117 protein-coding genes and 1 pseudogene (2 of these 118 only partly in view) are annotated in these 112257 nt (G+C 65.8%); 54 read left to right on the top strand and 64 right to left on the bottom strand.

From position 1 onward, the window contains the following. Positions 1 to 304, top strand: the 3' portion of a protein-coding gene (locus L1965_RS06770) for an ion channel (protein ID WP_235755673.1). The gene continues 134 nt to the left of window position 1, outside the view; the window shows 304 of its 438 coding nt (coding positions 135–438); the start codon falls outside the window, past its left edge; it ends in the stop codon at positions 302 to 304. Between the two features lie 4 nt (positions 305 to 308). After that, positions 309 to 1292, top strand: a complete 984-nt coding sequence (locus L1965_RS06775) for a P1 family peptidase (RefSeq protein WP_235755674.1) — start codon at positions 309 to 311, stop codon at positions 1290 to 1292. A 64-nt stretch (positions 1293 to 1356) separates the two neighbouring features. Here the strand turns inward: L1965_RS06775 and L1965_RS06780 are convergent, their stop codons facing one another. Beyond that, positions 1357 to 1860, bottom strand: a complete 504-nt coding sequence (locus L1965_RS06780; RefSeq protein WP_235755675.1) for a DUF1236 domain-containing protein — start codon at positions 1858 to 1860, stop codon at positions 1357 to 1359. Positions 1861 to 2047: 187 nt separating this feature from the next. Here L1965_RS06780 and L1965_RS06785 point away from each other — a divergent pair, with 187 nt between their 5' ends. After that, positions 2048 to 3520, top strand: coding sequence for an NAD-dependent succinate-semialdehyde dehydrogenase (locus L1965_RS06785; RefSeq protein WP_235755676.1), 1473 nt, complete (start codon positions 2048 to 2050; stop codon positions 3518 to 3520). A gap of 116 nt (positions 3521 to 3636) precedes the next feature. Next, positions 3637 to 3891 (top strand): GlsB/YeaQ/YmgE family stress response membrane protein, encoded by a 255-nt coding sequence (locus L1965_RS06790; RefSeq protein WP_235755677.1) that lies wholly within the window; start codon positions 3637 to 3639, stop codon positions 3889 to 3891. Between the two features lie 76 nt (positions 3892 to 3967). On the opposite strand, the gene L1965_RS06795 is transcribed toward L1965_RS06790, so the two are convergent. Beyond that, the gene (locus tag L1965_RS06795; RefSeq protein ID WP_235755678.1) at positions 3968 to 4720 is read right to left on the bottom strand and encodes a DUF1013 domain-containing protein; all 753 of its coding nucleotides are present in this window, start codon (positions 4718 to 4720) and stop codon (positions 3968 to 3970) included. 189 nt (positions 4721 to 4909) lie between these two features. Between L1965_RS06795 and L1965_RS06800 the strand changes: the two genes are divergently transcribed. Further along, positions 4910 to 5557, top strand: coding sequence for a ribonuclease T2 family protein (locus tag L1965_RS06800; protein ID WP_439332062.1), 648 nt, complete (start codon positions 4910 to 4912; stop codon positions 5555 to 5557). A 179-nt stretch (positions 5558 to 5736) separates the two neighbouring features. On the opposite strand, the gene L1965_RS06805 is transcribed toward L1965_RS06800, so the two are convergent. Beyond that, complete coding sequence (locus L1965_RS06805) at positions 5737 to 6726, bottom strand: NAD(P)H-quinone oxidoreductase (protein WP_235755679.1); 990 nt, start codon at positions 6724 to 6726, stop codon at positions 5737 to 5739. A gap of 9 nt (positions 6727 to 6735) precedes the next feature. Next, the gene (locus tag L1965_RS06810) at positions 6736 to 7395 is read right to left on the bottom strand and encodes a COQ9 family protein (protein WP_235755680.1); all 660 of its coding nucleotides are present in this window, start codon (positions 7393 to 7395) and stop codon (positions 6736 to 6738) included. A 93-nt stretch (positions 7396 to 7488) separates the two neighbouring features. Here L1965_RS06810 and rpsU point away from each other — a divergent pair, with 93 nt between their 5' ends. Beyond that, entirely contained in the window at positions 7489 to 7695 is a 207-nt protein-coding gene (gene rpsU / locus L1965_RS06815) for a 30S ribosomal protein S21 (protein ID WP_022705914.1), read from the top strand. A 124-nt stretch (positions 7696 to 7819) separates the two neighbouring features. Here rpsU and L1965_RS06820 read toward each other — a convergent pair whose 3' ends face one another. Beyond that, positions 7820 to 8281, bottom strand: a complete 462-nt coding sequence (locus tag L1965_RS06820; protein ID WP_235755681.1) for an Lrp/AsnC family transcriptional regulator — start codon at positions 8279 to 8281, stop codon at positions 7820 to 7822. Positions 8282 to 8429: 148 nt separating this feature from the next. Between L1965_RS06820 and ald the strand changes: the two genes are divergently transcribed. Beyond that, positions 8430 to 9548: an alanine dehydrogenase gene (gene ald, locus L1965_RS06825; RefSeq protein ID WP_235755682.1), complete on the top strand. Its 1119-nt coding sequence runs from the start codon at positions 8430 to 8432 to the stop codon at positions 9546 to 9548. Between the two features lie 86 nt (positions 9549 to 9634). Here ald and mscL read toward each other — a convergent pair whose 3' ends face one another. From mscL to L1965_RS06840, 3 genes are all read right to left on the bottom strand, one after another. Further along, positions 9635 to 10069, bottom strand: a complete 435-nt coding sequence (gene mscL, locus L1965_RS06830; protein WP_235755683.1) for a large conductance mechanosensitive channel protein MscL — start codon at positions 10067 to 10069, stop codon at positions 9635 to 9637. A gap of 214 nt (positions 10070 to 10283) precedes the next feature. Then, a complete protein-coding gene (locus L1965_RS06835) occupies positions 10284 to 10925 on the bottom strand; it encodes a DsbA family protein (protein WP_235755684.1) in 642 nt (213 codons plus the stop codon). Beyond that, the gene (locus L1965_RS06840) at positions 10925 to 11473 is read right to left on the bottom strand and encodes a DUF721 domain-containing protein (RefSeq protein WP_235756122.1); all 549 of its coding nucleotides are present in this window, start codon (positions 11471 to 11473) and stop codon (positions 10925 to 10927) included. The genes L1965_RS06835 and L1965_RS06840 overlap by 1 nt, the downstream gene beginning before the upstream one ends. An 84-nt stretch (positions 11474 to 11557) precedes the next feature. Here L1965_RS06840 and L1965_RS06845 point away from each other — a divergent pair, with 84 nt between their 5' ends. Both L1965_RS06845 and L1965_RS06850 read left to right on the top strand, forming a co-directional pair. Then, on the top strand, positions 11558 to 12583 hold the full coding sequence (locus L1965_RS06845; RefSeq protein WP_235755685.1) for an A/G-specific adenine glycosylase: 1026 nt from the start codon (positions 11558 to 11560) through the stop codon (positions 12581 to 12583). 10 nt (positions 12584 to 12593) lie between these two features. After that, the gene (locus L1965_RS06850; RefSeq protein ID WP_235755686.1) at positions 12594 to 13733 is read left to right on the top strand and encodes an alkane 1-monooxygenase; all 1140 of its coding nucleotides are present in this window, start codon (positions 12594 to 12596) and stop codon (positions 13731 to 13733) included. Here L1965_RS06850 and L1965_RS06855 read toward each other — a convergent pair whose 3' ends face one another. The 6 genes from L1965_RS06855 to L1965_RS06880 form a co-directional block, all read right to left on the bottom strand. Next, complete coding sequence (locus L1965_RS06855; protein ID WP_235755687.1) at positions 13734 to 14525, bottom strand: hypothetical protein; 792 nt, start codon at positions 14523 to 14525, stop codon at positions 13734 to 13736. It lies immediately after the preceding gene. After that, positions 14522 to 15559, bottom strand: a complete 1038-nt coding sequence (locus tag L1965_RS06860) for a GSCFA domain-containing protein (RefSeq protein WP_235755688.1) — start codon at positions 15557 to 15559, stop codon at positions 14522 to 14524. Before L1965_RS06860 ends, L1965_RS06855 begins: the two co-directional genes overlap by 4 nt. A gap of 120 nt (positions 15560 to 15679) precedes the next feature. Continuing rightward, positions 15680 to 16810, bottom strand: a complete 1131-nt coding sequence (locus L1965_RS06865) for a site-specific DNA-methyltransferase (RefSeq protein ID WP_235755689.1) — start codon at positions 16808 to 16810, stop codon at positions 15680 to 15682. 103 nt (positions 16811 to 16913) lie between these two features. Continuing rightward, positions 16914 to 17531 (bottom strand): ribonuclease HII, encoded by a 618-nt coding sequence (gene rnhB / locus L1965_RS06870; protein WP_235755690.1) that lies wholly within the window; start codon positions 17529 to 17531, stop codon positions 16914 to 16916. After that, positions 17528 to 18007 (bottom strand): ureidoglycolate lyase, encoded by a 480-nt coding sequence (locus L1965_RS06875; RefSeq protein ID WP_235755691.1) that lies wholly within the window; start codon positions 18005 to 18007, stop codon positions 17528 to 17530. Before L1965_RS06875 ends, rnhB begins: the two co-directional genes overlap by 4 nt. Before the next feature lie 101 nt (positions 18008 to 18108). Further along, the gene (locus tag L1965_RS06880) at positions 18109 to 19326 is read right to left on the bottom strand and encodes an MFS transporter (protein WP_235755692.1); all 1218 of its coding nucleotides are present in this window, start codon (positions 19324 to 19326) and stop codon (positions 18109 to 18111) included. 288 nt (positions 19327 to 19614) lie between these two features. Between L1965_RS06880 and hutC the strand changes: the two genes are divergently transcribed. Then, positions 19615 to 20301 (top strand): histidine utilization transcriptional repressor HutC, encoded by a 687-nt coding sequence (gene hutC / locus L1965_RS06885; protein WP_235755693.1) that lies wholly within the window; start codon positions 19615 to 19617, stop codon positions 20299 to 20301. Between the two features lie 4 nt (positions 20302 to 20305). Here hutC and L1965_RS06890 read toward each other — a convergent pair whose 3' ends face one another. The 12 genes and pseudogenes from L1965_RS06890 to L1965_RS06945 all read right to left on the bottom strand — a co-directional run bounded on the left by L1965_RS06890 (position 20306) and on the right by L1965_RS06945 (position 31243). After that, on the bottom strand, positions 20306 to 20668 hold the full coding sequence (locus L1965_RS06890; RefSeq protein ID WP_235755694.1) for a hypothetical protein: 363 nt from the start codon (positions 20666 to 20668) through the stop codon (positions 20306 to 20308). A 30-nt stretch (positions 20669 to 20698) separates the two neighbouring features. Further along, positions 20699 to 21040, bottom strand: coding sequence for an AMP-binding protein (locus tag L1965_RS06895; RefSeq protein ID WP_235755695.1), 342 nt, complete (start codon positions 21038 to 21040; stop codon positions 20699 to 20701). A gap of 97 nt (positions 21041 to 21137) precedes the next feature. Further along, entirely contained in the window at positions 21138 to 21302 is a 165-nt protein-coding gene (locus L1965_RS06900) for a hypothetical protein (protein ID WP_235755696.1), read from the bottom strand. Between the two features lie 75 nt (positions 21303 to 21377). Further along, positions 21378 to 22391, bottom strand: a complete 1014-nt coding sequence (locus tag L1965_RS06905) for an acyl-CoA dehydrogenase family protein (RefSeq protein WP_235755697.1) — start codon at positions 22389 to 22391, stop codon at positions 21378 to 21380. Positions 22392 to 22395: 4 nt separating this feature from the next. After that, positions 22396 to 23550, bottom strand: a complete 1155-nt coding sequence (locus L1965_RS06910) for an acyl-CoA dehydrogenase family protein (RefSeq protein ID WP_235755698.1) — start codon at positions 23548 to 23550, stop codon at positions 22396 to 22398. Then, a pseudogene (locus tag L1965_RS06915) lies at positions 23537 to 24361 on the bottom strand (acyl-CoA dehydrogenase family protein); the annotation flags it as partial. The pseudogene L1965_RS06915 and the gene L1965_RS06910, both read right to left, overlap by 14 nt. Next, positions 24361 to 25536 (bottom strand): acetyl-CoA C-acyltransferase, encoded by a 1176-nt coding sequence (locus L1965_RS06920; RefSeq protein ID WP_235755699.1) that lies wholly within the window; start codon positions 25534 to 25536, stop codon positions 24361 to 24363. The gene L1965_RS06920 and the pseudogene L1965_RS06915, both read right to left, overlap by 1 nt. Next, the gene (locus L1965_RS06925) at positions 25533 to 27623 is read right to left on the bottom strand and encodes an FAD-dependent oxidoreductase (protein ID WP_235755700.1); all 2091 of its coding nucleotides are present in this window, start codon (positions 27621 to 27623) and stop codon (positions 25533 to 25535) included. Before L1965_RS06925 ends, L1965_RS06920 begins: the two co-directional genes overlap by 4 nt. Positions 27624 to 27636: 13 nt before the next feature. Beyond that, a complete protein-coding gene (locus L1965_RS06930; RefSeq protein WP_235755701.1) occupies positions 27637 to 28464 on the bottom strand; it encodes an IclR family transcriptional regulator in 828 nt (275 codons plus the stop codon). Positions 28465 to 28466: 2 nt separating this feature from the next. Continuing rightward, positions 28467 to 29795, bottom strand: a complete 1329-nt coding sequence (locus L1965_RS06935; protein ID WP_235755702.1) for a TRAP transporter large permease — start codon at positions 29793 to 29795, stop codon at positions 28467 to 28469. A gap of 1 nt (position 29796) precedes the next feature. After that, positions 29797 to 30303, bottom strand: a complete 507-nt coding sequence (locus L1965_RS06940; RefSeq protein ID WP_235755703.1) for a TRAP transporter small permease — start codon at positions 30301 to 30303, stop codon at positions 29797 to 29799. A gap of 4 nt (positions 30304 to 30307) precedes the next feature. After that, the gene (locus L1965_RS06945; RefSeq protein WP_235755704.1) at positions 30308 to 31243 is read right to left on the bottom strand and encodes a type 2 periplasmic-binding domain-containing protein; all 936 of its coding nucleotides are present in this window, start codon (positions 31241 to 31243) and stop codon (positions 30308 to 30310) included. A 144-nt stretch (positions 31244 to 31387) separates the two neighbouring features. Here L1965_RS06945 and L1965_RS06950 point away from each other — a divergent pair, with 144 nt between their 5' ends. Continuing rightward, a complete protein-coding gene (locus L1965_RS06950) occupies positions 31388 to 32683 on the top strand; it encodes a L,D-transpeptidase family protein (RefSeq protein WP_235755705.1) in 1296 nt (431 codons plus the stop codon). A 338-nt stretch (positions 32684 to 33021) separates the two neighbouring features. Next, positions 33022 to 33603 carry an extensin-like domain-containing protein gene (locus L1965_RS06955; protein WP_235755706.1) on the top strand — a complete coding sequence of 194 codons (582 nt, stop codon included), beginning with the start codon at positions 33022 to 33024 and terminating at the stop codon, positions 33601 to 33603. A 3-nt stretch (positions 33604 to 33606) separates the two neighbouring features. Here L1965_RS06955 and L1965_RS06960 read toward each other — a convergent pair whose 3' ends face one another. Both L1965_RS06960 and L1965_RS06965 read right to left on the bottom strand, forming a co-directional pair. Next, positions 33607 to 34338 carry a Crp/Fnr family transcriptional regulator gene (locus tag L1965_RS06960; protein WP_235755707.1) on the bottom strand — a complete coding sequence of 244 codons (732 nt, stop codon included), beginning with the start codon at positions 34336 to 34338 and terminating at the stop codon, positions 33607 to 33609. A 107-nt stretch (positions 34339 to 34445) separates the two neighbouring features. Further along, complete coding sequence (locus L1965_RS06965; protein ID WP_235755708.1) at positions 34446 to 35786, bottom strand: FliI/YscN family ATPase; 1341 nt, start codon at positions 35784 to 35786, stop codon at positions 34446 to 34448. A gap of 97 nt (positions 35787 to 35883) precedes the next feature. Here L1965_RS06965 and L1965_RS06970 point away from each other — a divergent pair, with 97 nt between their 5' ends. From L1965_RS06970 to L1965_RS07015, 10 genes are all read left to right on the top strand, one after another. After that, positions 35884 to 36276 carry a FlgB family protein gene (locus L1965_RS06970; RefSeq protein ID WP_235755709.1) on the top strand — a complete coding sequence of 131 codons (393 nt, stop codon included), beginning with the start codon at positions 35884 to 35886 and terminating at the stop codon, positions 36274 to 36276. Positions 36277 to 36287: 11 nt separating this feature from the next. Next, on the top strand, positions 36288 to 36680 hold the full coding sequence (flgC, locus tag L1965_RS06975) for a flagellar basal body rod protein FlgC (protein ID WP_235755710.1): 393 nt from the start codon (positions 36288 to 36290) through the stop codon (positions 36678 to 36680). 11 nt (positions 36681 to 36691) lie between these two features. Beyond that, on the top strand, positions 36692 to 36982 hold the full coding sequence (gene fliE, locus L1965_RS06980) for a flagellar hook-basal body complex protein FliE (protein ID WP_235755711.1): 291 nt from the start codon (positions 36692 to 36694) through the stop codon (positions 36980 to 36982). Between the two features lie 3 nt (positions 36983 to 36985). After that, positions 36986 to 37252 carry a flagellar biosynthetic protein FliQ gene (locus L1965_RS06985; protein ID WP_235755712.1) on the top strand — a complete coding sequence of 89 codons (267 nt, stop codon included), beginning with the start codon at positions 36986 to 36988 and terminating at the stop codon, positions 37250 to 37252. A 3-nt stretch (positions 37253 to 37255) separates the two neighbouring features. Next, complete coding sequence (locus L1965_RS06990; RefSeq protein ID WP_235755713.1) at positions 37256 to 37972, top strand: flagellar hook-basal body complex protein; 717 nt, start codon at positions 37256 to 37258, stop codon at positions 37970 to 37972. A gap of 11 nt (positions 37973 to 37983) precedes the next feature. Beyond that, a complete protein-coding gene (gene flgG, locus L1965_RS06995) occupies positions 37984 to 38769 on the top strand; it encodes a flagellar basal-body rod protein FlgG (RefSeq protein WP_235755714.1) in 786 nt (261 codons plus the stop codon). Then, a complete protein-coding gene (gene flgA, locus L1965_RS07000) occupies positions 38769 to 39182 on the top strand; it encodes a flagellar basal body P-ring formation chaperone FlgA (RefSeq protein WP_235755715.1) in 414 nt (137 codons plus the stop codon). Before flgG ends, flgA begins: the two co-directional genes overlap by 1 nt. Positions 39183 to 39205: 23 nt before the next feature. After that, positions 39206 to 39931: a flagellar basal body L-ring protein FlgH gene (gene flgH / locus L1965_RS07005; RefSeq protein WP_235755716.1), complete on the top strand. Its 726-nt coding sequence runs from the start codon at positions 39206 to 39208 to the stop codon at positions 39929 to 39931. Positions 39932 to 39942: 11 nt separating this feature from the next. Beyond that, on the top strand, positions 39943 to 40497 hold the full coding sequence (locus tag L1965_RS07010) for a hypothetical protein (protein ID WP_235755717.1): 555 nt from the start codon (positions 39943 to 39945) through the stop codon (positions 40495 to 40497). 90 nt (positions 40498 to 40587) lie between these two features. Next, a complete protein-coding gene (locus L1965_RS07015; protein WP_235755718.1) occupies positions 40588 to 41619 on the top strand; it encodes a glycosyltransferase family 2 protein in 1032 nt (343 codons plus the stop codon). On the opposite strand, the gene rfbA is transcribed toward L1965_RS07015, so the two are convergent. The 4 genes from rfbA to rfbC are packed head-to-tail and all read right to left on the bottom strand — an operon-like array spanning position 41586 to position 44915. Further along, a complete protein-coding gene (rfbA, locus tag L1965_RS07020; protein WP_235755719.1) occupies positions 41586 to 42467 on the bottom strand; it encodes a glucose-1-phosphate thymidylyltransferase RfbA in 882 nt (293 codons plus the stop codon). The genes L1965_RS07015 and rfbA overlap by 34 nt on opposite strands. Next, positions 42464 to 43321: a dTDP-4-dehydrorhamnose reductase gene (gene rfbD / locus L1965_RS07025; RefSeq protein ID WP_235756123.1), complete on the bottom strand. Its 858-nt coding sequence runs from the start codon at positions 43319 to 43321 to the stop codon at positions 42464 to 42466. Before rfbD ends, rfbA begins: the two co-directional genes overlap by 4 nt. Beyond that, complete coding sequence (gene rfbB / locus L1965_RS07030) at positions 43321 to 44358, bottom strand: dTDP-glucose 4,6-dehydratase (RefSeq protein WP_235755720.1); 1038 nt, start codon at positions 44356 to 44358, stop codon at positions 43321 to 43323. Before rfbB ends, rfbD begins: the two co-directional genes overlap by 1 nt. After that, complete coding sequence (rfbC, locus tag L1965_RS07035; protein ID WP_235755721.1) at positions 44355 to 44915, bottom strand: dTDP-4-dehydrorhamnose 3,5-epimerase; 561 nt, start codon at positions 44913 to 44915, stop codon at positions 44355 to 44357. The genes rfbB and rfbC overlap by 4 nt, the downstream gene beginning before the upstream one ends. Positions 44916 to 45136: 221 nt before the next feature. Between rfbC and L1965_RS07040 the strand changes: the two genes are divergently transcribed. The 3 genes from L1965_RS07040 to L1965_RS07050 all read left to right on the top strand — a co-directional run bounded on the left by L1965_RS07040 (position 45137) and on the right by L1965_RS07050 (position 48069). Beyond that, entirely contained in the window at positions 45137 to 46690 is a 1554-nt protein-coding gene (locus tag L1965_RS07040; protein ID WP_235755722.1) for a M10 family metallopeptidase, read from the top strand. A 75-nt stretch (positions 46691 to 46765) separates the two neighbouring features. Next, positions 46766 to 47572 carry a thymidylate synthase gene (locus L1965_RS07045; RefSeq protein WP_235755723.1) on the top strand — a complete coding sequence of 269 codons (807 nt, stop codon included), beginning with the start codon at positions 46766 to 46768 and terminating at the stop codon, positions 47570 to 47572. Further along, positions 47572 to 48069, top strand: a complete 498-nt coding sequence (locus tag L1965_RS07050) for a dihydrofolate reductase (protein WP_235755724.1) — start codon at positions 47572 to 47574, stop codon at positions 48067 to 48069. Before L1965_RS07045 ends, L1965_RS07050 begins: the two co-directional genes overlap by 1 nt. Before the next feature lie 31 nt (positions 48070 to 48100). Here L1965_RS07050 and L1965_RS07055 read toward each other — a convergent pair whose 3' ends face one another. The 5 genes from L1965_RS07055 to L1965_RS07075 all read right to left on the bottom strand — a co-directional run bounded on the left by L1965_RS07055 (position 48101) and on the right by L1965_RS07075 (position 52465). Further along, positions 48101 to 48613, bottom strand: a complete 513-nt coding sequence (locus L1965_RS07055; protein WP_235755725.1) for a gluconokinase — start codon at positions 48611 to 48613, stop codon at positions 48101 to 48103. 41 nt (positions 48614 to 48654) lie between these two features. Further along, a complete protein-coding gene (locus L1965_RS07060; protein WP_235755726.1) occupies positions 48655 to 49974 on the bottom strand; it encodes a TRAP transporter large permease in 1320 nt (439 codons plus the stop codon). A 6-nt stretch (positions 49975 to 49980) separates the two neighbouring features. Beyond that, a complete protein-coding gene (locus tag L1965_RS07065) occupies positions 49981 to 50553 on the bottom strand; it encodes a TRAP transporter small permease subunit (RefSeq protein ID WP_439332063.1) in 573 nt (190 codons plus the stop codon). 64 nt (positions 50554 to 50617) lie between these two features. Next, positions 50618 to 51625, bottom strand: a complete 1008-nt coding sequence (locus tag L1965_RS07070; protein ID WP_235755727.1) for a TRAP transporter substrate-binding protein — start codon at positions 51623 to 51625, stop codon at positions 50618 to 50620. A gap of 84 nt (positions 51626 to 51709) precedes the next feature. Continuing rightward, the gene (locus L1965_RS07075) at positions 51710 to 52465 is read right to left on the bottom strand and encodes a GntR family transcriptional regulator (protein ID WP_235755728.1); all 756 of its coding nucleotides are present in this window, start codon (positions 52463 to 52465) and stop codon (positions 51710 to 51712) included. 134 nt (positions 52466 to 52599) lie between these two features. Between L1965_RS07075 and L1965_RS07080 the strand changes: the two genes are divergently transcribed. After that, positions 52600 to 53805 carry a mandelate racemase/muconate lactonizing enzyme family protein gene (locus L1965_RS07080; RefSeq protein WP_235755729.1) on the top strand — a complete coding sequence of 402 codons (1206 nt, stop codon included), beginning with the start codon at positions 52600 to 52602 and terminating at the stop codon, positions 53803 to 53805. Beyond that, the gene (locus tag L1965_RS07085; RefSeq protein WP_235755730.1) at positions 53802 to 54572 is read left to right on the top strand and encodes an SDR family oxidoreductase; all 771 of its coding nucleotides are present in this window, start codon (positions 53802 to 53804) and stop codon (positions 54570 to 54572) included. Before L1965_RS07080 ends, L1965_RS07085 begins: the two co-directional genes overlap by 4 nt. 80 nt (positions 54573 to 54652) lie before the next feature. Here L1965_RS07085 and L1965_RS07090 read toward each other — a convergent pair whose 3' ends face one another. Further along, positions 54653 to 55693: an L-idonate 5-dehydrogenase gene (locus L1965_RS07090; protein ID WP_235755731.1), complete on the bottom strand. Its 1041-nt coding sequence runs from the start codon at positions 55691 to 55693 to the stop codon at positions 54653 to 54655. Between the two features lie 313 nt (positions 55694 to 56006). Here L1965_RS07090 and L1965_RS07095 point away from each other — a divergent pair, with 313 nt between their 5' ends. Next, positions 56007 to 57917, top strand: coding sequence for a DEAD/DEAH box helicase (locus tag L1965_RS07095; RefSeq protein WP_235755732.1), 1911 nt, complete (start codon positions 56007 to 56009; stop codon positions 57915 to 57917). 73 nt (positions 57918 to 57990) lie between these two features. Here L1965_RS07095 and hpbA read toward each other — a convergent pair whose 3' ends face one another. Then, positions 57991 to 60027, bottom strand: a complete 2037-nt coding sequence (gene hpbA, locus L1965_RS07100) for an N-methyl-L-proline N-demethylase HpbA (protein WP_235755733.1) — start codon at positions 60025 to 60027, stop codon at positions 57991 to 57993. A 144-nt stretch (positions 60028 to 60171) separates the two neighbouring features. Between hpbA and L1965_RS07105 the strand changes: the two genes are divergently transcribed. The 3 genes from L1965_RS07105 (at position 60172) to L1965_RS07115 (ending at position 62042) form a co-directional block, all read left to right on the top strand. After that, positions 60172 to 60810, top strand: a complete 639-nt coding sequence (locus L1965_RS07105; RefSeq protein ID WP_235755734.1) for a TetR/AcrR family transcriptional regulator — start codon at positions 60172 to 60174, stop codon at positions 60808 to 60810. An 83-nt stretch (positions 60811 to 60893) separates the two neighbouring features. Beyond that, on the top strand, positions 60894 to 61670 hold the full coding sequence (locus L1965_RS07110; RefSeq protein ID WP_235755735.1) for a pyrroline-5-carboxylate reductase family protein: 777 nt from the start codon (positions 60894 to 60896) through the stop codon (positions 61668 to 61670). A 102-nt stretch (positions 61671 to 61772) separates the two neighbouring features. After that, entirely contained in the window at positions 61773 to 62042 is a 270-nt protein-coding gene (locus L1965_RS07115; protein WP_235755736.1) for an I78 family peptidase inhibitor, read from the top strand. Between the two features lie 49 nt (positions 62043 to 62091). Here the strand turns inward: L1965_RS07115 and uvrB are convergent, their stop codons facing one another. From uvrB to coaBC, 10 genes are all read right to left on the bottom strand, one after another. Next, positions 62092 to 64278 carry an excinuclease ABC subunit UvrB gene (gene uvrB, locus L1965_RS07120; RefSeq protein WP_235755737.1) on the bottom strand — a complete coding sequence of 729 codons (2187 nt, stop codon included), beginning with the start codon at positions 64276 to 64278 and terminating at the stop codon, positions 62092 to 62094. A gap of 88 nt (positions 64279 to 64366) precedes the next feature. After that, positions 64367 to 65581 carry an NAD(P)/FAD-dependent oxidoreductase gene (locus L1965_RS07125; RefSeq protein WP_235755738.1) on the bottom strand — a complete coding sequence of 405 codons (1215 nt, stop codon included), beginning with the start codon at positions 65579 to 65581 and terminating at the stop codon, positions 64367 to 64369. A gap of 101 nt (positions 65582 to 65682) precedes the next feature. After that, positions 65683 to 66894: a cysteine desulfurase gene (locus L1965_RS07130; RefSeq protein ID WP_235755739.1), complete on the bottom strand. Its 1212-nt coding sequence runs from the start codon at positions 66892 to 66894 to the stop codon at positions 65683 to 65685. Then, on the bottom strand, positions 66891 to 67484 hold the full coding sequence (locus L1965_RS07135; RefSeq protein WP_235755740.1) for a YIP1 family protein: 594 nt from the start codon (positions 67482 to 67484) through the stop codon (positions 66891 to 66893). The genes L1965_RS07130 and L1965_RS07135 overlap by 4 nt, the downstream gene beginning before the upstream one ends. Beyond that, positions 67481 to 67993: a hypothetical protein gene (locus L1965_RS07140; RefSeq protein WP_235755741.1), complete on the bottom strand. Its 513-nt coding sequence runs from the start codon at positions 67991 to 67993 to the stop codon at positions 67481 to 67483. Before L1965_RS07140 ends, L1965_RS07135 begins: the two co-directional genes overlap by 4 nt. Continuing rightward, a complete protein-coding gene (locus L1965_RS07145; protein ID WP_235755742.1) occupies positions 67966 to 69306 on the bottom strand; it encodes a SufB/SufD family protein in 1341 nt (446 codons plus the stop codon). Before L1965_RS07145 ends, L1965_RS07140 begins: the two co-directional genes overlap by 28 nt. Further along, the gene (gene sufC, locus L1965_RS07150; protein WP_235755743.1) at positions 69306 to 70061 is read right to left on the bottom strand and encodes a Fe-S cluster assembly ATPase SufC; all 756 of its coding nucleotides are present in this window, start codon (positions 70059 to 70061) and stop codon (positions 69306 to 69308) included. The genes L1965_RS07145 and sufC overlap by 1 nt, the downstream gene beginning before the upstream one ends. 81 nt (positions 70062 to 70142) lie before the next feature. Continuing rightward, positions 70143 to 71663, bottom strand: a complete 1521-nt coding sequence (sufB, locus tag L1965_RS07155; RefSeq protein WP_235755744.1) for a Fe-S cluster assembly protein SufB — start codon at positions 71661 to 71663, stop codon at positions 70143 to 70145. A 31-nt stretch (positions 71664 to 71694) separates the two neighbouring features. Further along, positions 71695 to 72738: a cysteine desulfurase family protein gene (locus tag L1965_RS07160; protein WP_235755745.1), complete on the bottom strand. Its 1044-nt coding sequence runs from the start codon at positions 72736 to 72738 to the stop codon at positions 71695 to 71697. Then, entirely contained in the window at positions 72735 to 73970 is a 1236-nt protein-coding gene (gene coaBC, locus L1965_RS07165; RefSeq protein ID WP_235755746.1) for a bifunctional phosphopantothenoylcysteine decarboxylase/phosphopantothenate--cysteine ligase CoaBC, read from the bottom strand. The genes L1965_RS07160 and coaBC overlap by 4 nt, the downstream gene beginning before the upstream one ends. Positions 73971 to 74114: 144 nt before the next feature. Between coaBC and L1965_RS07170 the strand changes: the two genes are divergently transcribed. Further along, on the top strand, positions 74115 to 75629 hold the full coding sequence (locus L1965_RS07170) for a YifB family Mg chelatase-like AAA ATPase (RefSeq protein ID WP_235755747.1): 1515 nt from the start codon (positions 74115 to 74117) through the stop codon (positions 75627 to 75629). Positions 75630 to 75661: 32 nt separating this feature from the next. Here L1965_RS07170 and gshB read toward each other — a convergent pair whose 3' ends face one another. The 3 genes from gshB to rsmI all read right to left on the bottom strand — a co-directional run bounded on the left by gshB (position 75662) and on the right by rsmI (position 78059). Then, positions 75662 to 76609 (bottom strand): glutathione synthase, encoded by a 948-nt coding sequence (gshB, locus tag L1965_RS07175; RefSeq protein ID WP_235755748.1) that lies wholly within the window; start codon positions 76607 to 76609, stop codon positions 75662 to 75664. A gap of 65 nt (positions 76610 to 76674) precedes the next feature. Then, positions 76675 to 76998, bottom strand: coding sequence for a YraN family protein (locus tag L1965_RS07180; protein WP_235756125.1), 324 nt, complete (start codon positions 76996 to 76998; stop codon positions 76675 to 76677). 143 nt (positions 76999 to 77141) lie between these two features. Continuing rightward, a complete protein-coding gene (rsmI, locus tag L1965_RS07185) occupies positions 77142 to 78059 on the bottom strand; it encodes a 16S rRNA (cytidine(1402)-2'-O)-methyltransferase (protein WP_235755749.1) in 918 nt (305 codons plus the stop codon). A gap of 109 nt (positions 78060 to 78168) precedes the next feature. On the opposite strand from rsmI, the gene L1965_RS07190 reads away from it, so the two are divergent. Genes L1965_RS07190 through murJ form a run of 3 tightly spaced genes read left to right on the top strand, consistent with a single transcriptional unit; the run spans position 78169 to position 83699 of the window. After that, the gene (locus L1965_RS07190; RefSeq protein WP_235755750.1) at positions 78169 to 79377 is read left to right on the top strand and encodes a penicillin-binding protein activator; all 1209 of its coding nucleotides are present in this window, start codon (positions 78169 to 78171) and stop codon (positions 79375 to 79377) included. Between the two features lie 2 nt (positions 79378 to 79379). Next, positions 79380 to 82163 (top strand): [protein-PII] uridylyltransferase, encoded by a 2784-nt coding sequence (locus L1965_RS07195; protein WP_235755751.1) that lies wholly within the window; start codon positions 79380 to 79382, stop codon positions 82161 to 82163. 3 nt (positions 82164 to 82166) lie between these two features. Further along, on the top strand, positions 82167 to 83699 hold the full coding sequence (gene murJ, locus L1965_RS07200) for a murein biosynthesis integral membrane protein MurJ (protein ID WP_235755752.1): 1533 nt from the start codon (positions 82167 to 82169) through the stop codon (positions 83697 to 83699). A 37-nt stretch (positions 83700 to 83736) separates the two neighbouring features. On the opposite strand, the gene L1965_RS07205 is transcribed toward murJ, so the two are convergent. Next, positions 83737 to 84438, bottom strand: coding sequence for a rhomboid family intramembrane serine protease (locus tag L1965_RS07205; RefSeq protein ID WP_235755753.1), 702 nt, complete (start codon positions 84436 to 84438; stop codon positions 83737 to 83739). Between the two features lie 75 nt (positions 84439 to 84513). On the opposite strand from L1965_RS07205, the gene trpS reads away from it, so the two are divergent. Continuing rightward, positions 84514 to 85566, top strand: a complete 1053-nt coding sequence (gene trpS / locus L1965_RS07210; RefSeq protein WP_235755754.1) for a tryptophan--tRNA ligase — start codon at positions 84514 to 84516, stop codon at positions 85564 to 85566. Positions 85567 to 85785: 219 nt separating this feature from the next. Here the strand turns inward: trpS and L1965_RS07215 are convergent, their stop codons facing one another. Further along, the gene (locus L1965_RS07215) at positions 85786 to 86538 is read right to left on the bottom strand and encodes an SDR family oxidoreductase (RefSeq protein ID WP_235755755.1); all 753 of its coding nucleotides are present in this window, start codon (positions 86536 to 86538) and stop codon (positions 85786 to 85788) included. An 85-nt stretch (positions 86539 to 86623) separates the two neighbouring features. Continuing rightward, positions 86624 to 86833 (bottom strand): hypothetical protein, encoded by a 210-nt coding sequence (locus tag L1965_RS07220; RefSeq protein WP_235755756.1) that lies wholly within the window; start codon positions 86831 to 86833, stop codon positions 86624 to 86626. A gap of 253 nt (positions 86834 to 87086) precedes the next feature. On the opposite strand from L1965_RS07220, the gene pyrC reads away from it, so the two are divergent. The 10 genes from pyrC (at position 87087) to L1965_RS07270 (ending at position 97094) form a co-directional block, all read left to right on the top strand. After that, positions 87087 to 88130 carry a dihydroorotase gene (pyrC, locus tag L1965_RS07225; protein ID WP_235755757.1) on the top strand — a complete coding sequence of 348 codons (1044 nt, stop codon included), beginning with the start codon at positions 87087 to 87089 and terminating at the stop codon, positions 88128 to 88130. Continuing rightward, positions 88127 to 88798 (top strand): orotate phosphoribosyltransferase, encoded by a 672-nt coding sequence (locus L1965_RS07230; RefSeq protein WP_235755758.1) that lies wholly within the window; start codon positions 88127 to 88129, stop codon positions 88796 to 88798. Before pyrC ends, L1965_RS07230 begins: the two co-directional genes overlap by 4 nt. Before the next feature lie 121 nt (positions 88799 to 88919). Next, positions 88920 to 90407, top strand: a complete 1488-nt coding sequence (locus L1965_RS07235; protein WP_235755759.1) for a replicative DNA helicase — start codon at positions 88920 to 88922, stop codon at positions 90405 to 90407. Continuing rightward, positions 90398 to 90571: a hypothetical protein gene (locus L1965_RS07240; RefSeq protein ID WP_235755760.1), complete on the top strand. Its 174-nt coding sequence runs from the start codon at positions 90398 to 90400 to the stop codon at positions 90569 to 90571. The genes L1965_RS07235 and L1965_RS07240 overlap by 10 nt, the downstream gene beginning before the upstream one ends. Beyond that, positions 90558 to 91754, top strand: coding sequence for a multidrug effflux MFS transporter (locus L1965_RS07245; protein WP_338421473.1), 1197 nt, complete (start codon positions 90558 to 90560; stop codon positions 91752 to 91754). The genes L1965_RS07240 and L1965_RS07245 overlap by 14 nt, the downstream gene beginning before the upstream one ends. 186 nt (positions 91755 to 91940) lie before the next feature. After that, the gene (locus L1965_RS07250) at positions 91941 to 93338 is read left to right on the top strand and encodes a helix-turn-helix domain-containing protein (protein ID WP_235755762.1); all 1398 of its coding nucleotides are present in this window, start codon (positions 91941 to 91943) and stop codon (positions 93336 to 93338) included. Positions 93339 to 93519: 181 nt separating this feature from the next. Next, positions 93520 to 94827, top strand: coding sequence for a DUF5930 domain-containing protein (locus tag L1965_RS07255; protein ID WP_338421475.1), 1308 nt, complete (start codon positions 93520 to 93522; stop codon positions 94825 to 94827). Then, positions 94817 to 95308 carry a bactofilin family protein gene (locus L1965_RS07260; RefSeq protein ID WP_235755764.1) on the top strand — a complete coding sequence of 164 codons (492 nt, stop codon included), beginning with the start codon at positions 94817 to 94819 and terminating at the stop codon, positions 95306 to 95308. Before L1965_RS07255 ends, L1965_RS07260 begins: the two co-directional genes overlap by 11 nt. A gap of 200 nt (positions 95309 to 95508) precedes the next feature. Beyond that, on the top strand, positions 95509 to 96360 hold the full coding sequence (locus L1965_RS07265) for a fumarylacetoacetate hydrolase family protein (protein WP_235755765.1): 852 nt from the start codon (positions 95509 to 95511) through the stop codon (positions 96358 to 96360). A gap of 11 nt (positions 96361 to 96371) precedes the next feature. Beyond that, the gene (locus L1965_RS07270) at positions 96372 to 97094 is read left to right on the top strand and encodes an SDR family oxidoreductase (RefSeq protein WP_235755766.1); all 723 of its coding nucleotides are present in this window, start codon (positions 96372 to 96374) and stop codon (positions 97092 to 97094) included. A 6-nt stretch (positions 97095 to 97100) separates the two neighbouring features. Here L1965_RS07270 and L1965_RS07275 read toward each other — a convergent pair whose 3' ends face one another. From L1965_RS07275 to L1965_RS07290, 4 genes are all read right to left on the bottom strand, one after another. Further along, positions 97101 to 97940: a DUF2189 domain-containing protein gene (locus L1965_RS07275; RefSeq protein ID WP_235755767.1), complete on the bottom strand. Its 840-nt coding sequence runs from the start codon at positions 97938 to 97940 to the stop codon at positions 97101 to 97103. A gap of 77 nt (positions 97941 to 98017) precedes the next feature. Next, positions 98018 to 98509, bottom strand: a complete 492-nt coding sequence (coaD, locus tag L1965_RS07280; protein ID WP_235755768.1) for a pantetheine-phosphate adenylyltransferase — start codon at positions 98507 to 98509, stop codon at positions 98018 to 98020. 85 nt (positions 98510 to 98594) lie between these two features. Then, positions 98595 to 99056 carry a CBS domain-containing protein gene (locus L1965_RS07285; RefSeq protein ID WP_235756126.1) on the bottom strand — a complete coding sequence of 154 codons (462 nt, stop codon included), beginning with the start codon at positions 99054 to 99056 and terminating at the stop codon, positions 98595 to 98597. Positions 99057 to 99114: 58 nt separating this feature from the next. Then, complete coding sequence (locus tag L1965_RS07290) at positions 99115 to 100026, bottom strand: LysR family transcriptional regulator (RefSeq protein ID WP_235755769.1); 912 nt, start codon at positions 100024 to 100026, stop codon at positions 99115 to 99117. Between the two features lie 101 nt (positions 100027 to 100127). On the opposite strand from L1965_RS07290, the gene L1965_RS07295 reads away from it, so the two are divergent. From L1965_RS07295 to L1965_RS07330, 8 genes are all read left to right on the top strand, one after another. Further along, the gene (locus L1965_RS07295) at positions 100128 to 101630 is read left to right on the top strand and encodes a CoA-acylating methylmalonate-semialdehyde dehydrogenase (RefSeq protein WP_235755770.1); all 1503 of its coding nucleotides are present in this window, start codon (positions 100128 to 100130) and stop codon (positions 101628 to 101630) included. A 118-nt stretch (positions 101631 to 101748) separates the two neighbouring features. Next, positions 101749 to 102879 (top strand): carboxylate-amine ligase, encoded by a 1131-nt coding sequence (locus tag L1965_RS07300; RefSeq protein ID WP_235755771.1) that lies wholly within the window; start codon positions 101749 to 101751, stop codon positions 102877 to 102879. An 87-nt stretch (positions 102880 to 102966) separates the two neighbouring features. Further along, positions 102967 to 104112 carry an acyl-CoA dehydrogenase family protein gene (locus L1965_RS07305; protein ID WP_235755772.1) on the top strand — a complete coding sequence of 382 codons (1146 nt, stop codon included), beginning with the start codon at positions 102967 to 102969 and terminating at the stop codon, positions 104110 to 104112. An 18-nt stretch (positions 104113 to 104130) separates the two neighbouring features. After that, positions 104131 to 105138: an enoyl-CoA hydratase/isomerase family protein gene (locus tag L1965_RS07310; protein WP_235755773.1), complete on the top strand. Its 1008-nt coding sequence runs from the start codon at positions 104131 to 104133 to the stop codon at positions 105136 to 105138. After that, positions 105135 to 106028 (top strand): 3-hydroxyisobutyrate dehydrogenase, encoded by an 894-nt coding sequence (gene mmsB, locus L1965_RS07315; RefSeq protein WP_235755774.1) that lies wholly within the window; start codon positions 105135 to 105137, stop codon positions 106026 to 106028. Before L1965_RS07310 ends, mmsB begins: the two co-directional genes overlap by 4 nt. 103 nt (positions 106029 to 106131) lie before the next feature. Further along, positions 106132 to 106410: a hypothetical protein gene (locus L1965_RS07320; RefSeq protein ID WP_235755775.1), complete on the top strand. Its 279-nt coding sequence runs from the start codon at positions 106132 to 106134 to the stop codon at positions 106408 to 106410. 121 nt (positions 106411 to 106531) lie between these two features. Continuing rightward, a complete protein-coding gene (gene tig, locus L1965_RS07325) occupies positions 106532 to 107866 on the top strand; it encodes a trigger factor (protein ID WP_235756127.1) in 1335 nt (444 codons plus the stop codon). A 147-nt stretch (positions 107867 to 108013) separates the two neighbouring features. After that, positions 108014 to 108436, top strand: coding sequence for a DUF1489 family protein (locus L1965_RS07330; protein ID WP_235755776.1), 423 nt, complete (start codon positions 108014 to 108016; stop codon positions 108434 to 108436). A 7-nt stretch (positions 108437 to 108443) separates the two neighbouring features. Here L1965_RS07330 and fba read toward each other — a convergent pair whose 3' ends face one another. The 5 genes in view from fba to L1965_RS07355 are tightly spaced (at most 18 nt apart) and all read right to left on the bottom strand, a layout consistent with a single transcriptional unit that may run on beyond the window. Next, entirely contained in the window at positions 108444 to 109478 is a 1035-nt protein-coding gene (fba, locus tag L1965_RS07335; RefSeq protein WP_235755777.1) for a class II fructose-bisphosphate aldolase, read from the bottom strand. A gap of 5 nt (positions 109479 to 109483) precedes the next feature. Continuing rightward, entirely contained in the window at positions 109484 to 110461 is a 978-nt protein-coding gene (locus tag L1965_RS07340) for a class 1 fructose-bisphosphatase (RefSeq protein WP_235755778.1), read from the bottom strand. An 18-nt stretch (positions 110462 to 110479) separates the two neighbouring features. Beyond that, complete coding sequence (gene derI, locus L1965_RS07345) at positions 110480 to 110941, bottom strand: D-erythrulose-4-phosphate isomerase (protein ID WP_235755779.1); 462 nt, start codon at positions 110939 to 110941, stop codon at positions 110480 to 110482. A 12-nt stretch (positions 110942 to 110953) separates the two neighbouring features. After that, on the bottom strand, positions 110954 to 111712 hold the full coding sequence (locus tag L1965_RS07350; protein ID WP_235755780.1) for a triose-phosphate isomerase: 759 nt from the start codon (positions 111710 to 111712) through the stop codon (positions 110954 to 110956). A gap of 4 nt (positions 111713 to 111716) precedes the next feature. Further along, positions 111717 to 112257, bottom strand: the 3' portion of a protein-coding gene (locus L1965_RS07355; protein ID WP_235755781.1) for a DeoR/GlpR family DNA-binding transcription regulator. Its footprint extends 239 nt past the window's final position; the window shows 541 of its 780 coding nt (coding positions 240–780); its start codon lies off the right edge, out of view; the stop codon is at positions 111717 to 111719.

Below are 112257 nucleotides of genomic sequence, written 5' to 3' on the forward strand. Positions count from 1 at the left end.
GCTGATCCTGGTGGTGATGATCGCCAGCCTCTGGGTGCTGTCGATGATCACCATCGATGTCTGGCTGTGGGCGATTGCGTTTCGCGTCCTCGGGGTGTTCCCGGACATGGAGCATGCGGTCTATTTCGCGTTGGTCAGCTTTACCACGCTTGGCTTCGGAGACGTGCTTCTGCCGGTCGAATGGCGGATCTTCGGCAGCATGGCGGCCGCCAACGGACTGCTGAACATGGGCTTGATGACCGCCTTCATGATCGAGACGCTGCGCCATTTCCGGGTCCGGCAGATCGAAGTCGGACGGGGGTGAACCGATGCGGCAAGGCGCGCGGAACCTGATTACCGACGTGGCCGGCCTGCGGGTCGGCAATGCCGACGATGCGCGGCTGAAATCGGGCGTCACGGTGCTGGTGGCGGACCGGCCCATGGCGGCCTCGGTCCATGTCATGGGCGGCGCGCCCGGCACCCGCGATACCGAACTTCTGGCCCCCGACAAGCTGGTCGCGCAGATCGACGCGCTGGTTCTGGCGGGCGGTTCGGCCTTCGGGCTGGCGGCCTGCGATGGCGTGATGGCGGGCCTTGCCGCGGCCGGGCGTGGCTTTGCGGTTGGCGCGGCGCGGGTGCCGATCGTGCCCGGGGCGATCCTGTTCGACCTGCTGAACGGCGGCGACAAGGCCTGGGACGCCAATCCTTATGCCCTTCTGGGCGCCGATGCGTACCGGGCCGCCCGCGCCGATTTCGACATCGGCAGTTCAGGCGCGGGAACCGGCGCGACGACCGGCCGGCTGAAGGGCGGGCTGGGGTCGGCCTCGGCGGTGCTGGACAACGGGGTGACGGTGGGGGCGCTGGTCGTGGTGAACGCGCTGGGGTCCGCAACGGTCGGCACGACCCGGCAGTTCTGGGCCGCTCCGTGGGAACTTGACGCAGAGTTCGGCGGGCTGGGCCTGCCCGGCGCGTTCCCGGCGGGCGATGAGCCTGCCCCGGCGAAACGGCTGGGCGAGGCCACGACCCTTGCGATCGTCGCCACCGACGCCGCGCTCGAGAAATCCGCGCTTCAACGGCTGGCTACCGCGGCCCATGACGGGATGGCGCGGGCGCTGGTGCCCAGCCACACGCCCTTCGACGGCGATCTGGTCTTCACCGTCTCGTCGGGCGAAAAGCCGCTGGCCGACCCCGTCGCGGATCCGTTTGTCCTGGGACACGCAGCAGCCTGCGTGCTGGCCCGCGCCGTGGCACGCGGCGTCCATGCCGCACGGCCCGCACACGCCGACCGGCAGAAATCCTGGTGCCAACCCTGATCCTTGACGGAAAAAGGGCGGTGCGACTGACGCACCGCCCCCAGAGATCGCCAAGAGGGACAGCTTAGCGATAGATGTAAACGATCCGGCGGTCGTTTGGGTTCACCAGAACATTCTGGCCGTTGATCGTCGCGTAGCGGTAGGACGGGGTATCGGGGATGTCGTGCAGCGTGACGGTTTCCGGCACGCCCGCGCCGGTGACGCTGCCGACCGCGGCGTTCTGCCCGGCGCCGGGGCTGGCGTCCTCGGGCGCCTCGATCACGGTCACGCCGATCTGCTGGCGGTTGGGATAGAGCGGCTGGATGTCCTCACCCAGACGCGCCGTCAGATAATCGCCAGAGGCCCAGCCCGACATCCCGCCATACGAGACCTCGCACCAGTTCGCGGCCTCGATGCAGCCGGTCACGGACACGTCGTCGCCGCCCTTGATGACGTCTGTCACCGGATGCTGGACTCCCGACCCCGAGCGGATGTTCAGGTCGATGCCCGCCGTCGCTACGGTCTGTGACATCGCCGCGCCCGACATCGTCATGGCGACAAGAGCGGTGGTTGCAAGAATGCTGCGCATGGATTCGCTTCCTTCCGATACGTTCGGTCCCGCTGCGGGACCATCAGCGCCACAAACTTCAGCCGGGACCCGCGTTCCGTGTCCGCAGGTCACGTTAACTTACTGCCATGCGCGGGAACCGGCCGGGCTTTGACAACCACTAAGCGACGTGTTCAAGATATTAACCGAATCGAAGCATGAGGCTGCCGTGACCAAACATTCCACCGATCTGAAAACCCTTCTCCGCGATCCCTCGCTGCTGGAAACCCGCGCGTTCGTGGCCGGCGAGTGGGTCGATGCCAGGGATGGCGCAACCTTTGACGTCCTCAATCCCGCGCGCGGCGACGTGATTGCCAAGGTTGCCGATCTCAGCCGTGCCGAGGTGACGCACGCGATCGAGGCCGCCGCCGAGGCGATGAAGGGCTGGGCTGCCCGCACCGCCAAGGACCGCGCCCAGGTGATGCGGAAATGGTTCGACCTGATGATGGAGAATCAGGATGATCTGGCCCGCATCCTGACTGCCGAGATGGGCAAGCCCTTCGCAGAGGCCAAGGGCGAGGTCGCCTATGGCGCCAGCTTCATCGAGTGGTTCGGCGAAGAGGCCAAGCGCGTCTATGGCGAGACCATCCCCGGTCACCAGCCCGACAAGCGCCTGACGGTGATCCGCCAGCCGATCGGCGTCGTCGGCAGCATCACGCCGTGGAACTTTCCCAACGCGATGATCGCGCGCAAGGCCGGACCGGCGCTGGCCGTGGGCTGCGGCTTCGTGGCCCGCCCCGCCGCCGAGACCCCGCTATCGGCGCTGGCCATGGCGGTGCTGGGCGAGCGCGCGGGGTTGCCCAAGGGCATCCTGTCGGTCGTCACCTCGTCGCGGTCCTCGGAGGTCGGCAAGGAGTTCTGCGAAAACCATCTGGTCCGCAAGCTGACCTTCACCGGCTCGACCGAGGTCGGGCGCATCCTGCTGCGCCAGGCCGCCGACCAGGTGATGAAATGTTCCATGGAGCTGGGCGGCAACGCGCCCTTCATCGTCTTCGACGACGCCGATCTGGATGCCGCGGTCGAGGGCGCGATGGCCTCCAAGTTCCGCAACAACGGCCAGACCTGCGTCTGCGCGAACCGCATCTATGTCCAGGCCGGCGTCTATGACGAATTCGCGCGTCGCCTGGCTGCGGCGGTGGACAAGCTGAATGTCGGAGACGGGCTCGAAGAGGGAGTCACCACCGGCCCGCTGATCAATGAAAGCGCCGTCGAGAAGGTCCAGGAGCATATCCAGGATGTGCTGGACGGCGGCGGCGAGATCGTCACCGGCGGCGACCGGCTGGGCGGGTTGTTCTTCAGGCCGACGGTGGTGACCGGGGTTACCGACAGCATGAAGGTGGCCAGCGAGGAGACTTTCGGTCCGCTGGCCCCGCTGTTCCGCTTCGAGACCGAGGATGAGGTGGTCGAAAAGGCCAATGCCACCATTTTCGGGTTGGCATCCTATTTCTATGCCCGCGACGTGGGCCGCATCACCCGCGTGCAGGAAAGCCTGGAATACGGCATCGTCGGCGTGAACACCGGCATCATCTCGACCGAGGTCGCACCGTTTGGCGGCGTCAAGCAATCGGGGCTGGGGCGCGAGGGCAGCCGCCACGGGATCGAGGATTTCCTGGAAATGAAATATATCTGCCTTTCGATCTAGGCCGCTTTGACCACCAAAATCCATGCGCGGCGGGAACGAACTGTTCCCGCCGCGCATTTGTCTGCCGAGCAGCCGGGGACGCGGCGGCATGAAACGGACTGGAAGGGAAAAGACACATGGAAGGTTTCGGCTGGATTCTGACGATCATTCTGGGCGGTATCGCCGGTTGGATCGCGGAACAGATCATGAAAAGCGAACATGGGCTGCTGATGAACATCATCCTGGGCATCGTGGGCGCGCTGGTGGGTAACGGGCTGTTCCGGCTTATCCTCGGCGGCACGGCTGGCGGCATGATCGGCCAGCTGGTGGTCGCGGTCATCGGTGCCTGCATCCTGATCTGGCTGGGGCGCCTGATCCGCAGCAAGAGCTGAACCGGGGCGACCTGACAGCAAAAGGCCGGCGCAACCGCTGTCGCGCCGGCCTTGTCATGTCGGGACTGCCGGGTGATCAGCGGTCGTCTTCGTCCTCGTCCTCGTCATTCGTGTCGGGCAGGTTGAAGAGGCTGGCGGCATCCACATCGCGCTGCGGCTTCTCGTCATCCTCGCCCCGCGACAACGAGAAATTCTCGAGCCCGGCGATCGCGGTAGGCAGGCGCGGCTCGTCGCTCATCGACAGCGAGGTTTCGGTGCTGACCAGCTTGCGCCGTTCGTCGTCGGACATGACCTCGCCCTCGGCACCACGCTTCTTGGCGGCCTTCTGGACCGCGGCGTCCAGTTCGGTCTGCCGGCAAAGACCCAGCGCGACCGGGTCGATCGGCTGGATGTTTCCGATATTCCAGTGCGTGCGCTCGCGAATCGAGGTGATGGTCGGCTTGGTGGTGCCGACAAGCTTGGCGATCTGCGAATCCACAAGTTCCGGATGGAACTTGACCAGCCACAGGATCGCGGCCGGCCTGTCCTGTCGCTTGGACAGCGGCGTATAGCGCGGACCGCGCCGCTTTTCCTCGCCCTCGGAGGCGGGATTGTGCTTCAGGCGCAGCCGGTAGGCCGGGCTGGCCTCGCCCTTCCTGATCTCCTCGGGGTCGAGCTGGTTCGAGGCGATCGGGTCATAGCCCTTGACACCCGAGGCCACATCGCCGTCCGCAATGCCTTGGACCTCAAGTTCGTGCAGTCCGCAGAAATCCCCGATCTGCTTGAAGCTGAGCGTGGTGTTGTCGACCAGCCAGACGGCGGTGGCCTTGGCCATCAGCGGCTTGTTCATGTCAGTCTCCTTCGCATCTCTACCCCTTCAGCATGGCCTTTCAGGGCCGGGAAAACGGCTTTCGGCGGGTGCCATTCCTCGTTTTCGGGGGGAATTGGCGGGGGATATAGCGTTTTCGGCCGGCGGAGAAAAGCGGAATCGCGCAAACAGACCATGGACGCCGCAGCACGAACGGCTAGGCTGATCGTCATGATGACACGATTGCCGCCACTGATCCTGATTGCCCTGATGGCCCTGATGGCGCCGGGCGCGCACGCCGCGGATGTGGCGGGGCGCTTTGACTACTATGTCCTGTCGCTGAGCTGGTCACCGTCATGGTGCCGCGCCGAAGGTGATGATCGTGATGCGGCCCAATGCGACCGCGGCCGGAACACCGGCTTCGTCGTGCATGGGCTGTGGCCGCAATACGAGCGCGGCTGGCCGCAGGACTGCGCCACCGCCGAGCGCGATCCGTCGCGCCGCGAAACCGCGCAGATGGCCGACCTCATGGGCTCGGGCGGGATTGCGTGGTATCAATGGCAAAAGCATGGCCGGTGCTCGGGCCTGTCAGCCGCAGGTTATTTCGCCGCCACCCGAGAGGCCGCCGCGGCGATCGCCATTCCCGCCGTCTTCGAGGCGCTGGACCGGGACATTCGCCTGCCGCCCGGCGTCGTCGAAGAGGCCTTTGTCGAGGCGAATCCCGGACTGGAGCGCGACGGCATCACCATCAGCTGCCGGAACGAGGCGCTGCACGAGGTGCGGATCTGCCTCAGTCGGGACCTGATGCCCCGGCTATGCGCCGACGATATCCGGCGCGACTGCGCACGCCCGGCCATCCTGATGGAGCGGGTCCGCTAGGCAAGCAGCCCGGCTTGCGTCCCGCGACGGCCGGGGGCCAGCCCCCGGACCCCCGGGATACTTCCGGACCAGGGCAAAGGCCAACCCGAGCTTTGCCCTGCGTGGCGGACGGAAAGCCGCCCGGCGGGCGTCTTGGGGGCTGCCCAACGAGGCATCGCGGAGGCAACGCGCGGGCGGGATCAGCTTTCGGGAATCTTCAGCACGATCTTTCCGACATGTTCGCTGCTTTCCATCCGGCGATGCGCCTCGGCGGCGTCCTTGAGGGCGAATTCGCTGTCGATCGTGACCTTGACCGCGCCGCTGGCGATCAGCGGCCAAAGGCGTTTTCGCAGGGCCTCGGCGATTTCGGCCTTGGCGGCGTCGGATTGCGGTCGCAGGGTCGAGCCGGTCACGGTCAGACGCCGGACCATGATCTGGGCGAAGTTCAGCTCGGCCCTGGGTCCTTCGAGAAACGCGATCATCACCAGTCTGCCGTCATCGGCCAGCGACTTGATGTTGCGGCCGATATAGCTGCCGCCAACCATGTCGAGGATCAGGTCGGCGCCGCCTTCGGCCGCCATCCGCTTGGTGAAGTCCTCGGTCCGGTAGTTGATGGCGGTGGCACCCAGTGCGGTGATGGCGGCGCATTTCCGGTCGCTGCCGGCGGTGGCGAAAACCCGCGCACCAAGCGTCCGCGCGATCTGGATCGCCATCATGCCGATCCCCGAGGTGCCTCCGTGCACGAGGAACCGTTCGCCCGCCTGCAATCCGCCGCGCGTGACCACGTTCGACCAGACCGTAAACGCCGTTTCCGGCACGCAGGCGCCCTCGCGCAGCGACAGGCCGCGCGGAATGCGCAGCGCGTGATCCGCGTGGCAGGCGACATATTCGGCATACCCTCCGCCGGGAAGCAGCGCGCAGACCGTTTGGCCCTTCCTCCAGCGGGTCACGCCCGCGCCCATCGCCACGATCTCGCCCGACGCCTCGAGGCCGGGCAGGTCAGAGGCGCCGTGCGGCGGCGCATAGCTGCCCTGGCGCTGCAGGACATCGGGGCGGTTCACCCCGGCATAGGCCACCTTGATCAGGATTTCGTCGTGGCGCGGCACGGGCACCGGGCGGCGGGTCAACTGCAGCGCGTCGGCATCGCCGGGAGCGGCGATCTGGACGGCGTTCATCGCGTCGGGAAACATGGTCTCTCCTTACCGGGGCGTGGTGTCGCCGGGCAGGTCACGCGACCTGGGCGCGCGAATCCAGCCGAAGGCGGCCGTGGCCAGGGTTTCGGCCCCCGGCACCTTGCGCAGTTTCGCCTTGACGCGTTCGAAGCGCATGACCCCGTCGATCCGGCGGTCGAGGAAGGCGCGCGTCTGGGCCCGGCCTTCCGAACTGTCGCCAAGCCAGAACAGCACGGTCGCGCTGATGACGGCCGACAGGGTCGCGCGCTTGGAATACCAGTTGACGTCGCGTGATTCGTCGCCGAGGCCGGTCCAGATCGCATCGGCGGTTTCCCACACCAGCCGGGCGGCCAGGGTCGCGTTCTGCGGCAGCGCCAGCGTGGCTGCGCCGGCGCGAACCAGTTCCGGATCGACAAGCGACAGCCGGTGCCAGACCGCGGCGGTCACGCGGTCGCGGAACCTGCCCTCGGGCGGGGTGGACGCAAGCCAGTCGCGCAGCGCGGCATCCGCGCGCCGGTGATAGGCAGCCGCAAGCCCGGCGCCGCCTTGCGGAAAATGCACCCGGGCGATGGCTTCGGGCATGCCCAGATCGCGAGCCCCAGCCATCAGCGCGCGGTCGTTCATTCCGTCGAAAGGCACGTGCGTCAGCGCGGCCTCCAGCAATGTGTCGCGGTCGGTATCGGTCATCTCGGCCCCTTCTGGACAAACGCGCCCTGCTTTGTTAATGGGACGCTTCCTGCAAGCTACGCAACTCTAACCTAGGAAGGTGGTGACAACCACATGCAGGTCAATGTTCGCGACAACAACGTCGAACAGGCGCTTCGTGCCCTGAAGAAAAAACTTCAGCGCGAAGGTGTCTTCCGCGAAATGAAGCTTCGGCAGCATTTCGAGAAGCCGTCGGTCAAGAAAGCCCGTGAAAAGGCCGAGGCCGTCCGCCGCGCCCGCAAGCTGGCCCGTAAAAAGGCACAGCGCGAAGGCGCCCTCTGAGGGTCCTCGCGACGGCGCACTGCAAGACGGCGCGATCACGCGTTATCAGCAAACCCCCGCAGGCCAGCCTGCGGGGGTTTTCCATGCGCGGCACCGGCGCGCGGGCATGAATGCCGCGCCGCGTCTAGACCGGCACCGCCGTCGTCCGGAACACGGTGCGCAAAGCAAAGCTGGAATGCATCTGCGCGACGCCCGGCAGGCGGGACAGATGCTGTCGATGGATGCGCGCGAAATCATCGGTGTCCGAGACCACGATCTTCAGCAGATAATCCGCCGTGCCGGCCATCAGATGACATTCCAGGACGTCGGGAATCATCCGAACCGCGCGTTCGAACGCGTCCAGCAGCTCATCGGCCTGCCCCGACAGCGTGATCTCGACGAAAACGGTGGTGTGGCGCTGCACGGCGCGCGCGTCCAGCAGCGCCACATAGCCGGAAATCACGCCCGCCTCCTCGAGGCGCTGGACGCGGCGATGACAGGCCGAGGGCGACAGGTGCACCCTCTGGGCCAGGTCGGCGTTGCTGATTCGGCCCTCTTTCTGAAGAAGGCCCAGAATCCGGCGGTCTATTGCGTCAAGCACGTGCATGCCCGGATATTCTTCGACAACGGGTCCAATCGCCAGATATTTCTTCGTCGCGGTGCCTTTGGGGGTGCCCAGCTTCGCAGCACCTTGCGGCACCTATGTGACACACTGTGCTGACAAAGCATTGCAAGACATCTGGGAGGAGAAGGCGATGAAGATCGGATGCCCCAAGGAGATCAAGCCGCAGGAATTTCGCGTCGGGCTGACCCCCGCCGCAGCGGCCGAGGCGATCCTGCGCGGCCACAGCGTGCTGGTCGAAACCGGCGCGGGGCTGGGCTCGGGCTTTACGGATGAAGACTATGCCGCGATCGGGGCCGAGATCGCGCCGGACGCGAAGACCGTGTTCGACGCCGCCGAACTGATCATCAAGGTCAAGGAGCCCCAGGAGCCCGAGCGCAAGATGCTGCGCGAGGGGCAGTTGCTCTTCACCTATCTGCACCTGGCCCCGGACGCAGCCCAGACCGACGATTTGCTGAAATCGGGCGTCACCTCGATCGCCTACGAGACCGTGACCGACGCCAGGGGCGGCTTGCCGCTGCTGGCGCCGATGTCCGAGGTCGCGGGACGGCTGGCGCCCCAGGTCGGATCGTGGGCGCTGCAGAAGGCCAATGGCGGTCGCGGCATGCTGATGGGCGGCGTCCCGGGCGTGCGTCCCGCGAATGTGCTGGTGATCGGTGGCGGCGTGGTCGGCGCCGCGGCAGCCCGCGTTGCCGTCGGCATGGGCGCGAATGTCACCGTCATGGACCGGTCGGTATCGCGGCTCAGCTATCTGGACGACGTGTTCATGGGCAAGCTGACCACCCAGTATGCCAACGCCGCCGCCACCTCGGATCTGATCCAGACCGCCGACATGGTGATCGGCGCGGTGCTGATCCCCGGCGCGGCTGCGCCGAAGCTCATCACGCGCGATCAGTTGTCGTGCATGCCGCAAGGCGCGGTTCTGGTCGATGTGGCCATCGACCAGGGCGGTTGCTTCGAGACATCGAAAGCGACCACCCATCAGGACCCGATCTACGAGGTTGACGGGATCGTGCATTACTGCGTGGCCAACATGCCGGGCGCGGTCGCGCGGACCTCGACACAGGCGCTGGGGAACGCGACCTTGCCGTTCCTGCTGGCACTGGCCGACAAGGGCTGGCGGCAAGCGATCACCGACGACCCGCATCTGCGGGCCGGCCTGTCCACGCATGAGGGCAAGCTGACTTCGCTGCCGGTGGGCGAGGCACTGGGGCGGGACGCGATCACGCCGGATCAGCTGCTGGCCGACTGAGGGCTGCGGCGCGGGGACGCGCCCATCAAGAGGTGACGGCGCGTCCGGAGGGGCGCGCCGCCATGTCATCGGGTGGTCAGTGACGCTCAGGCCGCGCGGGCAGCGAGCAGATCGCGGATCTGGGCCAGCAGCTCTTCCTGGCTTGGGCCTGCCGGGGCCGCTTCGACCTCTTGCTTGCGGACGGTCATCTCGCGTGCGCGGTTCACCGCCTTGACCAGCAGGAACACGACCCAGGCGACGATCAGGAAATTGAGCACCGCCATCAGGAACGCGCCATAGGCGAAGATCGCCGCGCCGGAACTGCGCGCCGCATCCAGGCTGGCTCCGTCGGGAACATTGCCCGACAGGACGACATACTGGTCCGAAAAGTCGATCCCGCCGGTGAGCAGGCCGAGGATCGGGTTGATGAGATCGTTTACCATCGAACTGACAATGGCCGTGAATGCGGCCCCGATAATGATGCCGACCGCCATGTCCATGACATTGCCGCGGGCGATGAACTCCCTGAATTCCTTGAGCATGCAACTGCGTCCCTTGTGAATGCGCGACCTTTCGCGACGGCCGCAATTCTAGAGCGCTTTCATGCCTGCGCCAATCGCCGGATCAAGCGCGCATGTCCGAATTGAACGGTCCAGCCAACGCGATTGCGTTGATGCACCATCATATCGGGCTTATGGGCGGCGCCGAAGCGGGGGGCACGACCTGTCGCCTTGCCGCCCACCATTCACCGTCAGCTCATTCGCTTGCGGCTTCCAGCTTGTCGTCGATGATCGCCTTCATGTCTTCCCAGGGCTGATTCGACACGGTCTCGCCATCGATGACGAAGGTCGGAGTCGCCTTGATCTCGTCCGCTGTGGCGTTTTTCTGGAACGTCGCGATCAGCTGTTCGGCCTTGGCGCTGTCGGCCCAGCACGCGGTCATCTGCTCTTCCGACATGCCAGCCTTGAGGCCGATCTTGCGCAGGTTGGCGGCGATTTCCTCGCCGGTTCCGCCCGACAGCCATTTCTCCTGCTCGTCGAACAGCATGTCCGAGACGGCGTAGTATTTGTCATCGCCACCGCAGCGCGCCAGAATCCCGGCCCACAATCCGACCTGGTCGAAATAGACATCGCGCTGAATGAAGCGGACCTTGCCGGTATCGACATATTCGGCCTTGAGCCTGGGCCAGTTCTCGTCGTGGAAATTCGCGCAATGCCCGCAGGTGAAGCTGGCATATTCGATGACCGTCACCGGCGCGTCCTCGGCACCCAGAGGGATATCGGGCAGGGCCTGGACCTCGGCGGCCTCGGTCGCGGCATCAGCCGCCGGGGCATCCTGGGCCAGCGCGGGAACGGCCAGCACAAGGCCCAGGGCGGTCACGACAGAGCGGATCAGCATTAATTATCCTTTCGATTCCTTCGGGAAGCCAGGTTGAACGTCAGCCGGGCCATCGCCTCGGCCAGCGTCGGGTCGTCGAATTGGGCGGCCACCTCGCGCGCCTTCGCCTCGGCACCGGGATCGGTCCCGGCGTCGGGCGCGGCCGGGCGGCGCGCGGCCGGCACGAACAGCGCCTGACCTTCGGCAAAGCCGCTGGCGGCGGTCTGGGTCAGCACGATCTTCTGGATGGCGTTGTAGCCGTAGCAGGCGTTCACCCGTTCGCGCAACTCGGGCAATTGCATCTCGACCATCGGTGCCACAGGTCCGGCGGTCAGCAAGGTCAGCGTCGCGCCAAAGCCGCCGCGACTGTGGCTGATGCGGACCGGGCGGGTCATGGCAGCCAGCCGTTCGCCGGCGATCTCGGGCCAATGGGTCAGAAGGCGGCTGACGGCGAAGCCGCGTCCCTCGGCCGCTTTCTGCACCCGGTCGGCCAGCAGCGAGGCTGCCGCCTCGAAGCCGCGCCGGCGCCGCTGCGGTGGGGTATTGGGCTGTCTGGGCCTCTGTGCCATTGTCGCCTGATCGGTTATCACGCCTTATCCTTAGTCAGCGAGGCGGGCGGATGAAAGCGCGCTGCAGGGGCGGAGTTCTGAAAATTGCGTGACGACAAGGTGATCGCCTCTGCCCTTCTGGCCTGGTATGACCGCCATGCCCGCGTGCTGCCATGGCGGATTCCGCCGCCTTCGGGCCGCGCCGACCCCTACCGGGTCTGGCTGTCCGAGGTGATGCTGCAGCAGACCACCGTGGCGGCGGTGAAGGACTATTTCATCCGCTTCACGACGCTTTGGCCCACCGTCGACGATCTGGCCGCCGCCGAGGATGCGCGGGTGATGGCCGAATGGGCCGGGCTGGGCTATTACGCCCGCGCCCGCAACCTGCTGGCCTGCGCGCGCGCGGTCGCGGCGGCGGGCGGGTTTCCGGACTCGCGCGACGGGCTGCGCGCCCTGCCGGGCATCGGGGCCTATACCTCGGCGGCGATTGCCGCGATCGCCTATGATGCGCCCGAGACCGTCGTCGATGGCAATGTCGAACGGGTGGTGGCGCGGCTTTTCGCGGTCCAGACCCCGTTGCCGGCCGCGAAACGCGACTTGACGGCAGCGGCTGGCAGACTGACGCCGACCGAACGACCCGGCGATTTCGCGCAGGCGATGATGGATCTGGGCGCCACGATCTGCACCCCGCGCAGCCCGGCCTGCGGCATCTGCCCGCTGATCGGGGCCTGCGATGCGCGTGCGGCGGGGATCGCCGCCACATTGCCGCGCAAGAGCCCCAAAGCCGCCAGGCCCACTCGCACCGGCACCGCCTGGGTCGCGCGGCAGGGCGATGCGCTGCTGCTGGAGCAACGGCCTGCCAAGGGGCTGCTGGGTGGCACGCTGGCCTTTCCGTCGGCCAGTTGGGACGGTCGCGACCTGCCCCCGCCCGGGCCGGCGCGCTGGCGCGAGATCGGCGAGGTGCGCCACGTCTTCACGCATTTCAGCCTGTCGATGACGGTGCTGGTGGGCGAGCTGAGCGGAAACCCCGAGCGCGGATATCTGGTGCCGCTGCGTCAAATCGACCGGGACGCTCTTCCCGGGTTGATGCGCAAGGTCTGGGATATGGCGCGGACCGAAATCGCGGCATAGACTGCGCCGCATGACTGCATCGACCCATTCCCAACTGCCCGCGGCCGCGCCGTTCTGGATGTCGCTGGTCATGCTGCCTCTGGTCATGGTCGCGGCCACGCAGGGCGGGCTGTGGTGGCTCCTGCTGCCTGGCTATGCCTGGTATCTGACCACCGCGCTGGACGGCGTCCTGGGGCTGAACGAGAGCAATGCCGATCCACAGACCGCGACAGACAGCCTGTTCTGGCACCGGGCGGTCACGATCATCTGGTTTCCGCTGCAATTCGCGGCGATCTTCGGTTCGATCTGGCATGCCGCGCAGACCGACCATCTGTCGGGACTGGAAAGCCTGGGCCTGTTCTTCGGCATCGGCGTTCTGTCCGGCACGATCGGAATCGTCTATGCGCATGAACTGCTGCACCAGAAGACCGCGCTGGAACGCTGGCTGGGCGACCTGCTGCTGGCCACGGTTCTCTATTCGCATTTCAGGACCGAACATCTGCTGGTGCATCATGCATGGGTGGCGACGCCCCGTGACGCGGTTTCGGCGCGCTATGGCGAGGGGTTCTATCGCTTCTTCTGGCGCGTCCTGCGGGAAAGCCCGGCCAGCGCCTGGCGGGCCGAGACGCGGATGCTGGCCCGCGCGGGGCGCGGCCGATGGGACCGCCGCAATCCGTTCTGGCGCTACGGCCTGCTGCAACTGGCGATGCTGTCGCTGGCCGTGGCGCTTGGCGGCGTGCAAGGGCTGCTGCTGTTCGTCTTTCAGGCCTTCGTCGCCGTGTGGCAGTTGGAACTGACAAACTATGTCGAGCATTACGGGCTGAGCCGACGCCATCAGGGCGACGGGCGATACGAACATATCCTGCCACGTCACAGCTGGAACGCCAGCCATACCGCCTCGAACTGGCTGCTGATCAACCTGCAACGCCATTCGGATCACCACTACAAGCCCGACCGCCGCTTTCCGCTGCTGCAAACCTATGCCGAGGACGAGGCGCCGCAGCTGCCCTTTGGCTATCCCGCGATGACCTTCGTGGCGATGGTTCCGCCGTGGTGGCGGCGGCGGATGAACCCGCGCGTGCGGGCATGGCGGCGGCGCTTCTATCCCGACATTGCCGACTGGTCCGACTATGATCGCGGCGATCTGCCGCTGCCCCGCAAGGCGCTGTGATCAGCCGGCGGGCAAGGCCCGCATGATCTGCTCCATCACCAGCGCGCCATAGGCTGCGTTGGCGTGTTCGTAATCGTCATCGGGATGGGCATCGCCTTCAACCGGGCCAAGCCGTTTCGAGCCGCGCATCAGCGCCGACGCGGTATAGACCCCGTCCACCAGCGCCGACCGAGGCCAGTCCAGCAGAGTCGCATCGGCCCCCAGCACCCGTTCGCGCGCTTCGCGATACATCGACAGCCAGTGCCCGGCATCGCCGCGACCGACAAGATCGACATAGGCTGCATAGCGCTTGCGATCGTCCGCCCCGTCTTCGGACAGCATCGGCTCGGGCACGACCAGCACCGGCTTGCCGAGCGATCTGATCCGCGACAGCAGCCGCCCCGTGGACGAGGCCTGAAGCCGCCAGCGCAGCGCAGCCTGAAGGAAGGGCCTGCCGACAAGCTGCGGGTTCGTGGCACCGGCGACAATCGACGGGAAATCCAGGCTGCGATGATCGGCGCAGATGCCGGCCGTGCGGACCCAACTGGTGCCGCCGACGATCACGAAGGCGTCGAATCCGGTGACATCCAGGTTCCTGACGTGATTGTAATATCTGAGCTGCCAGGCGGCGGCGTCGGTGACCGGCACCAGCCTGCCGCCGCGCAGGTCCAGCTCTCCCAGCCGGTTGGCCAGAACGCCCAGGAAATAGACGTCCCAACGCGGCCAGCGATCCGGCTCGGCGGCATAGGCAAGCCGCAGCGCGCCACTGTGGGAGTTGCCGATGAACAGCACGCGCGGAAGATCACCGCTCATGGCGAGAATGCCTCCAGCATCGCCTCTTCGCACAGCAGGTCGATCTTTTCCGCCAAGGCCGGCGGATCGGAAGCGTCGTCTTCACGCAGCCCATGCGCCGCAAGGAACGCCCGCATGACGGCCGCGACGCCGTCCGGCGTGACCTGGCGCAGCCCCTCGCCGAAAAAGCCGCCGCGCGCAGCGGGATTGGTCACGATCTCGTACGAGGGGAAATAATCCACATCGTCATGGGCATCCGCAAAATCGCCTGCCGCTGCGCGCAGCGTCGCCTTGGAATACTGCGTCGCCGGCAGCACATGGCCGCCGGAGGCGGTGGCGGTCAACGGCACCGGCGAGACCGTCAGCAGCATCTTCATCCCGGGGCGAAACCCGTGCAGAAGATCGCGCAGCCGGGTCAGATCCGCGGCGATGTCGGGATAGCGGAAATTCACGAACTCGTGGCGTTCGGGGTCGAAATTTCCCGCGATGACGCCTGGACAGGTCGGATAGACCCGGCCTGTCCTGCGGCAGCGCCACGCCTCGGTCAGACCCAGGGTGAAGACGAACAGATCCGCGCCGCGCAGCATCGGGACCAGGCGTTGCAGATGGCGGCGGCGGATCTGCAGCACCTCGTCGGCGCTGTCGAGGCCGTCGGGATCAAGGCCCGGACGCATCGCGTCGTGAAAGCGTTCGCCCCGCTGCCAGACCAGATCGGGATCAGGCGCGCCCTCCCGCACCTCTTCCAGCAGCTGGACCAGCTGACGCACGGTGTAGATATTGCCGTAGCGCCCGGAATACAGCCCATAGCCATATTCCTGAAGCAGGCCTGGGCCGATGGCCGCCGGTCCGGGTTCGGCATCCAGCACCGTCAGGCCGGCCCCGCGCAGCGCCCGCCCCAGATGCTGTGCAAAACAGCTGCCCGCCGTCGCGATCCGGTCCGCAGGGGAAAGCCGGAATTTCGGCACCGCGATGCAGACGGGCGCATCGGCCGGGGTATCGGACACGGCGCGACGCCAGAAGGCATGAGGGGGCAGGTCGGAATAGGGATGTGCCATGGCGACAGACATATGCACGCGCGGCGTGCATTGAAAAGGCCCCGCCATGCGGACATGGCGGGGCAAGGCGGTTCCGCCCGCACGTCAGGCGGCGGAACTGCGGCGAAATCGTGAGCGGCGTCAGTTGGGGCGGGAAACCTCGCCCGCCATCTCGGCGCGGATCTGCTGGCGCAGGATGTCGATCGGGATCATCTTCCCCTCTCGGCGAAAATGCCAGTAGGTCCAGCCATTGCAGGACGGTGCACCCTCCAGCGCCGCACCGACCTGATGGATGCTGCCCTTGACGTCGTTGCCGATCAGGCTGCCATCGGCGCGGACCTTGGCCTTGTGGCGATTGCCGATGGAATAGAGTTCCTCGCCGGGGCGCAACATGCCACGTTCGACCACCTGGCCAAAGGGCACGCGCGGCTCGGCCCGCTTGGCCTTGATGGTGGCGATCGAGTCGGCGTCAAAGCGGCGGATGCGGGCCAACCGCTTTTCGGCCACCTCGCGATAGGCGGCCTCGCGTTCGATGCCGATGAAGTCGCGGCCCAGCATCTTCGCGACCGCGCCGGTCGTGCCGGTGCCGAAGAACGGGTCCAGAACGACATCGCCGGGATTGGTCGTGCCGACCAGCACGCGATGCAGCAGCGCCTCGGGCTTCTGGGTCGGGTGGGCCTTGTCGCCCTTGCCATCCTTCAGCCGCTCGCCGCCATTGCAGATCGGGATCACCCAGTCGCTGCGCATCTGGATACCCTCGTTCAGGGATTTCAGCGCCTCGTAGTTGAAGACATATCTCGACGCCTCGGACTTGCTGGCCCAGATCATCGTCTCATGGGCGTTGGTCAGCCGCTTGCCGCGGAAATTGGGCATCGGGTTGGACTTGCGCCAGATCACGTCGTTCATGATCCAGAAGCCCTGATTCTGAAGCTCGGCGCCGACGCGGAAGATGTTGTGATAGCTGCCGATCACCCAGATCGCGCCGTTCGGCTTCAGCAGCCGGCGCGCGGCCGCGAGCCAGTCGCGGGTAAAGCCGTCATAGGCCGCAAAGCCGGCGAACTGATCCCATTCGTCGTCGCAGGCGTCGACCTTGGAGTTGTCCGGCCGGTGCAGATCGCCCCGCAATTGCAGGTTGTATGGGGGATCGGCGAAGATCAGGTCGACGCTGCCTTCGGGCAGCGCGTTCATGACCTGGATACAGTCACCCGCCAGAATCTGGTTCAGCGGAAGCGGCCGCGCGGCATCCGCGCGATTTTCCTTGATCTTCGTCATCTCTGCCTCTTGGGGATGCCGGCTTGGGCCGATCTGCTATGTCCCAAGAATGATTCAGAGCTGATTCGCCGTCAATTTCTTTTTTGAATCAAGGGGTTGAATATCAGTCTTTACACAAGATATTGTGTACGGGCGCGAACGAACGTCTATGATGAGGGGTGATTCCCAGATCTAGAAGCGCGCGCTTGTGCGCCGGGGTCGGGTAGCCGGCATTCGCCGCCCAGCCATAGCCTGGATGCTGTTGCGCCAAATCCACCATGATGCGATCGCGCAACACCTTGGCGAGGATCGAGGCCGCCGCGATCGTCAGACAGCGGGCATCCCCCCTGACTACGGCTTCGGCGGACAGGCCCATGTCGCGAGGAACGCGATTTCCGTCCACCAGCACATGGCAGGGCGGCAGCCGCAATCCCGCGACCGCGCGGCACATCGCCAGATGGGCCGCGTGGTAGATGTTCAGCCGGTCGATATCCGCAACGCCGACATGCGCCACCGACCAGTCGCAATGAACCATGATCCAGTCGGCAAGGCGCTCGCGCCGCGCCGCTGTCAGCTTCTTTGAATCGTTCAGCCCGTCGGGGATGTTGGCGGGGTCCAGCACCACGGCCGCCGCCGACACCGGACCTGCCAGCGGCCCGCGGCCGACCTCGTCCACCCCGGCCACGAACCGGGCGCCGCGTGCAAGCGCCAGCGTCTCGAAACTGTAATCCGGCAATGTCATGCGGTGATCGTTACAGGCGGAATGCGCCGTTCTTCAAGATTGGCCCCGTCGCCTTCGCGATCCACCACCAGAAAATCAGCCGCGCGGTCCAGTGGCGTCAGCACCCCGTGCCAGACTCCCGCGCGCAGGTTCACGCCCGTCCCCGAGGGCACCAGGAAGGCGCGCGGCGTGCCAGGCTTGCCGCCCTCGTCCGGCGCGACCACCGACAGCCAGGCATCCGGGCCCAGGGGCATGAAAGCCTGCGACCCCAGCGGATGGCGTTCCAGCAAGCCGCAATCATAGGGAAGGCTCACCGGTTCGGACCGGAAAATCGAGATGATCGCCTCGCCCCCGCCGCGCTGGACGGTGGCCAGCGCGTGATGACGTTCGCAGCGGCCCTGATTGATGATCCTGTCGGGTACGGCCCTGGGTGACAGCACCTCACCGAAAGGGGCAAAGCCCGTGGCCGTGATCGGTTCGATGCGGATCGTGGTCATCGGTGGCGTCTCCTGTCCAGGCCTTCCGGTATAGCCTAGCGCGGCCCGGGTCGTCACAGAACCCGCGCAGCGCGCGACACAGTTTCCCCGATTTTCGACACTCAGTGCCCCATGCGCGGCAGGAAGATGGCCAGGAGGCCCAGCACGGGCAGACCCGAACACAACAGGAAGACCGCCTCGATCCCCTTGGCGTCGGCCAGCACACCCAACGCCGCCGCCGCGATCCCGCCCATTCCGAAGGAGAAGCCGAAGAACAGCCCGGCGATTGTGCCGGTGCGTCCCGGAACCAGCTCCTGCGCGAAGACGACGATGGCCGGAAAGGCCGAGGCGAGGACCAGACCGATCATCACCGACAAGACGCCGGTCGGGATCAGGCCGACATGCGGCAGGGCCAAAGTGAAGGGCAACACGCCCAGGATCGAGAACCAGATCACCCGCAGCGGTCCGATCCGGTCGCCGACCAGCCCGCCCAGCATGACGCCCCCCGCCATCCCGGCCAGAAACAGGAACAGCATGATCTGCGCCCCCTGCGGTCCCAACCCGAATTTCTCGATCGTGAAGAAGGTGAAATAACTGGTCATCGCGGCAGCGTAGATGTTCTTGGTAAAGGTCAGAAGCGCCAGCACCGCGATGGCCCACAACACAGCCCCGCGCGGCAAGGGCCATGCGGTGTCGGGGCGCGCGGCGTGGGCGCGACGCCGGCCCTCGGCCCAGCCTCCGACGCGCCACAACAACCCGGCCCCAAGCGCGGCCGCGACTGCGAACCACGCCACCGCCGGCCGTCCCAGCGGCACCACGATGAAAGCCGCCAGAAGCGGCCCCAGCGACTGCCCGAAATTGCCGCCAAGCTGAAACAGCGATTGCGCGGTTCCGAATCGCCCCCCGGATGCCAGTCGTGCGACCCGTGAGCTTTCGGGGTGAAACACGGCCGACCCGATCCCGATCAGCATAGCACCGGTCAGCAGCATCGCGTAATTCGGGGCGAACGCCAGCAGCAGCACCCCGCAAAAGGTCGAGCTCATCCCCAAAGGCAGCGATCGAGGCTGCGGATGCCGGTCGGTGGCGGCCCCGATCATCGGTTGCAGCAGCGAGGCCGTGACCTGGAAGGCGAATGTCATCACCCCGATCTGCGCATAGCTGAGGGTGAATTCCGTTCGCAGCAGCGGATAGATCGCCGCCAGCATCGACTGCATCACGTCATTGATCATGTGGCACAGGCTGATCGACAGCAGGACCGGCCAGGCCGTGGCTGTCGCCGCACCGGTCCGGGGGGCAGCGGCGAGTTCATTGTCGGTGCCGATTCCTGTCTGCTGACTCATGCCCGCCGGGCTCCTGACCGAAGCGAATTGCAGAATGCGCAACTAACAGGAAATCATCAAATTGAAAATATCCGTCAAGCACAACCATTAGGTTAGTAAATTGTCTTTAAGAACAGGTTCTTGGTCTCTTTCTGGTCTTTTGTCCATTTCGACAGGTTTCAATGAGGTCCGCAGATATGACTAATAAAAAAAGTTCAGAATATCGAGTTTGCAATCGTCATGACCAAGTTGCCCGTCACCGTCGCCCGATCGTTAAGACCCACCGGCCTTGAAAGAGGTTCGAAACGCTTGAACACGTGGCAGTCCGTGCGCGCCGAAGTGCTGGCGCGTATCCGCTCGCGCGAATGGCCGCCGGGCGAACTGATCCCGACCGAGCAGCAGCTTGCGGTGCAGATGGGCTGTGCCCGCGCTACGGTCAACCGCGCGTTGCGGGAACTGGCCGACAGCGGAATCATCGAACGGCGCCGCAAGGTCGGCACGCGGGTTACGGCCACGCCATCGCGCCGCACGACGCTGGAAATGCCGGTGATCCGCCACGAGGTCGAGGCCCTGGGCCTTGCCTATGACTATCAGATGACCAGCTACTCGCGGTCGCGCCCGACCGAGGCGGCAATGCATGCGCTGCAGGTCGGCCCGGACGAGGAGTTGATCCTGATCAAGGCGAAATACCTGGCTGACGGCCGTCCGCATTGCTGCGAGGCGATCTGGCTGAACCCGCACGCCCTGCCCGTAATCCCAGCCGAAGACGCCAGGACGCAGCCGGCGCATGAATGGTTGGCGCGCAATGTGCCGCTGACCCACGGGCGGTTCTCGATCCTTGCCGAGGGTGCTTCGGGCGATTGTGCGCACAATCTGAACGTGCAGGCCGGAACCCCGGTCCTGACAATCGAACGCACCAATTGGAGCGACGCCACTCCGATTTCGTTCTCGCGCCAATTCTATCCGCCACAACACCGCCTCGTGTCCGAGGACTAGTCGCTCAGTCCTTGCATGGCGCCAGCAATGTCGCGAGATGCGCCGGCAGTTGGTGTTTCAGGATCGCGTCGCAGAAGGCCGCGGCCAGCGGCTCGGTCTGGTCGGTGCGCGACGGGCGCTTCCAGGCCGAAAGCCTTGCGGCGGCATGCGCGGCCGGTTCCGCCTCGTTCACGCGTGCCGTCGGCCCGGCCTCGCAGAACGCCAGGACCTCTTCGTCTCCGCCCGCGACCGGCCTGCCGATCACAGCGGTCCGCAACTGGGCCGGGCGGCCATTCAGCGCCGCTTCGACCTCGGGCGGGAAGATAGTGAATCCGCCGCGGATGATCGGTTCCTTGTCGCGGCCGACCATCGGCAGCCTGCCCTGCACGTCCCTCCGGCCCGGATCGCCGGTTTGCGGCTAGCCTGCCGGATCCAGGACCCGTGCGGTCGCCTTGAGCTTGCGAAAAGAGCCAATCATGAGATGCGGGCCCCGGGTCAGGACCTCGCCCATGCCGGGCTGGTTCCTGACGCTTTCCTCCGGACGCAGTTCGACCCTCGGCAAGGGACACCCCGAAAAGGCGTCCGGGCTGCCGACCCGATTTTCGGTGATGCTCGCGCCGGCGGTGATCCGGGTCATGCCATAGCCGTTCTGCAGGGCGATGCCGCAAGGGGCTGCGGCCCGGCGGTTCCATACCGGATCAAGGATGGGCCGCGCCACGGCTGACAAGGCGCAGGCGTCCATGCCGATGAGCGATGCCACGACGCTGCGCCTCTGCCATGATCCCCGCGTGCATCCGGGTCACCGGTTGCGCCCTGCCCAAGCGCATCCAGGGCCGCCGCCGCCGAAAGTCGCGCCGTCAGCCTTGCGCCGGTGTGACGGGCGATCCTGTCCAGTTCGGTGCCGGACATGCGGGCATGGACAGGCTGCCGGTCGCACCCATCGCGTTGTCCAGCTGAACTGCGGCAAGGCTCACGTGCAGGATGCCCTGCCGGTTCATGCGCCGTTCATCGGCGTCCCTCATGCGAGGTCCCGGGCCATCGCCCTGCCCGACATCGAGCACAGAGCGGCCGGCGCTGCGCGCCAGTCTCGTTCTCGATCAGTCCCATGCGGGTTCGCCACGGGAAAAGCGTTCGAGGTGGTAATCCGCGTCACCCATGGCCGCGTCGGCGGCCAACCGCCTGCGAACCATGCCGGCAAGAGCGTATGCCTGGGTCATGCCGATGCCGCCATGCAGCTGCACCGATTCCTCGGCCAGCAACCGGGCCGTGCCGCCGACCATTGCCTTGCACGCCTGAACATGGCGATCGCGCAGCGGCGGTTCGGCATCGACATGGGCCGCCAGATTGACAACGGCGGAGCGCGCCTGCTCGACCTCGACCGCCATGCGGTGGGCAAGCGCCTGAAATTCGAACAGCGCGCGGCCGAACTGCTTGCGGGTCTTCAGGTAGTCCAGGGTCAATTCCTGCGCCGCCTCGATCCCGCCAAGCGCCTTCGCGCTGTGGGCCAGCACGCCCCGCGCGAGGACGAACCCGAAATCGGCCAGCGTTCCCAGACGGGTCCCGGGCGTCGCGTCGAAGTCCAGATCCGCGCCGCGATTGCCGTCCAGCATCCCGTAGCCATGGCGGGTCACGCCCGAGGCCCCGGCGTCCACCAGCCACAGCCCGTCGGCGGTGCTGACAAGGATCGCGTCCGCGTCTTCGCCGCAGGTGACCATGGTCTTGCGACCCGTCAGCCGGTCCTCCGAAACGGTGATGGACACTCCGCGGTCGCAGCGGCTTCCCGGTTCCGCGTCTGCGAATGCCATCCGCGCCCTGCCCGCTGCCACGGCCTCGACCAGATCGTCATGCCCGCCAGCCTGCGCCAGGACGCCCCCGCCGATCAGCACGGAATCGATCAGTGGCAGCGATGCGCCGGCCCGCCCCAACTCATCGAAGGTCAGCGCGATTGCCGCGCCGCTGCCATCGAAGCCACCGGCGTCCTGTTCCAGCAGGGCGCCCATCGCACCGGCCTCGGCCAGCGCGTCCCAAAGCGCGGCGCCCTCATGCCGGCCCAACAACCTGCGCAGACTGTCCCGCAGCATGCGGTGTTCGTCGCTCGGCGAAAAATCCAAGGCCTCATTCCTTCGCCAGCGCGGCTGCGATGATGCCGCGCTGGATTTCGGTCGATCCGCCATAGATCGACAGTTTTCGGTTGTTCAGCCAGGCGCGGTTCGCACCCAGCATCCCGGCCGCGTCGCGGGGCTGACCCTCGGTCGGCCCGATATCGGACGCCAAAGCCTGCGCCCATGCGCCATAGGCCCGGCGTGTCAACGCATCCACGCGCTGGCGGATCTGGGTGCCCTTGATCTTCAGCATGCTGCTTTCGGCGCCAGGGACACGGCCGTGCGCCGCCATCGACAGCATCCGCAGATTGGTCGTCGCGAGCGCCATCAACTCGATCTCCAGCGCGGCGATTTCGGCTGCGAAAAGCGGGTCCTCGGACAGCGACAGGTTGATGATCGTCCCGCCCGCAGCAGGGCCGCCGGCGGGGAACCGGATCGATCCGCGACGTGTTTGGAAAAGCGGCGCTGCCCCTGACGGCAGCGCATTGATTTCAGCGACCGCCGATGCTGAGTTGATCTCGGGAGCGGAACCCATGGCAGGCTTGGCCCCGACCTGCTCCTGATCGGAGACTTCCGCCGTGGCGTCTCTCCAGGCTATCGGGGCCACTTCAAACCCTTCCAGTGCATAAAGCTTTTCTGAGCCGCTGCCGTCATTGTTCAGAACCATGCGAACGATAACGTTCTGCCCGTCGATTTCGGCCAATGCCACGGCATAGGCGCGCTGTGGCATGTCGGAGTTGTAGACCACAGACGATTGAAGCAGATCAGGAATCGCACCGGCGAGACGCAGGCGGCCCGCAGGGAAAGATCCCGAGAAGACCTTGCGGGCCGTCCGGCTGATCGTGACCGCCTCCCCGCTTTCGGTTCGGTATTCGCCCTTGGCATCCGAGATCTTTGCCAGTGCACCCTGCCGATTCTCGACGGCGGCCGAGGCAGAGACAGGAACTTGGCGCAGGATCATGTCGCCATTCAGGGAGGCTGGCGCGGCACGACCACCCTTGTCAAATGCAGATTGCCCAATTTCTACGCCGTCCGCGTCAGATTCCAGCGCAGCCGCGATCTCGTCATTCGTCATCGACGCCGGGTCCAGCCCGCGCGCCTGCAGCGTCTTATTCAGGGCCGCGCGCGCCGGGTCCGGCCCCTGCCCCTCAGGATAGCGGCCGGCCACGGTGGACCTGGCCTCGCGCCACGCGCCGGAGATTGTCCAGCGCGGCGGTCGCGAAGCCGACACCGGCAATGTTCGTCCGCTCATGCGTCAGCAGATACTTGGCGCAGGTCCAGCCGTCATTCTCCTGGCCGACGAGATTGCCGATGGGCACCTTCACAGCGTCGAAGAACACCTCGTTCACCTCGGCCGTGCCGTCCAGCAGCACGATGGGCCGGACCGAGACTCCGGGGCTTTTCATGTCGATCAGCAGGAACGAGATGCCCTTCTGCTTCTTGCCCTCGGTCGAGCTCCGCACCAGGCAGAAGATCATGTTGGCGTAGTGGCCAAGTGTGGTCCAGGTCTTCTGGCCATTGACGACATAATGGTCGCCCTCGCGCCGGGCGCGCGTCCGCAGGCTGGCCAGATCCGAACCTGATCCCGGCTCGGAATAGCCCTGGCACCACCAGTCCTGACCGCTCAGGATGCGCGGCAGCCAGTGGTCCTGCTGCGCCTTGCTGCCAAAGTCCTGCAACACCGGACCCAGCATCGCGATCCCGAACGGCACGATGCGCGGGGCGTGGGCCAGCGCGGATTCCTCTTCGAAGATGTGGCGCTGGATGGGGGTCCACCCGCCACCACCGAATCTTTCGGGCCAGTTTCCGGACAGCCAGCCGCGCGCGTTCAGCCTGGCGTGCCAGCCCTCCATCTCGGCCTTGGTCAGGCCCTGGTGCAGGCGCACCTTGTCGGCCAGAGCAGGATCAAGTTCGGCCTTGAGAAAGTCCCTGACCTCATCGCGGAACGCCTGTTCCCCGGCCGTAAAGCGCCGATCCATCAAAGGATCTCGAGCAGTCCGGCGGCGCCCTGCCCGCCGCCGACGCACATCGCCACGACGGCCCATTTCTTGCCGCGCCGCTGGCCTTCGCGCAGGATATGGCCGGCGAGGCGCGCGCCGGTCATCCCGAACGGATGGCCGATCGAGATCGCGCCGCCATTCACGTTGTATCTTGCGGGGTCGATTCCCAGCGTATCGCGGCAATACAGGCACTGGCTGGCGAACGCCTCGTTCAGTTCCCACAGGTCGATATCCTCGACCTTCAGCCCCGCCCGCTGCAACAGGCGCGGCACCGCGAGCACCGGGCCGACACCCATCTCGTCGGGCGCGCATCCGGCGACGGCAAAGCCGCGAAAGGCGCCAAGCGGCTTCAGCCCCTCGGCGGCGGCAAGGTCGGCCTCCATCACCAGCAGGGCGGCGGCACCGTCCGAAAGCTGCGAGGCGTTGCCGGCCGTCACGAAATTGCTGCCACCGCGAACCGGCTCAAGCCCGGCCAGCGCCTCAAGCGTCGTGCCGGGACGGTTGCCCTCGTCCGAGGACAACGTGACCTGTTCCTTGCGCGTCTCGCCACTGGTCTTGTCGGTGACGGATCTGGTGACGGTGATCGGCACGATCTCGTCGTCGAACAGCCCGGCATCCTGTGCGGCGGCGGTGCGCGACTGGGACTGGAGCGCATAGTCGTCCTGCGCGCCACGCGTGATGCCATAGCGTCCGGCGACGTTGTCGGCCGTCTCGATCATGGTCATGTAAAGATCAGGGCGGTTCTGTTCGATCCAGTCCTCGCGCGAATGACGCACGGGCGGCTGCACCAGCGAAATGCTTTCCACCCCGCCCACCAGCACGGCCCGGGCGCCCTCGTGCGCGACCATCTGCGCGCCCATCGCCAGCGCCTGAAGCCCCGAGGCACAGAAGCGATTGACGGTGGAGCCGGCGACGCTGTCCGGCAGGCCGGCCCGGATCACGGCCTGACGGGCGATATTGCCGCCGGTGACATATTCGGGATAGCCACAGCCCCAGATGCTGTCCTCGATCAGCGCCGGGTCCAGGCCCGCGCGGTCCACCACGGCGCGCGTGACATGGCCGGCCAGCACCGCGCCATGCGTCATGTTGAAGGCACCGCGCTTGGCCTTGCCGATTGCGGTGCGTGCGGTCGAGACGATAACCGGCTGTTTCACGAGGGCTTCCCTTGGTTCAGATCGGCAAATCGACGGTTTTTCGAGGCCAGTTCGCGCAGCAGCGGCGCAACGTGCCAGAAATGGTCATCCTGAGCGGCGAAGCGTTCGATATCGGCGACGACCGCCGCCAGCCCTCGGGCGTCGGCCCAATGCATCGGGCCGCCGCGCCAGCGCGGGAATCCATAACCGTTCAGCAGCACCACATCGACATCCAGCGGCCGCGCGGCGATGCCGTCACCGACGACCCTCGCGCCCTCGTTGACCATCGCCGCCATGTAGCGGGCCACGATCTCGTCGTCGTCGAACAGGCGCGGGCTGATCCCCAGCTCGGCGCGGACCTGCTGCAGCAACCCGGCCAGATCCGGGTCGGGGCGGCCCTTCGGGCTGTCCTCGTCATAGAGATAATAGCCGCGCCCGGTCTTGCGCCCCAGCCGGCCCAACTCATACAGCCGGTCGGCAAAAACCGGAACGCGGTCGCGTGGATCGCGCGTCGCGGCCTTTCGCTGGCGCGTCAGGTAGCCGATATCCAGGCCCGCCAGGTCCGACACCGCATAGGGTCCCATCGCGAAGCCGAAATCGGTCAACGCGCGGTCGATCTGACAGGGCGAGGCGCCATCCAGCACCATCGCGTCGGCCGCAGCCCGGTAATGCGACAGGATCCGATTGCCGATGAACCCGTCGCAGACGCCTGCCCGCACGGCAATCTTGCGCAGCCTTTTCGCCAGCGCGAAGCCGGTCGCCACCACGTCGGGCGCGGTCTGGTCGGCCGGGACCACCTCCAGCAGACGCATGACATGGGCCGGCGAGAAGAAATGCAGACCGATCACGTCCTGCGGACGGCGGGTCGCCCCGGCAATCCGGTTCACGTCCAGGTACGAGGTGTTGGTGGCAAGCACCGCGCCCCGTTTCGCGACCCGGTCGAGCCGGGCGAAGACCTCGTCCTTGACCTCGATCCGTTCGAACACGGCCTCGATGATCAGGTCGGCCTGCGCCAGCGCGTCATCGTCGCAGACCGCACGGAAGGCATCGCCCAGCATCGCGCCGCGCCGGTCGGCGGACAGCTTGCCACGCGTGACCGAGCTGTCCAGAATTTTCGCGACGCCGGAAGCGGCTTTCCCGGCAGCCTCGGCGTCGCGCTCGACCAGCGTGACGTCAAGCCCCGCAAGCAGCGCCGACGCCGCGATGCCCGCCCCCATCGTCCCACCGCCGATCACCCCGATGCGCTCGACAGGGCGCGGCGCAACATCGTCAAATTCGGGAAGATGCGCGACCGCACGCTCGGCGAAGAACGCATGGATCAACGCGGCGCGTTGCGGGCTGGCCATCAGTTCGATGAATTTCTCGCGCTCCTGGGCGATGCCCTGATCGAAGGGCACGGACAGCCCTTCGACGACCGCGTCGATGGCGCGGGCCTGCGCGATCTCGCCCGGAGCCGTCTTCGCGAATTCTGCCCGCATCCTGTCGGTCAGCGCGGGGTCCGGCCGCGGCGGCGGCCGATCCGCGGTCCGTCGCGGCGCGCGTCCGGCGATTTCCCGCGCAAATTCCATCGCCGCGGCGGTCGGATCGCCTTCGGCCACGTGGTCCACAAGACCCAACTCAAGCGCCTCGTCCGCGCCGATCCGCCGGGCCGATGTGATGATGTCCAGCGCCGCAGACAGCCCGATCAACCGCGGCAGACGCTGCGTGCCGCCCGCGCCCGGCAGAAGGCCAAGCGTCACCTCGGGGAGACCGAACCGCGTGCCCGGCGCCGCGATCCGGGCGTGGGCGCCAAGGGCAACCTCCAGCCCGCCACCCAGCGCGGTGCCGTGGAGGGCGGCGACCACGGGCTTTGCGCATGCCTCGATCGCCGCGATCACATCGGGAAGATGCGGCCGCGCCGGCGGTTTGCCGAACTCCGAGATATCCGCCCCCGCAATCCAGGTCCGCCCCGTGCACAATATCACCCCGGCGGTCGCGTCGGGGTCGCCCGACAGCGCCCCGACCGCATCCATCAGGCCGGCGCGCACCGCCTGCGATGTCGCGTTGACCGGGGGATTGTCGATGGTGATGACGCCCACGACGCCTTCGCGATGATAGCTGACGGTCATCGGCTTGCCTTTCTCATTCGTCCAGCGCGCCGGCCCATGCCGTCGCACCCTCTTGTCCGATCATGCGCTGCAGTTGCTGCACGGTCTGGCGAAGCCTTGGTCCGACATCGGCGTGAATCCGGTCGATCGGCAGCGCATCGTCCAGCGCACCGCACGAGAACGACACCGGCCCGGCCAGCCGCGAGGACCGGAACGGCACCGACACCGCCGAAATGTTGCGTGAGTGGCGCAGGCCCGGCGGGATAACGGCATAGCCCTGTTCGATCAGCTGGTCGCGACCCTCGCGACGCAGATCGGACAGCGCCCCGCCATCCAGCGGCCCAGGCGGATGGTCCTGCATCAGCCGGGCGAATTCGTCGCCTGTGCTCGCCGCCAGGATGGCGAGCCCTGAGGAGGAGCCCGCGATCGGTATTCGGTGCCCGACATCCAGCCAGATCGAGGCGGCGTGCCGGGGCCGCCATGTGCGCATCAGCGCCACCTTGTCGCGATCGCGCACGGCGAGCAGCACCATCGTTCCGGTTTCGTCGGCCAGCGCCTGCATCATGTCCTGCGCGGCATCCAGAAACGACAGCGAGGCCGCCGCCACATGCCCCATCGCCAGCAGCGTCGGGCCCGGTCGATAACGGTCGTTGCGCTGCGGCTGGGTCAGGTAGCCCATGCAACCCAGCGTGAAGGTCAACCGCGAGACGGTGGATTTCGGAAGACCCGTGCGTTCCGCGATCTGCGCATTGGTCAGCCCGTCATCGCCCGCCCGGAACGCGCGCAGCACGGAAAGCCCCCGCGCCAAGGTCGTGGCGAAGTTGCGGTCTTGTTCGTAGTCCGGCCTGGGTGCGTCTGGCATGGTCACATGGTCCCCGGGATCAGTGTCGAGATGATCGGGAAAAGGATCAGGATCACCAGCACCAGCACATCGATCATCAGGAAACGCGCGACGCCCGCAAAGATCCGGTCGATGCTGACCTCGCGGGTCACATTGCCGATGACGAACACGTTCAGGCCGACGGGTGGCGTGATCAGCCCGATCTCCAGCAGCTTGACGACGATCACACCGAACCAGATCAGGTCCATGCCGTATCCCTCGACCAGCGGCACCATGAAGGGCAGGGTCAGGACCAGGATGCCGATCGGGTCCAGGACCATGCCCAGGGCCAGATAGATCACGACCACGACCGCGATCATGGTGAAATGGGACAGGCCGGCATTCTCGACCCAGCCGAGGACGGCGCCGGCGCTGCCGGTCAGGGCCATGAAGCTGACAAAGATCTTGGCGGCTGCGGCGATCAGGAAAATGGCTGCGGTCTGGACCAGGCTTTCACGGATCGCCCGCCACAGCACATCCAGGGTCAGCCTGCGCTGCGCGAATCCGATCCCGACCGTCAGAACGACACAGACCGCCGCGGCCTCGGTTGCGGTCAGGAGGCCGCCAGAGATGCCGCCGACGATCACGACGAACGGCAGCATGGCCGGCCAGGCGGCGAGGGCGGCCTCGGACCGGCTGGCCTCGGCCGCTTCGGCGCGCGGCGCGGCATCGGGGTGCCGGCCCACCCACCACGCGATGACCAGCAACATCGCGGCCAGCGACAGCAGTCCCGGCAGGATGCCCGCCAGAAACAGCTTGGCAATCGAGGTCTCGGTGAAGATCCCGTACAGGATGAAAAGTACCGAGGGAGGGATCAGCGACCCCAGCGTGCCGCCGACCGCGACAGAGGCCGTGGCCAGCTTGGGATCATACCCCAAGCGCAGCATCTCGGGCACGCAGATCCGGCCCATGGTCGAGGCGCAGGCGATGGACGATCCGGAGATCGCGGAAAATCCCCCGCACCCCACGACCGAAGCCATCGCCGCCCCGCCCGGCAGCGGTCGCAGCCAGACCGCCGCGGCGTCATAGATGCGGGTCGTGATCCCGGCATAGAACGCGATGTTCCCCAGCGCGATGAACAGCGGAACCATCGAAAGGTCATAGGAATGGATCAGTTCGAAGACGTTCGAGAACACCACCGAACTGGTGGGATTGATCGCCCGTTCGGCCGACCAGTCGCCGGTCCGCGTCGCGTAAACCAGGAAAATCCCCAGCGTGGAGACCCCTGCCAGAGCAAAGGCGATCGGCACGCGCAGCGCCAGCAGAACCAGCACCAGGCTCAAGGCGGGAATGCCGATGGACGCGGGATCCATCTCAGACCGCCTCCTGTCCCTGTTCGTCGCTGATCGTGCCGGTGGCCCGGTACTCGCTTGCGTCCGCGACCAGCATCATCGCGATCCGCATCCACATGATCACCATTCCGGCCAGGAACAGCGTGATCCCGGGCCAGCGCGGCAGGTTCAGATCACCATGGTAGAACGCGCCCGATTCCCAGACCTGCATCAACACGCGCAAGGACGCATGGATCAGCGGCAGCAATGCCAGCAATGCGATTCCATGGCCCATGAGGATCAGGCGCGCGCGCACCGAAACCGGCATGCGATCGCTGAGGAAGGTGACGGCGACATGGGCGCGCGCGGCGGTGGCCGCAGCCAGCGGCAACACGATGGCTGCCACCATCAGCTCGCGCACAAGGATGATGGCGTCGGGAATGCCGCTGCCCGACAGGCCGCGCAGCACGACATTGCCAAAGATCACCGCGCATAGCAGGATCAGCGCCAGCATGCCCAGATCCAGCAAGGTCCGCTCGATCACCCGCATCGGATCAGCCGCGTTTCCAGGGGCAGCCCTGTTCGGCAAGCTCGTCGTCATGGTGCCGGGTCAGGCCGCGATAGTCGTCAAGGATCGCCTGTCCGTCCAGACCGGACGCGTTCGCCCTTTCCACCCGGTCATCGGCGTGTCTCTGAGCGGCCCGAACCAGCTTGGCGCGCGTTTCCCCGGGCAGCGTCACGATCTCTTTTCCCTGATCGTCCCGAATCCGGATCGAGGCGCTGCTCGCGGCACCGATCACCCGGCCGAACGCGTCTGCAAGCCCTGCGCCAGCGGCCAAGATCGCCTGCTGCTGATCCGGGGGCAGCCCGTCGAAAACGGACCTGTTCATCAGGATGCCCATCCCACCGAGCTGGCCCCCGTCGATGAAGGTGTAGCTGTCGAACGCCTCGTCGGATTTCAGCGCCTTGACCAGGCCGGAACCGGTCTGAGCAAGGTCGACGAGCCCGCGTTCAGGCCCCTTGAAGCCAGGCTGCATCGCCGCCGTCGCGTGGGTGGCGACACAGACAGGATTCTGGGCCGCAAGGTTCGCCCTGGCCTGATCGTTGTTTCGTATCAGCGCATCGGTCGCCTTCATGCCAGCCCAGGCGTCGGGATTTTCCGGCGGCAGGTCCGCAATGCCGTCGCTGATCGTCTCTTGCGGTAGCCAGACAGCGATCACGCTGCCCGGATCGGCCGCGCCGAGATGCGGGGACCACACCGCAGCCTGCTCCGACACCAGCGCGCCGCCGCAGTTGATGTCCGGCGTCAGATCGCGCCCGGTCAGTTCCGGGACGCCGTCAGCGAACCATTGCGTGACCTCGGCCCTTGCCCCACGATTGGGTCCTGGCTCGCCATGAATCGGCGTTGCTTGCCCCAGCGCGGGAAGCATTGTCGTCACACTCAGCCCTGCCGCGATGCAGCTGGTCCGGAAGCTCCGGTTGCTGGACATGTCGGACACCTCGCGATTTTACCATGCAGGTTACGGTTCCGCAGTGCGGAATACAACTGCGAATTGACCTGAACGTGACCCGCAGCTATCTGGCAGTTTCACCTCAGACAACCGATGCTGCCCCCATCACAGACGGAGACCTTCATGCCGCCACGCACCCGCTGCCTTTCGCTTGTCATGGTGCTCGCCGTCGCCGGCGCTGCTCCGGCCGCTGCACAAGACGACCGTCCCTTCACCGCCGCCGATATCGAGGCTGCGGACTATGACGGCGGAGCCCTGCCGGCCGGCAGGTCGGCGCTGACCGCCAGGGTCCAGGTGCTGCTGGACCGATCGGGCACCTCGCCGGGGGTCATCGACGGCTTCAAGGGCGGGATGAGCCAAAGCGCGATCATGGCGTTCGAGAGGCGTTCGGGGCTTCCGGTTGATGGGGTCATGGATCCGCATGTCTGGAACCTGCTGCAAAGCTTCTCGTACGAGCCGATCACGATGGATTATACCATAACCGCCGAGGACGCCGAGGGTTTGGTGGATGAAATCCCCGAGGATTATGCGGACAAGGCAAGGATGTCCTCGATGGGCTTCACGAGCATCGCCGAAAAGCTGGGCGAGCGGTTTCACATGGACGAGAAGTTTCTGGCTTTCCTCAATCCCGGTGCAAGGCTCGAGCCCGGCACGACGATCAGGGTCACCGACCCGGGCTCGTCCATCCGGGGCGAGGTGACGCGGATCATCGTGGACAAGGCCACCCGCCGCGTCGCGGCCTACAACGCGAATGGCAGGATGCTGGTGGACTATCCGGCCACGATCGGATCGGACGCAACCCCCTCGCCATCCGGGGATCACCACGTCGTCACGGTGGCGCTTGACCCCAACTATACCTACAACCCGGCGCGCAATTTCAAGCAGGGCGACAATGACAAGGCACTGATCGTGCCGCCGGGTCCGAACGGCCCGGTCGGGTCGGTCTGGATCGACCTGTCGAAGCCAAGTTACGGCATCCACGGAACACCGACGCCCTCGCGCCTGTTTCACAACCAGTCGTTTGGCTGTGTGCGGCTGACGAACTGGGATGCGCGGGAGCTGGCGGGAATGGTGAAGGGTGGCGTTACATCGGTCGAATTCCTGCAGCCCGGCGTCACGATCGCCCAGGCGACCGGGGTCAAGACTGCGCCCCCCGTCCAGACCAGCGAACCACTGACACCAGTCGCGACCGCGCCGTCCGACGCGACCCATGCGGTCGCACCGGCCGTTCCGCTTGGCCTCTCGGATGCAGACATGCAGCCCCGGCAAGCCGGCACGCCAGATCGCGTCTACGAGAACACGTCGGAAGAATCCGCCGAGGCGTTGGCACCTGACAGCGCCAGTGATCTGCTCAGCGACGCCCTCTCGGGCGCGTTGCCCGAGGGATTCGTGGTTCCGCCGCTGGATGGCCGGCCGTGACGATCCGCCCGGTCGTGTCGCTGCTGCTGTGCCTCTCTGCGGGGCTCGCATCGGCGCAGGACCGGCCCTCAGCGCCGCGACCCGATGGCCTTGGACCGGCGGCCGCTTCGCAAGCGCCGGCACCCCGACCCGGATCGTCGCGGCCACCTCGGAAGCCCGTCGAGCCAGGGCAGGCAGCAGCCCAGACCGAGAACACGGCCCCGACAGCGCAAGGAGCCCCCGGAACCCGGGACGACGCGCCGTCAGATCCCGCGTCAGATCCCGCGTCAGATCCCGCGTCAGATCCCGCGTCCGAGCACCGCGAGGTCTTCGGGCCGCCGCCTCCTCCGCGATGGTGGATGCTGCGCGAATCCGATCAGGACTATGCGGCGTGTCGGCTGTCGCTGGCCTTGCTGGGCACGGCCTACCAGGAGCTGCCTCCGATTACCGACCAGGACAACCGCGATTGCGGGATCGCCAGGCCAATCCGCGTGAGCCAGATCCTGCCCGACCTGGCGCTGGACGGCGATGCCGTGATGCGCTGCGATACGGCGCGGGGCCTTGGCTTCTGGGCTCGCGATTTCCTGCGCCCTGCCGCTGCCACCCTGTCCGGCGCGCCCCGCGTGACCGGAATGCAGCTTGGCACGACCTATGATTGCCGGGGACGCATCGGGTCGGGCGCAGCCGAACCTGTCCTGTCGCAGCACGCCCATGGCACCGCGATCGACATCGCGGCCTTCCGGTTCCAGAACGGAGAGGTGCTGCCGGTTGCACCGCGCCGCGACGACGGCGACCGGCCCGAGGCATTCCAGCGCGCGGTCCGCAGCGCGGCCTGCCTGTTCTTCACGACGGTTCTCGGACCCGGTGCGAATGCCGCGCACGATGACCACCTGCATCTGGATCTTGCCGCCCGGAGCCGCGGCTGGCGGCTGTGCCAATAGACCTCAGCGACTCATCTGCTCCATGTCCAGATAGGTCGCGTCAAAGCGCGCCAGGCCTGACAGCCCCGTCCAGTCGAGAATTTTCACGTCCGCCCCCGACCAGGTGATCATCCCGCGATCACGCAGGTCACGCACCGCGCGGTTCACATGAATAGGCGAATATCCCAGAATATCGGCCAGTTCTCGCTGCAGCAATGGCAGCGAGAACCGATGGTCCCCGGCCGCCCCGACCGCGTTGAGGCGCGTGTAGATCTCGCACAGCAGATGGGCCAGATGCGCGCTGGACCGCAACGAGGCGGCCGCGACCAGCCACTGCCGATGAACCGCGGCGTCGATCAACGTCGCCATCCACAGAAGCCGGGTCAGGTGCGGAAAGTTCTCGGTTATGTCGATCAGTTGATCATGGCTGACGAATTCGACCTCGACCGGGCCGACTGCAACCACGGAATGTTCCAGTCCGGCCAGCACGAAGCCGTGCAGATCGACGAAATCACCGGGCACATGCAGCGCGGTGATGACCCGTTCCTCGGGCCGGCCGACCAACTGGTGGGATCGCGCCGACAGCCCCCGCAGCATCATGCAGCTGCGTTGCGCAATGCGATCCACGGGCACGATCACCTCGCCCGGCGCAAAGGTTTCGTTCTCGGTCCGCAGCGCGCGCAGGCGCGACAGATCCTCGGCCGAAAGCGTGTCACGCCGTTGAAGGTACCGGATAAAGTAATCGGTGATTGCCATTCCGCCCCTTCCTTGCAGGCGCCGGACATTTGCAAATCGTGCCATCGCGCACAAGGACCCGGGAAGAAAGACTAACATTCATTAATCGCAGGCCTAGCCTGATTGCGCTATCCCGCGCCGCGAACCGCTGCACGGGGCCGGGCAGGCGTCCGAAGCGCTTCTGCCAGCGCGGCGAAACTTTGCGCGATCCCGTCGCTTTTCAGGGTCACGAACTCATCAAGCTGGGGATAAAGCTTCACGGCCTCGTCAAGCTTCGGGTCAGAGCCCGGAGCATAGAGCCCGGCCCGGATCATCAACTCTGATTCGGTATAGGCGCCAAGCGCAGCCCGCGCCTTTCCGATCATCCCGTTCTCGTCGGGCGACGCGGCGTCGGGCAGCGACCGGGAAACCGAGCGCACGACATCGATCGCCGGAAAGCGCCCGCGCTCGGCGATGCTGCGCTCAAGCACGATATGACCATCAAGCGTCCCGCGCAGGATATCCGCGATCGGTTCTTCCATGTCGGACGCCGCGACCAGGACGCTGAAGATGCCGGTGATGTCGCCCTCTCCCGCAAGCCCCGGACCGGCGCGTTCAGCCAATGCCATGATCAGGTTCGAGACCGAAGGCGGAAAGCCGCGATAGCTGGGTGGTTCGCCGGCGGCGAGGGCGATTTCGCGATGCGCCTCGGCAAAACGCGTGATCGAATCGGCAAGCAGAAGCACGTGCTTGCCCTGATCACGGAAATGCTCGGCCACCGCCATGGCCGCCCAGGCGCAGCGCCGCCGGATCAGCGGCGAGCGGTCCGAGGTCGCGGTCACGATCACCGCACGCGCCATGCCCTCGGGACCAAGCGTCTTGTCCACGAATTCCCGCAATTCTCGCCCGCGCTCTCCGATCATGGCGATCACCACCACGTCCGCCTCCACGCCGCGCGCCAGATTCGACAGAAGCGTGGATTTGCCCACACCTGAACCGGCGAACAGCCCGATCCGCTGGCCGGCAACCAGCGGCAACAATGTGTCGAATACGGCCAGCCCGGTCGGAAGCCGCGCGCCGAGCCGCTTGCGCCGCACCGCCGGCAGCGCTTCGCACCGGAACGGGCGCGGTTCGATCCCGCGGGGCAACGGTCGCCCGTCCAGCGGCTGCCCCAGGGGATCGATGATTCGCCCGATCCATCCATCACATGGCGACATCGTCGGAGCGAACAGCAGCTCGGCCTCGGCGCCGACCGACAGCCCTTCGGTATTCCCTTCGGGCAGCACTTCGGCATAGCGCGGCGCAAGCCCCACGATCTCGCCGGAAACCTCTCCATTCTGCAACGAAATCAAGACCCGGTCACCAACCGAGGCATGTCCGTTCAGGCCCTCGACGCTGATCAGCCCTGCCCGGATGGATTGCACGCGGCCAAAGTGGCGCGCAACGCGCAGTGTCCGGATTCGATGGGCGATCGATTCAAGTTTATCCATTTCGCGTCTCTCCCGTCCGGCGCCAATTCGGCCCCACGAAACGGTTTCTAAACCAATTGGGGTTAAGACCCGGTTATCGCCAATGAGGAGAAGCCTCATGTTTGAGAAAATTGAGATGATGCGAATGGCCCGCGCCATGGGCCACCACGTCGCGACGCGCCAGACCATCGTCGCGCGCAATATCGCGAACGCCGACACCCCTGGCTATAAGGCCCAGGACGCGCAGGCGTTCGAAGACAGCTATCGTCGGCGCGACGATATCCCGACCCTGCGGACATCGGATGCGCGGCACCTGCCGACACCCGAATGGTCGCCCGCCGCAAGCCGTCCCCTGGTTCAGCCCGCTGCCGTCTCGCCGAACGGCAACTCGGTCTCGATCGAGGATGAGATGCTGAAGGCCGCACAGCTGAAGCGCGAACACGACCTGTCGCTTGGCATCTATCGCTCGGCGCTGGATCTGATGCGAGTCAGCATCGGCCGCCGGGCCTGAGGGAAAAATTCATGACCGAACCCGTATCCTCCCTGCAGTTGTCGGCGTCCGGGATGCGCGCGCAAAGCGAACGCCTGCGCCGCACCGCCGAGAATATCGCCAACACCGACACGCCCGGCTACCGGCGCAAGCTGGTCACCTTTGATGAAGCGGTCCGTTTCGGCCGGCGCACCGGCGAGGTCGAGGCATCGCGCACGATCCTGGACCGGACGGAGTTGCCGCGCATCTACGACCCCTCGCATCCGATGGCCGACGAGCAGGGCTATTATCTTGGCTCAAACGTCAACCTGGTGGTCGAGATCGCCGATTCCCGCGAGGCTGGCCGAAGCTACGAAGCCAATCTCAAGATGTTCGAACAGACCCGGCAGATGGGCTCGTCCCTTCTGGAACTTCTGCGTCGCTGAAAGGATTTTCCATGATTACCAGCATGAATGCCGCAAACGCCTATACCGCAGCCCGCAACGCGGTTCAGCCTGGCACCCCGACCGGCCCGTCGCCGGTGGAAAGGCTGGGCGAGGCCGCCGAGGATTTCGCCGCCCAGATGGCGCAGGTCGACGCGGTGTCAACCGGCGCGATGACGGGCAAGACCGAAACCCATCAGCTTGTCCAGACGATCGCCGAGGCGGAGCTGGCGATGGAGACGGTCGTGGCGATCCGCGACAAGGTCGTCGAGGCCTATCAGGAAATCCTGCGGATGCCGGTCTGAACCATGAGCGAGACCCTGCTCTTCGACATGCTTCGCCAGGCGCTGATGATCGCGGTACGCATCTCGGCGCCGATGCTGGGCGTGGCCCTGGTGGCTGGCGTGGTGATCGGACTTTTCCAGGCACTGACCTCGGTGCAGGAAATGACGCTGACCTTCGTTCCCAAGGTCGGCCTGATGCTGGTCGTCTTCTGGGTGACCATGAGCTTCATGACCACCGCTCTGTCCGATTTCTATCTCGGTCAGATCATTCCCCTCATCGCCGGAAGCTGAGCCATGGACAACGCGATCTACGCAACACTGAGCCGGCAAACCGGCCTGATGAACGAAATGCGCGTTGTCGCAAACAACATCGCCAATGCCAACACCACCGGGTTTCGGCGCGAAGGCGTGATTTTCGCAGAGCATCTGGCCGCGCTGGACCACCGCGGTGACACGCTGTCGATGGCCCATGCCCGCGGCCGGCTGGTCGATCTGGGCCAAGGGGTGCTGACGCAGACCAACGGCACGTTCGACCTCGCGATCGAGGGCGAAGGTTTCTTCATGCTGGACACACCCGCCGGCCCGCGTCTGACCCGTGCCGGCGCCTTCATGCCGTCCGCCGAGGGCGAGCTGATGTCGGCGGACGGCCACAGATTGCTGGACGAAGGCCAGGCGCCGATCATCATCCCCGCCGGCGCCAGCAAGGTTGCGGTGGGGGCCGATGGCACGATGTCGGCCAATGGCGTCACTTTCGGCCGCATCGGTGTCTTTGCGCCTCCCGAGGATGCGCAGATCACCCATGACGGCGGAACCAGCTTTGCCGTGGACGCCGATCCGGAACCCATCGAGGACGCGCGCGTCAGACAGGGCTTCCTCGAGGAATCCAACGTCGATTCGGTCTTCGAGATCACCCGCATGATCGAGGTCCAGCGCGCATACGAACTGGGCCAGTCCTTCCTTGATCGCGAGGATCAGCGGATCCGCAACGCGATCACCTCCATGACCCGCTGAGAGGAACCGCTATGAGAGCATTGCAAATCGCCGCCACCGGAATGAGTGCACAGCAGACCCGCGTCGAGGTCATCTCGAACAACCTCGCCAACATGTCGACCACCGGATACAACGCCCGCCGCGCCGAGTTCGCCGACCTGCACTACCAGCAGGCGACGCGCCCCGGCACCGTCACCGCAGCAGATGGCACCATCATCCCGGCCGGTGTGCAGCTTGGCCTTGGCGTCCGACCCAGCGCGGTCAGCATTAACCTGCAACAGGGATCGCTCAGCCAGACCGGCGGCGATCTGGACATAGCGATCGACGGCGACGGCTATCTGGAGGTAACCCTGCCTTCGGGACTGTCAGGCTACACGCGCGACGGCGGGCTGAAACGATCCGCCGACGGCCAGATCGTGACCTCGGACGGCTATCCGGTTGTGCCAGGCATCACCATCCCCGACGACGCGCGGTCGATTTCGATCAGCGCCGGTGGCGAAGTCTATGCCTATTTCAACGACCGCGTCGAACCCGAACAGCTTGGTCAGTTCACCCTTGCCGGCTTTGCCAATGAAAAGGGGCTCGAAGCGATCGGCTCGAACCTGTTTCTGGAAACCGCCGCCTCGGGCGCCGCGCAGATCGCAGGTCCGGGCCAGGAGGGGCTGGGGACCATGCGGCAGGGCTATCTTGAGGAAAGCTCGGTCGATGCGGTGCGCGAGATCACCGAACTGATCAAGGCACAACGGGGATACGAGCTGAACGCCAAGGTCATCACCGCCGCCGACCAGATGCTTGGCGCAACCACGCAGGTGCGCTGATGATCCGCGCGCTCGTGCTTCTTCTGCTGCTGCCCTTCCCGACCCAGGCGGGTGTGCTGGCTGCTGCCCGCACCCTTCCCGCCGGTACGGTCATTGGCCCGGCCGATCTGCGCGCCGTGGACAGCGACCGCCCGGGCCTCAGCGATCCCTCGCTGGCCATCGGGCTGCAGACCCGGATCACCATCTACGAGGGGCGGCCGATCCATGCCAATCTCTTGCAGGCACCAAGGCTGGTCTCGCGCAATCAGATCGTGCGTCTGACCTTCCGTCGCGGCGCGCTGCGGATCGAGACGGAAGGACGCATCATGTCCGATGGCGCCGAAGGCGATCTGGTCCGGGTGATGAACCTCACCTCGCGCAGCACGATCACCGCGCGCGTGTTGGCCGACGGCAGCGTCGTGGCCGGAAACTGACGGAAAAGAACAGGCTCAAACCCATGAAACATGTACATCTTGTCTGCATCCTCCTGGCGTTGGGGGCGTGTTCGCGGGCGGCGAATATCGGGCAGCCGCCGACCTTGACCTCGCCGCGCGACAGCGAGGAATTCATCGCCATGACAAACCCGCCACTCGAGATCCCGGTCGATTCGGGCCGTCCAGAGGCCGCGGCGTCGCTGTGGGCGGGAACCACGTCATCGCTGATCAGCGACCGACGCGCCGCGACCCGGGGCGACATCCTGACTGTCACGATCCAGATCGACGATCGCGCGGAGATCAGCAACAGCTCGGGCCGGTCGCGTGCCGCGGACGATAATGTCAGTCTCTCGCAGATGGCCGGCATCCCCCAACGACTGGGCGACAAGCTGCCCGAGGGGGCAAGCTTCGACAATCTCGCGGAGGCGTCATCTTCCTCAAGCTACAAGGGCAGCGGCAATATCAGCCGCCGTGACAAGCTGACCTTGCGGGTGGCGGCGACGGTGATCGACCGGCTTCCCAACGGCACGCTGCAGATCGAGGGCACGCAAGAAGTGCGGGTCAATTACGAGCTTCGCGAACTGACCGTTTCAGGCTTCGTACGCCCGGCCGACATCGATCGAAACAATGAGATCCAGTACGACCGGATCGCAGGCGCCCGCATTTCATACGGAGGGCGCGGCCAGATCACCGATGTCCAGCAACCACGCTATGGACAGCAGATCGCCGACATCCTGCTTCCCTATTGAGGCTGCGCCACATGAAGAAGATCCTTTCCCTGATCCTGCCCATCGCGGCGCTGACTGCCGGCATCGCGGGTGGAGAGATGCTGCGCCCGGCGACGACGGCCGATGCCGCCACCAGTTCAGCCGAGCACGGCGAGGCGCAACCCGCTGAAGGGGACGCGACCGAAACACATGCCGCGTCCGAGAAAGGCGGCGGTGGCGGCTCTGCCGCCGCGGCTGACGGTCATGGCAAAGAGGCACCGGCGGGCGATGCCTGGTTCACGTTTCCATCGCAGTTCTTCGTGCCGATGATGCGCAACGGCGATATGGGCGCCATCATGATCCTGACCCTCAGCTTGGAAACCTCCAGCGACAAGCTGGAGCCGATGAAAGTGCAGGAACATCGGTTGCGTGATGCGCTGCTGCGCCAGTTGATGATCCATGCGAACACGGGCGGCTTCGACCGGAATTTCACATCCGAGGCAAGCATGCGCACGCTGCGAGAAAGGCTTCTGGCTGCGGCGCAAGCCGCGACAAGCTTGCCGGTCAACGCGGTGCTGATCGAGGATATCGCACGACAGGGCACGTGAGAATGCCCGGACCGGTGCTTATGCGTCGGTCCATTGCGCTTTGGCGCGTCGCGCTGCAGAAGGTGGCGTCGTTGCCTAGGGACCGCAAACGTGTCGGACGCTTCCATTCATCACTCGCCGCAGATACTGGTTCCGCTCACCGGCCCGAACCTGAAGCGACGCCTCGCCCGAAACGAAGTCACGATCCTGCTGGCAAGCTATCAGGGCGCCGCATACATTGAGGCGCAGCTTGACAGCATCGCCAGTCAGAGTTTTCGGGACTGGCGGCTGCTGGTTTCGGATGATGGGTCAAGCGACGGCACACAGGCGATCGTCACCCGTTTCGCGAAACGCCATCCGCGCGGTCGCGTTCGGCTTGTCACTGGCCCGGGGCTGGGCGCGACGCGGAATTTCCTGCATCTTGTCGAGAACGCGCCGGACGGCGAGATGCTGGCCTTCTGCGATCAGGACGATGTCTGGTTCTCGGACAAGCTGGCGCGTGCTGTCCGCGCCCTTGCCGAGGTCGAGGGCCCCGGACACTACGCCGCACGGACGATCATCACCCGGAGCGATCTTCGGCCGGCAGGCGGATCGCGGCGCTTCGCCCGCCCCTTCGGCTTTCGCAATGCGCTGGTCCAGGCGTGCATGGCCGGCAACACCTCGGTGTTCAACGCACAGGCTGCCGAGTTGCTGAAGGCTGGTGTCCCCGCCGCACGGCTTGCCGATGTCGAATCTCATGACTGGTGGGCCTACCAGTTGACCTCGGGCGCCGGCGCCCGGCTGATCCATGACCCCCAGCCCGCACTCTTCTACCGCCAGCACGGGCGCAGCGTGATGGGTCGCAACGATACCGCGGCGGCGATGGCGACACGCTTTGGCAAGCTGTTCGCGGGCGAGTACGGCAACTGGGTCGGGGCCAACCTGGCGGCATTGATGCCCATGCGAGACCGGCTCACCCCCGAGAACAGGGCCATCCTGGAAGCTTTCCATGACGCGCTGAGGTTGCCCGGGCCGCTGGCGGCGCAGCGGCTGCGCGGACTGGGCCTGTATCGACACACAACCGTGGGCACGGCCGCGCTGCTCGCCGCCGCGACGATGGGCCGGCTGCGTCAGCCTCGCTCGCCAAGAAGCCCGAGAAGATAGGTCCCGTAATCGTTCTTGGCGAATTTCGCTGCGCGCGCACGCAGATCCTCGGCGCTGATCCAGCCCGCTTCGAAGGCGATTTCTTCGGGACAGCCCGTCTGAAGACCCTGCCGGTTTTCCAGAGTCCGCACGAAATTTCCCGCGTCCAGCAGGCTGGCATGCGTCCCGGTGTCAAGCCAGGCGAAACCGCGACCCATCTTTTCGACCGTGAGGGCGTCGTCTGCCAGATAGCTTTCCAGCAGCGTTGTGATTTCCAGTTCGCCGCGTTCGGACGGCTTCACGTTCGCCGCGCGCCGCGGTGCAGTTCCGTCAAGGAAGTAAAGCCCGGTCACCGCATAATTCGACGGCGGTCGAGCGGGTTTTTCGATGATCGCGCGCACCCGGCCATCGGCGTCGAAATCGACGACGCCATAGCGTTCAGGATCGCCTACCCGGTAGCCGAAGACGGTGCCGCCCTCGGGCCGCTGATCGGCAGCCTTCATCAGCAGCGGCAAGCCGTGGCCGAAGAAGATGTTGTCGCCCAGGACCATGGCGGACGGGCTGCCGGCCAGAAAATCCTCGGCCAGAAGATAGGCCTGGGCCAGCCCATCCGGCGAGGGCTGCACGATCCATTCGAAGCGCAGCCCCCACTGGCCACCGTCGCCGAGAAGCCGCTGGAACTGTGTCTGATCCTCGGGCGTGGTGATGATCGCGATTTCGCGGATGCCTGCCAGCATGAGCACGGTGATCGGATAATAGATCATCGGCTTGTCGTAGAGCGGCAGCAGCTGCTTCGACACGCCCATGGTGATGGGATACAGCCGTGTCCCCGAACCGCCGGCCAGGATGATGCCCTTGCGCTGTATCATGTCGTCTGCTCCAGCCTTGCCAGCACATCGGCCAGCCCCTTGCGCCAATCCGGGCGCCTGATGCCGAAATCGCGCGCAATCGCATCGCAATTCAGCCGCGAATTGGCCGGCCGTCTTGCCGGCGTCGGATAGTCCGATGTCGCGATCGGGCGGACATGGCATGTCAGGCCCGCCTCGGCGAAGATCCGTGATGCGAAATCGGCCCAACTGGTGTCCGGCGCGGCGGTGAAATGATAGATGCCGCCACGGGTTCGATCGGACAGCATCGTCTGCCCCATCGACAACAGCGCCGCCGCGATATCCGCGGCCGGCGTCGGCCCACCGATCTGGTCGGCCACGACGGCAAGCTCGTTACGCTCGGCGCCAAGACGCAGCATGGTTTTCACGAAGTTCGAGCCATGCGCGGAAAAGACCCACGAGGTTCGCATGATGGCGTATTGGCAGCCCGCTGCTGCGACGGCCTGCTCGCCGGCCAGCTTGGTTGCGCCGTAGACGCCGAGAGGGCCGGTCGGGGCATCCTCGGCGCGTGGCGCATCGCCGCTGCCATCGAACACGTAATCGGTCGAGATATGCAGGAATGGCACGCCCAGCCCGGCCGCCGCCCGGGCCATCGCGGCAGGCGCTTCGGCATTGGCGATGCGCGCGAGATCGGCGTCGGATTCCGCGCGGTCCACCGCCGTGTAGGCGGCGGCATTGATGATGATGCCGGGTCGTGCGGCGCGTATCGCCGCAGCGCAACCCTCGGGGTCCGACAGGTCGGCCCGATCGCGGCCCAGAAAGCACGCGGAAGGAGCAAGCAGCGCAAGCTCTTGCGCCACCTGCCCAGTCCGGCCAAAGACCAGCAGCCCGTCCATCATGCTGTCCCCAGCCGCTTGCCCACACCATCGCGCGTCAGCAGTGGCTGCCACCAGTCGCGGTTGGCCAGATACCATTCGACCGTGCGCCGCAGCCCCTCTTCGACCGTGACCGATGGACGCCAGCCCAGTTCGTCGCGGATCCGCGTCGGGTCGATCGCATAGCGGCGATCATGGCCCGGCCGATCCGTCACGAAGCTGATCAGCCGGTCATGCGGCGCGCCCGAGGCGTTCAGATCGTCCATATGCGCGCAGATCGTACGCACGAGATCGATGTTGCGCGCCTCGTTCTCGCCGCCGATATTGTAGCTGCGCCCGATGCGGCCCTTTTCCAGCACCAGCAGCAGGGCATCCGCATGATCCTCGACATACAGCCAGTCGCGGATATTGCCGCCATCGCCATAGACGGGGATCGGTTCGCCGGCCAGCGCCTTGAGGATGACGACCGGCACCAGCTTTTCCGGGAAGTGATAGGGCCCGTAATTGTTCGAGCAGTTCGTCATCACCACCGGCAGGCCATAGGTTTCGTGCCAGGCCCGCACAAGGTGGTCGGACCCGGCCTTGCTGGCCGAATAGGGACTGCGCGGATCATAGGGCGTGTCCTCGGTGAACTGGCCGGTCTCGCCCAGTGAACCGAACACCTCGTCGGTCGAGATATGGTGAAAACGGAACCCGGCGGGCCGTCCCTCCCGCTGCCACCAGGCGCGCGCGGCCTCGAGCATGTTGAACGTGCCGATGACATTCGTCTCGATGAAGGCGGCCGGGCCGTCGATCGACCGATCGACGTGGCTTTCCGCCGCCAGGTGCATGACCGCGTCGGGTCGGTGCTGCGAGAACACGCGGTCCAGTTTCTGCCGGTCGCGGATATCGACATGCTCGAAGCGATAGAGATCGCTGTCCGACACCGGCGCGACATTGGCCAGATTGGCGGCATAGGTCAGCGCGTCCAGATTGACGATCTGGTGGCCGCGCGCGACCGCCAGCCTGACCACCGCAGATCCGATGAAGCCCGCACCGCCTGTTACAAGGATCTTCATGCCGTGCCCTCGAATCTGAAAGGCGTTGTCCAGTCCGCGAAAGCGGGGGCGTCGCGGTCCTTGCCCGACAGGACCGGCTCTGCCACGTTCCAGTCAATGCCAAGGCTGTCCCATCGAACGGCGCCATCGCTGGCCCGGTCGTAATGCGCGGTGCATTTGTAGACCACCTCGGTATCGGGTTCGCGCGTGACAAATCCATGCAGGAAGCCTGGCGGAATCCACAGCTGACGGCCATTCTGGAACGACAGCTCGACCCCGACCCAGTTCCCATAGGTCGGGCTGCCAAGACGCGCATCGACGGCAACATCGAAAAGTCGCCCGCGGCCGCAGCGCACCAGCTTGCCCTGTGCATGCGGGGGCGCCTGATAATGAAGGCCACGCAGCGTGCCCGCCTGATGCGAGAGGGAATGATTGTCCTGGACGAATTCTGGCATCTGAACCCCGGCCTCGGCAAGGCTGCGGCGGTTCCAGCTTTCCGAAAAGAAGCCACGTTCATCGCCGTGACGATCCGGGGTGATGACCAGCACACCGGCTAGGTCGGTCTGTTCAATCTGCATCTGTGAAACCGTTTACGACGAACTTCCCGACCATATAGGCAAGCCTGCCGCCCGAGTCACGCAAGCTGTGCCATATCCGGAGAGATAGCCACACGCGGGAGGCCGAAGAAAGGGGCGCGAGGCATTTTAATGACTTGCATTGTCTCGGCCCGGACACCGCAGATTGAGTCGCATGGCCCATCGCTGTAGAAACATGGCACCCAGTTCCCGGATCCGCGCCAATGTCATTCATCGAAGCATCCCGAATCGCCAATTACCTGACGACGGGCTATTTCGCCGATGCCGGCTATGGCCCCAGCGCGTTCGCGAAGCGCAGCGGAGACGTGTTCAAGGTCTTTCCGGACTTCTCTCGCGGCGCGGACCGCGGCATCGTCGACATCGCGCTGGACGCCTGGACCAGCGTGACGGGGCTGCGGTTTGCCCTGTCCGGCACGGCCCAGGATCACGACATTCGACTGACCGACAGCGACACCGGCGCCTATTCCTTCGGCTACGCCTCGGGCGACGGTGTGCGATTGTCGTCGGTGGTCAATGTCGGTCGCGACTGGATGAACGCCTACGGCACCCAGACCGTCAGCTATTACACCCAGACCTGGATCCACGAGATCGGCCACGCGCTTGGGCTGGGACATGCGGGCGACTACAACGGTTCGGCCAGCTGGGGCGATCGGAATTTCGCGCTGGACAGCTGGCAGATGTCGATCATGTCCTACTTCTCGCCCAGCGAGAATCCGAACGTCTCGGCTGACGATGCCTATGTGCTGACACCGATGCCCGCCGACATCCTGGCGATGCATCGTCTGTACGGGGAACCCGCGACGGAAAGACGCGCCGATATCTATGGGTTCGACGGCAATGCCGAGGGGATCTACGGGGAGTTCGGCGCCCTGCTGGACAGCGGCGCAACCGGGCGACCGGTGATGCTGACCCTCTTCGACGCCGGCGGTCGGGACATGCTGAACCTGTCGCGCACCGATCAGGACCAGCGCATCGACCTGCGGCCCGGCGCATTCTCGGATGTGCTGGGCTGGGTCGGAACTCTTGGCATCGCCTACGGCACCGTGATCGAGAACGCCCGCAGCGGCGCAGGCAACGACCGGATGCTGGGCAATGAGGCCGACAACCGACTGCATGGCGGCGGCGGTGCGGACCGGTTGCAGGGATTGAAGGGAAACGACATTCTGCATGGCGGCGGAGGCAACGACCGGCTGTTCGGCCAGCTTGGCGCAGACACGCTGCGCGGAGGCCACGGCGCGGACTGGCTTGATGGCGGGCCGAACAGCGATCTGTTGTTGGGCGGACGAGGCAACGACACTCTGGCGGGTCAGGCTGGCAACGACCGTCTGCTGGGAAATTCGGGCGCGGACCGCCTGTGGGGCCATGCCGGCTCGGACACGATCTGGGGCGGCTACGGCGACGACATCCTGCATGGGGGCGACGGCAACGACATCCTGCGGGGCGGCCGTGGAAACGATCTGATGACCGGTGGGGCGGGCGAAGACATCTTCGTCTTCCGTCGCGGTGACCAAACATCGGGCCGCGACCTTGACCGGATCACCGACTTCACCCCGGGCAGCGACCTACTGGACCTGCGCAGGTTGGGGCTGGACCAGCTGGTCACCGGGCGGGGCGACCTGGACGAGGGCATGGTTCGGGCTGTCGATCGCAACGACCGGACGCATCTGTTCACGGATCTGGACGGTGACGGCCGGTCCGACCTTCATCTCGTCCTGCTGAACAATGCCGGGATCGGTGTCGACGACTTGCTGATGTAAGCCGCAGCGGCTTGGCAGCAGGCGCCGGGCCATATAGCAATTTGCCATCGTGCCAAGGCAAATGCGGAGTGGATCGTGAGACAATATCTGGATGCCCTGCGCAGCGTGCTGGATCATGGCCTGACCTCGACGGACCGGACCGGGACGGGAACGGTCTCGCGTTTCGGCATGCAGATGCGTTTCGACCTGTCGCAGGGCTTTCCCCTGGTCACGACCAAGAAACTGCATCTGCGCTCGATCATCCACGAATTGCTGTGGTTCCTGTCCGGTGACACCAATATCCGCTATCTCAACGAAAACGGCGTCTCGATCTGGGACGAATGGGCCGATGAAAACGGCGAGCTGGGGCCGGTCTATGGCCATCAGTGGCGACGCTTCGGGGCCGAGCCGGGCTGCGAGGCGCCGGTCGAGGCGGACCAGATCCACAATCTGATGCAGTCGATCCGCGCCACGCCCGACAGCCGCAGGCTGATCGTCTCGGGCTGGAACCCGCTGCAGATGAGCCGGATGGCGCTGCCGCCCTGCCATACGCTGTGGCAGGTGCGCATTCTGGGTGGCAAGCTGCATCTTCAGCTGTATCAGCGGTCGGGCGACATGTTTCTGGGGGTGCCGTTCAACATTGCAAGCTATGCGTTGCTGACCCACATGATCGCGCATGTGGCCGGCTATCAACCGGGCGATTTCATCCACACGATCGGAGACGCCCATATCTACACCAACCACATGGACCAGGTCCGCGAACAGCTGACGCGGCAGCCGCGCGACCTGCCCCGGCTTCGGATCGACCGGCCGGTGTCGGAACTGACGGATTTCCGCTTCGAGGATTTCGTGATCGCGGGCTATGACCCGCATCCCGCCATCAGGGCACCGGTGGCGGTCTGATGGCCAGGCTGACCTTGATCGCGGCGCAGGACCTGAACCGGGCCATCGGGCGCGAGAACACCATCCCCTGGCACGTCCCCGAGGATTTCGCGTTCTTCAAGCAGGAAACGACCGGCGGCGCCGTCCTGATGGGCCGCAAGACCTGGGACAGCCTGCCGCGCAAACCCCTGCCCGGACGCCTGAACGTCGTGATGACCCGGCAGCCCCGGACACCGCAGCCCGGCACGGTCTTCTGTTCCCTGGATGACGCGGTCGGCGTCGCGCGCGAGGCGGGGTATCAGCGGATCTACTGCATCGGGGGCAGCCAGATCTATGGCCAGATGCTGCCGATGGCCGATCGCATCCTGCTTTCCACCGTCGAGACACGGGTCGAGAACCCCGACGCGTTCTTTCCCCTGCTCGACCCCGATGCCTGGGACATCGTCGATGAGCGCCTGCTTCGCGCATCGCACCCGATCTGCCGACTGACCGAGTTCCGGCGCTCTGGCGTGGCCTGAGTCGCGCATTCCCTGCGCCACGACGCGCCCGTCAGCGTCCCAGGGCCCGGACCGCCTTGCGGACCGTTTCCTTCGGCTCGGATGTCACGTCGATCGTGATCGCGGCCTCATCGGGGGTCGGGACCTCAAGCGTCGCGATCTGCGAATCCAGCATTCCAGGCGGCATGAAATGCTGTCGCGCCTGCATGCGCTGGCGGATCAGGTCAGGGGGCGCCGTCAGGTGGATGATCCGCACGGGGCCGATGCGCCGGCGCAGCCGGTCGCGATAGCTGCGCCGCAGCGCCGAACAGCTGAAAACCGTATCGCGCGACCGGACCGATCGCGCCACCGCCGCCGCCAGGGCGTCAAGCCACGGCGCACGCATCTGGTCGGTCAGAGGCCTGCCGGCCGCCATCGCGGCGCGGTTCTCGGGCGGATGGTAATCGTCGCCCTCGATGAAGGCGGCGCCCAGACATTCTGCCAGCGCCGCCGCGACGGTGGATTTTCCAACACCGCTTGGTCCCATGACAAGAACGCAGATCGGGGCGGGATGGTCAGGTTCCAAGGTCCAGGACTCCGGCTTGGGCGGGGCGCCGACATCGGCCGTCAGCGGCCGGTGATGCCCGGAAACACGATCAGCAGCGCCACACCAAGGACTTGCAGCGCGATGAACGGCAACAGCGCCCGGAAAATCTCTCCCAGTGATATCTCGGGCGGGGCCACCGATTTCAGGTAGAAGGCTGCCGGACCGAAGGGTGGCGACAGAAAGCTGATCTGCATGTTCATGCAGAACAGGACGCCGAACCAGACCGGGTCCATTCCCAGATCGCGGATGATGGGCACGAAAATCGGCATGGTCAGCAACGCGATGCCGACCCAGTCCAGAAAGGCGCCCAGGAAGAACAGGATCAGCATCATGAACAGCACGATCACCGTCGGGTTGTCGGAAATGCCGGTGATCATCTCGGACACGAAATCGACGCCGCCCATCAGGTTGTAGACGCCCACGATCGCGGTCGCGCCGATGCCGATCCAGACGATCATGCCGACTGTCGCCAGCGTCTGCATGGCCGCGCCGCGCAGCAGGGCATAGCTGAATTCGCCGCGCAGGACCGTCGCAAGCAGCACGCCGCCGACGCCGATGGCCGAGGCTTCGGTCACCGAGGCGATGCCGCCATAGATCGAGCCAAGCACCGCCACCACCACCAGGATCGGCAGCGCCAGCCCCTTCATCAGCCGCAGTTTTTCGGCGCGCGGGACCGATACCGGGTCGATATCGGGCACCGCACCAGGCGTCAGATAGGCACGCGCCAGGATATAGGCGCAATAGAAACCCGCCAGCATGAGGCCGGGCAGAAAGGATGCGGTGAACAGCTCCCCGATCGAGACATTGGCGGTCAGCCCGTAGATGATCAGGACGATCGAGGGCGGGATCATCGTCCCAAGCGCGCCCCCCGCGCACACGACGCCGATGGCAAGCTTGCGGTCATAGCCCAGGCGCAGCATCTGCGGCAGCGCCAGCAGGCCCAGCAGCACGATCTCGCCGCCGATGATGCCGGACATTGCGGCCAGGATGACCGCGACGAAGACGGTCTGGATCGCGACACTGCCACGGACGCGGCCAGCGAACAGCTTCATCGCGTCGAACAGATCGCGTGCGATGCCGGATCGGTCGAGGATCGCCGCCATCAGGACGAACATCGGCACCGACACGAACACGAAGTTCGTCACGAAGGAATAGACCCGGCTGGTGATCAGCGGGATCGACATCGGGCCAAACCACCCCAGTGCAAAGACCAGCGCGACCAGCAGCGTCACGAAGGCAAGCGGCATCCCGGTCAGCAAAAGCGCGATCAGCATACCGAACATGACCGCCGTGCCCCACTCGATGCCCAGCGCCTGCAGGTTGAAGCCGATATCGAGCATCGGGCGCTATCCTTTCACCCGGCGGGCGTAGTTCAGGGCAAGGACCAGGAACTGCACGACCAGCAGGACCATGATGAGGAAGATGAAGATCTTGATCAGCGCCGGGGTCGGAGGACTCCAGGCGCTGCCGGTGGTTTCCAGCCGGATCACGCCCGAGGGGGTCCAGACTGCGCGCGTCACCATGTGCCAGGCCGCATAGGCGAAAAAGCCGGAAGCGATGGCGCAGCTTATCGAAATCACGATGTCGAAGACGCGGCGCAATCCCGCCGGCAGGTAGTCGTAGACAATCACGACCCTGATATGGCTGTTGCGGCAGGTGCAGTAGAGACCGCCAAAGGTGAACGCCAGACCGCACAGGAACACGGTCATCTCGTGCGCCCAGATCGTCGGGCGATTCAGCACATAGCGCAGGAACACCTCGACCAGCAGGATGGCGGCGGCGGCGACGATCCCGGCAGCAAAGACAAAGGCCACGCGATCCACGGCCCGCCCCATCAGCCCGGCCTCTGCGGGGATGCGGCCGACACCCTCGCTGGTGGCGGCCAGGTCGATCTCGACATCGCGGTGATCGGCGGTCATGCGATGATCCTCCCGGAACATGAAGGACCGCCCCCGACGAACGGGGACGGCTCGCGTTCGGCGCTTACAGCATGCCCTTGTCGCGCAGATAGCTGGTCAGGGTGTCAAAGACCTTCTGTGCCATCGGCGACTGGCTGGCGAGTTTTTCCCACTCGGCGACGCCAAGCGCACGGAACTTGGCGCGCTCTTCATCCGACCAGTCATGGACGGTGATCTCGGGATCGGCCTCGGCTTCGGCGAGGGCAGCCTCGTCGGCCTCACGCAGGCCGCTCAGCTGGTTCAGCTGGAACTCCTTCACGGTCTCTTCCATCATCGCCTTCAGATCGTCGGGCAGCGCATCCCATCTGGCACTGTTCATCGATACCTCGACCAGCGGCAGCGAATGAAAGCCCGGATAGACCGGGTGCGGCGCGACGTCGTTAAGCCCCTGCTGCTGGTTGACCGAGAACACCGAGTAGTCGGCTGCATCGACGACACCCTTGTCGATCGAGGTGAACACCTCGGAGGATGGCAGGTTCACCGGCGCGGCGCCGGCCGCGGCGAAGACATTGGCAATCGGACCTTCCGGCGTGCGGACCTTGACGCCTTTCAGATCTTCCACGCCGTCCAGCGGCACGCGCGACACAAAGGCCTCAAGCCCCGGCGTCGTGACACCGATGAAATGCAGGCCATAGCTGCCCAGCAGTTCCTGCATCAGTTCCTTGCCGCCGCCGTTCTCGACGAAGTCGATCATCTGCTCGGGCGAAGACCACGCGCCGACCGGGTTCGAGATCAGACCGAAGGCCGGGTCCTTGCCTGCCCAGTAGGAGCTGTCGCAGATCTGGCCGTCCAGGATGCCCGCCGCGACCGCGTCCAGCGTCTCGTTGTATTCCACCACCGAGCCGACCGGCAGCAACTCGATCTCGATCCTGCCACCCGATTTCTCGGCGACGGACTCGGTCCAGGCTTTCTGGAACTCGAAATTCGGGTTCCCCGCCGGGTCCGAGGACTGGAACTTGAAGCTGTAGTCCTGCGCCGTGCCGGCCGTGGCCGTCAGGATAAGGGCCATCGTGGCCGCGTGAATCAATCTCATTGGGGTCCTCCCTTTGACCGTCAGATTCGTGACTTTTAGTGGGCATGCCCCCGCCATGCGTGGCGTTGTCATGCCGGTTGCGGGCTATCTGGCCCGTCCTTCCTGGCCTCGATCGAGGCCGAAGCTGACATCCAGCAGCGCCGGATCGATATTGCGTTCCAGCCGGTCCAGCATCAGCAAGCCGAACGCGACCAGCTGATCCGACATCGCGCGCGCGCGCGCCGCATCACCATCCAGCACCGCCTGCATGATCGCAAGATGGTGATCTACGGTTTCGTCCAGTCCCTGCTGGCCGCTGACCTTGCTGATATCCAGGTAGCCCGCGCGCCGTCCCAGCGCCTTGAGCGGCCGCAGGCAGCGGTCCAGGAACCGTTCGCCCGAGGCCTGGATCATCAAGATGTCGAAAGCCTTGTCCAGCACGTTGAACTGATCCAGCGTGATCGTCGGGCGTTCATTCTCAAGACGGCGCATGATGTGGAAAAGCCGGGCCCGTTCGTTGCCCGCCATGTTCGCGATGACCGCGCCGATCACGAAGCGATCCATGTCGCGGCGCAAATCCGCGAGACGCCTTTCGCGCGCGAGGTCGATCGGGGAAACACGAAGCCCGTTGCGCGGCTGCACATCCAGCAGCGTTTCTGCGGCCAGCCGTCGCACGGCCTGATGCACCGGCGTCCGGCCCAGCCCGGTCAGCGCCTGCAAATCCTGCGTGCGCAAGGTCGAGCCGGGGTGCAGTCGCATCGAGATGAACAGTTCTTCGATGCGCTCATAGGCGGCGCTGGTCAGGTCACCGGTCACGGGCATCAGCGGCGGCTCGACGGGATCGCCGGACAGGTCATCCACCTGCTGCCCTGCCGTCTGCGATGATCTGCCGGCTTGCGCCACAACGCCCCTCGTCTATTGATGTTCTCTGATATTTCACATCATATCTGTCAAGTCAACGCGATTCCCGCCGGGTCGCCAAGGGGAGGGACGATGTGAAGATCACCGCGATAGAGACGCTGCGGACCGGGGAATTCTCGAATGTGCTGTGGGTCAGGCTGCACACCGACCAGGGCAGCATCGGTCTGGGCGAGACCTTCTATGGCGCCGAGGCCGTCGAGGCGCATATCCACAATACGCTGGCCGTCCGCCTGCTGGGCAAGGACCCGACCCGAATCGAGGCGCTGAACCGGGCGATGGTCGATCTTCCGATGGCGCAAAGCTCGACCGGGGTGGAATACCGGGCAGCCTCGGCCATCGACATCGCGCTGTGGGATCTGTTCGGCAAGATCACCGGCCAGCCGGTTCACAACCTGCTGGGCGGGCTGAATTGCGACAGGCTGCGGATCTACAATACCTGCGCGGGCTATGGTTATGTCCGCAGCGGCAATATCCGCCCCGTCGACAGCTGGAATATCGGCAGCGCCGAGGGCCCTTACGAAGATCTGAGCGCCTTCATGACCGATGCTGGTGCGCTGGCCGAAAACCTGCTGGAAACCGGGATCACGGCGATGAAGATCTGGCCCTTCGATCCGCCGGCGCAGGAAAACCGCGGGATGTTCATCACTGCCGACCAGATGCGCACCGCGCTGGAGCCGTTCGAAAGGATCCGCAAGCGGGTCGGCGACAGGATGGACATCATGGTGGAATTCCATTCGCTGTGGAATCTGCCCGCGGCCAAACAGATCGCCCGCGCGCTCGAGCCCTATGCCCCCTTCTGGTATGAGGACCCGATCCGCATGAACAGCCCGCAGGCGCTGCAGGAATACGCCGCTTCGACCGATGTCTGGGTCTGCGCCAGCGAAACACTGGGATCGCGCTTTCCCTACAAGGATATGCTGGACCGCGGCGCGCTGCATGTCGCGATGGTCGACCTGTGCTGGACCGGCGGACTGACCGAGGGACGCAAGATCGCCGCCCTTGCCGACACCTATCACCGGCCCTTCGCGCCGCATGACTGCACCGGCCCGGTGGGTTTCGTGGCAGCGATCCACGCCTCGTTCAGCCAGCCGAACACGCTGATCCAGGAGGCGGTTCGCGCCTTCTATGACGGCTGGTATCGCGAACTGGTCACCGAAATGCCGGTGATCCGTGACGGCCATGCCCTGCCGATGGAGGGACCGGGCCTGGGCACCGACCTGCTGCCCTCGGTCTACGAGCGCAGCGACCTGACCGTCCGCAAATCGGAGTTGGCGCCATGACGACCAAGAACCTGTTCGACCTGACCGGCCGCACCGCCCTGATCACCGGATCGACGCGCGGGCTGGGCCGCGCCATCGCCCTGGGGCTCGGCGCCGCAGGGGCCGCGCTGGTCATCAATGGCCGCGACCCCGAAAAGACCCGGGCCGCCGCGCAGGACATGCGCGACGCCGGGCTGACGGTCCGGGCCGCCGCCTTCGATGTGACCGACGAGGCCGCCGTCGAGGCGCTGTTCCGCGATCTCGACGCCGAAGGCATTGAAATCGACATCCTCGTGAACAATGCAGGCATCCAGCATCGCCAGCCGATGGTGGAACTGTCGCTGGCCGATTGGCAGCGCGTCATCGACACCAATCTGACCAGCGCCTTCCTGATGGGGCGAGAAGCGGCCAGACGGATGATCCCGCGCGGTCACGGGAAGGTCATCAATATCGGTTCGCTGACCAGCGAACTGGCCCGCGCCACGGTCATCCCCTACACCGTCGCCAAGGGTGGTATCCGGCTGCTGACCAAGGGCATGGCCGCAGAATGGACACCGCACGGAATTCAGGCGAATGCCATCGGGCCGGGCTACATGCTGACCGAGATGAACGCGGCGCTGACTTCGGACCCCCAGTTTGACGCATGGGTCAAGGGGCGCACGCCGGCCGGTCGCTGGGGTCGCCCGGACGAATTGGTGGGCACGGCGGTCTATCTGGCATCCGACGCATCCAGCTATGTCAGCGGCCAGCTGATCTTCGTCGATGGCGGGATGATCTCTGTCCTGTGACACGCCGTGGCGCGAGGCCGGCACGCCGACTTTTTGCCACCGTTCGGCGCGATGCGTGAACGCCTTCGCGCGGCCAGCGCTCAGGCCGAGAAATCCAGCTGCACCTTGACCGCCCTCGACCGGTCGCCAGCCAGATCGAAGGCCCCGATGGCGTCGCGCGCCGCGATGACCTGCGTGACCATCGGCGACAGGTCGACCCGCCCCGACCCGATCATCTCCACCGCTTCGGCGAACTCACGGTCAAAGCGATGCGTGCCGACCAGGCGCAGCTCCTTGGCGACGATCAGGTTCAGCGGCACCGGCACCTGTCCGCCCACACCGACCTGCACCAGCGTGCCCTGCGGTCGCAGAAGGTCGATCGCCTGGGCGATGGCGGCGGGATTCGCCGAACATTCCAGCGCCACGTCGATGCATCCCTTGCCTGTCGCGTATTCGCCAAGCATTGCGGGATCACGCGCGGTGTTTGCGGCACGGTCCGCGCCCAGCCTTTTTGCGATGCCCAGGGTGAAGTCATGAACATCCGTCACGATGATCTGGGCGGCGTGGCGCAGACGGGCCAGGGCAACACAGATCGCGCCGATCGGACCGGCCCCGGTGATCAGCACCCGCCGACCCGCAAGGTCCGGGGCCATGGAAATCGCGTGAAGGCAGACGGCCAGGGGCTCGGCCAGCGCTGCGGCGCCGGCGCCCACGCCTTGGGGCAGCGGCAGGCATTGCGCGACCGGATGGGCGACGCGGCTGCGAAACAATCCCTGCTCATGCGGGATCCGCATCGCCGATCCGTTGAAGCGCATGTCGAGGCAGTGCCGCTGCTGCCCGTCCCGGCAGAATTTGCAACATCCGCAGGGCCGCGAGGGTGACAGCGCGACCAGTTGGCCCACGCTCAGGCCCGACCCTTCCGGCGCGGCCTCGACGACGCCGGCAGCCTCGTGGCCGAGAATGATCGGTTCCCGCACCCGGATGGGTCCGAAGCCGCCATTGTGATAATAATGCAGGTCGGACCCGCAAATGCCGCCACGCAGCAGACGGATCAGCGCCGTGTCGGGCGCGATCTGCGGGGCGGTCAGCGTCTCGAGACGCAGATCCCGGGCGGCGTGAAGGCGGCAGGCAATATCGGTCATCGGCAATGTCCACGGATGGGATGAAGCCAGTCGGGAAGGTGCCGTGACGGGCCGCCGCAGCGGGGACGCGACACCAGCACCGTCGCCTGGATCCAGAGCGCCCCGTCAGCTTGCCTCGATTCCCGCCAAACGAAAACCGTGTTCGGCCATGTGATGAACAATCAACCTGACCGACAGGTGGACGCAGCGGCGACGCGCCGGCGGGACAATTGGCGATATACTTCTGCCGCGGGCTTCTTTACAGAGGCGGCTTCCCCTTCGCCCGGCCGCCTGTCGGGCGGCCATCGCTGCGAACGATTCAATCCTGGATACCATGATCACACCCCTTTCCGAGGCGCTTGCCGAGCGCGGCTTCGACATTCTCACACCCGTGCAGCAGGCCGTCACCGCGCCCGACGTCGCCGATGCCGACCTGCTGGTTTCGGCGCAGACCGGGTCGGGCAAGACCGTGGGCTTCGGCCTGGCCATCGCGCCGACGCTGATGGGCGAGGCCGAAGGCTTTGGCCCCGCAGCAACCCCGCTTGGCCTGATCGTCGCACCGACGCGCGAACTGGCGTTCCAGGTGATGCAGGAACTGCGCTGGCTTTATGCGCGCACCGGCGCGGTGGTGACCTCGTGTGTGGGGGGCATGGACATGCGCCAGGAACGGCGGGTGCTGGAGCGCGGGGTTCATCTGGTTGTCGGAACGCCGGGACGGCTCTGCGACCACATCCGGCGTGGTTCGCTGGATCTGGGCGATGTCCGCGCCATCGTGCTGGACGAGGCGGACGAGATGCTGGATCTGGGCTTCCGCGAAGATCTGGAATTCATCCTGGGCGCGGCCCCCGCCGAACGCCGGACCCTGATGTTCTCGGCCACCGTCTCGCCGATGATCGCCAAGCTGGCCGCGCAGTTCCAGCGCGATGCCCGTCGAATCAATACGGTCAACAAGTCCGAACCGCATGCCGACATCGCCTACAAGGCGCTGCGCGTGGCGCCCTCGGACAGCGATCATGCCATCTTCAACCTGCTGCGCTTTCACGACGATCAAAGCGCGATCGTCTTCGCCAATACGCGCGCGACCGTGAACCATCTCGGCGCCCGCCTGACCAATCGCGGCCTGCAGGTGGTGACGTTGTCGGGAGAGCTGAGCCAGTCCGAGCGAAGCCACGCGCTGCAGGCGATGCGCGACGGACGGGCGCGTGTCTGCGTGGCCACCGATGTGGCCGCGCGCGGGATCGACCTGCCCAATCTGACGCTGGTCATCCACGCCGACATCCCGACCAATCCCGAAAGCCTGCTGCACCGCTCGGGCCGCACGGGTCGCGCCGGGCGCAAGGGAATTTCTGCGCTGATCGTGCCGCCCAAGATGCTCAAGCGGGCCGAGCGGTTGCTGCAATTCGGCAAGATCAACGCCGAATGGACGGTGCCGCCCTCGGCCGACGAGATCCTGGCGCGCGATGAGGAACGACTGCTGAACGACCCGGAATGGCGCGAGCCGATCACGGAGGAGCAGGCCGTATTCGCCGGCAAGCTGCTGGCCCGCCACGGCCCCGAGGCGGTCGCGGCCGCTTTTCTGCGTCTGCACCGATCCCGCCACGCGGCGCCAGAGGAGTTGCTGTCACCGGACACAGCGCCCGGACGCGACCGCGCCGAGTTCGGCCCCAGCCGCTGGTTCTCGCTTTCGGTCGGGCGCGCCGGCCAGGCCGAAGCCCGCTGGCTGCTGCCGCTGCTTCGCCGCAGCGCGGATCTTGAAGGCGCCGCGATCGGGGCCATCCGCGTGCAACAGGACGAAACGTTCGTCGAGATCGCCGAATCAAGCGTGGCGCGGTTCACTTCGGCCCTGGCGCCGGACTGGGCGCTGGCCGACGGCATCCGGGTCCGTGCCCTTGAGGGCATGCCCGATTTTTCCCGGCCTGACCGCAAGCCCCGTCCGGATGCGGACAGGCCCCGGCCTGCGCGCGGCGAAGGGACGTCCGCCGCCAGGCCGCCGCGCGCGGGCTGGACCCCCGATGAGCGGACCGAACCCGTGCCGTTCGCGCCAGACGAACAAGCGCGGCCCAAGCCCAAGCCGAAGGCCAAATACGCAAAGCACGACCTTGCGCCCGGCAAGTCGTTCAAGACCAAGCCGGGCAACACCAAACCGGGCAAGGCCAAGCCGGGCAAGCCCGGTGAGGCCGGTGCCCGCAAATCCTCGCCACCCCAGAAAAGCGGTCAGAAACCGGCGAAGCCCGGAAAACGCTGAGCCGGCAAGGCATCGGGCGCCGCCGCGGCGCGCCCGGGCCCGCCCGTGACGCGCGGCGCGCCGGCACAGGGTTTCAGAGATCCTTCACCAGACGCAGCGCATCATAGATCGCGGCATGGGTATTTCGCGCGGCCACAGCGTCGCCGATGCGGAACAGGCGGAATCGGCCCTCGGGGTTCGTGCAGACCGCCTGCGTGTCGCCGGCGATCAAGGCGTCATAATCCACCTCGCCCAGGTTGGACGACAGCGGCTTCAGATCGAAGTAAAGATCGTCAAGCGGCCTCGTGCCGTGGTTGACCACAACCTGATCGACGATCCGCTCGCGACTGAAATCGCCATAGTCGCTGCCCAGCCTCGCGCGCAGCCGGTTTCCGTCGCGCGTGACCGAGGTCAGCCGCCATGTCACCGTGAAGGTCGTATCGCGCTTTTGCAGGTTGCGCATATACGGCACCAGCGTCATCGCCATGACCTCGGGCGCGAAGCTGCGATCCGGGGTGACGATCTCGACGGCCGCGCCGCTGGCGGAAATCAGATCGGCAGCCTGCAAGGCGGCGTGATCGCCGGCATCGTCGAAGATCAGCACATTGCTGCCCGGCTTCACGTCCCCCGACAGGATGTCCCAGGCCGAACAGACCAGGTCATTGCCCTGTGCCAGCACCTCGACATGCGGCAGCCCGCCGGTGGCGACGATGACCTCATCGGGGTCGGTTGCCGCCACATCCGCTGCGTCCGCGACGCTGTTGAACCTGAACGTGACGCCGTGCTTCTCGCACATGGCCATGCGCCAGGCGATGATCGAGATCATCTCGCGCCGCCGCTCCTGCTGCGCGGTCAGGCGGATCTGCCCGCCGGGCCTGTCGGCCGCCTCGAAGACGGTGACCTCGTGGCCGCGCTCGGCGGCGACGCGGGCGGCCTCCATCCCCGCGGGGCCGGCGCCGATGATGGTGATGCGCTTCGGGCGGGCTGCCGGCGGAACGGTCTGAGGCATGGTTTCCTCGCGTCCCGTGGCGGCGTTGTGCAGGCAGAACGCCATGCCGCCCTGATAGATCCGGTCGAGGCAGTAGTTCGCGCCGACGCAGGGCCGGATGTCCTCCTCGCGCCCCTCGATCACCTTGCGGACCAGATGCGGATCGGCCATGTGCGCCCGGGTCATGCCGACCATGTCCAGCAGTCCGGTCGCGATGGCATGGCGCGCGGTCGGCACATCGGGGATCTTGGCGGCGTGAAAGGTGGGGAAGCCGGTGGCCTTGCGGATCGCGCCGGCGAATTCCAGATGCGGCGCATTGCGCATGCCCTGCACGGGGATCACGTCGGTCAGACCGGCATCCGTGTCGATATGGCCCTTGACCACGTTCAGGAAATCGACAAGCCCGCTGTCCTTCAGCCTCTGCGAGATCTCCAGCCCGTCCTGGCGCGTCAGGCCGCCGGGCAGATCCTCATCGCCGGTGTAGCGGACGCCGACGATGAAGTCCTCGCCACAACGCCTGCGGATTTCGCGCAGGACGTCGAAGGTGAAGCGCAGCCGATTGTCGATGCTGCCCCCGTAAGGCCCGTCCAGATCGTTGGTCAGCGGCGACCAGAACTGATCCATCAGGTGGCCATAGGCCTGCAACTCTATCCCGTCCAGCCCCGCGGCCTTCATCCGCTCGGCCGCATCGGCGTAATCCTGGATGATCCGCGCGATGTCCCAGTCTTCCATCTTCTTGGGAAAGGACCGGTGCGCCGCTTCGCGTTCATGACCGGGCGAGACGACGGGCAGCCAGTCGGCCTTGTCCCAGCGGGTGCGGCGGCCCAGATGGGTCAGCTGGATCATCACCGCGCAGCCGTGGTCGTGGCACTCGTCGGTCAGCCTTTGCATCCAGCCGACGACCTCGTCCTTCCAGGCCAGGATATTGTTGAACACCGGCGGACTGTCGCGCGAAACCGAAGCCGAGCCTGCCGTCATGGTCAGGGCCACGCCGGCCTTGGCGCGTTCGACATGATAGGCGCGATAGCGGTCCTTGGGCATGCCGTCCTCGGGGTAGGCCGGCTCATGGCTGGTGATCATGATCCGGTTGCGAAGCGTCAGATGCTTCAGCTGATACGGCTGCAAGAGGGGATCGGTGGACATGGGCCTGCCTGTGACGGTGAGGGATCGCACGGCAACATCCGGCAAATGTTCATGTGTGTCAATTAATAATTCATCCGTGACTATTGCGAAGACTTGAATGAACATTTTCTTGATGGGTGACGTGTCAGGCGCTAGAACCGGGCCATGAAGAAGCGTGCAGCAGCAGAGAGTGGGTGGCGTGGATCGCGCGAAGGCTGGCTGGAGGCCGGCTATCAGACGCTGCTCGATGGCGGCATCGACGCGGTAAAGATCCAGCCTCTTGCCAGGCGGCTGAACCTGTCAAGGACCAGTTTCTACTGGTTCTTCGAGGACCGCGATGCGCTTCTGACCGCGCTGATCGATGGCTGGGAAGAAAGGACGACCGCGCCGCTGGTCGCTGCCACGCATGAATACGCCGAATCGCAGCCCGAGGCGATGCTGAACGTATTGGCGTGCTTTCTGTCAGCTTCCTTCGATCAGCGCCTGGAATTCGCCGTTCGCAGCTGGGCCTTGCAGGACGGCAAGGTCGCCGAGCGCACGGCAACCGCCGACATGACCCGGCTGGCCGCCCTGCGCGAGATGCTGCTGCGCTGGGGCCATCAGCAACACGAGGCCGACATCCGCGCCCGGACGATCTATCTGACCCAGATCGGCTACATCTCGATGCGCGCGCATGAGGAACTGGAAACCCGCCTTGCGCGGATCCCGACCTATGTCGAGATTTTCACCGGTCACGCCGCCCAACAGCGTGAGTTGGCGCGTTTCAATGCCCGGATCCGCGGTGCGACCGGCGCGCCGCCCTGAGTGCCGCGCACGATCGCAGGACGCTTTCCTACCGGCGGGACACGCCTCGGGGCGAGGCCGGACCATCACCAGGAACGAAGACCATGAAAACTGGAATTATCGGTGCAACCGGCTGGCTGGGATCGGCGCTGGGGTCGCGGTTGCTGTCCGGCGGGATCGTTCGCCCGCGTGACCTGGTGTTGCTCAACCGCAGCGGACCGCGCCCCGATTACCACGGACGAACCGATGTCGTCTGGGCGCTGGACCCGGCCGATCTGGTCGCGCGAAGCGATGTCATCGTCGTGTCGGTCCGTCCGGCGGACTGGGGGGCGCTCGACCTGCGGGCGGATGGCAGGCTGGTGCTGTCCTTCATGGCCGGGGTCAAGGCAGACAGGCTGGCCGTCAGCGGCGGACGGGTCGTGCGGGCCATGCCGAATGCCACAGCGGAAATCGGAGCCTCTTATTCGCCTTTCTGGGCATCCGACGGCGTGACCGCGTCCGACCGCGACACGGTTCGGCGCCTGCTGTCCGCTATCGGCACCACCGACGAGTTGGCGACCGAGGACCAGATCGACCTGATGACGGCCCTGCCCGGGTCGGGGGCGGCCTACCCGGCGCTGATGGCCGTCGCGATGGCCGATTTCATGCGGGCGCAGGGCGTGTCCGAGGACATCGCCTGGCGCGCCGCCGAAGCCGCAATCGTCGGCGGCGCGCGATTGATGGAAGGCCGCATCACCGATGCGCCCGCGCTTGTCGCCGCCTATCGCGACTATGAGGGCACGACTGCGGCCGGACTGAACGCCGCCGAGGCGGGCGGATTCAGCCGCGCGATGACGGCCGCCCTGACCGCCGCGACACAGGCCGCGCGCCGCTCTGTCTGATCGGGGCGGCGCGGGCGTGTTGACCTTGATCGCCCGATCGAACAGCGTGCGTCGAACCGGCCGCGCATCGCGTCGGCCCGGACCCGAATCAGAGAGGATGTGATGTCGCGCCGCCTGTCGTCCCTTGGCCTGCTTGTCCTTCCGACCATGCTTGCCGCATGCGCGGCAACCGCGCCCGCCGGGCCGCAGCGCTGCGATCCGGTCGCGCACCAGGCGCTGGTGGGACGCAATATCGGGGCCGTCACCCTGCCGGCCGAGCTGCGACAGCGCATCATTAGTCCCGGCGACCTTGTCACAGGGGACCCGGACCCCGCACGGCTGAACATCTTTGTCGATCCCAAGGGCTGGATCGCGCGGATCAGTTGCGGCTGACCGGCGCGACCGACCGATGGCCGCCCGCCGTCACCTCACCGCCCACAGCTTACTGGCGACGCTTCGACCGCTTGTTGCCGCCGCGCTGCCCGGCTCGCCCCGCCTTGGACCGTCCTGAACCGGCCCCCGCCGTCTCGACGGCCTGCTCGATCGCGGACTGGCGGGCCAACGGATCGTCCGAGATGGCCAGATCGACCGCTTCCAGGCGCTTGACCTCGTCACGCAGCCGGGCGGCCTCTTCGAATTCCAGGTTTTCGGCGGCCTTGCGCATCTGTGTCCGCAGCGCGTCCAGATGGGCCTGAAGATTGGCGCCGACCATCGGCGTCTCGACCTTGGTGGTGATCCGGGACTGGTCGGTGTCGCCTTGCCACAGGCCGGCCAGCACGTCCTCGACATTCTTGCGGACGGTCTGCGGGGTGATGCCGTGCTCCACGTTATAGGCCATCTGCCGCTGACGCCGCCGCTCGGTCTCGGCCATCGCGCGCTCCATGCTGCCGGTGATCCGGTCGGCATACATGATGACGCGCCCGTCGGCGTTCCGCGCCGCCCGGCCGATGGTCTGGATCAGCGAGGTTTCGCTGCGCAGGAAGCCTTCCTTGTCGGCATCGAGAATGGCGACCAGCCCGCATTCGGGGATGTCCAGCCCTTCGCGAAGCAGGTTGATGCCGATCAGGACGTCGAAGGCGCCAAGGCGCAGATCCCGCAGAATTTCGATCCGTTCGATCGTGTCGATGTCGCTGTGCATGTAGCGGACCCGGATGCCCTGCTCGTGCAGGTATTCGGTCAGGTCCTCGGCCATGCGCTTGGTCAGCGTCGTGACCAGCGTCCGCATCCCTGCGGCGCTGACCTTGCGGACCTCGTCGAGCAGGTCATCGACCTGCATCTCGACCGGGCGAATTTCGATCTGCGGGTCCAAGAGGCCGGTCGGACGGATGATCTGTTCGGTGAAGACGCCGCCGGTCTGGTCCATCTCCCACTGCGCAGGGGTGGCCGACACGAAGACCGATTGCGGGCGCATGGCGTCCCATTCCTCGAACTTCAGGGGACGGTTGTCCATGCAACTGGGCAGGCGGAAGCCGTGTTCGGCCAGCGTGAACTTGCGCCGGAAGTCGCCCCGATACATGCCGCCGATCTGCGGCACGCTGACATGGCTTTCATCGGCGAACACGATGGCATTGTCGGGGATGAACTCGAACAGCGTGGGCGGCGGCTCGCCCGGCGCGCGACCGGTCAGGTAGCGCGAATAATTCTCGATCCCGTTGCAGACGCCGGTGGCCTCCAGCATCTCGAGGTCGAAATTCGTCCGTTGCTCCAGCCGCTGCGCCTCCAGCAACTTGCCTTCGTCGGTCAGCTGCTTCAGCCGTTCCTGAAGCTCTCTCTTGATGCCCTTCACCGCCTGCTGCATCGTCGGCCGCGGCGTGACGTAGTGGCTGTTGGCGTAGATGCGGATCTGCCGGAAATTGTCGGACTTGGACCCGGTCAGGGGATCGAACTCGGTGATCGCCTCCAACTCGTTGCCGAAGAAATCAAAGCGCCAGGCGCGATCTTCCAGGTGGGCCGGCCAGACCTCGACGACATCGCCGCGCACACGAAATCCGCCGCGCTGGAAGGCCGCGTCCAGTCGCTTGTATTGCTGGCCGACCAGCTGGCCCAGGAATTCGCGCTGGTCATAGCTTTCGCCCACCACCATGTCCTGCGTCATCGCCGAATAGGTCTCGACCGAGCCGATACCATAGATGCAGCTGACCGAGGCCACGATGATGACGTCGTCACGTTCCAGAAGCGCACGGGTGGCGCTGTGGCGCATCCGGTCGATCGCCTCGTTGATCTGCGATTCCTTCTCGATATACGTGTCGGACCGGGCCACATAGGCTTCGGGCTGGTAGTAGTCATAATAGCTGACGAAGTATTCGACCGCGTTGTCGGGGAAGAACCCCTTGAACTCGCCATAAAGCTGGGCCGCCAGCGTCTTGTTGGGGGCAAGGATGATGGCCGGGCGCTGCGTTTCCTCGATCACCTTGGCCATGGTGTAGGTCTTGCCGGTGCCGGTGGCGCCCAGCAGTACCTGGTCGCGCTCGCCGGCATTGAGGCCTTGCGCCAGCTCGACAATGGCCGTGGGCTGGTCACCCGCGGGCCGGAACTCGCTGCGCAACACGAAGCTTTTCCCGCCCTCCAGCTTGGGGCGGGATACTTCGGAAAAGCGCGCCACGGGCGCGTTGGTGTTGTTGTGACCCATGGGAATCCGTGCTGTTTGCGGCCGACCCTCAAGGTGTGGTCTGACAGGCGAAAGTCAACCGCCGCAACCGACGGATCGCGTCAGCAGGCTACCGCTTCAGCCGGCTCGGTTGCAGCGCTTCCCAGCCCTCGGCGCCGTTCATCTCGTCGGCAAGGATTTCGGCGGTCACCGGGCCAAGCGTGAAGCCCTGGTGGCCATGGCCGAAATGGGCCCACAGATTGTGCTGATCCGGCACGCGGCCGACAACCGGCAGCATGTCGGGCATGCAGGGCCGGCGGCCCGTCCACGGTTCGGCCTCGACCGGAGCGCCGATATCGAACAACTCCCGGGCGGCCTGTTCGCCATGCTTCAGCTGCGGCGGCGTCAGGCGCGGGTTGCGCGTCAGTTCCGCGGCGGTGGCGATGCGAAGGCCGCGCCGCATGGGCGACAGCACGACCGAGTTCGCGAAATCGGCGATCGGATGATGCGGCGGGGCGTCCATGTGGTAATGGCGGTGATAGCCACGCTTGAAGACCATCGGCACTTTCAGCCCGAAGCGCGACAGCATCAGCGGAGACCACGGCCCCAGCGCCACGACCGCGTGTTCGCCCTGCGCCTCGTCGGCCACCCATGCCGCGCCCTTGCGGTGCAGATCGCCCGCATCGCCGTTCACGATCCGTCCGCCGCGCTTCTCGAACAGGGCCGCATAGCGCGCCACCAGTCCGCCGGGATCAGAGCAGTTCCAACTGTCCGACCAGTGCGTTCCGCCGGCGACCTCGACCTTGATCGAGGGCTCCAGCCGACGCAGTTGCTGACTGTCCAGCACCGTGGCCTCAACGCCGAACTCGGCCAGGAACCGCTCTGCCACGCTGCGTGCCTTGTCCAGCTTGGCGGGGGTCCGATGCAGTTCGATATAGCCGTCGCGGCGGATGATGTTGTCTGCACCCGACGCCTCGACCAGCGGCCCGTGCCGCTCTGTCGACTGACGGATCAGCTTGCCCCAGGTCTGCGAGGCCCGCCTGTGTGCCGCCGGCAGAGAGTTCCGGGCGTAAGCCAGGACCGCGCCAGCCTGCGACAAAAGACCCGGAATGTTCCATTTGACGTCATAGCCTCGGCCCAACGCGATCTGCATCAGGGCACCTGGGGCCAGCGGCATGGCGTAGGGTTCCACGGCCTCGGTCTGGATCAGGCCGGCATTGCCATAGCTGGTCTCGCGGCCCGGCGCGTTGCGATCGATGATGGTGACGTCATGCCCACGCGCCTGCAAGGCCAGCGCGGTGCTGACGCCGACCATCCCTGCACCAAGTACCAGAATCTCGGACATGCACGCCTCCTCTTTCGGTTAACGGGACGGATGCAGTCTGCGGTGCATTCCGGCAAGAAAATTTGTGCTTTCTTCGCCGAAGCTCCGAATCTTTGCAAGATTCAGGCGAAAAGCTCGCGGCAGAAGCTCAGACCTTCGACAAGCGCATCCACTTCGTCGGTGGTGTTGTACATCGCGAACGAAGCCCGCGCGCTTGCGCTGATTCCATAGAAGTCCATCAGCGGCATCGCGCAGTGGCTTCCGGCGCGCACGGCAATCCCCTTCTTGTCGAGGATGGTCGAGATGTCGTGCGGATGTGCGCCCTGCATCGTCATCGAGAAGATCGCACCCTTGCCCGGCGCGTCGCCTTGCAGGCTCAGCCAGTTCAGCGCGCGCAGCCGGTCGCGGGCATGATCGCGCAGTCTGGCTTCATGGGCGGCGACTTCCGGCATGCCGATTTCCATCAGGTATTCCAGCGCCGCGCCCAGCCCGATCTGGTTGACGATCCCGGGCGTTCCGGCCTCGAACCGCAATGGCGGGTCGGCATAGGTCACCTCGTCGCGGGCCACGGTGCGGATCATGTCGCCGCCGCCCATGAACGGCCGCATCTCGGCCTGGCGGTCCGAGCGGATCCAGATCGCGCCCGATCCCGAGGGGCCATACAGCTTGTGTCCGGTGATGCAGTAGAAATCGACGCCAAGCTCTGCCAGATCCACGGGCATGTGGACCGCGCCCTGCGACCCGTCGACCAGCACCGGCACATCGGTGCCGCGCGCGATGGCGCCGACATCGACGATCGTTCCGGTGACGTTCGACATATGGGTGACGGCAATCAGCCTTGTCTTGGGCCCGACGGCCTCCAGCATCTTTTCGGCCGGCAGGCTGCCATCGGGCTCGGGTTCGACCCATTTCAGCACCACGCCCTGACGTTCGCGCAGGAAATGCCACGGCACGATATTGGCATGGTGTTCCAGCAGGGACAGAACGATCTCGTCTCCGGCCTGAAGCCGCGGTGCGGCCCAACCATAGCTGACGAGGTTGATGCCCTCGGTTCCGCCCGAGGTGAAGATCACCTCGTCCTCGCGCGGGGCGTTCAGGAACCGTGCGATGATGGCACGCACGCGTTCGTAGTTTTCGGTCGCAAGGTTCGACAGAAAGTAAAGCCCGCGATGGACATTGGCGTATTCGCCCTCATAGGCGCGGGTGATCGCGTCGATCACCTGCCGGGGCTTTTGCGCGCTGGCGCCATTGTCCAGGTAAACCAGCGGCCTGGAATTCACCTGCCGCGACAGGATCGGGAAATCGGCGCGGATCTTGGCGACATCGAAGCTCATTGCGGCACCTCGGGAAGAAGGCCTAGGGCAGCGGCCAGGAAAGACAGCACGAAGCCCACGGCAAGGGCGGTTGCGAACATGCCCAGCATCACCTTGGCGCCGCTTCGAAAGCCGTGCAGCGCCTTCGTGAACTGGACCGTCAACCACAGGAAGACGGCGATGGCGAGGATGCCAAGGATCCCGGCCAGCCCCGGCAGGATCAGCGACACCAGAAGTTGAGCAAGCTGAACCAGCAGCAGCACGATTTCGATCCACACTGTCAGCAGAAGAGCGTCCTCGAATCGGCCATGCCCGCCAAACATGCGCCCGACCCCGGTCATCAGCGTGGCAGCCATGACGATCGCCGCCAGCTGGATCCCCGCCATCGCTATGGGCTGGCCGGTCAGGCCAAGGACGGACGGTGTCTCGCCCTCGGGCAGCGGAAACATCTGCACCGACACCCAGGCCAGCAGCGCCGACACCGACACCGCCAGCAGCAGCGCCATCCAGCGCACCGACATCGGCAGGTTCATCCCGATCAGCGTCTGCGCTGCATCCTCGGGGTTGCGCAGGGTCATCCTCAGCAGAGCGTTGAAATCGTCGAAATTCATTCTTTCCTCGCAAGCACCGACATGCCGGACCACCAGATCACCACAAAACCGACCCCGACCAGCAGCTGCGTCAGTGTCTGCGCCGGCCCCGGTCCCACCAGCCCCGCGACCATGCCCCAAAGCAACATGGCGGGCGCCGTCGCCAGCAGCGCCCAGAACAGCGCCAGCCGCGAGTCGCCCGGTGCCAGGCGCCGCCCGGTCAGACCCGACACGACCGACACGAACGACGCAAAAGCATAGGCCAGCAGCGGCATCACGAACATGACGGCCAGCAGCGCACCGCTGATGCGCGCTTCGAACGGCACCGAGGGATCAAGCTGTGCCTCGCGCGCGCGAAGCGGCGCCTGCGCCACCAGAAAGATCAGCATGGCAGCCATCAGGACGACCAGCTTCACGCTTTCGGGCATGCCGGAAAGGTCGCGGAACACCTGGCGCGGTGCCCACCAGCTTTGCAGCACCCGCGGCAGGACGCCGCCACGGGTCACTGGTTGGCGCGCCGGGTCAGCCAAGCTTCCAACCGATCATTGATCTGCCCGCGCAGGACCTCGTCCTCGATTTCCTCCAGGGCGTCCGCCAGAAAGGACAGGACCAGGAACACGATCGCCCGCTCCTTGGGCACCCCGCGCGAGCGCAGATAGAACATCGCTTCCTCGTCGATCGCGCCGGTGGTTGAACCATGCGAGCATTTCACGTCGTCGGCGTAGATCTCCAGCTCGGGCTTGGCAAGGAACTGGCTGCGTTCGTCCAGCAGCAACGCCTGGCTGATCTGGTAACCGTCGGTCTTCTGGGCGCCCTGCTTGACCAGAATCTTGCCCTGAAACACGCCTTCGGCACCGTTCTTGAGCACTTTCTTGAAGACCTGCCGGCTTTCGCAGCGTTCCGCGGCATGGGTGATGAACACCGTGTCGTCATGGTGGAACGGGCCGACCTTTCCGTCGCCCAGAACGGCGGCGGCAATATGGGCCGAGGCATCATCGCCCACGATATCGATCACGCTCTCATGGCGCATCAGCGTGCCGTTCACCGACAGCGCAAAGCATTTCAGCTGTGCCTCGGCCGCGACGCGCGCGAACAGATGCGAGATGCCCAGCTTCTGATGGCCCGCCCGCTTGGCGGTGATGTGATGCAGCCGCGCGCCGCGTGCCAGATCGGCCTCGATCACGCCGTTCGAGCGCGCGCCGACCATGCCGGTTTCCAGCAGCGTCAGTTCCGCCCCGTCCTCCAGACGCAGAACATGGTGCCACATGACATCGGCAGCCTCGTCGGCGCGGCGGTGGATGATGTGCACGGGCTTCGCGGCCTTTCCGGTCACGCGGATCAGAACCCCGTCGCGTGCCGCGGCGGTGTTCAGCGTGGCGAATGGCCGCCTGACCGGCTTCTGTCCCGAGGCTTCCAGCGTTCCATAAAGTCCCCGGGCCCAGTGGTCGGTTTCCGCATCGGCCTGGGCCAGGGTATCGATCTCGATCCCCGCAAGCGTCAGATCATCGGACGCGCCTTCATCAAAGGCACCATCGACGAACACCAGCGTCAGCCTGTCAAGATCGGTGAAAAGCGGGGAATCGGGGGACTTGCCCTCGATGGGGATCGCCTGCGGCACCGGCGCGCTGAACGGGCGCGGATCGGTATAGCGCCAATACTCGTCCCGCGGGCCGGGCAAGCCCATCTCGCGCAGGCGAGCCAAGGCGTCCGCGCGCGCCTGGGCACTGAACCCGCCCTTGGGCAGGTCCAACGCCTCAAGCCGCGCGGACAGCGCGTCGGGTGCCTTGGGCGCGCCGCTGACCTGCGGCGTCACATCCTTGATCTGAACTGCACTCTCAGCCATCAGCCGGCCTCCGCCAGAAGATCGCCGTAGCCCTCTTCCTCGACCTGCAGTGCCAGTTCCGGCCCGCCCGATTTCACGATCCGCCCATCCGACATGATGTGGACGACATCGGGCTGGATATGGTTCAGCAGGCGCTGGTAATGGGTAATGACAAGAAAGCTGCGATCGGGGCCGCGAAGCGCGTTCACCCCGTCCGAAACCAGGCGCATCGCATCCACGTCAAGGCCGGAATCGGTCTCGTCCATGATGCACATGCGCGGGGCCAGCATGGCCATCTGCAGGATCTCGTTGCGCTTCTTCTCACCGCCCGAAAAGCCCACATTGACCGGACGCTTCAGCATCTCGGCGTCGATCTGCAGATCCTTGGCCTTCTCGCGCACGGCTTTCAGGAATTCGCCCGACGACATTTCCTCTTCGCCACGCGCCTTGCGCTGCGCGTTCACGGCGGTCCGCAGGAACGTCATGTTGCCGACGCCGGGGATTTCGACCGGATACTGGAAGGCCAGGAACAGGCCCGCCGCAGCGCGCTGTTCCGGCTCCATGTCAAGCAGGCTTTCGCCGTCCATCGTGGCCGAGCCTTCAGTGACCGCATAGCCGTCGCGCCCTGCCAGAACATAGGACAGCGTCGATTTTCCCGAACCGTTCGGCCCCATGACCGCGTGGACCTGGCCGGCGGGCACCTCAAGGCTGAGGCCTTTCAGGATCTGCTTGTCCTCTTCTTCAAGTTTGACGTGCAGGTTGTCGATCTTAAGCATTCTTTACCTCATCAGATGGTGGCGGCGGTGCCGTCCGTCAGGCACCATCATCATGTCATCATGCGCCCCGGACAGAGCGATTCATCCAACCGAGCCTTCCAGCGAAATCGCCACCAGCGCCTGCGCTTCCATGGCGAATTCCATCGGCAGGGCCTGCAGCACGTCGCGGCAGAACCCGTTCACGACCAGGGCCACGGCCTCTTCCTCATCCATGCCGCGCGAGCGGCAGTAGAACAGCTGGTCGTCATCGACCTTGCTGGTCGTGGCCTCGTGTTCCACCCGGCTCGACGTGTTCTTCACCTCGATATAGGGCACGGTATGGGCGCCGCATCTGTCGCCGATCAGCAGGCTGTCGCATTGCGTGTAGTTGCGGCTGTTCGTGGCGCGCGGATGCATGCTGACCAGACCGCGATACGTGTTCTGCGCCTGCCCCGCCGAAATGCCTTTTGAAACAATGCGCGAGCGGGTGTTCTTGCCAAGATGGATCATCTTGGTTCCGGTATCGGCCTGTTGCCAGTTATTGGCGATGGCGATGGAATAGAACTCACCCTGGCTTTCGTCGCCGCGCAGGATGCAGGACGGGTATTTCCAGGTGATCGCGCTGCCGGTCTCGACCTGCGTCCACATCACCTTGGCGCGGGCCTCGCGGCAATCCGCGCGCTTGGTCACGAAGTTGTAGATGCCGCCCTTGCCATTCTCATCGCCGGGGTACCAGTTCTGGACGGTCGAGTATTTGACCTCGGCATCCTCCAGCACCACGATCTCGACGACGGCGGCGTGCAACTGGGTTGTGTCGCGCTGCGGTGCGGTGCAGCCCTCCAGATAGCTGACATACGAGCCCTTGTCGGCGATGATCAGCGTGCGTTCGAACTGGCCGGTGTTCTCGGCGTTGATGCGGAAATAGGTGGACAGTTCCATCGGGCAGCGGACGCCGGGCGGAACATAGACGAAGGACCCGTCGGAAAACACCGCGCTGTTGAGCGTCGCGAAAAAGTTGTCGGATTGCGGCACGACGCTGCCCAGGTATTTCTTCACCAGTTCGGGATGCTCGCGGATCGCCTCGCTGATCGAACAGAAGATCACGCCGGCCTTGGCCAGCTCGTCCTTGAAGGTGGTGCCCAGGCTGACACTGTCGAAGACCGCATCGACTGCGACCTTGCGCCCTTCGGCAGGCGCGGCATCGGCGCCTTCGACCCCGGCCAGGATCATCTGTTCCTTCAGCGGGATGCCCAGCTTTTCATAGGTCGCCAAAAGCTTTGGATCGACATCATCCAGGGATTGCGGCTTCACCTCCATGCTTTTGGGGCGCGCGTAGTAATACTGATCCTGATAGTCGATCTCGGGATAGTTCAGCATCGCCCAGCGCGGTTCGGACATGGTGGCCCAGCGCCGGAACGCTTCCAGCCGCCACTCGGTCATCCATGCGGGCTCGCCGTTCTTGTTCGAGATCAGCCGGACGATGTCTTCGTTCACACCCTTGGGTGCATAGTCCATCTCGATCTCGGTATTCCAGCCATGCTTGTAGCTGCCCATGCTCTGCACTGTCTCGACGGTTTCCCGGTCGACACCTTCGCGCACATCAAGATCGGTGGTCTCGGTCATCCTGTGTCCTTCCTGCGATCAAGCGTTTCGCTCAACCATTCCTGTCGCGCCAGCGTGAATACGCGCTTTCCCATGCATCCGCAAATCGGTTCACCTGATCCTCGCCCAAAGTCGGGCTTATCGAGATCCGGATCGCGGATTGCGCCGCCTTATCGTCGAAGCCCATCGCCTGCAGCGTGCCGCTTGCCCTGACCTTGCCGGACGAACAGGCAGAACCTGCCGACACGGCAAACCCCGCAAGGTCCATCTGCATGACCTGCGTTTCGCCTTTCCAGCCTGATGTAAGAATGCAGGTGGTGTTCGGCAAGCGTCGTGCGTTTCTTCCCGCGATTTCCGCGTTCGGAGCGCAATCCAGAAGTCGGGCTTCCAGCGCGTCACGGCGGGCGGCGACCTGATCCCAGACACCGGTTTCCAGATCCTTCTGCGCGGCCTCGGCCGCGGCGGCGAAGCCCGCTATCCCGATCAGGTTCTCGGTGCCGGCCCGGCGGCCCTGTTCCTGTCCGCCGCCCCGAATCATCGCCTCGATCTGGGTCCCTCGTTTCAGGATCAGCGCACCGATGCCCTTGGGGCCACCCAGCTTGTGGGCGCTGACGAACCCTGCCGTCACCCCGAGCCAGTTGAAGCCGAACGGGATCTTTCCGAAAGCCTGCGTCAGGTCGCTGGACCCCAGCCCCTCGGGGAGGGCCTGGATCACCCCGGTCTCGCTGTTGGCCAGTTGCAGGCTGCTGCCAGCCGGGTCGGCAATGCTGACCATGCCGTCGCGATCGACCGGCAGATCCGCTTCGCACCAGACCTTCACGGCGCTGTGTTCGACCGGCGCGCAGTGGATGGCGCGACCCGCCAGCACCATCGCCGCGGCCTCGGTCGTCCCGGCCGTGAAGACAATGTCGGCCCCCTCGGCCCCCAGCGCCGCAGCGATCCGCTCACGCGCGCGCTCGAGCATCATCTTGGCCGCCCGGCCTTCGCTGTGAACGGATGACGGGTTGCCCGTGACATCCATCGCCTCGATCATCGCGGCCTTCACCTGCGGGCGCAGCGGCGTGGTGGCATTCCAGTCCAGGTAATGCCGCGTCACCCCAGCGCCCCCGCGATCTCGTCGGCGAGGCGGCGGGCGACGGCGTCCTTGCCCATGCGCGGCCATTCGTCGGCGCCGCCCTTTCGGATCAGGGTCACGGCATTCTGGGTTCCGCCCATGATCCCGGTCCCGGGGCTGACATCATTCGCCACGATCCAGTCGCAGCCCTTGCGCTTGCGCTTGGCGGTCGCGTTGGCGATCACGTCGTCGGTCTCGGCGGCGAAGCCCACGACCAGCGACGGGCGGCGGCCCTTCAACCCGCTGATCCAGGCCAGGATATCGGGATTCTCGGCCATCTCGAGTGAGGGTGGCTGACCAGAGCCGTCCTTCTTGATCTTTCGCTCGCCGGCATTGGTCACGCGCCAGTCGGCGACCGCCGCCGCCATGACCGCGACATCGGCGGGCAGTGCGGCCTCGACCGCCTCGCGCATCTGGCGCGCCGTTTCCACGGCGATGACCGCGACGCCCTCGGGCGGCGGCACAACGGCAGGGCCGGTGACAAAGCTGACCCGCGCGCCAAGATCGCGCAGCGCGGCGGCGATCGCGCTGCCCTGCGCGCCGGACGACCGGTTGGCGATGTAGCGCACAGGATCAATCGGTTCATGGGTCGGGCCCGACGTCACGATCACGTGACGCCCCGCCAGCGGGCCGGGCAGGACCTTGGTTTCGGGGAGCAGCTTCAAGGGCGCTGCCCGCGGCAGCGCCTGCCGGATCGCGCTCAGGATCGCCTCTGGTTCAGCCATGCGACCGGGACCGAATTCGCCGCAGGCCATGTCACCCTCATCCGGACCAACCGCCAGAACGCCGTCGCCTTCCAGCAATGCCAGATTGCGCTGCGTCGCGGGATGCTGCCACATGCGGACATTCATTGCCGGCGCGATCAACACCCGCTTGTCGGTCGCCAGCAGCAGGGTCGAGGCCAGATCGTCCGCCAGACCGTTGGCCATCTTGGCCATCAGATCGGCGGTCGCGGGCGCGACGACCACCAGATCGGCGTTGCGCGACAGCTGGATATGGCCGATCTCGGCCTCGGATTGCAGATCGAACAACCCGTCACGCGCCGCCTCTCCGGCCAGCACGGAAACCGTCATCGCCGTGGTGAACTGCGCCCCCGCGCGGGTCAGCACCGGCGTGACCGCCATGCCCTCGGCCCGCATCAGCCGGATCAGCTGCGGCACCTTGTAGGCCGCGATCCCGCCGCCGATGACCAATAGGATACGCGTGCCGTCCATGCCGCCCCCTGCGAAACCTGCGAAACCTGCGAAACCTGCCAGACAGATAGACCCCCACGACGCCTGCCGCAAGGAACCGGGACCGTTAACGCTTCCTTAAGGCCGGTTGCGTTAACCAGTTGCTGGAATGTTGCAGGGGGTGTGATGGTGGCAATCGCCTATTCGGTCGCCTTCGAGGGTGTCGAGGCGCGTCTGGTCGAGGTGCAATGCTCGGTCGCCGCCGGGCTGCCGGGATTTGCCATCGTCGGGCTTCCGGACAAGGCCGTCAGCGAGGCCCGCGAACGGGTCAGGGCCGCCTTTGGCGCGCTGGCCATCGCGATGCCCAACCGCCGGCTGACGGTGAATCTGTCTCCGGCCGACCTGCCCAAGGAAGGATCGCATTTCGACCTGCCGATCGCACTGGCGGTGCTGGCGGCGCTGGACATCATCCCGGCCGACGAACTGGCCCGGTGCGTCAGCCTTGGCGAACTGGCGCTGGACGGAAGGCTGGTTCAGGTCACCGGCGCCCTGCCCGCCGCCATGGCCGCGGCCGAGGACGACCGCGCGCTGATCTGCCCCAGGGCCTGCGGTCCCGAAGCCGCCTGGGTCGAGACGGTGCCGGTCATCGCGCCCTCGACACTTCGCGAGGTCGTCGATCATCTGACCGACCGTCACCCGTTGTCGCGCGCCCAGCCCGGAACCATCGGCGGCAGGGCACCGGTCGGCTGTCTGTCCGAGGTCAAGGGCCAGGAACGCGCCAAGCGCGCTCTGGAGATCGCGGCCTCGGGCCGCCATCATCTGCTGATGGTGGGTCCCCCCGGAGCGGGCAAGTCGATGCTGGCGGCCCGACTGCCCGGGCTCATGCCGCCGCTGTCGCCGGTCGAGGCGCTGGAGACGTCGATGATCCATTCGCTGGCCGGCACGCTGGACGAGGGCGGCATCTCTCGGCACGCGCCGTTCCGCGAACCCCACCATACCGCGTCGATGGCGGCGATCGTGGGCGGCGGACGCGGCGCTAAGCCCGGAGAGATCAGCCTCGCCCACAACGGCGTGCTGTTCATGGACGAATTCCCCGAATTCCCTCGGCAGGTGCTGGAAACCCTGCGCCAGCCGATCGAGACCGGCGAGATCGTCGTCGCCCGAGCCAACGCCCATATCCGCTATCCTTGCCGTTTCCTGCTGGTTGCGGCTGCCAATCCCTGCCGATGCGGTCATCTGGCGGACGCGGCCCAGGCCTGTTCACGCGCGCCGAATTGTGGCGCCGATTACATGGGCAAGATATCGGGACCATTGATGGACCGTTTCGACCTGCGCCTCGAGGTGCCCGCGGTCAGCTTCATGGACCTGGAGTTGCCGCCTGCCGGCGAGACTTCGGAACGGATCGCGCTGCGCGTCGCCGCCGCGCGCGACATCCAGACGCGCCGCTTTCGCGACCATCCGCGATTGCGCGCAAACGCCGACGCGTCGGGCGCGGTCCTGGACGAGATCGCCAGCCCGTGCCCCGAAGGTCGCGCGCTGATCGTGAAGGCGTCCGAAAGGCTGGGCCTGACCGCGCGCGGCTATCACCGAATTCTTCGCACGGCCCGGACGATTGCCGATCTGGACGCATCCGACACCGTCCGGACCCCGCACCTGGCCGAGGCGATCAGCTATCGCCTGCCCTTTGTCGCGGGCGGCTGAGCAGGCTGAAGCCCAAGGGCCGGGACAGGCGCTCAGATCCTTGACAGTCGTCGCTCGATCGCCTCCCAGAGCAGCGCGGCCGCGTTGACACCGTCAAAGCGCTCCAGCTCCTGCAGCCCGGTCGGAGACGTGACATTGATCTCGGTCAGCCAGCCATCGATGACGTCGATGCCGGTGAAGATCAGCCCCTTTTCGCGCAGCACCGGGCCGATGCGCTTGCAGATCTCGTATTCGCGTTCGGTCAGCCCGATCTTCTCGGCCCGCCCGCCCACATGCATGTTCGACCGCGCCTCGCCCATCTGCGGCACCCGATTGATCGCGCCCACCGGATCGCCGTCGACCAGAATGATCCGCTTGTCGCCCTGACTGACGGCATGGATGTATTTCTGCGCGATCATCGGCTCGCGGTTGATGCCCGCGAACAGCTCCAGCAGCGCCGACAGGTTGCGGTCATCGGGGTCCAGATGGAACACCCCCGCCCCGCCATTGCCGTAGAGCGGCTTGACGATGATGTCGCCGTGCTGGTCCCGGAACTGCCGGATCGCCACCGGATCACGCGAGATCATGGTGGGTGGCGTCAGGTCCGGGAAATCCAGAACCATCAGCTTTTCCGGGCAGTTCCGCACCCAGAACGGATCATTCACCACCAGCGTGCCGGGATGGACCCGGTCCAGAAGATGCGTCGAGGTCACATAGGCCATGTCGAACGGTGGGTCCTGCCGCAGCCAGACGACATCGAAGTCCTGCAGGTCGACCTCGGCCCAATCCCCGAAGGTGACGTGGTCGCCCTGCTTGCGGCGCAGGGTCACCGGCCGGCCGCGTGCAACCACCCTGCCGGCGTCATAGCGCAGATGGTCGACGTGATACTGGAACAGGCGGTGGCCGCGCGCCTCGGCCTCCAGAGCGATGCGGAACGTGCTGTCGGCGTCGATGTCGACGGCCTCGATCGGATCCATCTGCAAGGCGACGTAAAGGCTCATGGCGCGCTCCCTGAACGGTGACGACCGGTTGTTACCCGTCGTCGGGCGGGATGCAAGAGTCGCGGTCAGTCCTCGGCGAAGGCGTTTTGCAGGATGTCAACGCGGCCCACCGAGTCGACCAGAGCGACGTCGAAGCGCATCTCTGTCAGCAGCCCGTCGGGCAGCGCCGCGCAATATTCGCAGGCGGCGGCGCAGATCCGGTCCATCTGCGGGCGCATCAGGCGAAGGGCGGCGGCATCATGCGAGCCGGCCTGCTTGACCTCGATGAAGACGATGCAGGCGCCGTCGCGGCAGACCAGATCGATTTCGCCGGCCGCGCCGCGCCAGCGTCGGGCAAGCACCCGCAACCCCCGCGCCTCGACATGGCGCGCAACCGCCTCCTCGGCCATTGCGCCCGACAGGCTGGAAAGCCTGCCCCGCGCCCGGCGTCCTTGCGAGGCGCCGGGCGTCGGGCGTTCGCCATTGTCCTGCCCGCCGCCATATGCCGGATCGTTCATTCGGCCTGCCCCTGTTCCCGCGCGGATCGCGCGGCCTATATCTCGTCGGATCGGCCATCACCGTCCGCGGCCAGCGACAACGCCAGCTGATACACCTCGCGCCGCGGCAGCCCCAGTTGCTGCGCGACCTCTTTCGCGGCATCCTTGACCGACATATGCGGCAGGCGCAGATGCAGGGCCGCCAGGATGTCATCCTGTTCGACGACAGCGGCCGACGGCCGGTCAAGCAGCATCACGACCTCGCCCTTCAAGTTCGCCATGCGCGGATCGGCGGCCAGGTCGCTGGCCGTCCCCCGAATCACCTCTTCGAATTTCTTGGTCAGTTCGCGCGCCACCACGGTCATGCGATTCGGGTCAATTTCGCACAGCTCGGTCAATGTCTGGTTAACGCGCCTGGGGCTTTCGAACAGGATCACCGTGGCGTCCAGTTGCGCCCAGTGCCGCAGCCAGGCCAGGCGGGCAGACCGGGTCGGCGGCGGAAATCCCGCGAAAAGAAAACGGTCGCTTGGCAGCCCCGACACGCTCAGCGCAGCCAGCGCGGCCGAGGGGCCCGGCACCGCGTTGACGCGAAACCCCGCCTGCGCGACGTCGCGTGCCAGCCGATAGCCGGGATCGGCGACCAGCGGCGTGCCGGCATCCGAGGCATACGCGACACTCGCACCCTCCTGAAGCGCGGCCATCAGGGCGGGCCGGCTGCGCTCGGCGTTGTGATCGTGATAGGCTTGCACCCGCCGGCCGCGCAGGGGGATGCCGTGGATCTCCATGAGATGGCGCATCACGCGCGTGTCCTCGGCGGCCAGAATGTCGGCCGAATTCAGAACGTCCAGTGCCCGCAAGGTGATGTCGCGCGCCGTGCCGATCGGGGTTGAGACCAGATACAACCCCGCTGCCAGCGGGCCGGCCTCGATATGCGCAGACAGCCGCTGCGGTGGCTCGCGCCCCTTCTCGCTCATGGCGTGCTTCCCCTGCCGTGGCGGCGCCGCCGCCAATTGCCAATCCGGTACGATCCCCATAGGCTGCGTCCATTCGCCGCCATCAGACCACATTCCAGGGAAGTTTCACATGTTCGCATCTGCCACAACCCGGCCCGACACCGGGCTGCGCCGCACGATCTGCCGTGTGGGAGCGGTCGTCTCGGCCCTGTTTCTTGCCGCCTGCGAACCGGTGGGCGTGAGCGGGCAGGCCAGCGGTCCCAGCATCGGTCCGCTGATCGATCCCGGCCAGCCCGTGCAGGTCGCGCTGCTGGCGCCGGGGGGCAGTGGCTCGGCCGGTCTGGAATGGTTGGCGCGCAGTCAGAAGAACGCCGCGCGAATGGCCGCGGCGGATGCCCAGGGCGCGGTCATCGATCTGCGGATCTATGACAGCGGCGACAGCACGGCGCAGGCCGTTGCACAGGCCAACGCCGCTGCCGATGCCGGCGCCAAGATCATCATCGGGCCGTTGTTCGCCGAAGCGGCGAACGCCGTCGGCAATGCCATGCTGCCGCGCCAGATCAACGTGCTGTCGTTTTCGAACAACGCCGAGATCGCGGGCGGCAACGTCTTCATCCTGGGCAACAGCTTCGCCAATGTCGCCGACAGGCTGGTCGGTTTCGGCGTGAAGCAGGGCAAGCGCAACATCTATGTCGTCGCCGAAAACGACGTCGCAGGCCAGATCGGCGGCCGCGCGATCGAGACCGCGATCGCCCGCAACGGCGCAAGGCTGGCCGGTCGCACCAACCACCCGGTCTCGGTCAGCGGCGTGGATGCCGCGACGCCCCGGATCGTGGAAGCCGCCAGGTCCGGGCAGGTCGATGCCGTGTTCATGACCGCCAACAACCAGGCGGTGCTGCCCTACCTGACCGAAAAGCTTGCCGCCGCCGGCGTCACGTCGCAGGTCACGCAGTTCATGGGTCTGACGCGGTGGGATCAACCCGGATCGCGCCTAGCGCTGCCGCAATTGCAGAATGGCTGGTTCGCGATCCCGGATCAAAGGCTCAAGGCTCAGTTCGACGCCCGTTATCGTGCGGCCTATGGCGAGGAACCGCACGAACTTGCCGCCCTGGCCTATGACGGGGTCGCCGCAGTCGCATCGCTGGTGCGCGCGGGCAAGCGCAACGCGCTGACGACCGCCGGGCTGACGCAGGGCTCGGGCTTCGCCGGAGTTGACGGCGTCTTCCGGTTGCGCCCCGACGGCACCTCGCAGCGCGGCCTTGCGGTGGCGACCATCCGCGGCGGTCAGGTCGTGATCCTCGACCAGGCACCGCGTGGCTTCGGCGGTTTCGGGTTCTGACCTTGGCATCAGGCGCCAGCGACACGACGGTTCAAAGCGCCCCGGCCTTGCCCGGGGCGCATGAAATCTTTGACAACGAGAGCTTTCTGGCATCGCTCGAAGCCAGGCTTGGCGATCTGGACGAACCTCGCGAGATCCGCAGCGCGACCGTCGCCCTGCTGTCCGAGGCGCGCGCCGCCGCCATGGCGGATATCGAAACCGGGTTTCTCAGCCACCCCCGCGCCGCGCGCGAAACGGTGCGCGCCATTGCCAGCCTGACCGACGGCATGGTCACCGCCATCCACCACGTCGCCATCACCCGGTTGCATCGGCTGCACAACGCGTCCGAGGGCGAAAGGCTGGCAGTGCTGGCGGTCGGCGGCTATGGCCGGGCCGAGATGGCGCCATCATCCGATGTGGATCTGCTGTTCCTGACCCCCTACAAGATCACGCCCTGGGCGGAAAGCGTGGTCGAATCCATGCTTTACATGATGTGGGACCTGAAGCTGAAGCTCGGCCATTCGATCCGCAGCGTGGATGACTGCCTGCGACTTGGCGCGGGCGACATGACGATCCGGACCTCGCTGGTCGAACATCGCCTCGTCACCGGCCACGCACCGCTGGCGCAAGAGCTGCGCGAGCGGCTGTGGTCGGAACTGTTCGAGAAGACCGTTCCGGAATTCGTCGAGGCAAAGCTGGAGGAGCGCAGTGCCCGCCACCAGCGTCAGGGCGGCCAGCGCTACGTTCTTGAACCCAATGTCAAGGAGGGCAAGGGCGGGCTGCGCGACCTTCAAACCCTCTACTGGATCGCGAAATACATCCATCGGGTCGATCGTGCTGTCGAACTTGTCGATCTGGGTGTCTTCACGCGGGAAGAACATCTGGCCTTCTGGCAGGCCGAGGATTTCCTGTGGGCCGCCCGCTGCCACCTGCACCTGATCGCCGGACGGCCGGTCGATGTGCTGTCTTTCGACATGCAGGTCGAGGTCGCACGCCGCATGGGCTATTCGGACACCGCCGCGCGGCGCGGCGTCGAGTATTTCATGCAGGATTATTTCCGCCACGCCACCCGCGTTGGCGAACTGACGCGCGTGTTCCTGACCGAACTGGAAGCCCGCCATGTCCGCAAGGCGCCGATGCTGGGCCGGCTCTTCCGGCGCCGCCGCAAGATGAGGCCGGGGTTCAGCGACAGGCACGGCAGGCTGGCAATCCAGGACGACGCCGCGTTTCTCAGGGACCCGCTGAACATCCTGCGCCTGTTCGAGGAGGCGCTGCGCACCGGCATTCTGATCCATCCCGACGCCATGCGTCTGATCGCCGCCAACCTGACCCTGATCGATGACAGGATGCGCGCCGACCCCGAGGCGATCCGCATCTTCATGGACCTGCTGCTGAAGCACGGAAATCCCGAACGCAGCCTGCGCCGGATGAACGAGTTGGGCGTCCTGGCCGCCTTCATCCCCGAATTCCAGCCGGTCGTGGCAATGATGCAGTTCAACCTGTATCACCACTTCACCGTGGACGAGCATTCGATCCAGTGCGTCGCCGCGCTGGCCGAGATCGAGCGCGGCGAACACCCCGAGGATCTGCCGGTGTCGCACGGGATCATGGGTTCGGGCATCAATCGACGCGTGCTGTACCTGGCAACGCTGCTTCACGACATCGGCAAGGGGCGGCGCGAGGACCATTCGATCCTTGGCGCCCGCATCGCGCGCCGCATCGCCACGCGCTTCGGCTTTCCGCAGGACGATGTGGACACCGTGGAATGGCTGGTGCGAAATCACCTGCTGATGTCGGATGTGGCGCAGAAACGCGACATCGCCGACCCGCGCACCCTGCGCGATTTCGCCAAGGCGGTGAAGACCCGCAAACGGCTTGACTTGCTGCTTGTCCTGACGGTCTGCGACATCCGCGGTGTCGGCCCCGGTGTCTGGAACAACTGGAAGGCCGCGCTGCTGCGCAAGCTGCACCAGGAAACCGCGGCGGCGCTGGAAAACGGCCTCGAGGAGCTGAATCGCGACAAGCGCCAGAACGAGGCCAAGCGGTCCCTGCGCCACCTGCTGACCGCCAAGGGCTGGGAGCCCAGGGCAATCCGCGCGGAGCTTGGCAGGCATTACGACAATTACTGGCCGGGCTTGCCGTCCGAAACCCAGGCGGTGTTCGCCGAGTTGCTGCGCGAGATCGGCGAAGACGAGATTCGCATCGACCTGCGCGCTGACAAGGATCGCGACGCCACCCGCGCCGCCTTCGTGCTGGCCGACCATCCCGGCATCTTCTCGCGGCTGGCGGGCGCGCTGACGCTGATGGGCGCGAATGTCGTCGACGCCCGCACCTATACGACCCGCGACGGCTACGCGACCGCGGTGTTCTGGGTGCAGGATGCAGAAGGCCATCCCTTCAGCGAGGATCGTCTGCCACGGCTGCGCCAGACCATCCTGCGCACGCTGAAGGGCGAGATCGTCGCGCGCGAGGCCTTTGCAAGCCGCGACAAGCCCAAGAAGCGCAACCGAGAATTCCGTTTCCCGACCCATGTCACCTTCGACAATGAGGGCAGCGACATCTATACGATCATCGAGGTCGACACCCGCGACCGGCCCGGCCTGCTTTACGATCTGACCCGCGTGATGGCGGCGAACCATATCCAGATCGTCAGCGCGGTGATCGCAACCTTCGGCGCACAGGTGGTGGACAGTTTCTATGTCAAGGACCTGTTCGGCCTGAAGCTGCACAGCGAGGCGAAACGCGACATGCTGGAAAAGAAGCTGCGCAAGGCAATCGCCGACGGGGCAAAGCGGGCAGAGGCATAGAGCATGAAACCGGGACTTGTGCGCGGATTCCTTTCGGTTGGGATCTGGACGTTCATCTCGCGCCTGTCGGGCTTCGTGCGCGACATCCTGATGGCTGCGTGGCTGGGCACCGGGCCAGTCGCCGAGGCGTTCCTGATCGCGCTTTCACTGCCCAACATGTTCCGCCGCTTTTTCGCGGAAGGCGCGTTCAACACCGCCTTCGTGCCGATCTTCTCGAAAAAGCTGGAGGACAGGCGCGACGCCGAGCGTTTCGCCGCCGAGGCGTTCTCGGGTCTGTTCATGGCCGTGCTGATCCTGTCGGCGGTGGCGATGATCTTCATGCCGGTCCTGGTCTGGCTGATGGCCTCAGGCTTTCAGGGCGATGAGCGATTTGATCTTGCCGTCGAATACGGCCGCATCACCTTTCCCTATATCCTGCTGATATCGCTGGCCTCGATGATCTCGGGCGTGCTGAACGCCAATGGCCGCTTCACCGCCGCCGCGGCGGCCCCGGTGCTGCTGAACCTGTTGTTCATCGTCGCGATGGGGCTGGGGCGCTGGCAAGGCTGGGATCTGGGGCTGACGCTGGCCTGGGCGACGCCGGTCACCGGCATCGCGCAGCTGGCGCTGGTCTGGTGGGATGCGCGACGCACCGGCTGGACCTTCTGGCCGCGCCGCCCGCGCCTGTCGCCCGACATGCGCCGGCTGCTGGCCGTCGCGCTGCCCGCAGCCTTCGCGGGCGGGGTGGTGCAACTGAACCTGCTGATCGGCCGTCAGGTCGGCTCGCGCTTCGAGGGTGCGATCGCCTGGCTGTCCTATTCCGACCGGCTCTATCAGCTGCCGCTTGGTGTGGTGGGCGCGGCGGTGGCGGTCGTGCTGCTGCCCGAACTCGCTCGACGCCTGAGGGCCGAGGACCACGACGGAGGTCAGTCCGCCTATAGCCGCGCAACCGAATTCGGTCTGTTCCTGACCCTGCCGGCCGCCTTCGCAATCGCGGTGATCGCAGAACCGATGGTCGCAACCCTGTTCGAGCGCGGTCAGTTCACCGCCCACGACACGACCCAGACGGCCGCCGCGCTGGTCGTCTATGCGTTTGGCCTGCCAGCCTTCGTCCTGCAGAAGATCCTGCAACCGCTTTACTTCGCGCGCGAGGATACGCGCACGCCCTTCCGCTATGCGGCCATGTCGATGGTGGTGAATGCCGTGGTCGCCTTCGGCCTGATGCCGTTCATCGGCTTCCTTGCCGCGGCCCTGGGCACCACCATCGCAGCCTGGGTGATGGTCGCGCAGCTGTGGTGGGGCACCCGCGACATGGGACAGGCTGCGCGCGCCGACGCCCGCCTGCTGCGCGCCGCCCCGCGCATGGTGCTGGCCTCGGCCCTGATGGCGGTCGCGTTGTGGGTGATGCGGGACTGGGCCTCAGCGGCGGGCATTCCCCGGGTTCCCGGCCTTGCGATCCTTGTCTTCGGCGGCGGCGCGATCTATTTCGCCCTCAGCTTCGCGACCGGAGCCTATCGCCTGTCTGAGCTGAAGACAGCTATCAGACGCTCGCGCTAGCGCGTCGCGCCTTCGGTGCGAACATGTCGCGGACCCGTCATCGCTGCCGGATCTGTCGCAGCGCCCGCGTCACACCGCCATCGACCAGCAGGAAACTCAGCGCGAAACCGACCGCGAATCCTGCGATTTCGGCAATCCAGCCATAGCCAGCACCGCCGAACACCATGCCGAAGACCAGTTGGAACAGCAGCAACAGCCCGATCAGGGTGAAGGCCCGCATCCGGTTGGCGTTCGCAGCCGCCAGCCTGGCCCAAAGCAGGAAGGTGAACGCGCCGACCAATCCGTAAACCGCCGGGTAGCCGCCGATCAGGGGCGCAGGCCGGCCGGGCAGCACCGACATCGCGACGGTATAGGCCAGGGCCCCGCCGATGGCCGAGCCCAGGAACAGCGCGATGACGGCAAACGGCCGGAACTCGCGCGCGACAAGGTTTCCAAGCGCCAGCGTGAAGACCAGAACGAACAGCGCGTGCACCAGCGAGGCGTGGACGAAGCTGAACGTCAGCAGCCGGTAAAGCTGGTCCCAGTCGATCACCCCCAGACCCCACATCCGCTGGATCATTTCCGGCGCGAAGGCAGTCACCTGCATCGCCGACAGCCGCAGCCCAACCCCGTCGGCGCCGCCAATCAGCCCCAGCCGGCCCAGACCGAACACGGCCTCGCTGGCGATCACCGGCAGAACCAGCAACCAGACGGCGGCGGGCAGCGGGTTCAGGGGCGATTCGTTCAGGCCTTCGCGCATCTGGTTTCCTTCGCGGTTGCGGTCAGTGCGGCCAACAGCTAAGCCAGCGCCACGGAAAATCCAAGCGGGCCAGACATGAACGAGACGACCAATCCGGACATTTCGGGCAATCCGGGCTTTACCCCGCGCATCTTCTCGGGGATCCAGCCCTCGGGTGGCCTGACGCTTGGGAATTACCTGGGCGCGCTGAAACGCTTCTCCGCGCTGCAAGGTAACACCGCCGAGACAATCTATTGCATCGTCGATCTGCACGCCATCACCGTGTGGCAGGAGCCAGAGATCCTGAGGGGCCGCACCCGCGAGGCGGCAGCGGCCTTCATGGCATCGGGCGTCGATCCTCGTCAGTCGATCCTGTTCAACCAGAGCCAGGTCAGTGCCCATGCCGAAATGGCGTGGCTGTTCAACACGGTGGCGCGGGTCGGCTGGATGTACCGGATGACCCAGTTCAAGGACAAGGCCGGGAAGAACAGCGAAAATGCCAGCCTGGGGCTTCTGGCCTACCCGGCGCTGATGGCGGCGGACATCCTGACCTATCAGGCGACCGGCGTGCCGGTCGGCGAGGACCAGAAGCAGCATCTGGAACTGACCCGCGACATCGCGGCCAAGTTCAATCACGATTACGGCGTCAATCACTTCCCGGTCACCGAACCGCTGATCGAGGGCGTGGCGACGCGCGTCATGTCCTTGCGCGACGGCTCGAAGAAGATGTCGAAATCCGATCCCTCGGACGCCAGCAGGATCAACCTGACCGACGATGCCGACGCGATCGCCCAGAAGATCCGCAAGGCCCGGACCGATGCCGACCCGTTGCCGGCCAGCATCGAGAGCCTGAAGGATCGTCCCGAGGCGCGCAATCTGGTCAATATCTATGCCGCACTGTCCGATCAGACCCCCGACCAGGTGCTGGCCAGGTTCGAGGGCCAGGGCTTTGGCATCTTCAAGCCCGCGCTGGCCGAGATCGCGGTCGAGGCGCTGACGCCGATCACGCGCAAGATGAGCGAATTCATGGCCGATCCGGCCGAGATAGACCGCATTCTCGGCGACGGCGCCGCGCGAGCCGACGCGATCGCCACGCCGATCCTGGACCGGACCAAGGACATCATGGGCTTGCTTCGGACCCGCGCATAGCCGCGACCGCAGGGTCGGAAACTGACCGCGCGCATCTTGTGGCGAGCTTTTCCTTGACGATCCGGCGCTGCCCTCGATGCGCCATCACCTCGCCGACGATCGGATCTCCACTCAGGCCGGAGAGGTGACAGCCTTGCCGGTGCAGGGCCTTTTCCAGCCATGCGGCCCGGTCATGCCGATTCCGGCACGGGCCCCGTGCTGCTGTTCCGCAATGCGGTGTCAGTCGGCATAGATCATCTTGCGGGTCATCCCGCCATCGACCACGAAATTCTGGCCGGTGATGAACCCGGCATTGTCCGAGGCCAGGTACGCGACCAGCGCTGCAATGTCCTCGGGCACGCCCACGCGGCCGGCCGGATGCTGGCGGATGTCGGCGACGGAATGATCCGGCTGCCCGCGATTGGCGCGCTTCTGCCAGGGGCCGGTCTCGATCCAGCCGGGCAAGATGCAGTTCGCCCGGACGGCCGGGCCAAGGCTGACGGACAGTGCGTGGGTCAAGGCGACCAGTCCGCCCTTGGCGGCTGCATATGCCTCGCAGTCTGGCTCGGATTGCAGGGCGCGGGTCGAGGCGATGGTGACGATCGCGCCATCTGCGCGGCGCAGAAGCGGCACCGCCTCGCGGACGCAGAGAAACGCTCCGGTCAAATGGCTTTCCTGCCACCGCCGCCAGCCTGCCAGCGAAAGCCGTTCGATCGGGCCGGAATGCGGGTCGGCGATCCCCGCGTTGGAAACCAGCAGGTCGAGTGCAGCGCCGTCCATCCAGTCGCGAAGTCGTTCGAAACCCAGGGCAACCGATGCCTCGTCGCCGACGTCGCCATCGATCCCCAGGATGCCGGGATCCTCGTCCGACAATTCGCCCAGCGCCTCGACATCACGGTCGATGACGGCAACACGCCAGCCTTCGCTGCGCAGGTGAACCGCGATGGCCTTGCCGATACCCTGCGCGCCACCGGTAATCAGCGCGGACTTCATGACGACCTCCTGAAGAACACGGTCGCTCTGTCAGCGCGGAATCGGGGCCGTGTCGGCCCGGTCCGCATGCCGACCTGCCTGCCCCTCAGTGCCCGTTCAACAGCCGGCGCGAATTGGCGCGCGTGCGCTTGCCATACGGGCGCAGGGCGGCGGATACGACCCGGTCGGCGGCGACGCCACGCCCGGTTGCCTGCATGACCGCGAAAAGCGACTCGGAAGCGGCGGCCTGCTTTTCGGCGAACATCCGGAAAGGCTCGCCAGGCGATTGCACCGCCATGCCCATCATCCCGGCCATGCGAAATCCCATGACCTTATGGGAATCAACGGCAATCCGCGCCATCTGCGCCCAGAGCCGATAGGGAGATCCAAAAGCGGACGCCAAGTTTATATTTTGTGACATTCATAGAATTCCTTGTCTCGCCGACGCGTCCACCGTCGCATCCCCTTCAGGGCAGACACAGGGTCGCCGGTCATAGCTTTTCACAGTGTGGCAGAATTGCACTATCACCGGCTTGGCAATCAGGGACGGCAATGTATACAGGCATGCCATGAACGATAGCATCACCCTTCGCCGCCCCGACGACTGGCATCTGCATCTGCGCGACGGCGCGATGCTGGCTGCAGTGGCGCCTCATTCCGCCGGTTTCGGCCGTGCCATCATCATGCCCAACCTGGTGCCGCCGGTGGTTACGGGCGCGCAGGCCGCCGCCTATCGGGACCGCGTCCTTGCCGCGTTGCCCGAAGGCTCGGCGCTTGATCCACAGATGACGCTGTATCTGACAGACGGCACCGACCCGGCCGATGTCGTGGCCGCGCATCGTGCGGGCATCATCCGCGCGGTCAAGCTGTATCCGGCGGGCGCGACGACCAACTCGGCCAGCGGCGTCACGGATTTCGACCGGGTGCGCCCGGTGCTGGAAGCCATGGCCGATGCCGGCATCCCGCTATGCGTCCACGGCGAGGTCACCGATCCGGACGTCGACATCTTCGACCGCGAGGCGGTGTTCATCGACAGGGTGCTGGATCCGTTGCGCCGCCGGACGCCCCGGCTACGCGTGGTGATGGAGCATGTCACAACCTCGGAGGGCGTCGCCTATGCCCGATCCGGCGGCGACGACCTGGGCGCGACGATCACCACCCACCATCTGGTCATCAACCGCAATGCGATCCTCGCCGGCGGCATCCGTCCGCATTACTACTGCCTGCCGGTGGCCAAGCGCGAAAGCCATCGCCAGGCGCTGCGCGAGGCCGCGACCAGCGGCGAGGCGCGGTTCTTCCTTGGCACCGACAGCGCCCCGCATGCCGATAGCGCCAAGTTGCAGCCTTGCGGCTGTGCCGGCTGTTTCACCGCGCCGAACACGATGTCGATCCTTGCCCATGTGTTCGAGGAACAGGGCGCGCTGGACAGGCTCGAGGGTTTCGCAAGCCTGAACGGGGCCGCTTTCTATGGCCTTCCGCCGAATGAAGCCCGCATCCGGCTGATCCGGCGCGACCAGCCCGTGCAATACCCCAGGACCATCGCCGCCGGCGACGAGACCGTCACCCTGTTCGAGCCCGGCCATCCGCTTTACTGGCATCTGGAGGACGCATGAGCCTGCCCTATCCGTCGCGCGAGGAAATGGCCCGCCTCAGCGCCCGCATGCTGCTGGAAATCAAGGCGGTGGATTTCAACGCCGAGCAGCCCTTTACCTATGCCTCGGGTCTGAAGGGGCCAACCTATGTCGATTGCCGCCGGATCATCAGCTTTCCACGCGTGCGCCGGACGCTGATGGATTTCCTGGCCGCGACGGTCATGCGTGATGCCGGCTTCGAGGCCTTCGACAACGTCGCCGGGGGCGAGACCGCGGGCATCCCCTTCGGCGCAATGGTCGCCGAAAGGCTGGGCCTGCCGATGACCTATATCCGCAAGAAGCCGAAGGGCTACGGTCGGAATGCCCGCATCGAGGGCGTGATGACCGAGGGCCAGCGCGTTCTGTTGGTCGAGGATCTGACCACCGATGGCGGCAGCAAGCTGTCCTTCGTCGATGCGATCCGCGACACCGGGGCAAGCTGCGCGCACACGGCGGTCATCTTCTACTACGGCATCTTCCCCGAAACGCCCGGGCGCCTCGCCGATCACGGTGTCAGCCTGCACCACCTGTGCACCTGGTGGGACGTTCTGGACGAGGCGCGCGCGCAGAAAAGCTTCGACGACGCGACGCTGGAAGAGGTCCGCACCTTCCTGACCGACCCGCGCGGCTGGCAGGCGGCGAACGGCTGACCGGTTCTTATCCACAGCCTGTCCACAGATCCACACACCGTTTTCCGACCCCGCGGGATTTCGCGTCGCTTGGGCATGGGGTAGAAGAATCCGCATAACCACAAAACGGGGCATTGGGCATATGAGCGGCTTGCGCGCGATCATTCCGGGACAGGAAGGTCAGGACGACGACCAGCAGGCGGTGCCGTTCTCGCTGGAGGCCGAGCAGCAATTGCTGGGTGCTCTGCTGACCAACAATGACGTGTTCGACCGCGTCAGCCAGGTCATCAAGGCCGAGCATTTCTACCATCCCGTCCATTCCCGCATCTTCGAGATCTGTTCGGAACGGATTCGCAAGAACGCGCTGGCGAGCCCGGTGACCATCAAGGCCTTCATGGAAAGCGACGAGGGCCTGAAAGAACTGGGCGGCGCCCCCTATCTGGCGCGGCTGGCGGGTGCCGCGATCTCGGCCTATGCGGCGCGCGACTATGCGCAGATGATCCGCGAATTCGCGCTGCGGCGCGAACTGATCGGGCTGGGACAGGACATTTCCGCGCGCGCCGCCACCGTCGAGGTGGGCGACGACGCCGAGGAACAGATCAAGGCGGCCGAACAGACGCTTTACAAGCTGGGCGAGCAGGGCGTGGCCGAGCGCGGGTTCCAGAGCTTTCTGAAGGCCGTGACCGGGGCCGTGCAGGCCGCCAATGCCGCCTATCAGCGCGACGGCAAGCTGTCGGGGATCTCGACCGGGCTTGTCGATCTGGACGGCAAGATGGGCGGGCTGAACAATTCCGACCTCATCATCCTGGCGGGCCGCCCGTCTATGGGGAAAACGTCGCTGGCCACCAACATCGCCTTCAATATCGCCAAGGCGCACAAGACGGGCGAAAAGCCGGACGGCACGCACGGCACCATCGAAGGCGGCGTCGTGGGCTTCTTCAGCCTCGAAATGTCGGCCGAACAGCTGGCCGCGCGGATCCTGTCGGAAGCCGCCGAGGTGCCATCCGAACGCATCCGCAGCGGCAACATGGACGAGGGCGAGTTCCGCCGCTTCGTCGAGGCCGCGCATGCCCTGCAGAACTGTCCGCTTTACATCGACGACACCCCGGCGCTGCCGATCAACCAGCTTGCCGCCCGCGCGCGCAAGCTGAAGCGCACCCACGGGCTGGACGTGCTGATCGTCGACTATCTTCAGCTTCTCAAGGCCGCCAGCGCCAAGGACAGCCGCGTGAACGAGGTCAGCGAGATCACCCAGGGCCTGAAGGCCGTCGCGAAAGAGTTGAACATCCCGGTCATCGCCCTCTCGCAGCTGTCGCGCCAGGTCGAGAACCGCGAGGACAAGCGTCCGCAACTGTCCGACCTGCGCGAATCCGGGTCGATCGAGCAGGACGCCGATATCGTGATGTTCGTGTTCCGCGAGGAATACTACAAGGAGCGCGAAAAGCCGTCCGACGCCGACCTGGACGCGATGGCCAAGTGGCAGCAGATCATGGAGCAGGTCCATGGCAAGGCCGAGGTGATCCTTGGCAAGCAGCGCCACGGCCCGATCGGCACGGTCGAGCTGTCCTTCGAGGGGCAATTCACGCGCTTTGGCAATCTTGCGAGGGATCGCCAAAGCCAATGGGACTGAGCCCTGCCGTTCCGCCCATCACGATCGGGCTTCCGATCGCCCCGGGCGCCCTGATGACCCCGGCCTGGGACGGGCATCTGGGAGCGCCGCCGGTGTGGCGGCATGGCGCGGGCTTCGCGCCGCGCGTCCTTGGGGGATGGCTGATCTTTCGTGACTGGGCCTAGAACTCCTCCGCACCCGCTGACATTGGTCGCTCTGTCGGGGATGGGCGCGCTGTCCATGAACGTCTTTCTGCCCTCGCTGCCCGGGATGGCGCGGGATTTCGACGTCGATTACGCGATCATGCAGCTGTCCGTGTCGGGCTATATCGGCGCCAGCGCGATCATCCAGCTGGTGGCCGGGCCGGTCAGCGACCGCTATGGGCGCAGACCCGTCGCGCTGGCCGGGCTGGTGATCTTTGCGCTGGCGACGATCGGAACGCTGCTGGCACGGGATGCCGCCAGTTTCCTGCTGTTCCGCATGATCCAGGCGATGGTATCGGTTTGCATGCTGTTGTCCCGCGCGGCGGTCCGGGACATCTACGACGATGCCCGCGCGGCCTCGATGATTGGTTATGTGACCATGGGCATGGCGGTCGTGCCGATGGCCGCGCCGGTGATCGGCGGATTGCTGGACGAGGCCTTCGGCTGGCGCGCGAACTTCGCCATGATGGGCGCGCTGGGGCTGGTCGTGCTGGCCGTGACCTGGTGCGACATGGGCGAGACGGTGAAAGGCGGCGGCGTGCCGTTGCGCCAGCAGATCGAGAATTACCCGATCCTTGCACGGTCACATCGCTTCTGGGGCTATTGCCTGGCCGCCACGCTGTCCTCGGGCTGCTTCTTCGCTTATCTTGGCGGTGCGCCGTTCGTGGGCACGCAGGTGTTCGGACTGACGCCTGCCCAGGTCGGGTATTTCTTCGCCGCTCCCTCGATCGGCTACCTGATCGGCAATTTCCTGTCGGGCCGCTTCACGGCGCGGATGGGCCTGAACCCGATGATCCTGACAGGCGCGATCATCTGCCTTGCGGCGCTGTCGCTGTCGCTGGGGGCGACGCTGCTGGACCGGGTCGATCCTGTGGTCTTCTTCGGCGCGATTGCCTTCATGGGCCTGGGCAACGGCCTGGTCATTCCCAACACCAATATCGGCATGATGAGCGTCCGGCCCGAGCTTGCGGGGACCGCCAGTGGCCTGGGAGGCGCGCTTGCAGTGGCCGGCGGGGCCGGGTTGTCGGCCCTTGCCGGCGCGCTGCTGAGGCCCGGCGCGGGGGCGACGCCGCTGCAGGTGATCATGTGCGCCTCGGCCGCCGGATCACTGGCCGCCGTGCTGTGGGTGCTGCGCCGCGAACGGCAGCTTGCGCGTGCGGGCTAGGCCCCGTCGGACCGGACATACCATATCTTAAGCCTTTTGCGTCATGTTCTGGACATGTCATGCGCCAACGCCCTTTCCCGACCTGTGTCGGCCCTGCATCCGCCGTTGCGGCCCTCAGGCGCGAGACCACTTGCCCGACGGCCTTTGCAAACGCTACATCCGGCTTTGCAAAAGATGGGGCGGATCATGGTCACGCAAAAGATCTATGCCGGCACCTCGCTGCGCGAAACGCGCGCGCGGGCCGGGCTGACGCAACGGCGCTTTGCCGAAAGGCTGGGCGTATCCCTGCCCTATCTGTCGCAGATGGAAAACAATCACCGGCCGATCTCGGCGGGGGTGCTGCTGCGGCTGGCACAGGAATTCGGCGTCGATCTGACGACGCTGGCGGCCGGGGACGCCGAACGGATGGTCATCGACATGCAGGAGGCGCTGGCGGACCCATTGTTCGACGCGACGCCGCCACTGGCCGATCTGCGCCTTGCCGCGACCAATGCCCCGGTGCTTGCCCGGGCATTCCTGGATCTTTACCGCGCGCATCGGCAAGGCCAGGAACGGCTCGCCGCACTGGACGAGGCGATCGGCGCCGCCGGACAGAACACGTTGTCCACACCCTGGGAGGAGGTGCGCGACTTCTTCCACTATTGCGACAACTATATCGACGCCATGGACCGCGCGGCGGAACGTTTTGCCTGTCCCGGCGGGCGGCGCGCCGATCTGTGGCAGGCCGGCGTTGCGGCGCTGGCCGAAAGCCGGATCCGCGTGTCCCTGATCGAACTTCCGGCCAACGCGGTCTTTCGCCGTGACGGCGACGAGCTTCAGGTCAACGCCTCCGCCGAGGCGCCGACCAGACTGTTCCAGCTCTTGCATCTGGTGGCGCTGGAACGCCAGTCCGACCTGCTCGAGGCGACGCTTGACCTGGCGCGGTTCCGCAGCGACGCTGCGCGCGACATCGCCAGGCTTGGTCTGGCGAATTACTTCGCCGGCGCTGCCATGATGCCCTATCGCGACTTTCTCGCGACGGCGCGGACCGAGCGTCACGACCTGGAACGGCTCGCACATCTGTTCGATGCCTCGCTGGAGCAGGTCGCGCATCGCCTGTCCACGTTGCAGCGTCCCGGCGCCAAGGGCGTGCCGTTCTTTTTCGTCCGCGTCGACCAGGCCGGGACAATCACCAAGCGCCATTCGACCACCCGGCTGCAATTCGCCCGCTTCGGCGGGGCCTGCCCCTTGTGGAACGTGCATCAGGCCTTCGAACAGCCCGGCCGATTCCTGCGCCAGCTGGCTGAAACCCCCGATGGTGTCCGGTACCTGCTGCTGTCGCGCGACGTGTCGAAACATGCCGGCGCCTTCAACGCGCCGGTCCGACGATTCGCCATCGGGCTGGGCTGCGAGATCGCGCATGCCGAAGGCCTGGTCTATGCCGACGGCCTGGACATGACCAAGCCGCGCGCGTTCGAGCCCATCGGAATCTCGTGTCGAATATGCCCGCGCCCCGACTGCCACCAGCGCTCGGTGCCCCCGATCGACCGGCCACTGCGCATCCCCGCCGACAGGAACGGACCCCTGCCTTATGAAATTGCGTGACGACTTCCTGCAATGCATGCCGATTTCGGCGGAAACCCGCCCGAAAAGGCATGTATCCGCGCATCTGTCCACGGTGCGGGCGCTGGCATGTTGCCATGAAGGCACAGGTCCTGTTTACCCCGAACACAACGGAACCAGAGCACCCGGATCGAAACATGGGTGTGATGCCGGGGGACATGACTTGCCGCTGAACCTGACGAACCGTCTGAACAGCTCGCTTGAGCGGATCTTGCCTGAACAACGCCTGTTCCTGCGCTCGGATGATGCGACCCGCTTCGTTCGCCTGCGCCCGATCACGCAGCTTCTGGGTATCAGCGGCCTCACCGTGGGTTTCGGCTGGATGCTGGTCGCCAGTTCGATTCTGGTGATCGATGCGATCAGTTCCGGGGGCGGGCGCGATCAGGTGATGCGCGCGCAAAGCGCGTTCGAGGAACGGCTGGACCAGCTGTCCGCAGAACGCGACGCCCGCGCGGCCGAGGCCCTCGCCGCGCAGAACCGCTTCGCCATCGCGCTGGATCAGGTTTCGGAGATGCAGTCCAAGCTGCTGTCATCCGAAGAGCGCCGCCGCGAGCTGGAAACCGGGCTCAACGTCGTGCAGTCGACCCTGCGTGACGCCATGAGCGAGCGTGACGACGCGCAGCGGATCGCGAATGCCGCTGACGCCGGCGGCGCAGATGCGGCGCCGGATCGTGCGCAGGAAGTCTCGGTGGCGCTGGACATCCTGTCGGGCGAGCTGCGCAACGCCGCCGCGGAACGCGGCGAGGCATTGCAGCAGGCCGAGGCCGCGCGCATCGCCGTCGCCAATCTGGAAACGCAGCGCGATGAGATCATTGCCCGCAACGACCAGATACTGACCCAGCTGGAGGATGCGGTTGCCATCTCGGTCAAGCCGCTGGACGAGGTGTTCCGCTCGGTCGGAATGAACCCCGATGATGTTCTGCGGACGATTCGCAGCGGCTATTCGGGACAGGGAGGGCCGCTGACGCCCATGGCCCATTCGACACGAGGCGACGCGTCGCTGAGCCAGGGCGAGACGAAGGCAAACCAGATCATCGTGACCCTGGATCAGATGAACACCTACCGTATTGCGATCGAGAAACTGCCGCTGGCGATGCCGGTAAAGTCCTCGTTCCGCTACACGTCGGGCTTCGGGCGTCGCTGGGGACGCATGCATGAAGGCGTTGACATGGCCGGGCCGGTGGGCACACCGATCTACGCGCCTGGCGACGGCGTGGTGTCCTTTGCGGGCCGTCAGAGCGGTTACGGCAATCTCATCAAGATACAGCACGAGCTGGGCGTCGAGACACGTTACGGTCACTTGTCGCGAATCCGCGTGAAATCGGGTCAAAGGGTGTCGCAAGGAGACCTGATCGGTGATATGGGCAATACCGGACGCTCGACCGGGCCGCACCTGCACTACGAGGTGCGCATGAAAGGCCGGGCGGTGGACCCGATGAGCTTCATCAAGGCAGCAAGCAATGTTCAGTAAGACCCGCGTGACCGAAAACCGCCCCCAGCAGCCCGCCTCGAACCCGACCAGCGCCGAGCCGAATCCCACACCCGTAGCGCCCGAACGCGGCAGCGAGCCCAACCCGATGCCGAACAAGCGCACCACGCCTTCCGTCCTGTCCTCTGACCTGACGGTGACCGGGAACATCCGCACCGACGGGGACATCCAGATCGAGGGCAATGTCGAGGGCGACATCCGCGCCCACCAGCTGGTGATCGGCGAAAGCGCCACCATCAAGGGTGAGATCGTCGGCGACGAGGTCGTGGTGAATGGCCGCGTGATCGGCCGCGTCCGCGGCCTGAAGGTCCGCCTGACCGCAACCGCGCGGGTCGAGGGCGACATCATCCACAAGACCATCGCGATCGAATCGGGCGCTCATTTCGAGGGGTCGGTGCAGCGGCAGGAAGATCCTCTGGCCAGCGCGAACACCAAGAAGCTGGCTCCGCCGACGTCCAGCTGAGCGATCACGAAAATGCCCGATACGGCCCGCAATCGCGGGCCGTCTTGCGTTTCGGCAAGCGCCTGACCATTCTTGCGCGTGGCGATATGCTGCATGCGCATATGGCTGAAAAACGATCGCGGCGGATAGGATAGCTTGGCCACGGCAGACAGCGCGGCTGGCTGCCGCGCGGGGTGCGCACGATCAGAGGGGGAAACGGGATGAAGCTGGTACGCTATGGTAGCCGGGGCGCCGAAAGGCCGGGACTGCTGGACCTCGCCGGACGGGTGCGGGACCTGGGCCAGCATGTGCACGACATCGCGGACGAGGTCCTGACCCCGGCCGGGCTGTCCAGGCTTGCCGCGCTGGACCCGCAATCGCTGCCTCTGGTCGCGGGCGAGCCCCAGCGCGACCTGCGCCTTGGCGCCTGCGTCGGTCAGGTCGGCAAGTTCATCGCGATCGGGCTGAACTATGCCGATCATGCCAGCGAAGCCGGCATGCCGGTTCCCGAGGAGCCGATCGTCTTTACCAAGTGGACCAGCTCGATCACCGGGCCGGATGACGAACTTCGCCTGCCGCCCGGCTCGACCGCGACCGACTGGGAGGTGGAACTGGGTATCGTGATCGGCGCGGGCGGAAGCGACCTCTCCGAGGACGATGCCCTGAGCCGCGTCGCCGGCTTCTGCGTGGTCAACGACATCAGCGAGCGCGACTGGCAGTTGCGCCGAGGCGGCACATGGGACAAGGGCAAGGGCTATGACGGCTTTGGCCCCGTGGGGCCCTGGCTGGTAACGCGCGACGAGATCGCCGATCTCCAGGCGCTGAGGCTGTGGCTGGAGGTGGACGGCCATCGTTACCAGGAAGGAAGCACCGCCACGATGGTGTTCGGTCCGGCGCAGCTGGTCGCCTATTGCTCGCGGTTCACGACCCTGATGCCGGGCGATATCATCACCACCGGAACCCCGCCAGGCGTCGGCATGGGGCAGAACCCACCCGCCTATCTGCGCGCCGGACAGGTGATGCGGCTCGGCATCGATGGGCTGGGCGTGCAGACACAGCGCGTCATCAGTTGAAAAGAGGGCCGATGTCAACGCAACGTGGCATCATCATAACCGGCGCAGGCAGCGGCATCGGGCGCGCCACGGCGCATCGTTTCCTGTCAGCCGGCTGGCGCGTGGCACTGATCGGCCGACGCGAGACGGCGTTGCAGGAAACGGCCGGCGGCTGCGCGGCCCTGATCCTGCCCTGCGATGTCACCGACGCACAGGCGGTTGACGATGCCTTCGACCGTGTCGCTGACGACTGGGGCCGCGTGGACGTGATGTTCAACAATGCTGGGCGCGGTTCACCGCCCGCAGCCCCCGATGCGGTCTCTGCGGCCGAATTCCGCGCGGTCATTGATGTCAACGTCGTGGGGATGTTCCTGTGCGCCCGCGCTGTGTTCCGGCTGATGCGCGAACAGGATCCCCAAGGTGGCCGGATCATCAACAACGGCTCGATTTCGGCGCATGCGCCGCGTCCCGGGTCGATCGCCTACACGGCGTCCAAGCACGCGGTCACGGGCCTGACCCGCAGCCTGTCTCTGGACGGGCGCGCGTTCGACATCGCCTGCGGGCAGATCGATATCGGCAACGCCGCGACCGATTTGCTGACGCAGGTCAGTCGCGAGGCCCGCGAGCCGGAACCGATGATGGACGTCGCCGTGGTGGCGGACGCGGTGCTTCACATGGCCGGGCTTCCCAGTGGCGCCAATGTCCAGTTCATGACCGTCATGGCAACCAACATGGCCTATATCGGTCGAGGCTGAATCGGCTCAGCTATCCGGCATCAGACGGCGATAGACATGCCAGCTGGCATGGCCCAGAACCGGCATGGTGATGAACAGGCCGAGGAAGAACGGGAAGATCCCGACCGCCAGCAGGATCACGATCATTGCCGCCCATGCGGCCAGCACCATCGGATTCGCCGCCACGGCGCGGATCGAGGCGATGATCGCGGTGATGAAATCGACCTCGCGATCCAGCAGCACCGGCAGTCCCACGACGGTGAAGGAAAACAGAACCGCCGCGAACGCGCCGCCGATCAGCGTACCGACGATCAGCATGACAAGCCCCCGGCCCTCGAACAGAACCGCCATCGACGTGGTGATGTTGGTCAGCGCCGACACCCCCATGAACAACGCGAACACGGTATGGGCAGCGAAGACCCAGAACATGAACAAGAGCAGGATCACCATCGCCATCGAAGGGATCTGCCGATCCTTCTGGGCAAAGACGACGCCCAGCACGCGCGGCCAGTCAAGCGGCTCCTGGGCCTCGATGCGGCGGCTGACCTCGTAAAGGCCGATGGCCGCGAAAGGCGCGATCAGGGGGAAGCCCAGGATGAACGGGATCAGCCACCACTCGCGCCCCGAGGCAAGCGCAACTGCCGCCATCACCAGCCCGCCCGCGACGTAGAAGGCCGAGAAAAGCAGACCAAAGGCGGGCGCGCGGCGAAAATCCTCCCAGCCTGACGCAAGGGCGGCGCCGATATCGGACATGCTGATCTGCGCGGGTTCGGGAAGCTCGTCCGGTGTATCGGGCGCCGGATCGGGCAATGGGTTGCGCTTCGGTTCGGGGATCGGCGAGCGATCGGTAGCGTCTGATCGGGTCAAGGAAGCCTCTCATTTCGCGCGCGTTCGATTGCAAATCTTAGGCGCCAATCCGCGCAAGCGCAACGAAAACGACGCGATCAGGCGAAGCGCCGTCGCAAGGCTGTATCGACTGGCGGCGTGACAAACCGCGATACGTCGCCGCCAAGGCGCGCGATTTCCTTGACCAGTTTCGAAGCGATGGCCTGCCGCCGCGCATCCGCCATCAGGAACACCGTCTCGATGCTGGAATCCAGCGCACGGTTCATTCCGACCATCTGGAACTCGTATTCGAAATCCGCCACCGCCCGCAGCCCCCTCACGATCACCGTCGCGCCCACATCGCGCGCGCAGTCGATCAGCAGGTTGTCGAAGGCGTGGACAAGAATCTCTCCGCCGGTCTTCGCCGCGATCTCGTCGCATTCGGTTCGCACCATCGCGACCCGTTCGTCCAGATCGAACAGCGGGGACTTGTCACGGTTGATCGCCACCCCGATGACAAGCCGATCGACCAGCGCCATTGCGCGCTGGATGATATCGACATGACCCAGCGTGATCGGATCAAACGTGCCGGGATAGAGCCCAATGCGCATCTCAGGCGTCCTTGTGACTGGTCGCGCCTTCAGGCAAATCCGATTTGGGTCCGAAATGCAAGGGCTTGACGGAAGCGAGCTGGGCTCAGCTGCCCATGATCATCCCGGTCAGCGCCTCTTTCTCGGCGGAAAGCTCCTTCAGCCGTCCGCTGACGGCGTCACCGATCGAAACCACCCCCAGCATGTGGCCCTCGGCATTGACCACCGGCAGGTGGCGGAACCGTCCCTCGGTCATTCTCTCGAGGATCGCCAGCGCGTCCTCGCCCGTCGTGCAGGTCTGCACCTCGGTGGTCATCACGTCCGCGATCTTCGTCGACAGCATCTCGGCCCCGCTCTTCGCCAGTTGCCGCACGATGTCGCGTTCCGACAGGATTCCGACCGGGGTCTTTCCGTCGGACGAAACCACCACGGCCCCGATCCGCTGTTCGGACAGAAGCCTTGCGGCATCGGCCATGGTCGCATCGGGCTTGATGGTGACGATCGTGGCAGCCGCGATCCCCGGCTTGCCGGACGACTCTTTCATGGACAGCAACTGTTTGACCAGCATCGACATGTACTCCTTCGCGGCGAGGTTGCATCCATCCTTTTCCGCGAATCGCCCGGCGTCAAGTGCTGCGATCCATCGGGGCGCAAACCAGCGATTCCAGGCGGGCGATTTCCGTGCGGACGCCCTGTGCCAGTTCGTCGGCGAGAATGCTCAGCCGACGCGAGCCGCGATCGTCGGCATGACGCAACAGCCAGAAGCTGCGGGTCAACGAGATCTTCTCGGGCAGCAGGACGCGCAGCCCTTCGACGAAGGGCATGGCGAAATCATGAACGATTCCAAGCCCCGCACCGGCGCGAATCGCCTGCATCTGGACCGAGACCGAGTTCGAACTGATCGCCGCGATCTCGACGCCGGTCTCGGACAGATAATCCAGTTCGCGGTCGAAGATCATGTCGGGGATATAGCCGATCATCGGATGTGCCTTGAGGTCATCCAGTCCCCGGATCGGCTTGTGCCGGTCAAGATAGTCGCGATGCCCGGCAAGATGCAGATGGTAGTCCGACAGCCGCTGCACGGTCAGCCGGCCGGTGTCGGGCGGCGACACCGCGATCGCAACGTCGGCTTCGCGCCTGGACAGGTTGACCACCCGCGGCAGCGCGACGATCTGGATCTCAAGCCGCGGATGCGCCTCGGACAGGCGACGCGCGACCTGCGGCAGCAGATAATTCGCGCAGCCATCCGGCGCCCCGATTCGCAACTGGCCGCCGATCCCTTCGTCGCGGCGCGTCGCCTCGGCCACGGTCAGCGCGGCATTCTCGGCAGCCTCGGCCGGGGCAACCAACCGGCCACCCTCGGTCGTCAGCGCGTATCCCTGCGGCGTCTTTGCAAACAGCGCAGCCCCGACAGCCTGCTCCAGCCGGGCGACGCGGCGGCCCACGGTCGAAGCGTCCATGCCCAGCCGGCGCCCCGCCCCCGACAGGCTTTCGGCCCGCGCCACCGCCAGAAAAATCCGCAAGTCATCCCAGTCCAACGCATCGACCTTTGCAAAAACGCAAAACCCCTTTGCCACACTGCCTCTTTTTAGGACATTTCCGCAAGGCTATGGTCAAGCCAACAACGCAGGAGGATGCGATGAAAGAGATTCACCACTGGATTGACGGTAAAGAAGCGAAGGGCACGTCGGGCCGCTTCTCCGATGTCTTCAACCCCGCGACCGGCGAAGTGCAGGCGCGGGTCGCGCTGGCCAGCCAGGCAGAGCTGGACGCCGCCATTGCCAGCGCCGAGAAGGCGCAGGTCGAATGGGGCGCGACCAACCCGCAGCGCCGCGCCCGCGTGATGATGAAATTCGGCCAGCTCATCAACGAAAACATGGATATGCTGGCGGAGCTGGTCAGCTCCGAGCACGGCAAGACCCTGCCCGACGGGCGCGGCGACGTGCAGCGCGGCCTTGAGGTGATCGAGGTCTGCATGGGCGCCCCCGCCATGCTGAAAGGCGATTATACCGACAATGCCGGCCCCGGGATCGATCTCTATTCCATGCGCCAGCCGCTTGGCGTCGTGGCCGGCATCACCCCGTTCAACTTTCCCGCGATGATTCCGCTGTGGAAGATGGGACCGGCCTTGTCCGCCGGCAACGCGATGATCCTGAAACCGTCCGAGCGGTGCCCCTCGACCTCGATGGCCTTGGCCAGGCTGGCGCAGCAGGCCGGGCTGCCTGACGGCGTGCTGCAGGTCGTCAACGGCGACAAGGAGGTCGTGGACGGCATCCTCGACAATCCGACCATCCAGGCGGTCGGCTTTGTCGGATCGACCCCGATCGCGCAATATATCTATGGCCGCGCGGCCAATAACGGCAAGCGCGCACAGTGCTTCGGCGGCGCCAAGAACCACATGCTGATCATGCCCGACGCCGATCTCGACAAGGCGGCGGATGCGCTGATCGGCGCCGGCTTCGGCGCGGCGGGCGAACGCTGCATGGCGATCTCGGTCGCGGTACCTGTCGGCGACAAGACCGCCGACGCGCTGATCGAACGGCTTGTGCCGCGCATCGAGAAACTGAAGGTCGGTCCCTATACCGCCGGCGACGACGTGGATTTCGGCCCCGTCATCACCAAGGCGGCGCAGGAGCGCATCAACCGCCTGATCGCCTCGGGGGTGGATCAGGGGGCAGAACTGGTCGTGGACGGGCGCGAGCTCAACATCCAGGGCTACGAGAACGGTTTCTTCTGCGGACCTTCGCTGTTCGACCGGGTTACGCCCGACATGGACATCTACAAGGAAGAGATTTTCGGCCCTGTGCTCTCGACCGTCCGCGCGCAAAACTATGAAGACGCGCTCAAGCTGGTCATGGACAACGACTATGGCAACGGCACGGCGATCTACACCGCCGACGGCGACACCGCACGCGACTTCGCCAGCCGCGTGAACGTGGGTATGGTCGGCGTGAACTTCCCGATCCCGGTGCCGCTCAGCTACTATACATTCGGTGGCTGGAAGAAGTCGGCCTTCGGCGATCTGAACCAGTATGGACCCGATGCCTTCCGCTTCTACACCAAGACCAAGACCGTCACCGCGCGCTGGTTCTCGGGCATCAAGGACGAAGGCGTCAGCCTGAACTTCAAGGCCATGGACTGACGGCCCGCTTTGGTCTTGAAATATCCCCGGGGGGCCGGGGGGCAACGCCCTCCGGCCGGCGCGGGACGCAAAAGGGGCGCGCGGCGTGCTTGTGCGCCCCTGATGTGAAGGGAATTCCATGACCGCCGAACCCGACTTCACGCTTGGCATCGAAGAGGAATATCTTCTCGTCGATCCGGAAACCGGTGAACTGGCCGAGGCGCCCGACGCTCTGATGGCGGCCTGCAAGGCAGAACTCGATGATCAGGTAAGCCCGGAATTCCTGCGCTGCCAGATCGAGATAGGGACGCCGGTCGCCAGCGACATCAGCGAAGCGCGCGGCCATCTGCTGCATCTGCGCCGCACCATTGCCCGGATCGCCGGCGATCACGGCCTGGCGCCGATCTCGGCTTCATGCCACCCGTTCGCGGACTGGCGCGACCAGCACCACACCGACAAGGAGCGCTACAACACCCTGTCGCGCGACATGGCCGGAGTCGCCAGGCGCATGCTGATCTGCGGGATGCATGTGCATGTCGGCCTGCCCGATCAGGCCATGCGCATCGACCTGATGAACCAGCTCTCGTATTTCCTGCCGCATCTGCTGGCCCTGTCGACGTCCAGCCCGTTCTGGCAGGGCGAGGATACCGGGCTTGCGTCCTACCGGACCACGGTCTTCGGCGACATGCCCAGGACCGGTCTGCCGCCGAAAATGGGCAGCTGGGGGGAATTCGAACGTTCGGTCGCGGCGCTGACCGAGCTTGGCATCATCGAGGATTCCAGCAAGATATGGTGGGATCTGCGCCCCTCGGCCAGATTCCCGACCCTGGAAACCCGGATCTGCGACGCCTGCCCGCGCCTCGACGACGCGATCACGCTGGCGGCCCTGATCCAGGCCACGCTGCGGATGCTGTGGCGGCTGTCGCGCCAGAACACCCGCTGGCGCGAATACGACAATTTCCTGCTGGGCGAGAATCGCTGGCGGGCGCTGCGCTATGGCACGGCCGAAGGGATGATCGATTTCGGCGCGCACCGTATCCTGCCCTTCGCGGTCGCCGCCGAGGACTGGCTTGCCCTGATCGCCGGCGACGCGGATGCGCTGAACAGCCAGCACGCCGTGGCGCGCCTGCGCGACATGGTCGAGGGCGGGACCTCTGCCGAAAGGCAGCGCGGCGTGCTGTCGGCGGCGCTGGCTGCGGGCGCCAGCCGTGACGAGGCCCTGCGCGCCGTCGTGGCGCATCTGGTCGACGAGTTTTGCAGGGATCTCTGACGTGTCGATCTTGCAATATTGTCGCAACGTTCGATAATTAAACAACCGTTCAGTTCAAGGCTGCCAGCCAGAGGGGGAGGACGTCAGGTGGATTTCGCATTGTCCGAGGAACAGCAGGCCATTTTCGACATGGCCAGGGATTTCGGCCAGACCCGCATCGCGCCTCACGCGCGCGAATGGGAAGCCGCCGGGACGATACCCCGCGAATTGTGGACCAGCATCGCCGAGCTGGGGCTGGGCGGACTTTATGTCTCCGAGGACCAGGGCGGTTCCGGCCTGTCGCGGCTGGACGCCACGCTGGTCTTCGAGGCGCTCGCCATGGCCGATCCCTCGGTCGGGTCGTTCCTGTCGATCCACAACATGTGCGCGGGCATGATCGACAAGTTCGGCAGCGACGCGATGAAGTCCCGCCTTCTGCCCGACCTCTGCAGCATGGCGCGGATCTGCAGCTATTGCCTGACAGAACCGGCCAGCGGATCGGACGCCGCGGCGTTGCGGACACGGGCGGAAAGGACCAATGAAGGCTACCGGCTGAACGGCACCAAGGCCTTTATCTCGGGCGGCGGCTACTCGGATCTCTATATCGCCATGGTCCGCACCGGCGAGAATGGTCCGCGCGGCATCAGCGCCGTGATCGTCGAGGACGGCACGCCCGGCCTGTCCTTCGGTGCGCTGGAAGACAAGATGGGCTGGCGCGCACAACCGACGGCGCAAGTGCAGTTCGACGACTGCATGGTGCCGCTGGACAACCTGCTGGGCGAGGAAGGCCGCGGTTTTGCCTATGCAATGGCCGGCCTGGACGGCGGCCGGCTGAACATCGCGGCGGGCGCGCTGGGGGGCGCGCAGGGGGCGCTGGACGCCACTCTGACCTATATGGGCGACCGCAAGGCCTTCGGCAAAAGCCTCGATCAGTTCCAGGCCCTGCAGTTCCGGGTGGCCGAGATGGAAACCGCCCTGCAATCCGCGCGGATCTTCCTGCGGCAGGCGGCCTGGAAACTTGACAACGGCGCCCCGGATGCCACCAAGTTCTGCGCGATGGCCAAGCTTTACGTCACCGACCGCGCCTTCGAGGTCGCCAACCAGTGCCTGCAATTGCATGGCGGCTATGGCTATCTGGCCGATTACGGCATCGAGAAGATCGTGCGCGACCTGCGCGTGCACCAGATCCTTGAAGGCACGAACGAGATCATGCGACTGATCGTTGGTCGCGCATTGCTGGCCGAACGCGGCTGAGCCCATTCAGGAGAACGCATGGACGATCTGAACATCCGCAAATCGGGCCGCGCCGGGCGCATCACCTTTACCCGCACAAAGGCGCTGAACGCGCTGACCCACGACATGGCCTGCGCGATCCATGCGGCGCTGGACGGCTGGCGCAACGACCCGGATGTGGCCCTGGTCATCATCGACGCCGAGGGCGACCGCGCCTTCTGCTCGGGTGGCGACATCGCGGCGGTCTACAACGCGGGGCTGGCAGGCAACCATCAGGTCGGCCGGGACTTCTTTCGCGACGAATACCTGATGAACGCGGCAATCGCGGATTATCCCAAGACCATCGCGGCCTTCATGCAGGGCTTCGTGATGGGCGGCGGCGTCGGGGTGGGCGGGCATGCCGGGCACCGGGTGGTCGGCGACACGACGCAGATCGCGATGCCCGAATCCGGCATCGGCCTGATCCCCGACGTGGGCGGCACATGGCTGCTGGCCCGCGCCCCCGGCCGGATCGGGGAATATCTGGCGCTGACCGGCGCGCGCATGGGGCCGGGCGACGCGATCCATTCAGGCTTCGCGGACAGCTATCTGCCCGAAGCCGAATGGCCCGCGATCATCTCGATGCTGGAGGAAACCGGCGACGCCACCCGGATCGTCGGCATCTCGCCGCCGCCGGCGCCCTTGGCGAACCGCGACCTGTCGGCCTTCGGCGGGCGCGATCTCGACCATATCCGGCGCGCCCTGGAAGCGGCGGGCGACGACGAATCGCTGAAACCCATTCGCCGCAACTCGCCCCTGTCGATGGCGGCGGGTCTGGCCCTGGTGCGCGCCGCGCGCGGCGACCGCCGGATGCAGGATTCACTGGCCCGCGAATATCGGTTCACCTATCGCGCCACCACCGAAACGGATTTCCTGGAAGGCGTGCGGGCACAGCTGATCGACAAGGACCGCACCCCGCGATGGAGCGCCGACGCCTCGCCCGAACATGTCGAGGCGCTGCTGGCACCGCTCGGCGAAGACGAATTGAACTGGGAGAAACAGGCATGAAGATCGGATTCATCGGTCTGGGCAACATGGGCGCGCCGATGGCGGCCAACCTGGCCAGGGCCGGCCATCAGGTGCTGGGCTACGATACCGCCGCCCCCGAGCCCGAGGGCGTGATCGCCGCTTCCAGTGCAGCCGAAGTGGCGGCTGGCGCGGACGTCGTGATCACCATGCTGCCGAACGGGCAGATCCTGCGATCCGTCGCGGATCAGATCATTCCGGCCATGCGCCAGGGTGCCGTGTTCTGCGATTGCTCGACGGTGGACGTCGACAGCGCCCGCGCGGTTGCCGCGCAGGCCGAGCAGGCGGGCCTGGGCGCGCTGGACGCGCCGGTTTCGGGCGGTATGGGCGGCGCACAGGCCGGAACGCTGACCTTCATGGTCGGCGGTGGCGCGGACGCTTTCGACACGGTGAAGCCGCTCTTTGACATCATGGGCCAGAAGGCCGTTCATTGCGGTGATTCCGGCGCCGGCCAGGCTGCCAAGATCTGCAACAACATGATTCTGGGCGTGACCATGATCGCCACATGCGAGGCGTTCGCGCTGGCCGACAAGCTGGGTCTCGACCGTCAGAAGATGTTCGACGTGGTTTCGACAAGCTCTGGCTACAGCTGGTCCATGAACGCCTATTGTCCCGCCCCGGGCGTCGGGCCCAAATCGCCCGCCGACAACGACTACAAGCCCGGTTTCGCCGCAGAGCTGATGCTGAAGGATCTGCGCCTGTCGCAGGCCGCGGCCGAAAGCGCGGATGCCGATACCCCGATGGGAGAGCTTGCGACGCGCCTCTATCGTCGTTTCGTCGAGGACGAGGGCGGCCAGGGCCGTGACTTTTCGGCAATGCTGCCGCGCTTCGTGCAAAGACATCGCGCAAACGGTGGCAGCAAGGCAGGCTGAGCGTGCCGTTTCGGAACCATCGCAGCCAGCGGTCGTTCGGTCCGCAAGAGCAGCGGGCGTAACAGGCATGGGCTTCAGATCTAAGGCAAGAACGATCCTCGCGATGACGGCGGCAATACTGCTTCTGCCGGCGCTTGTGCTGACCATGACGGACGGTGCCGGCGCGCCGCATGCCGCGATTGCTGGCGAGGAAACGCCCCGGGTCGGCGACATCCTGGCGGGAAGCGGTTTTCACCTTGTGACAAACCCGGGCCTTTACGGGCTGGGGCCGGCACGCATCGGAAATCGTTACGCGGTGGTGTCGGGAATGCTTGTGCGGATCGACGAAAAGACGCTCAAGATCCTTTCGATCCTGCGGGGCATCGACGCGATCCTGGACTAGCTTTGCAAGGCGACCCGGCGACAGCAGCTATCTGCTTGCAGACGAGGCCACCCACGACTAGAAGTGCTGAAATTTTCAGGCCGCCGCTGGATCGGCGGCCCTTCTTGCTATGAGGACGATGATGCAGGTCAAGGAAACCCAGAACGATGGTCTGAAGCGGGGATACCAGCTGACCCTGCCCGCCGACGAACTGGCCGCAACGGTCGACGCCAAGCTGAAAGAGGCGCAGCCCGAGATCGAGATGAAGGGCTTTCGCAAGGGCAAGGTCCCGATGGCGATGCTGAAGAAGCAGTTCGGCCCGCGCATCCTGGGCGATGCGATGCAGGAAGCCATTGATGGCGCGCTGCGCAAGCATCTCGAGGAATCGGGCGATCGTCCCGCCGCCCAGCCCAAGGTCGAGATGGAAGGCGGCGAAGCGTGGAAGGAAGGCGACGACGTGGTCGTCAATGTGTCCTACGAATCGCTTCCCGAGATCCCCGAGCTGGATCTGTCAACGCTGAAGCTTGAAAAGCTGAGCGTGCCGGCGGAAGAGACGGCGATCAACGAAGCGCTGGAAAATCTTGCGAAATCAGCCCAGAATTTCGAGGATCGCCGCAAGGGCAGCAAGGCCAAGGACGGCGATCAGGTCGTCATCGACTTCAAGGGCTTCGTGGACGGCGAGGCTTTCGAGGGCGGCTCGGCCGAGGATTATCCGCTGGTCCTGGGGTCCAACAGCTTCATCCCCGGCTTCGAGGAACAGCTGGTCGGCGCCAAGGTCGATGAGGACATGAAGGTCGAGGTCAAGTTCCCCGAGGAATACGGCGCGCCGCATCTGGCCGGCAAGGACGCCACCTTCGAGTGCAAGATCAAGGCCGTGAAAGCCCCCAAGGCGGCCGAAATCGACGACGAGCTTGCCAAGAAATTCGGTGCCGACGACCTGGAGTCGCTGAAGAAGCAGATCGCGGATCGGCTGGAACAGGAATATGCAGGCGCCGCGCGCGCGATCATGAAGCGCTCGCTGCTTGACCAGCTGGATGACCAGGTCAAGTTCGAGCTGCCCGAATCGCTGGTCGAGGCCGAAGCCAGCCAGATCGCGCATCAGCTGTGGCACGAGGACCATCCCGAGGAGCAGGGCCACAATCACGGCACCATCGAGCCGACGGACGAGCACAAGAAGCTGGCCGAACGCCGCGTGCGCCTTGGCCTGCTGCTGGCGGAAATCGGACAGAAGGCCGAAGTGACCGTGTCCGATCAGGAAATGACCCAGGCGGTGTTGCAGGCGGCGCGCCAGTATCCCGGGCAGGAACGGGCCTTCTTCGAGTTCGTCCAGCAGAATCAGGCCGCGCAACAGCAACTGCGCGCCCCGATCTTCGAGGACAAGGTGGTAGACCACATCGCCGAGCAGGCCCAGGTCGAGGAAAAGACCGTCTCGAAGGAAGAACTCGAGAAGGCGGTCGAGGCCCTCGACGAGCTTTGATTCCCGCCATTGCGGAAACGGAAAAGCCGCAGCCTCGCGCTGCGGCTTTTTTCGTGGTGTGGCCGCACATCGGCAGGCATGGCCAATGCCCCGCGCATCGCCGCCCAGCCGGTTGCGGCGCGGCGGCCGCCACCTTATCTAGGCGGCATGGTCGCATCCCTGAACCTCATGAAGCTGTGCGTCGGCGCCGATGGCCCCGAAGACCTTGCGGGCTGGCAGCAGCAACGTTTCGGTGACGCCCCTGCCTGTCATGTCACCCGCATGTGGCCCAGGCGTGAGACCGAGCTTCTGAATGGCGGCTCGATCTATTGGGTCTTCAAGGGCGTCATGCTGGCCCGGCAACGACTTCTTGGGCTGGACGAGCGGATCGGCGAAGACGGCATCCGCCGCTGCGCACTGGTGCTGGACCGCGATCTGGTGAGGGTCGGCGCGGTGCCTCGACGCCCGTTTCAGGGCTGGCGATACCTGGCCGGCAAGGATGCACCCGCCGATCTGCCGAAGGGGCGCGAAGCCGAAGACCCGCTGCCCCCCGGTGTCGCTGCGGCCCTCTCGGCGATGGGCCTGGTGTAGGGCAGGGCTAGTACCGACCGGCAATCTCGGCCAGCGTCAGCGGTTTGATCCTGGCGGCGTGGCCGGCTGTCCCGAAGGCCTCGAAACGCTGCCGGCAGACGGTGGCCATCATCGCGATCGCGGGCTTCAGGTATTTGCGCGGGTCGAATTCCGACCGATCCTCGGCCAGCGTCTTGCGGATCGCCGCTGTCATCGCCAGTCGATTATCGGTGTCGATATTGACCTTGCGCACCCCCGACCTGATGCCACGCTGGATCTCTTCGACCGGGACGCCCCAGGTGGGGCGGATGTCGCCGCCATGGCTGTTGATGATGGCTTGCAGATCCTCGGGGACCGAGCTTGACCCGTGCATCACCAGATGCGTGTTCGGAATCCGGTTGTGGATCGCCTCGATCACACGCATCGCCAGGATCTGGCCATCGGGTTTGCGGGTAAACTTGTAGGCGCCGTGGCTGGTGCCCATCGCGACGGCCAGCGCATCAACGCCCGTCTCGGCGACGAAGCGTGCGGCTTCGTCAGGATCGGTCAGCAACTGGTCCTCGCTCAGCCTCTGGGTCGCGCCATGGCCGTCTTCCTGATCGCCCATGCCGGTTTCCAGGCTGCCCAGAACGCCCAGTTCACCCTCGACCGAGACGCCGCAGGCATGCGCCATCTCGACCACGCGGGCGGTGATGTCGCGGTTATAGGCATAGTCGGCGGGCGTCTGTCCGTCGGATTTCAGCGATCCGTCCATCATCACGCTGGTGAAGCCGTTCTGGATCGCCGTCGCGCAGGCCGGAAGACCGTTGCCGTGGTCCAGATGCATGCAGAGCGGGATCTGCGGGAAGGCCCGGGCAAGCCCGGCGATCAGCCCGGCCAGCACCTGGTCGTTGGCATAGGCCCGCGCGCCCCGGCTGGCCTGCAGGATCACCGGGCTGTCGGTCGCGGCGGCGGCCTGCATGACCGCAAGCCCCTGTTCCATGTTGTTGATATTGAACGCTGGCACCGCATAGCCGTGTTCGGCTGCGTGATCCAGAAGCTGGCGCAGGGTGATCATGGTCATGGCGATTATCCTTGATTGGCGGCAAGATAGGACAGGATCGTCTCGACCTCGTCCCGCGCGCCGAATATGAGCGGCGCGAATTCGTGCGGGTCCGCCGGCTGGCGGTCCAGAATGCGTTGCGTTCCGTCACTCGCCGCGCCGCCCGCCTGCTCGATCAGGAAGGCCATCGGCGTACATTCGTAGATCAATCGCAGGCGGCCATTCTCGTAACCCCGGCGGCGGTCCTGCGGGTAGAGAAAGGCGCCGCCCCGCATCAGGATGCGATGCAGGTCGCCGACCGCGGCCGCCAGCCACCGCATGTTGAAGTCCCGTTCGCGCGGCCCATCGGCGCCCATGCGCAGGTCTCGAGCCCAGGCCCGAAGCCCGTCGGACCAGTAATGTTCGTTCGAGGCGTTATAGGCGATCGTCGATGTGACGGGCTTCAGCACCACGTTCTCGCGGATCAGACGATACAGGCCGGTTTCGGGATCAAGGGTCGCGATATGCACGCCCTGCCCCAGCGAATAACCGAAATCCAGAGAATGCCCGAACGAGGCATAGCCCGCCGCGACGACCGCGCGGCCCGGACGCAGAAATCCCTCTGCGTCGGCCGGAAGGATACTGAACAGCGTGCCAAGCGGCGCACCGATCCCGATGCTGCCTGATCCATCAATCGGATCCATCGCCACATCGAACAGCCCGTCCGCATTCAGCACGACGACCCGTTCTGCCTCTTCCGAAAGCACCTGACGGACGCCGGCGACTCGCAGAACCTCGATCATGTAATGATGGGCGGCAAGGTCCAGCGCCTTCTGCCGGTCGCCGCTGTCATTGACCCCGACCAATTCCGCAGGGTCGCCATGCAGGGACCCCGCCGCCAGGCGCGCGGCGAGCGGGGGCAATGACTTCGCGATTGCCAGCACGATGGCCGCAGGCCCGTTGGCTGAAAGCGCCTCATCAAGCAGACGGCCCGACGCCGGGCCATCATTTGGAAGTTTCAGCATCGGTTGTCCCTTCAGGCCTCAGCCCGTGCTGTATTTCGCATCGATCTCGTCGATGGCGTTCACGTTGCCGGCAGACTTGCCTTGCGCATCGAAATTCAGCGTCTCGGCCAGGAACGCATCAGCGATGGTCTTGGCGACCTCTGCCCCGATGACGCGCGCGCCCATGGTGATGATCTGGGCGTTGTTCGACAAGGCGGCGCGTTCGGCCGAATAGGTGTCGTGGGTCAGCGCAGCGCGGATGCCCGAGACCTTGTTCGCCGCCATGCAGACGCCGATCCCGGTGCCACAGACCAGGATGGCGCGATCGAACGTGCCGTCCAGGACCTGGCTCGCAACGCGATCGGACAGATTGGCATAGAACGCATCGGGGCCGGCATCGGTGCGGCTGATGTCCGACACCTCGTGCCTGTCCTTCAGGTGATCGGCCAGAATCCTGGCCAGAGCTTCGCCAGCGCTGTCGCCTGCGATTGCCAGTTTCATCTCGTCACTCCTTCAGATCGTTGCGGCGCAGCGCGCCAGAATGTCCAGATAGCCATCGAGCTTCCAGGCCGAGCGGCCGATGAAAAGACCGTCGACATGCGGGCAGCCGATCAGCTCTTCGCAATTGCCGGCATTGACCGAGCCGCCATAGAGGCAGGGGACCTTGCGGCCCATAATATTGCCCGCCACCGCGATGATCTCGGCCTGGCGCGCATCGGCATAGTCCGACGTCGCCGGGATGCCATGTTCGCCGATCGCCCAGACCGGCTCGTAGGCCAGAAGGATCTCGGCGGCCTTCATGTCGCCAGACAGCCTGCCCAGGGCGCCGCGAAGCTGCGTTTCCAGCACGTCCTGCGCGCGCCCGGATTCGCGTTCGGCCAGCGTCTCTCCGATGCAGATCAGCGGGATCAACCCGTGTCGGATGGCGGCCTCGGTCTTGAGACCGACCGTCTCGTCGGTCTCGCCGAAATGCGCTCGGCGCTCGCTATGACCCAGTTCCACAAGGTCCAGAGCGCAGTCGGCCAGCATCACCGGGCTGATCTCGCCAGTCCATGCGCCCTGATCGGCCCAGTGCATGTTCTGCGCGCCGACCTTGACGGATGTGGTCGTCAGCAGTGCCTTGACCTCGCGGCAGGCGGTGAAGGGTGGTATCACAAAGCGCTGGATGCGTGGGTCGCGGGTGGCCTCCTCTGCGACCAGCCCTTCGGCGAAGGCGCGGGCCTCGGCCAATGTCTTGTTCATCTTCCAGCTTGTGCCGATCCAGAATGTCATGCGGTCACTCCTTGCTGTCCCGCGGCCCGGCGATCGTCAGCGCAATCCCGGCCCGATCCAGCGCGGCCCGATCCTTGGGCGCGGGAGGGGCATCGGTGATGATGGCGTCGAACTCGTCAAGATCGGCCAGCACATGCAGGGCCGACCGACCGAACCGCCGGTGATTGACCAGCAGGACGCTGCGTTCGGCCCCGGCCATCATCGCGCGCTTGGCGCGGACGACCGGCTCGTCCATGTGGAATGCCTGCAAGCCCGCCAGGGCGGGCGTCGAGATGAAGGCGATGTCGGCGCGCAGCCGCGCCAGCGCCTGTTCGGTCACCAGCCCGAAATAGCCGTTGAACTTGGCGCTGAAAACGCCCCCCAGCGCGATCAGCGTGACGCGCGGGGCTTCCTTCAGGTGATCCAGAACTGCGGCGTTGTTGGTTATGACCGTCAGCGGCACCCTTTCGGCCAGCCGCGCGCCCAGCAACGAGGCCATCGATCCGTCATTGATCATGACGGTCATTCCCGGCTCGACCAGGTCCAGCGCGGCATGGGCCATGCGC

It is taken from the genome of Paracoccus salsus (genome assembly GCF_021556615.1).
Taxonomy (GTDB): domain Bacteria; phylum Pseudomonadota; class Alphaproteobacteria; order Rhodobacterales; family Rhodobacteraceae; genus Paracoccus; species Paracoccus salsus.

Bases quoted from the DNA above. Each gene is read 5' to 3' on its own strand.
- L1965_RS06930 (WP_235755701.1), bottom strand. From the start codon at position 28,464: ATGCCAGACGCACCCAGGCCGGACTACGAACAAGACCGCAACTTCGCC.
- L1965_RS06795 (WP_235755678.1), bottom strand. From the start codon at position 4,720: ATGAACAAGCCGCTGATGGCCAAGGCCACCGCCGTCTGGCTGGTCGAC.
- L1965_RS06990 (WP_235755713.1), top strand. From the start codon at position 37,256: ATGGACAACGCGATCTACGCAACACTGAGCCGGCAAACCGGCCTGATG.
- L1965_RS06880 (WP_235755692.1), bottom strand. From the start codon at position 19,326: ATGAGTCAGCAGACAGGAATCGGCACCGACAATGAACTCGCCGCTGCC.
- L1965_RS07170 (WP_235755747.1), top strand. From the start codon at position 74,115: ATGGTGGCAATCGCCTATTCGGTCGCCTTCGAGGGTGTCGAGGCGCGT.
- L1965_RS07065 (WP_439332063.1), bottom strand. From the start codon at position 50,553: ATGACCGCCGATCACCGCGATGTCGAGATCGACCTGGCCGCCACCAGC.
- L1965_RS06865 (WP_235755689.1), bottom strand. From the start codon at position 16,810: ATGACGAAGATCAAGGAAAATCGCGCGGATGCCGCGCGGCCGCTTCCG.
- L1965_RS07300 (WP_235755771.1), top strand. From the start codon at position 101,749: ATGACCGCCGAACCCGACTTCACGCTTGGCATCGAAGAGGAATATCTT.
- rfbC (WP_235755721.1), bottom strand. From the start codon at position 44,915: ATGCAGATTGAACAGACCGACCTAGCCGGTGTGCTGGTCATCACCCCG.
- derI (WP_235755779.1), bottom strand. From the start codon at position 110,941: ATGAAACTGGCAATCGCAGGCGACAGCGCTGGCGAAGCTCTGGCCAGG.
- L1965_RS07115 (WP_235755736.1), top strand. From the start codon at position 61,773: ATGTCGCGCCGCCTGTCGTCCCTTGGCCTGCTTGTCCTTCCGACCATG.
- murJ (WP_235755752.1), top strand. From the start codon at position 82,167: ATGAAACCGGGACTTGTGCGCGGATTCCTTTCGGTTGGGATCTGGACG.
- L1965_RS06810 (WP_235755680.1), bottom strand. From the start codon at position 7,395: ATGACCGATACCGACCGCGACACATTGCTGGAGGCCGCGCTGACGCAC.
- coaBC (WP_235755746.1), bottom strand. From the start codon at position 73,970: ATGGACGGCACGCGTATCCTATTGGTCATCGGCGGCGGGATCGCGGCC.
- L1965_RS07135 (WP_235755740.1), bottom strand. From the start codon at position 67,484: ATGAATTTCGACGATTTCAACGCTCTGCTGAGGATGACCCTGCGCAAC.
- rfbA (WP_235755719.1), bottom strand. From the start codon at position 42,467: ATGATACAGCGCAAGGGCATCATCCTGGCCGGCGGTTCGGGGACACGG.
- hpbA (WP_235755733.1), bottom strand. From the start codon at position 60,027: ATGTCCACCGATCCCCTCTTGCAGCCGTATCAGCTGAAGCATCTGACG.
- L1965_RS07040 (WP_235755722.1), top strand. From the start codon at position 45,137: ATGTCATTCATCGAAGCATCCCGAATCGCCAATTACCTGACGACGGGC.
- L1965_RS06950 (WP_235755705.1), top strand. From the start codon at position 31,388: ATGCCGCCACGCACCCGCTGCCTTTCGCTTGTCATGGTGCTCGCCGTC.
- L1965_RS06935 (WP_235755702.1), bottom strand. From the start codon at position 29,795: ATGGATCCCGCGTCCATCGGCATTCCCGCCTTGAGCCTGGTGCTGGTT.
- sufB (WP_235755744.1), bottom strand. From the start codon at position 71,663: ATGACCGAGACCACCGATCTTGATGTGCGCGAAGGTGTCGACCGGGAA.
- L1965_RS07085 (WP_235755730.1), top strand. From the start codon at position 53,802: ATGACGACCAAGAACCTGTTCGACCTGACCGGCCGCACCGCCCTGATC.
- ald (WP_235755682.1), top strand. From the start codon at position 8,430: ATGAAGATCGGATGCCCCAAGGAGATCAAGCCGCAGGAATTTCGCGTC.
- L1965_RS07220 (WP_235755756.1), bottom strand. From the start codon at position 86,833: ATGGCCGGGATGATGGGCATGGCGGTGCAATCGCCTGGCGAGCCTTTC.
- L1965_RS07145 (WP_235755742.1), bottom strand. From the start codon at position 69,306: ATGGCTGAGAGTGCAGTTCAGATCAAGGATGTGACGCCGCAGGTCAGC.
- L1965_RS06780 (WP_235755675.1), bottom strand. From the start codon at position 1,860: ATGCGCAGCATTCTTGCAACCACCGCTCTTGTCGCCATGACGATGTCG.
- L1965_RS06970 (WP_235755709.1), top strand. From the start codon at position 35,884: ATGTTTGAGAAAATTGAGATGATGCGAATGGCCCGCGCCATGGGCCAC.
- L1965_RS06985 (WP_235755712.1), top strand. From the start codon at position 36,986: ATGAGCGAGACCCTGCTCTTCGACATGCTTCGCCAGGCGCTGATGATC.
- L1965_RS07350 (WP_235755780.1), bottom strand. From the start codon at position 111,712: ATGACATTCTGGATCGGCACAAGCTGGAAGATGAACAAGACATTGGCC.
- L1965_RS07260 (WP_235755764.1), top strand. From the start codon at position 94,817: ATGTTCAGTAAGACCCGCGTGACCGAAAACCGCCCCCAGCAGCCCGCC.
- L1965_RS06955 (WP_235755706.1), top strand. From the start codon at position 33,022: ATGCTGCGCGAATCCGATCAGGACTATGCGGCGTGTCGGCTGTCGCTG.
- L1965_RS07180 (WP_235756125.1), bottom strand. From the start codon at position 76,998: ATGGCCGAGGAGGCGGTTGCGCGCCATGTCGAGGCGCGGGGGTTGCGG.
- L1965_RS07240 (WP_235755760.1), top strand. From the start codon at position 90,398: ATGGGACTGAGCCCTGCCGTTCCGCCCATCACGATCGGGCTTCCGATC.
- tig (WP_235756127.1), top strand. From the start codon at position 106,532: ATGCAGGTCAAGGAAACCCAGAACGATGGTCTGAAGCGGGGATACCAG.
- L1965_RS06940 (WP_235755703.1), bottom strand. From the start codon at position 30,303: ATGCGGGTGATCGAGCGGACCTTGCTGGATCTGGGCATGCTGGCGCTG.
- L1965_RS07320 (WP_235755775.1), top strand. From the start codon at position 106,132: ATGACGGCGGCAATACTGCTTCTGCCGGCGCTTGTGCTGACCATGACG.
- L1965_RS07310 (WP_235755773.1), top strand. From the start codon at position 104,131: ATGGACGATCTGAACATCCGCAAATCGGGCCGCGCCGGGCGCATCACC.
- L1965_RS06805 (WP_235755679.1), bottom strand. From the start codon at position 6,726: ATGTTTCCCGACGCGATGAACGCCGTCCAGATCGCCGCTCCCGGCGAT.
- L1965_RS07330 (WP_235755776.1), top strand. From the start codon at position 108,014: ATGGTCGCATCCCTGAACCTCATGAAGCTGTGCGTCGGCGCCGATGGC.
- L1965_RS07095 (WP_235755732.1), top strand. From the start codon at position 56,007: ATGATCACACCCCTTTCCGAGGCGCTTGCCGAGCGCGGCTTCGACATT.
- L1965_RS06945 (WP_235755704.1), bottom strand. From the start codon at position 31,243: ATGTCCAGCAACCGGAGCTTCCGGACCAGCTGCATCGCGGCAGGGCTG.
- L1965_RS07340 (WP_235755778.1), bottom strand. From the start codon at position 110,461: ATGCTGAAACTTCCAAATGATGGCCCGGCGTCGGGCCGTCTGCTTGAT.
- mscL (WP_235755683.1), bottom strand. From the start codon at position 10,069: ATGCTCAAGGAATTCAGGGAGTTCATCGCCCGCGGCAATGTCATGGAC.
- L1965_RS06855 (WP_235755687.1), bottom strand. From the start codon at position 14,525: ATGAGCGGTGATCTTCCGCGCGTGCTGTTCATCGGCAACTCCCACAGT.
- L1965_RS07215 (WP_235755755.1), bottom strand. From the start codon at position 86,538: ATGAAGTCCGCGCTGATTACCGGTGGCGCGCAGGGTATCGGCAAGGCC.
- L1965_RS07050 (WP_235755724.1), top strand. From the start codon at position 47,572: ATGGCCAGGCTGACCTTGATCGCGGCGCAGGACCTGAACCGGGCCATC.
- L1965_RS07190 (WP_235755750.1), top strand. From the start codon at position 78,169: ATGTTCGCATCTGCCACAACCCGGCCCGACACCGGGCTGCGCCGCACG.
- L1965_RS07250 (WP_235755762.1), top strand. From the start codon at position 91,941: ATGGTCACGCAAAAGATCTATGCCGGCACCTCGCTGCGCGAAACGCGC.
- L1965_RS07125 (WP_235755738.1), bottom strand. From the start codon at position 65,581: ATGTCCGAGATTCTGGTACTTGGTGCAGGGATGGTCGGCGTCAGCACC.
- L1965_RS06850 (WP_235755686.1), top strand. From the start codon at position 12,594: ATGACTGCATCGACCCATTCCCAACTGCCCGCGGCCGCGCCGTTCTGG.
- flgA (WP_235755715.1), top strand. From the start codon at position 38,769: ATGATCCGCGCGCTCGTGCTTCTTCTGCTGCTGCCCTTCCCGACCCAG.
- rfbD (WP_235756123.1), bottom strand. From the start codon at position 43,321: ATGGACGGGCTGCTGGTCTTTGGCCGGACTGGGCAGGTGGCGCAAGAG.
- rpsU (WP_022705914.1), top strand. From the start codon at position 7,489: ATGCAGGTCAATGTTCGCGACAACAACGTCGAACAGGCGCTTCGTGCC.
- rnhB (WP_235755690.1), bottom strand. From the start codon at position 17,531: ATGACATTGCCGGATTACAGTTTCGAGACGCTGGCGCTTGCACGCGGC.
- L1965_RS06790 (WP_235755677.1), top strand. From the start codon at position 3,637: ATGGAAGGTTTCGGCTGGATTCTGACGATCATTCTGGGCGGTATCGCC.
- L1965_RS06820 (WP_235755681.1), bottom strand. From the start codon at position 8,281: ATGCACGTGCTTGACGCAATAGACCGCCGGATTCTGGGCCTTCTTCAG.
- L1965_RS07270 (WP_235755766.1), top strand. From the start codon at position 96,372: ATGTCAACGCAACGTGGCATCATCATAACCGGCGCAGGCAGCGGCATC.
- L1965_RS06835 (WP_235755684.1), bottom strand. From the start codon at position 10,925: ATGCTGATCCGCTCTGTCGTGACCGCCCTGGGCCTTGTGCTGGCCGTT.
- L1965_RS07285 (WP_235756126.1), bottom strand. From the start codon at position 99,056: ATGCTGGTCAAACAGTTGCTGTCCATGAAAGAGTCGTCCGGCAAGCCG.
- L1965_RS07010 (WP_235755717.1), top strand. From the start codon at position 39,943: ATGAAGAAGATCCTTTCCCTGATCCTGCCCATCGCGGCGCTGACTGCC.
- gshB (WP_235755748.1), bottom strand. From the start codon at position 76,609: ATGAGCCTTTACGTCGCCTTGCAGATGGATCCGATCGAGGCCGTCGAC.
- sufC (WP_235755743.1), bottom strand. From the start codon at position 70,061: ATGCTTAAGATCGACAACCTGCACGTCAAACTTGAAGAAGAGGACAAG.
- L1965_RS07110 (WP_235755735.1), top strand. From the start codon at position 60,894: ATGAAAACTGGAATTATCGGTGCAACCGGCTGGCTGGGATCGGCGCTG.
- L1965_RS07060 (WP_235755726.1), bottom strand. From the start codon at position 49,974: ATGCTCGATATCGGCTTCAACCTGCAGGCGCTGGGCATCGAGTGGGGC.
- fliE (WP_235755711.1), top strand. From the start codon at position 36,692: ATGATTACCAGCATGAATGCCGCAAACGCCTATACCGCAGCCCGCAAC.
- mmsB (WP_235755774.1), top strand. From the start codon at position 105,135: ATGAAGATCGGATTCATCGGTCTGGGCAACATGGGCGCGCCGATGGCG.
- L1965_RS07205 (WP_235755753.1), bottom strand. From the start codon at position 84,438: ATGCGCGAAGGCCTGAACGAATCGCCCCTGAACCCGCTGCCCGCCGCC.
- L1965_RS07235 (WP_235755759.1), top strand. From the start codon at position 88,920: ATGAGCGGCTTGCGCGCGATCATTCCGGGACAGGAAGGTCAGGACGAC.
- rsmI (WP_235755749.1), bottom strand. From the start codon at position 78,059: ATGAGCGAGAAGGGGCGCGAGCCACCGCAGCGGCTGTCTGCGCATATC.
- coaD (WP_235755768.1), bottom strand. From the start codon at position 98,509: ATGCGCATTGGGCTCTATCCCGGCACGTTTGATCCGATCACGCTGGGT.
- L1965_RS06925 (WP_235755700.1), bottom strand. From the start codon at position 27,623: ATGACCGTCAGCTATCATCGCGAAGGCGTCGTGGGCGTCATCACCATC.
- flgG (WP_235755714.1), top strand. From the start codon at position 37,984: ATGAGAGCATTGCAAATCGCCGCCACCGGAATGAGTGCACAGCAGACC.
- rfbB (WP_235755720.1), bottom strand. From the start codon at position 44,358: ATGAAGATCCTTGTAACAGGCGGTGCGGGCTTCATCGGATCTGCGGTG.
- L1965_RS06875 (WP_235755691.1), bottom strand. From the start codon at position 18,007: ATGACCACGATCCGCATCGAACCGATCACGGCCACGGGCTTTGCCCCT.
- L1965_RS07295 (WP_235755770.1), top strand. From the start codon at position 100,128: ATGAAAGAGATTCACCACTGGATTGACGGTAAAGAAGCGAAGGGCACG.
- flgC (WP_235755710.1), top strand. From the start codon at position 36,288: ATGACCGAACCCGTATCCTCCCTGCAGTTGTCGGCGTCCGGGATGCGC.
- L1965_RS07230 (WP_235755758.1), top strand. From the start codon at position 88,127: ATGAGCCTGCCCTATCCGTCGCGCGAGGAAATGGCCCGCCTCAGCGCC.
- L1965_RS07070 (WP_235755727.1), bottom strand. From the start codon at position 51,625: ATGAGATTGATTCACGCGGCCACGATGGCCCTTATCCTGACGGCCACG.
- L1965_RS06860 (WP_235755688.1), bottom strand. From the start codon at position 15,559: ATGGCACATCCCTATTCCGACCTGCCCCCTCATGCCTTCTGGCGTCGC.
- flgH (WP_235755716.1), top strand. From the start codon at position 39,206: ATGAAACATGTACATCTTGTCTGCATCCTCCTGGCGTTGGGGGCGTGT.
- L1965_RS06775 (WP_235755674.1), top strand. From the start codon at position 309: ATGCGGCAAGGCGCGCGGAACCTGATTACCGACGTGGCCGGCCTGCGG.
- L1965_RS06965 (WP_235755708.1), bottom strand. From the start codon at position 35,786: ATGGATAAACTTGAATCGATCGCCCATCGAATCCGGACACTGCGCGTT.
- fba (WP_235755777.1), bottom strand. From the start codon at position 109,478: ATGACCATGATCACCCTGCGCCAGCTTCTGGATCACGCAGCCGAACAC.
- L1965_RS07105 (WP_235755734.1), top strand. From the start codon at position 60,172: ATGAAGAAGCGTGCAGCAGCAGAGAGTGGGTGGCGTGGATCGCGCGAA.
- L1965_RS06800 (WP_439332062.1), top strand. From the start codon at position 4,910: ATGATGACACGATTGCCGCCACTGATCCTGATTGCCCTGATGGCCCTG.
- trpS (WP_235755754.1), top strand. From the start codon at position 84,514: ATGAACGAGACGACCAATCCGGACATTTCGGGCAATCCGGGCTTTACC.
- uvrB (WP_235755737.1), bottom strand. From the start codon at position 64,278: ATGGGTCACAACAACACCAACGCGCCCGTGGCGCGCTTTTCCGAAGTA.
- L1965_RS07090 (WP_235755731.1), bottom strand. From the start codon at position 55,693: ATGACCGATATTGCCTGCCGCCTTCACGCCGCCCGGGATCTGCGTCTC.
- L1965_RS06900 (WP_235755696.1), bottom strand. From the start codon at position 21,302: ATGAGGGACGCCGATGAACGGCGCATGAACCGGCAGGGCATCCTGCAC.
- L1965_RS07265 (WP_235755765.1), top strand. From the start codon at position 95,509: ATGAAGCTGGTACGCTATGGTAGCCGGGGCGCCGAAAGGCCGGGACTG.
- L1965_RS06960 (WP_235755707.1), bottom strand. From the start codon at position 34,338: ATGGCAATCACCGATTACTTTATCCGGTACCTTCAACGGCGTGACACG.
- L1965_RS07130 (WP_235755739.1), bottom strand. From the start codon at position 66,894: ATGAGCTTCGATGTCGCCAAGATCCGCGCCGATTTCCCGATCCTGTCG.
- pyrC (WP_235755757.1), top strand. From the start codon at position 87,087: ATGAACGATAGCATCACCCTTCGCCGCCCCGACGACTGGCATCTGCAT.
- L1965_RS06840 (WP_235756122.1), bottom strand. From the start codon at position 11,473: ATGGCACAGAGGCCCAGACAGCCCAATACCCCACCGCAGCGGCGCCGG.